Here is a 114,245-nt window from a genome sequence, read left to right as displayed (position 1 = left end):
GGCGTCGGCGCCTTTTGCCGGGGCCGAGATGATCACTTTGCGTGCGCCGGCAGTAATATGCGCGGCCGCTTTGGCGCGGTCGGTAAAGAGACCGGTGCATTCGAACACCACATCAATCTTTTCCGCCGCCCATGGCAGCTCGGCCGGGTTGCGAATGGCGCTGACCGCAATGCGGTCGCCGTTGACGGTCAGACTTTCATTGTCATGCTCGACCTGAGCGTCGAACGTGCCGTGAACGGTGTCGTATTTGAGCAGATGAGCATTGATCGAGCTGTCGCCGAGATCGTTGATGGCGACGATCTGCAAATCCTGTCGATAGCCTTGGGTATACAGTGCGCGCAGGACATTACGGCCGATGCGGCCAAAACCATTGATTGCGATTCGAAGAGTCATGGAACAGCGCCGCCGTCGTTTTGTTGTTGGAATTACAAGATTATTCGCATAAAAATAGAAAACAAGCCTTTTTAGTGGCAATATTTTGTTTTATCTACAACGAGTGACCTGAATCAACTGGTCCGAATGGTCAAAAAAGCCGTCTGTCATTCCAATAACAACGGCGTTTGATCAGCATAGACAATCAGGTCGCCACATCCGTTAGCCTGGAGTTCTACACATGCATCCCCGCGTCCTTGAGGTCACCGAACGGCTTATCGCCCGCAGCCGCGCCACGCGTCAGGCTTACCTTGCACTGATTCGCGGCGCCGCCACTGACGGGCCGATGCGCGGCAAGCTGCAATGCGCCAACTTCGCCCACGGCGTGGCCGGTTGCGGCAGCGAAGACAAGCACAGCCTGCGGATGATGAACTCGGCGAACATCGCCATTGTTTCTTCGTATAACGACATGCTCTCGGCGCATCAGCCGTATGAAGTGTTCCCGGAACAGATCAAGAACGCCCTGCGCGAAATCGGCTCGGTCGGCCAGTTTGCTGGCGGCACGCCGGCGATGTGCGACGGCGTGACCCAAGGCGAGCCGGGCATGGAACTGAGCCTGCCGAGCCGCGAAGTGATCGCCATGTCGACCGCTGTGGCGCTGTCGCACAACATGTTCGACGGCGCGCTGATGCTCGGCATCTGCGACAAGATCGTCCCAGGCCTGATGATGGGCTCGCTGCGCTTCGGTCACCTGCCGACGATTTTCGTCCCGGGCGGGCCGATGGTCTCGGGGATTTCCAACAAGGAAAAAGCCGACGTCCGTCAGAAGTACGCCGAAGGCAAAGCGACCCGCGAAGAGCTGCTGGAATCGGAGATGAAGTCCTACCACAGCCCGGGCACCTGCACCTTCTACGGCACCGCCAACACCAACCAGTTGCTGATGGAAGTCATGGGCCTGCACTTGCCGGGCGCCTCTTTCGTTAACCCGAACACGCCGCTGCGTGACGCGCTGACCCGCGAAGCCGCGCATCAAGTGACGCGCCTGACCAAACAGAATGGCAACTTCATGCCGATCGGTGAAATCGTCGACGAGAAATCGCTGGTCAACTCGATTGTGGCGCTGCACGCCACCGGCGGTTCGACCAACCACACTCTGCACATGCCGGCCATCGCCATGGCCGCGGGCATTCAATTGACCTGGCAGGACATGGCCGACCTCTCCGAAGTCGTGCCAACCCTGAGCCACGTCTACCCGAACGGCAAAGCCGACATCAACCACTTCCAGGCCGCCGGCGGTATGTCGTTCCTGATCCGCGAACTGCTTGGCGCCGGTCTGCTGCACGAAGACGTCAACACTGTGCTCGGCCACGGCTTGAGCAAGTACACCAAAGAACCGTTCCTTGATAACGGCGAACTGGTCTGGCGCGAAGGCCCGGTCGACAGCCTCGACGAAAACATCCTGCGCCCGGTCGCCCGCGCATTCTCGGCAGAGGGTGGTTTGCGCGTGATGGAAGGTAACCTCGGTCGCGGTGTGATGAAGGTCTCCGCTGTCGCGTTGGAAAATCAGATCGTTGAAGCGCCAGCAATGGTGTTCCAGGATCAACAAGACCTGGCCGACGCGTTCAAGGCCGGCCTGCTGGAAAAAGATTTCGTTGCCGTGATGCGCTTCCAGGGCCCGCGCTCCAACGGCATGCCTGAGCTGCACAAGATGACGCCGTTCCTCGGCGTGCTGCAGGATCGCGGCTTCAAAGTCGCGTTGGTGACTGACGGACGGATGTCCGGCGCTTCGGGGAAAATCCCCGCAGCGATTCACGTCAGCCCCGAGGCTTATGTCGGTGGCGCTTTGGCGCGGGTGCAAGAGGGCGATATCATCCGCGTCGATGGCGTCAAAGGCACCTTGGAACTCAAGGTCGACGCCGCAGAATTTGCAGCGCGCGAACCCGCCAAAGGCCTGTTGGGCAACAACATCGGCAGCGGTCGCGAACTGTTTGGCTTTATGCGTTTGGCCTTCAGCTCGGCGGAGCAGGGCGCCAGCGCCTTCACTTCTGCCCTGGAGACGCTTAATTGAAACTGGCTTTGGTCGGTGACATCGGAGGCACCAACGCGCGGTTCGCGTTGTGGAAAAACCAGCAACTGCAATCGGTTCAGGTGCTGGCCACGGCCGACCACGCCAGCCCGGAAGAGGCGATCAGCCTGTACCTGAGCGGGCTCGGTCTGGCGCCGGGTTCGATCGGTTCGGTGTGCCTGTCGGTGGCCGGCCCGGTCAGTGGTGATGAGTTCAAGTTCACCAACAACCACTGGCGCCTGAGTCGCACCGCGTTCTGCAAAACCTTGCAGGTCGAGCAGTTGTTGCTGGTCAACGACTTCTCGGCGATGGCGCTGGGCATGACCCGTTTGCAGCCGGGCGAATTTCGCGTGGTCTGCGAAGGCACGTCTGAGCCGTTGCGTCCGGCGGTGGTGATCGGCCCGGGCACTGGCCTGGGCGTCGGCACCTTGCTCGACCTCGGTGCAGGCCGTTTCGCGGCGTTGCCGGGGGAGGGCGGTCATGTCGATCTGCCGCTGAGCAGTCCGCGTGAAACCCAGTTGTGGCAGCACATCCACAACGAGATCGGCCATGTCAGCGCGGAAACCGCGTTGAGCGGTGGTGGCTTGCCACGGGTTTACCGGGCGATCTGCGCGGTCGATGGGCATGAACCGACACTCGATACGCCGGAAGCGATCACCGCAGCTGGTCTGGCGGGTGATCCAATTGCACTGGAAGTGCTCGAGCAGTTCTGCTGCTGGCTCGGCCGTGTCGCCGGCAACAACGTGCTGACCACGGGCGGACGTGGCGGGGTGTATATCGTTGGTGGTGTAATTCCACGCTTTGCCGATTTCTTCCTCGAAAGCGGTTTTGCCCGCAGCTTTGCTGACAAAGGGTGCATGAGCGATTACTTCAAAGGCATTCCGGTGTGGCTGGTGACAGCGCCGTATTCCGGCCTTGTCGGTGCCGGTGTGGCCCTGGACCAATCAACCCCAACCTGAAATGCAATCAAACTGTAGGAGTGAGCCTGCTCGCGATAGCGGTATGTCAGTCAACGAATGTGTTGAATGTAAGACCGCTATCGCGAGCAGGCTCACTCCTACAGTTGTTTTGTGGTGTTTGTAAAATCAGTGCTTAAGGCATAATCCGCCCCAATTCCAACAACAAGGATGCCTTCGAAGTGAGCTCAGTCAACAAGTCGATATTGTTGGTCGATGACGACCAGGAAATACGCGAGTTGCTGGAAACCTACCTGACCCGCGCCGGGTTTCAGGTACGGGCCACCGCCGACGGTGCCAGTTTCCGTCAGGCCCTCAACGAGGCGCCGAGCGATCTGGTGATCCTCGATGTCATGCTGCCCGACGAAGACGGCTTCAGCCTTTGCCGTTGGGTGCGTCAGCATCCGCGTCAGGCGCAGGTGCCGATCATCATGCTTACCGCCAGTTCCGACGAAGCCGACCGCGTGATCGGTCTGGAACTCGGCGCCGACGATTACCTCGGTAAACCCTTCAGCCCCCGCGAGCTGCAAGCACGCATCAAGGCATTGCTGCGTCGTGCGCAATTCGGTCAGGAGCGCAGCGGCAGTGACGTACTGGCCTTCGACGAGTGGCGGCTGGACATGGTCAGTCATCGACTGTTTCACACCGATGGCGAGGAAGTGATTCTTTCTGGCGCCGACTTTGCCCTGCTGAAACTCTTCCTCGATCACCCGCAGGAAATCCTCGACCGCGACACCATCGGCAACGCCACCCGGGGCCGCGACCTGATGCCGCTCGATCGCATCGTCGACATGGCCGTCAGCCGTTTGCGCCAGCGTCTGCGCGACACCGAGAAACCGCCACGGCTGATTCGCACCGTGCGCGGCAGCGGTTACCAATTGGCAGCCAATGTGGTTGCCGGCAATGGTCACTGAGTCGCTGCGCAAGCTCGCCGCCCGGGTGCCGGTGCCGCGTTCGTTGCTCGGGCGGATGCTGCTGCTGACTTTGCTGGCGGTGTTGTTTGCGCAGACATTATCGAGCGTGATCTGGGTCTCGCAATTGCGTGCCACCCAGCTCGAAGGTCTGGTCACCAGCGCCCGCAGCCTTGCGCATTCGATGACCGCCAGCGTCAGTTACTTCCGCTCATTGCCGGTGGCTTATCGACCGTTGGTGCTCGATCAATTGCGCAGCATGGGCGGTACCCGCTTCGTCGTGACCCTCAACGACAAACCATTGGGTATGGACGTGCTGCCGGTCACGCCGCGTAAAGCAGCGGTGATGAAAGCGGTCGACGAAGTGCTGCGCCAGACCTTGGGTCATGACACCGATATCTCGGTGACCTTCGTCAGTCCTGAAGATCTGCGGATTTTCAATGCCGGGCTTAAACTCGATGAGCTGCCGCGCTCGTGGGCGCATTACGCGCTGACTCTGGAACCGGTGAATCCGCCCGTGCTGGTCACGCAGATTCAAATGGCCCCGGGCGAATGGCTGTACATCGCCTCGCTGTTGCCGGAGCCGTACACCAGTCTTGAAGAGCAAGGCCTGCCCTCGCAACAGGTGTGGTTCATCGTTCTCACCAGCGGATTCCTGCTGCTGTTCATCGGCGTGCTGGTGCACTGGCAGAGCCGCCCGCTCAAGCGTCTGGCGCGTTCTGCTCGGGATTTGTCGCTGGGCGCTGACGTCGAGCCAGTGGCCGAGGGCGGCGGCAGTGAGGTGGTCGAAGTGGGGCGCGCCTTCAACACTATGCGCGAGCGCATCAGCCGCTACCTGACCGAGCGCAGCCAGTTGTTCAGCGCGATCTCCCATGACCTGCGTACGCCAATCACGCGTTTGCGTTTGCGCGTCGAATTGCTCGAAGACGAGAAGCTGCAGGCCAAATTCGGTCGCGATCTGGATGAGCTGGAACTGCTGGTCAAAGGCGCGCTGCAATGCGTGAAAGACACTGACATCCACGAGAACATCGAACCGGTGGATCTCAATCATGTGCTCGATTGTCTGGTCGAGCCGTACCTGGCGCCGAACGGCAACGGTCGCGTGACGCAGCATGGTCGCGCGCTGGCGGCGTATCCGGGCAAGCCTTTGGCGTTGAAGCGCTGTATTGGCAACCTGATCGACAACGCCTTGAAGTATGGGCAGAACGCGCACTTGCATATCGATGACGATGACAGCGCGTTTGTCTTGCACGTTGATGATGAAGGGCCGGGTGTGCCGGAGCAGCGCCTGGAGCAGGTGTTTGAGCCGCACTTCAGATTGGCGGGGCAGCAGCAGGGGTATGGGCTTGGGTTAGGCATCGCGCGCAATATTGCCCACAGCCATGGTGGTGAGGTGACGTTGCAGAATTTGCGTGAGGGTGGGTTGCGGGTGACCCTGCAATTGCCGCGTTCGGCGGATTGAGTCAAAAGCTTTCCCTCACCCTAGCCCTCTTCCAGAGGGAGAGGGGACTGACCGGGGGATGCTGCAGAGATACGCCGACCTGGAAGTCCGGTAGCGAATCCATAATCGACTCGATGTGTCAGGTCGGCGGATAACCCAGCACCACTCGGTCGGCCCCCTCTCCCTCCGGGAGAGGGCTGGGGTGAGGGCCGCTCTTTGTCACGATCTGGTGACAAACCCCGCCCCCTTCGTTACAAGCCCACCCCGACCCGTTGTTTAGACTGCCCGCAGTCATAACAACAAAAAAGGCCACCCATGGATCTCTTCCAACCCGGCTTCAGCAGTTGGCTGAACGCCCCTGCCCACCAGCAATGGCTCGCCGCCGAAGGCCTGCGTCTGCTGGATTTCGCCAAGGCAGCAAAACTCCCACAAGGCTTCGGCAACCTCGATGAACGCGGCCGTCTGCCAGCGAACGCGCAAGCCGAAACCATGAACACCGCGCGCATGACCCACAGCTTCGCCATGGCCCATATTCAGGGCCTGCCGGGTTTTGCCGATCTGGTCGATCACGGCATCGCCGCCCTGCGCGGGCCGTTGCGTGATGCACTGCACGGCGGCTGGTTCGCCGTTGCCGAACACCGCGATGACAACACCGGCAAGAACGCCTATCTGCATGCCTTTGTCGCACTGGCAGCCAGCTCCGCCGTGGTTGCACAGCGTCCCGGCGCCCAAGCGTTGCTGGATGACGCCATCGACATCATCGACACGTATTTCTGGAGCGAAGAAGAGGGCGCCATGCGCGAATTCTTCAACCGCGACTGGAGCGAAGAAGAAGCCTATCGCGGCGCCAACAGCAACATGCATGCGACCGAGGCGTTCCTCGCGCTGGCCGATGTCACTGAAGATCCGCGCTGGCTGGTGCGTGCGCAACGCATCGTCGAGCGGGTGATCCACGGTCATGCTGCCGGCAACGGTTACATGGTCATCGAACATTTCGACCGCGACTGGCAGCCGCTGCGTGAATACAACCACGACAATCCTGCCGACGGTTTCCGCCCCTACGGCACCACACCGGGCCATGGTTTCGAGTGGGCGCGGCTGTTGCTGCACCTCGAAGCGGCGCGGGTTCAGGCCGGCATGCTCACGCCCGGTTGGCTCGCCACCGATGCGCAAAAACTGTTCGAGAACAACTGCCGCAACGGTTGGGACGTCGATGGTCTGCCGGGCATCGTCTACACCCTCGACTGGAGCAACAAGGCCGTCGTCCGCCATCGCCTGCACTGGACGCACGCTGAAGCCAGCGCTGCTGCGAGCGCGTTGCTAAAGCGCACCGGCGATGCGCAATACGAAACCTGGTACCGGCTGTTCTGGGAATTCTGCGAGATGAATTTCATCGACCGCTGCGACGGCAGCTGGCACCACGAACTCAATCCGCAAAACCTGCCTAGTGCCGATATCTGGCCGGGCAAACCCGATCTGTATCACGCCTGGCAGGCCGTGCTGATCCCTCGTCTACCCTTGTCACCCAGTATGGCGACTGCGCTGGCACAGTTATCCCAGAGCAGTCCTGTGTAACCATGTGGTGACATTCGCGCGTCCCTTCGTTACCTGCGAAGGGAAACGTCCTGTTTAAACTCCTGTGCAGCGCAAGCACCAGACTTGCATGCATAACAACAAGAAAGGTACATCTCAGATGAATGCGATTTCTCGCCTCGCTACTGTCATTTCTGTCGCCTCCCTGTTCCCGCTCGCAATTCTGCCTCTCAGTGTTTCCGCTGCCGAATCCAAAGGTTCGGTCGAAGTCGTGCACTGGTGGACGTCCGGTGGCGAAAAAGCCGCTGTTGATGTGCTCAAGGCCCAAGTTGAAAAAGACGGTTTCACCTGGAAAGACGGCGCTGTCGCCGGTGGTGGCGGTGCGACTGCCATGACCGTGCTGAAAAGCCGTGCAGTCGCCGGCAACCCGCCTGGCGTCGCTCAGATCAAAGGCCCGGACATCCAGGAATGGGCGTCGACCGGTCTGCTCGACACTGACGTTTTGAAAGACGTCGCCAAGTCGGAAAAGTGGGACAGCCTGCTCGACAAGAAAGTCTCCGATACCGTGAAATACGACGGTGATTACGTGGCCGTGCCGGTGAACATTCACCGCGTGAACTGGCTGTGGATCAACCCGCAAGTGTTCAAGAAAGCCGGTATCACCAAGAACCCGACCACCCTCGAAGAATTCTACGCCGCTGGCGACAAGCTCAAGGCTGCGGGCTTCATTCCGCTGGCTCACGGCGGTCAGCCTTGGCAGGACAGCACCGTGTTCGAAGCCGTGGTGCTTTCGGTCATGGGTGTCGATGGTTACAAGAAAGCCCTGGTTGACCTGGACAACGCCGCGCTGACCGGCCCGGAAATGGTCAAGGCACTGACCGAGCTGAAGAAAGTCGCGACCTACATGGACGCCGACGGCAAAGGTCAGGACTGGAACCTCGAAGCGGCCAAGGTCATCAACGGCAAGGCCGGCATGCAGATCATGGGTGATTGGGCCAAGTCCGAATGGACCGCGGCCAAGAAAGTCGCTGGCAAGGACTACGAGTGCGTAGCCTTCCCGGGCACCGACAAAGCGTTCACCTACAACATCGACTCGCTGGCCGTGTTCAAGCAGAAGGACGCAGGCACTGCGGCCGGTCAGCAGGACATCGCCAAAGTCGTGCTGGGTGAAAACTTCCAGAAAGTCTTCAGCATCAACAAAGGTTCGATCCCGGTGCGCAACGACATGTTGAACAACATGGACAAGCTCGGCTTCGACTCTTGCGCACAAACCGCTGCCAAGGACTTCCTGGCAGACGCCAAGTCCGGCGGCCTGCAACCGAGCATGGCGCACAACATGGCGACCACGCTGGCCGTGCAAGGCGCGTTCTTTGATGTCGTGACCAACTACATCAACGACCCGAAAGCCGACCCGGCCGACACCGCCAAGAAACTTGGTGCTGCGATCAAGTCGTCCAAATAAGCCGTAACGGCAAGCTGCGAGCTGCGAGCCGCAAGCTACAAGCTTGAGCTCTAGCGGTCTTGCAGCTTGCAGCTTGTAGCTGCTCTTCTCTTTTTATGATGGATTTCCCCATGAGTTCTGTTGCTGTGTTCAGCAAGGCCTCGCCGTTCGATGCATTGCAACGCTGGCTGCCCAAACTGGTGCTGGCGCCGAGCATGTTCATCGTGCTGGTGGGCTTCTATGGCTACATCCTGTGGACGTTCATTCTGTCGTTCACCACCTCGACGTTCCTGCCCAACTACAAGTGGGCCGGTCTGGCGCAATACGCGCGGTTGTTCGACAACGATCGCTGGTGGGTCGCGAGCAAAAACCTCGCGGTGTTCGGCGGCATGTTCATCGGTATCACTCTGGTGATCGGCGTGTTGCTGGCGGTGTTCCTTGACCAGCGCATCCGTCGCGAAGGCTTTATCCGCACCATTTACCTGTACCCGATGGCGCTCTCGATGATCGTCACCGGTACTGCGTGGAAGTGGCTGCTCAACCCGGGCATGGGCCTGGACAAACTGTTGCGGGACTGGGGCTGGGAAGGCTTCCGTCTCGACTGGCTGATCGACCCTGATCGCGTGGTCTACTGCCTGGTGATCGCCGCTGTCTGGCAAGCCTCGGGCTTTATCATGGCGATGTTCCTCGCCGGCCTGCGTGGCGTTGATCAATCGATCATCCGTGCCGCCCAGATCGATGGCGCGAGCATGCCGACGATCTACTGGAAAGTGGTGCTGCCAAGCCTGCGTCCGGTGTTCTTCAGTGCCGTGATGATTCTGGCGCACATCGCGATCAAGAGCTTCGACCTGGTCGCGGCGATGACTGCCGGTGGTCCGGGTTATTCCTCCGATCTGCCGGCGATGTTCATGTATTCCTTCACCTTCAGTCGCGGCCAGATGGGCATGGGCTCGGCCAGTGCGATTCTGATGCTCGGTGCGATCCTCGCGATCATCGTGCCTTACCTGTATTCCGAGCTGAGGACCAAGCGCAATGACTAGTCTCGCTGCCAAACCTGCTATCAGCCTGAGTCGCATCGCGATCTACGCAGTGCTGATCCTCGCCGTACTGCTTTATCTGGTGCCGCTGGTGGTGATGTTGCTGACCAGCTTCAAGACCCCGGAAGACATCAGCACCGGCAACCTGCTGAGCTGGCCGACCGTGGTCAGCGGCATCGGCTGGGTCAAAGCCTGGGCCACGGTTGACGGTTACTTCTGGAACTCGATCAAGATCACCGTTCCGGCCGTGATCATCTCCACCGCCATCGGTGCGTTGAACGGTTACGTGCTGTCGTTCTGGCGCTTCCGCGGTTCGCAGTTGTTCTTCGGCCTGCTGTTGTTCGGCTGCTTCCTGCCGTTCCAGACCGTACTGCTGCCTGCCTCGTTCACCCTCGGCAAGATGGGCCTGGCGAGCACCACCACCGGTCTGGTGTTTATCCATGTGGTTTACGGTCTCGCGTTCACCACGCTGTTTTTCCGGAACTACTACGTGAGCATTCCGGATGCGCTGGTGAAAGCTGCACGTCTGGATGGCGCGGGTTTCTTCACGATTTTCCGGCGGATCATTCTGCCGATGTCGACGCCGATCATCATGGTCTGCCTGATCTGGCAGTTCACCCAGATCTGGAACGACTTCCTGTTCGGTGTGGTGTTCTCCAGCGGTGATTCGCAACCGATCACGGTGGCGCTGAACAACCTGGTCAACACCAGCACTGGCGCCAAGGAATACAACGTTGATATGGCAGCGGCGATGATCGCCGGCCTGCCGACCCTGCTGGTCTATGTGGTCGCAGGCAAGTATTTCGTGCGCGGGCTGACGGCCGGCGCAGTCAAGGGGTAATCATGGCAACGCTCGAACTTCGCAACGTAAACAAGACCTACGGTGCCGGCCTGCCGGACACCCTGAAGAACATCGAACTGTCGATCAAGGAAGGCGAATTCCTGATCCTCGTTGGCCCGTCGGGCTGCGGCAAATCGACGTTGATGAACTGCATCGCCGGTCTGGAAACCATCACCGGCGGCGCGATCATGATCGGTGATCAAGACGTCAGCGGCATGAGCCCGAAAGATCGCGACATCGCCATGGTGTTCCAGTCCTACGCGCTGTACCCGACCATGAGCGTGCGCGAGAACATCGAATTCGGCCTGAAAATTCGCAAGATGCCTCAAGCTGCGATCGATGAAGAAGTCGCGCGCGTCGCCAAGCTGCTGCAGATCGAACATTTGCTCAATCGCAAACCGGGTCAGCTTTCCGGTGGTCAGCAACAGCGTGTGGCGATGGGCCGTGCACTGGCGCGTCGGCCGAAGATCTATCTGTTCGACGAACCGCTGTCCAACCTCGACGCCAAACTGCGTGTCGAGATGCGCACCGAAATGAAACTGATGCACCAGCGCCTGAAAACCACCACGGTCTACGTGACCCACGACCAGATCGAAGCGATGACCCTGGGCGACAAGGTTGCGGTGATGAAGGACGGCATCATTCAGCAGTTCGGCACGCCAAAAGAGATCTATAACGACCCGGCCAACCTCTTTGTGGCGAGCTTCATCGGTTCGCCGCCGATGAACTTCATCCCGCTGCGTCTGCAACGCAAGGACGGCCGTCTGCTGGCGCTGCTCGACAGCGGCCAGGCGCGTTGCGAGCTGCCGATGAGCATGCAGGACGCCGGTCTCGAAGATCGCGAAGTGATCCTTGGTCTGCGCCCTGAACAGATCGTTCTGGCGCACGGCGAGGGCAATGGTCTGCCGAGCATTCGTGCCGAAGTGCAGGTCACCGAGCCAACCGGTCCGGACACCCTTGTATTCGTCAATCTCAATGAAACCAAAGTCTGCTGCCGTCTGGCGCCGGACGTGGCACCGCAGGTGGGCGAGAACCTGACGCTGCAATTCGATCCGTCGAAAGTGTTGTTGTTTGATGCCAAGACTGGCGAACGCCTCGGCACTGCCGGGCAACCAGAGACCGATGCGCGGTCTGCGAACGTGGCGCAATTCAAAGGCCGCTGAGGAACAGTGTAGGAGTGAGCCTGCTCGCGATTGCGTCCTGTCAGTTGATGTAGTTGTTACCTGACACACCGCTATCGCGAGCAGGCGAAGGCCTACAAAGGAGCACGCGGTGCCCGGCCTGTCGAGCATCGCAATTTATGTAAACCGCGTTAGATAAAAACAGTTAATAACAATAAAGACGAGGATGTAGGGATGAAAAAGAAACACGTCAATGCCCGGTTGATCTGCCAAGTGTCGGCTGCGGCGGCCTTGGTGCTGGCCGGTAACGCCATGGCGGCGGATGCCTTCAGTTCCGATTCGAAATGGATGACCGGCGACTGGGGTGGCGAGCGTACCAAGCTGATCGAGCAGGGTATCGACATCAAGGCCGACTACGTTGGGGAAGTCGGTGGCAACCTGAACGGTGGCTACAACGACGACAAGACCGCGCGTTACGCTGACCAGTTCGGTCTGGGCGTGGCACTCGATCTGCAAAAGCTATGGGGCTGGGATAACACCCAGGCGAAGATCCAGCTGACCAACCGTAACGGCTACAACATCTCCAACGACCGCGTTGGCGATCCGCGTGCCGGCACCCTCAGTTCCTCGCAAGAAGTTTACGGTCGTGGCCACATGGTGCGTCTGACCCAGTTGTGGATTCAGCACCAGTTCTTCGACAACAAACTCGACGTCAAGGCCGGTTACTTCGGTGAAGGCGAAGACTTCAACACCTTCCCGTGCGACTTCCAGAACCTCGCGTTCTGCGGCTCCCAAGTGGGTAACTGGGCGACCAACATCTGGTACAACTGGCCCGTCAGCCAGGCCGCGATCCGTGTGAAGTACAACATCAACGACGAGCTCTACGCGCAAATCGGTGCGTACAACCAGAACCCGTCGCAGCTGGAACACGGCAACGGCTTCAAGCTCAGCGGCAGCGGCACCAAAGGTACTGTGTTGCCGGTTGAGTTGGTCTGGTCGCCGAAGGTCAACAGCCTGCCGGGCGAATACCGCGTCGGTTACTACAAGAGCACGGCCGATGCCGACGACGTTCGTGAAGACGTCAACGGTTTCGACGCCGCCACCACTGGCGACGCCTACAAAACCCACAGCAGCAAAAGCGGCTACTGGTTCGTGGCGCAACAGCAACTCACCAGCCACAACGGTGATGCTTCTCGCGGTCTGAACATCGCGGCCAACGCCACGTTCCACGACAAGGACACCAACTTCATCGACAACTATCAGTCGGTGATGTTTGTCTACAAAGGCCCGTTCGACGCGCGTCCGAAGGATGACGTCGGTATCGGCGCGGCGCGTATCCACGTCAACGATGACGTGAAGAAAAACGCCGAGCTGCTGAACGCTTCCAACGGTGTTTCGGACTACGACAATCCGGTGTTTTCGCCGATTCGTGAAACCGAATACAACTACGAGATCAACTACGGCTTCCACGTCACCAACTGGCTGACCGTACGTCCGAACCTGCAGTACATCACTCACCCGGGTGGTGTGGATGAAGTGGACAACGCATTGGTCGCTGGCCTGAAAATTCAGTCTACGTTCTAACGCGTCTGCGATAAGCTCCTCTCTATGTGCGCATATTTGCGGACAGCCAAGGCTGTCCGCTTTTTTTTGAGGGGCAGTAATCCCCGTAACAGATGAATTCGGAACCGTGGCAAATGCATGAGCATCCGCTACAACGCTTCTTCAAATCCCTGCGTGAACAACCGGTGTTCGCCTGGGAGCGCTATCAGATGCGCGACGTGTTGGTGATCGATCACCCGCTGTGTCAGGCGGTGTTCAGTCGTCAGGGCGCGCAGTTGCTGCACTTTCAGCCGCGCGGGCAAAAGCCGTGGTTGTGGTGTGCGGCGAAGTGGCCGCACGTGGGTGCCATTCGCGGTGGCGTGCCGGTGTGCTGGCCTTGGTATGGTCGTCATCCGAGTGAAAACGCCTGGCCATCGCATGGTTGGGCGCGCTTGCTCGACTGGAAGTTGCTCGACAGCAGCAGCGCCGAAGATGGCGTGCGCCTGCACTGGCAATTGCAGCTGTGCGACTGGCAGGTTGACCTGCACGCACATCTGGGTGAACGCATGGAATTACGCCTGAGCACCGAGCATCAGGACGACATGCCGTGCCAGTTGAGCCAGGCTTTGCACGCTTACTGGCGTATTGGCGATGTCGGCGAGATAGCGCTGTCTGGGCTCGAAGGGGCGCAGGGTTATGACCAGTTGAATCGCCAGGTTTGCCAGCAGGAAGGCGAGTTGCGGGTGGATGGCGGCTGTCAGCGAGTGTTCCAGCATGATGGTGAATTGCAGCTCAAGGATCATGCCTGGCAGCGTGAGTTGTGCATTGATACCGGGGACAGTGCCGACACGGTTGTGTGGCATCCGGGTGCGCGGCCATTGTTGGGCGTGACGTGGGATGAGATTTCCGAGTTTGTCTGTGTGGAAGCGGCGGCGGGTGGGACTGACAGCCTGCATCTGGCGCCGGGGGAGAAGGCGCATTTGAGCTTGCAGGCGTGGGCGGCGGCTTGAGTGTGTCAAGTACACCGCTACCCTCACCCTAGCCCTCTCCCGGAGGGAGAGGGGACTGATTGCGGGATGCTGAAGAGTTACGCCGAAGTGAAAGTGCAGTGCTGAATCCATAATCGACTGGATATTTCAGGTCGATGTGCAGCGCAAGACTCCTCGGTCGGCCCCCTCTCCCTCCGGGAGAGGGCTGGGGTGAGGGTGCTTTTGATCTTTAGTTGAATTCATCCCCAACCGGATACCGGCTCGCATTCAAACTCTCTTTGATCTTGCGCAAATGCGGCTGGAAATCCACCCCGCGACGCAAGGTCATCCCGGTCGCCAGCACATCCAGCACCGTCAACTGAATGATCCGCGAAGTCATTGGCATATAAATGTCGGTGTCTTCCGGCAGCGGAATATTCAGGCTCAAGGTACTCGCCTTGGCCAGCGGCGAATTCTCTGCCGTCAAACCCAGCACCGAAGCGCCGTTCTCGCGAGCAATGCGCGCCACTTCGACCAGTTCACGGGTGCGCCCAGTATAGGAAATGATCACGAACAACTCACCGGTGTGCGCCACCGAGGCAATCATCCGCTGCATCAGCACATCGGCATGCGCAGTGACCGCCAGGTTGAAACGGAAGAACTTGTGCTGCGCATCCAGCGCCACCGGTGCCGAAGCCCCGAGGCCGAAGAAGTGGATCTGCCGCGCCTGAATCAACAGGTCGACGGCACGGCTGATCAGATTCGGGTCCAGCGCCTGACAAGCGCTGTCCAGCGAGGCGATGGCGCTGCCGAAAATCTTCTGCGTATAAGCCTCAGGATTATCGTCTGCCTCGACCGCGCGACTGACATACGCCGCGCCGCTAGCCAGGCTCTGCGCCAGTTGCAGTTTCAGCTCGGGATAGCCGCTGACGCCGAACGAACGGCAGAAACGGTTGACCGTCGGTTCGCTCACCGAGGCGGCCTGGGCGAGGGCGGCGATGCTGAAGCGGGTGGCCTGCTGCGGGTTGAGCAGGATCACCTCGGCGACTTTGCGTTCGGCCTTGTTCAGGTCTTCAAGGCGACTCTGGATCTGTTCCAGTAAATTTCGCACGCGGTCCATATGGAATTCCTAATTCACCTGCGCAAAGGTGCGCCGGGCTATGCAAATTGGGCCTTTGATATGGCCCGTAACGGTGGCCTATCCTACTGATGGCTCCGACCGACCACCACTCGGAATCTGTATTTTGCGAAAATGTTGTGGTTATTACTACATTTTCCCTTGAGTGATGCCTTGAAAAAAGGTATTTGTAGCTTAACTTGATAAAAGAACAAACATCATGCCTTCGATTACGGTTGAACCGTGCACCTTTGCCTTGTTCGGCGCGCTTGGCGATCTGGCCCTGCGCAAGCTGTTTCCTGCCCTTTATCACCTCGATGGCGCCGACTTGCTGCACGAGGACACGCGCATCATCGCGTTGGCCCGTGAAGAAGGTTCCGAGCAGCAGCACATGGCGTTCATCGCCGCCGAACTGCGTCGTTATGTGGGCAAAGAGCTGGACGAGGCCGTCGCCGAGCGTTTTCTCGCACGCCTGACCTACCTGCACGTCGACTTCCTCAGATCTGAAGATTATGTGGCGCTGGCCGAACTGGCCGGCAGCACGCAACGCATGATTGCCTACTTCGCCACGCCGGCCGCGGTGTACGGCGCGATCTGCGAGAACCTGGCGAAAGTCGGTCTGGCAGAAAATACCCGCGTGGTGCTGGAAAAGCCGATCGGCTCCGACCTCGAATCCTCGCGCAAGGTCAACGACGCCGTCGCGCAGTTCTTCCCGGAGAACCGTACCTACCGCATCGACCACTATCTGGGCAAAGAAACCGTTCAGAACCTGATCGCCCTGCGTTTCGCCAACAGCCTGTTCGAAACCCAGTGGAACCAGAATTACATCTCCCACGTGGAAATCACCGTGGCCGAGAAGGTTGGCATCGAAGGCCGCTGGGGCTACTTCGACAAGGCCGGCCAGCTGCGCGACATGATCCAGAATCACCTGTTGCAGTTGCTCTGCCTTATCGCCATGGACCCGCCGGCCGATTTGTCCGCCGACAGCATCCGTGACGAGAAAGTAAAAGTGCTCAAGGCGCTGGCACCGATCAGCCCGGAAGGCCTCACCACTCAGGTGGTGCGCGGCCAGTACATCGCCGGCCACAGCGAAGGCAAATCCGTACCGGGCTACCTCGAAGAACCGAATTCCAACACCCAGAGCGATACCGAAACCTTCGTCGCTTTGCGTGCCGATATCCGTAACTGGCGCTGGGCCGGCGTGCCGTTCTACCTGCGTACCGGCAAGCGTATGCCGCAAAAACTGTCGCAAATCGTCATCCATTTCAAGGAACCGTCGCACTACATCTTCGCCCCTGAGCAGCGCCTGCAGATCAGCAACAAACTGATCATCCGCCTGCAACCGGACGAAGGTATTTCCTTGCGCGTGATGACCAAAGAGCAAGGCCTGGACAAAGGCATGCAACTGCGCAGCGGCCCGCTGCAACTGAATTTCTCCGACACCTGGCGTAGCGCGCGGATCCCCGATGCCTACGAGCGGTTGTTGCTGGAAGTGATGAACGGCAATCAGAACCTGTTTGTCCGTAAAGATGAAATCGAAGCCGCGTGGAAGTGGTGTGACCAGCTGATCGCCGGGTGGAAAAAATCCGGTGACGCGCCCAAGCCGTATGCGGCCGGGTCGTGGGGGCCGATGAGCTCCATTGCATTGATCACGCGGGATGGGAGGTCGTGGTATGGCGATATCTGATGTGCAACTGCCTGCGGGCGTGAACGCTCACGAATTCAAGAGCCCGGTGCTGTTGGCCGAAGGTCAGGCGCTGAACGTCGCGAAGCAATTGAGCGAGGCCATTGCGGCGCGCGGCAACGCGGTGCTGGTGGTGTCTGGCGGTCGTAGCCCGGTGGCGTTTTTCCAGCACCTGGCCAAGCAGGATCTGGACTGGTCGAAGGTCGTTGTGACCCTCGCCGACGAGCGCTGGGTACCGGTTGAACACGCTGACAGCAATGCCGGTTTGCTCAAGCAATACTTGCTCAAAGGCCCGGCGGCCAAGGCGCAGTTCCTCAGCCTGTATAGCGCGGCGGCCAACGTCGAGCAGGCTGCTGAACAGGCTGACCGCTTGCTCGCCGAATTGCCGCCGATTGACGTGCTGGTGCTGGGCATGGGCGATGACGGCCACACCGCGTCGCTGTTCCCCGACAGCCCGAACCTTGCCGAAGCTCTGCAAGCTGATGGCACACGCCGTTGCTGGCCGATGCTGGCGCCAAGCGTGCCGCGTCAGCGTCTGACCATGAGCCGTGCGCTGCTGGCCTCGGCCAGGCACAAGATTCTGTCGATTTCCGGTCAGTCGAAACTGACCACCCTGAATGCCGCACTGGCATCCGACGACGTCGCCGCCATGCCGGTGCGCGCGTTTCTGCAACCTACGTTAGAGATTTACTGGTGCCCATGAGCCAAGGAACAGCCGCTATGACAACCCCATCCCCGACCGTTTCCATGGCGGACAAAGTTGCCCTGATCGACAGCCTCTGCGCCAAGGCGCGGATCCTGCCGGTGATCACCATCGCTCGCGAACAGGACGTGCTGCCACTGGCCGACGCCCTGGCCGCCGGTGGCCTCACCGCGCTGGAAGTGACCCTGCGTTCGCAGTTCGGCCTCAAAGCCATTCAGATCCTGCGCGAACAGCGCCCGGAACTGATGACCGGCGCCGGCACCGTGCTCGATCGCAACATGCTCGCGGCAGCTGAAGCGGCCGGTTCGCAATTCATCGTCACCCCGGGCATCACCCGTGACCTGCTGGAAGCCAGCGTCGACAGCCCGATTCCGCTGTTGCCGGGCATCAGCAACGCCTCCGGCATCATGGAAGGCTACGGCCTGGGTTATCGCCGCTTCAAGCTGTTCCCGGCTGAAGTCAGCGGTGGCGTAGCAGCGATCAAAGCCCTCGGTGGCCCGTTCGGCGAAGTGAAATTCTGCCCGACTGGCGGCGTCGGCCCGGCCAACATCAAAAGCTACATGGCGCTGAAAAACGTCATGTGCGTGGGCGGTAGCTGGATGCTTGATCCGGAGTGGATCAAGAACGGCGACTGGGCCCGTATTCAGGAATGCACCGCCGAGGCGTTGGCGCTGCTGGACTGATTGTTACCAGACACTTCGTTGTGTGTTCTACGGCTTTACGGTGCGCTTGGTCGGTGCACCGTTTTTTTTTGCCTGAAAATTGCTGTGTAGAAGCCATGTAGGAGCTGTCGAGTGAAACGAGGCTGCGATCTTTTGACCTTGCTCTTGAGCGCCAACATCAAAAGATCGCAGCCTTCGGCAGCTCCTACATCGACACCGTTACGACGCGATACATAGTTACCGCACAGCCGCGTTTGCGTGGCGCTAATCTGCGTTCATCTTACGGAAGAGAGAACGCCTCATGGACGACCATCAATCAGCAGACTTGCCCCATCAGCCTCTTCGGCAACGGAAAACTCATATCCCTGGCAGCTTCGATTGGCGCAAAACCGAAGGCAAGGTGCGCAACATCAGTGGCGGCAACGAAGGCCTGCCCCTGGTTTTGCGTCTGGCCCTGGTCGACGCCATGACCGGTGAGCCAGTGGTTGGCGCCCAGGTCCGGATCGAACAGAACATTGGCGCCGACAGTCTGTGCGGCGCCCAGTCGACCGACAGCCAAGGCATCGTGCGGTTTACCAGTATTTACCCGGATCAGCACTCTGGCGGGGCCTCGTGCATCGCCATGACCGTTTGCATCGCTAGTGATGATCAACACCCGCAGTCACATCAGGAGGCCTGGGCAGGACGGCTGCATCTTCCGGATGTCTGTAGCTGTGAAACGGCGGGGGATGATGCTTCGCGACTGGTGTTGCGACCGATTGGCGGGGAAGGTCTTGAGGACGGCTACTTCGGCAGCCTGACGATCGGCGTCGACACCTTTGCGGTGTCGTCGCAGATCGGCCTTGCTGGCTACGAGAAGTCCACAGGCGCGGTGTTTTAGCGCAGTTCGTTCAGCGCCCGCACCAATAACTGCATGTCGGCAGCGGTGGTGGTCAGTCCCGGTGTAATGCGGATGCTCGGCCCGCTGGCTGCGCCGTTGCGCACCACGGTGAACAGGTTGTAGTCGTTGAGCAGACGCTCGGCCATCGCCTGTTGATCATCGTGGCGGGTGAAACGCAGCGAGGTGATGCCGCAATACAGCCGTGGATCATCTGGCGTCATTACCTCAATGCCCGGCAAGTGCCGCACCGCGCTGACCCAAAGATTGCGCAGATAATTGACGCGAGCGCCTTTGGCCGGCGCACCGCCGAGGGAACGATGCTCCTCGAATACCAGCGGCAAGGTCATCAGCGCCGGAATGTTGGGCGTGCTGTACGAGGTGCGCGCACGGATGTCATTCACCGGGTAATGCATTTCGCCCATATCCGGATCGATATCGGCCAAGCGTTGCGGCGCGATATAGAGGAAGCCGAGGGTGAGTGGCGCGCCGATCCATTTGTGCAAGTTGAATCCGGCGAAAGAGATGCCCAGTGCTTCAAGATCGAACTCGATCTGACCGAGCGCATGGGCGCCGTCGAGGATGACATCGACGCCGTGCTCTTTGGCGAGCGCTGCGATGGCTTGCACGGGCATCACCAGGCCGGTGCGGTGAGTGACGTGAGTCAGGGCCATCAGCTTGATCTTCGGATGACCGACGAAGGCTTCGCGGTAAGTCTCCAGCAGGCTGTCGTAGCTCGCCGGGTGCGCGTGGGCAATCTCGATCACTTCTGCACCGCGATGTCTGGCCAGCCAGCGCATGGCGCCTTTGACCGTGTCGTATTCCAGATCACTGATCAGCACCTGATCGCCCGGCTGCAAGCGGTTGTAATTGCGGATCAGCGATTGCAAGCCTTCGGTGGCGTTGCGGGTGAACGCGACGCTTTGTGCATGTACGCCGATCAGCTCGGCCAGTTGCGCGCGGATATCGAGGTTGTCGTGCTGCTCGAAACGCTGGCGCACGTACACCGAATTGCTCGTATTGATCAGCTCGATATTGCGCTGGTACTCCTCGATCACCGTGCGCGACATGCGCCCGAAGTAACCGTTTTCCAGATTCACGGGGCCGGGTTGAACGTCGTAACGATCGGCGAACGTTTGCCAAAAGGCTTCGTCACGGGCGCGTCGGGTGTTATCGGGCATGGTCGGCTGACTCTGAGAGAGGAGGGCGCTTCAGTGGCGCGGGGCAGGTTTGCCATGTTTGGCGCGCAGCGGTTCGAGCAAGTCCGAGAGGCCGTTATGGTCGATCTCCTGCATCAGCGCGAGCAAGCCACCGAGTTCGCCGTGCGGGAAACCTTCTCGGGCAAACCAGTTCAGGTACGGCCCTGGCAGGTCGGCAATGATCCGGCCCTTGTACTTGCCGAAGGGCATTTCGCGGGTGATCAGAAGTTCGAGTTTTTCGGGATTCATCAGGGTTTTCGTCTGGCTTCAAAACAATCAGGAAAATACAGGCATTCTGCATGCAGGCCAAATGACAGATCATGCAAATAACCGTGATACAGATAGTTCACTTATATTTAAGTTGTTGATTTAAAACATTTTATTAGAAATAAAAAAGCTGGCACGCACGCTGCAATATCCCTTGCATCTTCAACCGATCGCGAGGAATTGAAAAATGACCGACATGAATAAAGAAGCCATCTCTGTACTCAATGACCTGATTGAAACCAGCAAAGACGGTCAGGAAGGGTTCAAGACTTGTGCTGAAGACATCAAACATCCAGAACTGAAAACCCTGTTTGTAACGCGCTCCGCCGATTGCGCAACCGCTGCAGCAGAACTGCAGGCTGAAGTTCGCAAGTTGGGCGGCGATCCGGAAACCTCTACCAGCGTCAGCGGTGACCTGCACCGTCGTTGGGTCGACGTCAAAGCCATGTTCACCGGCAAAGACGAAGAGGCTGTGCTGAACGAAGCCGAGCGTGGTGAAGACCATGCGCTGAAGGCCTATCGTGAAGCCATCGAGAAGATCAACAAGCATAACCTGGTAGGTATTCGTGACCTGGTTGAACGCCAGTACCACGGTGTGCAACGTAACCACGATCAGGTGAAAGCCCTGCGTAACCAGGCTCGTGCTCGTTCGTAAGCGTTTGCCGGTTACAAAAAACGCCAGCTAGTCTGGCGTTTTTTTATGTCTGGGGGAAAGCCAAAGCAAGAGCCCCTCACCCTAGCCCTCTCCCGGAGGGAGAGGGGACTGATCCAGGTGTTCTGTCGAGGTACGCCGACCTGAAATATCCAGTCGAACTCAAGATCTGAAAACCACGGAGATCGGCTCACTTTCCCCCTCGCCCCCATGGGGGAGAGGGCTGGGGTGAGGGGGAAAAGCTTTACCTGACACCCCGCCAATCAATCACCCAATGCTGATCGCCGGCAAAGTCGGCAACGTCACCGTCTGCTGCTTGCGCGGCGCCAGAATCTCAGCCTCGCCATCCACCACCAGCTCATCCTTCTGGTTGAACACCCGAGTGGCAATGCGCACACGAAATTTCGGCAACTTCTCGAGAATTTCCAGACGCACTGTCAGCGTGTCACCGATCTTCACCGGCTTCTGAAAACTCATCTGCTGGCCGATATAAATAGTGCCCGGCCCAGGCAACTCGCACGCTACTGCAGCACTGATCAGCGCACCGCTGAACATGCCGTGAGCGATACGCTCCTTGAACATGCTCGCGGCGGCAAACTCGGCGTCCAGGTGCACCGGATTGTGGTCGCCCGACATCGCGGCAAACAGTTGAATGTCGCGCTCTTCGACGGTCTTGCTGTAGCTGGCGGTCTGGCCGACTTCGAGGGCTTCGTAAGGGATGTTGGTAACCTGGGTCATCGGTCTCGATTCCTGTGACGGATTCAGTGAATCCACAAAAAATTATTCGCTGCGATGAGGGCGTGGATGGCTCAGGGCCTGATCGATCCAGGCCAGCACATCAGCGATCACTTCGTCGCGGTTGGTTTCGTTGAACAATTCGTGCCGCGCCTGCGGGTAGATCTTCAGTTGCAGGTGCTGGCTGCCGGCCGTGCGCAACGCATTGGCCAGATCTGTCAGACGCTTGCCTTCACTCACCGGATCACATTCGCCGCCGATTACCAGCAGCGGCAGGCCCGGATCGATCTGCGCGAGATTGGACGCTTTGCTGATTTGCTGCAAGCCGCCGAGCAGGTCGATCCACAGTTGATTGGTGCAGCGAAAGCCACACAGCGGGTCGTTGGCGTACAGGTCGACTTCGGCGGGATCACGACTCAGCCAGTCGAAGCGTGTGCGCGCCGGTTTGAATTTGTTATTGAACGAGCCGAACGACAGCCATTCGATCAGCGCACTGCGGCCCTTGCCACCCTGACGCAGTTTTTCCAGACGGGCGATTTGCCGCGCAGCGCGATACAGCGCAACAGGCTGAAAGTTGGAACCACTGAGAATCGCCCCGTGCAGACTGGCGCTGTGGTGCAGTAAATAGCCTTGGGCAAGATAGCTGCCCATGCTGTGCCCCAGCAGGATGATCGGCACGCCGGGGTGCTGCTGGCCGAGGTGCTGATTGAGACTGGCCAGATCGCCGAGCACTTTGCACCAGCCGTCGTCATCGGCGAAGTGGCCGAGGGTTCCGTGATTGGCGGTTTTGCCATGTCCGCGTAAATCCGCGGCGTACACGCCATATCCTTTGTCGCAAAACGTGTCGGCCAGTCGCGCGTAGCGACCACTGTGTTCAGCCATGCCGTGGGCTAGCAGGATCACCGCTTTCAACGGCGCCGTAGGCAGCCATTGATTGACGAACAGGCGGCTGCGGTCACTCGCGTCCAGCCATAGGGTGTCGTGGATCATGGCGATTCCTTTGCTCAGAGTCGGAACATTGTATAGCGCGTCTGATCAGCCCACGCCACGGCAGGAAGATTCACACGATCAATGACGGCTTTGCCCATATTTGCCTCAATGGCCATAACTGCTAGTGTCCGTGAAGCTCCGCTTTTTCAGAAATGACAGAAAGCGGCCCGGATCGGCTCAGGTAAAGAGGACAAGAACAATGCAACCTGATTTCTGGAACGACAAGCGCCCGGCCGGCGTACCGCTGGACATCGACATGGGTGAGTTCAAGTCGGTGATCGAGGTGTTCGAGCGTTCCTGCAAGAAGTTCGCTGATCGCCCGGCGTTCAGCAATATGGGCATCACCCTGACCTACGCCGAACTTGAGCGTCAGAGCGCTGCCTTCGCCGGTTACCTGCAAGCACATACCGATCTGGTACCGGGGGATCGCATTGCGGTACAGATGCCCAACGTCCTGCATTACCCGATTGCCGTGTTCGGTGCGTTGCGCGCCGGGCTGATCGTGGTCAACACCAACCCGTTGTATACCGCGCGGGAGATGCGCCATCAGTTCAAGGACTCCGGCGCACGGGCACTGGTGTACCTGAACATGTTCGGCCAGAAAGTCCAGGAAGTGCTGCCCGACACCGACATTCAATACCTGATCGAAGCGAAGATGGGCGACCTGATGCCCGCCGCCAAGGGCTGGCTGGTCAACACCGTGGTCAGCAAAGTGAAGAAAATGGTCCCGGCGTATTCGCTGCCGCAGGCGATTTCCTTCAAGAGCGCGCTGCGCATGGGCCGAGGTCTGGGCATCAAGCCGCTGAAGGTCAGCCTCGACGACATCGCCGTGCTGCAATACACCGGCGGCACAACCGGGCTGGCGAAAGGCGCGATGCTCACTCATGGCAATCTGGTGGCGAACATGCAGCAAGTGCGCGCCTGTCTCGCCCAACTCGGCCAGGACGGCCAGCCGCTGCTGCGCGAAGGCCAGGAAGTGATGATCGCGCCGCTGCCGCTGTATCACATCTATGCGTTCACGGCGAACTGCATGTGCATGATGGTTTCCGGCAACCACAACGTGCTGATCACCAACCCGCGCGACATTGCCGGCTTCATCAAGGAGCTGAAGAACTGGCGCTTCTCGGCGCTGCTGGGGCTGAACACTTTGTTCGTGGCGCTGATGGAACACGCGGATTTCAAGACCCTCGATTTCTCCAGCCTGAAGCTCACCAACTCTGGCGGCACCGCGCTGGTCAAGGCCACCGCCGAGCGTTGGGAGCAGATGACCGGGTGCCGCATCACTGAAGGTTACGGCCTCACAGAAACCTCGCCGGTGGCCTGCACCAACCCGTACGGCGATCAGTCGCGTCTAGGCACCGTCGGTTTGCCGGTACCGGGCACGCTGCTCAAAGTCATCAACGATGACGGCGTCGAGCAGCCGATGGGCGAGCGCGGCGAGTTGTGCATCAAGGGCCCGCAGATCATGAAGGGCTATTGGCACAAGCCTGAGGCCACGGCTGAAGTGTTGGATGCCGAGGGCTGGTTCAAATCCGGCGATATTGCGGTGATCGATCCGGACGGTTTCGTGCGCATCGTCGATCGCAAGAAAGACATGATCATCGTCTCCGGTTTCAACGTGTACCCGAACGAGATCGAAGATGTGGTGATGGCGCACCCGAAAGTCGCCAACTGCGCGGTGATCGGGGTGCCGGACGAGCGTTCGGGCGAGGCGGTGAAGCTGTTTGTGGTGGCGCGGGAAACCGGGGTCAGTCTCGAAGAGCTCAAGGCCTACTGCAAAGAGAATTTCACCGCGTACAAGGTGCCGAAACACATCGTGTTGCGTGAGTCATTACCGATGACGCCTGTCGGGAAAATTCTGCGGCGTGAGTTGCGCGATATCGCCTGACGGTTAAAAGCAAAAAGATCGCAGCCATCGGCAGCTCCTACCTTGGAATGCATTTCCTGTAGGCGCTGCCGAAGGCTGCGATCTTTTGCTTTGAGTCCCCGAAAACCGGGGCTTTCAAGGTGTTCTAGGATTTTTGCTCTAAAATGACTGCTAGATGGTCTTGAGTCATCATAGTGACTGTAGGGGCTGCTTTTGGCTCTAGTCGACCCTTGGCAAAGCTGCTACTCTCGGCGCGCTTTGTGACTTCTCGGCCTATATAAAAGCCAGATTCACCAATACCAAACACACACCAATAATAATCGCATCAAATGCGGTGAAGAATTCGCGTTGCTGAGGAGTGGGCTTCCATGATCGAAGACTTTTGGAAGGATAAATACCCGGCTGGAATTGCTGCCGACATCAATCCGGACGAGTATCCGAACATTCAGGCAGTGTTGAAGCAATCCTGCCAACGCTTCGCCAACAAACCGGCTTTCAGCAACCTGGGCAAGACAATCACTTACGGTGAATTGTATGAATTGTCCGGTGCGTTTGCCGCGTATCTGCAACAGCATACCGATTTGCAGCCCGGCGATCGAATCGCCGTGCAACTGCCCAACGTTCTGCAGTACCCGGTGGCCGTCTTCGGTGCGATTCGCGCCGGGCTGATCGTGGTCAACACCAACCCGCTGTACACCGCGCGGGAAATGGAACATCAATTCAACGACTCCGGTGCCAAGGCGCTGGTGTGCCTGGCAAACATGGCGCACCTGGCCGAAGCCGTGATGCCGAAAACCGGCGTCAAACACGTCATCGTCACTGAAGTTGCCGACCTGCTACCGCCGATCAAGCGCCTGCTGATCAATAGCGTCATCAAGTACGTGAAGAAAATGGTCCCGGCCTATCACCTGCCGAAAGCCGTCAAGTTCAACGACGTGCTGAGCAAGGGCCAGGGCCAACCGGTGGCCGAAGCCAATCCCGACAGCGGCGATGTGGCGGTGCTGCAATACACCGGCGGCACCACTGGTGTGGCCAAGGGCGCGATGCTGACTCATCGCAACCTCGTCGCCAACATGCTCCAGTGCAAAGCGCTGATGGGTTCCAACCTCAACGAAGGTTGCGAGATCCTGATCACGCCGCTACCGCTGTACCACATCTATGCGTTCACCTTTCATTGCATGGCGATGATGCTGATCGGCAACCACAACATCCTGATCAGCAACCCGCGCGACCTGCCGGCGATGGTCAAGGAACTGTCGAAGTGGAAGTTCAGCGGTTTCGTTGGCCTCAACACGCTGTTCGTGGCGCTGTGCAACAACGAAGGGTTCCGCAAGCTGGATTTCTCGGCGCTGAAAGTCACCTTGTCCGGCGGCATGGCCCTGCAACTGGCCGCTGCCGAGCGCTGGAAAGCGGTTACCGGTTGCGCCATCTGCGAAGGTTACGGCATGACCGAAACCAGCCCGGTGGCCACGGTCAACCCGATCCAGCACATCCAGATCGGCACCATCGGTATTCCGGTGCCATCGACCCTGTGCAAAGTCATCGACGATGCCGGTGTCGAGCAGCCGCTGGGTGAAATCGGCGAGCTGTGCGTCAAGGGCCCGCAAGTGATGAAGGGCTACTGGCAGCGTCAGGAAGCTACTGATGAAATGCTCGACAGCGAAGGCTGGTTGAAAACCGGTGACATCGCGCTGATCCAGCCGGACGGCTACATGCGCATTGTCGATCGCAAGAAAGACATGATCCTGGTCTCCGGTTTCAACGTTTATCCGAACGAACTCGAAGACGTACTGGCAACTCTGCCGGGCGTGTTGCAGTGCGCGGCTATCGGCGTGCCGGACGAGAAGTCGGGCGAGGCGATCAAGATTTTCATCGTCGCCAAGCCGGGCGTCACCCTGACCAAAGAGCAAGTGATGGATCACATGCGTGCCAACGTCACTGGCTACAAGGTGCCGCGCACGGTGGAGTTCCGCGATGCGCTGCCGACCACTAACGTCGGCAAGATTTTGCGTCGTGAGTTGCGTGATGAAGAGCTGAAGAAGATCAAGGCCAAGTCCGCCGCTTAAAAACACCAAGCCCCGCAGATGCGGGGCTTTTTGTTGGTGTATGCGAGGGAGTTTGCAGTGTCCGGTAAATCCTACCCCCTCACCCCAGCCCTCTCCCCCAGGGGGGCGAGGGGGAAGGGAGCCGATCGGGGGGCTGTTTAGAATCTGAGTTCAACTCGGAATCTCAGGTCGGCGTAGCTCGCCCAAACAACTCAGTCGGTCCCCTCTCCCTTTGGGAGAGGGCTAGGGTGAGGGGAAAAGGGGGACAGCACAAATCCTACTGACGAAACGGCGCAAAATTCACGTTAGTCCCCGCCGGACGCATGTCCTGCAGATACGAATCCTTGTCCGCACTCAATTCCAGGCTCAATGCCGCTTTACGCTTGCCTTCATTGCGAATCACCAGCCCTTCAAGCTTTTCACGCAGAAACACCGTCGGCACTTTCAGGTGCAGCAGTTCATCGGTGGCCGGGGTGTGCATCAGCAGGTGAATCCACTCGTACTGACCGATGGCCAGACGCGACACCGGCAGGTCGAACCACCAGATGTTGCGGTTACGGTTCAGTTCGGCGAAGTGGCAGTTGTTGGTGCCGAGCACGGCGCCGCCCAGTTCCTTGTTGCGTCGGGCGATGGCCTGCGTTTTATCGAGTTTCATAACATTCCTGCGGGATCGGTTCCTGGCGCGTGGCGCCCATATGGTGGGCATTCTCGTGGGTTGGGCAGCAAACATAAAGCCCAACCTGCACGCCGCGACGAAATGAACCCCCGAAAATAAATGAAACTTGGCGCAAACCCGGCCAGTCAATCATTACGTACTGACTTTTCCCCCTAAATGCACCAAGGAGAAACACCATGAGTAGCACAGGCGATAAAGTAAAAGGCATGGCCAACGAAGCCGTCGGCAACGTCAAGCAAGGCGTCGGTAAAGCCACCGACAACACCAAGCTGCAGGCCGAAGGCAAGATTCAAGAGAAAAAAGGTGAGGCCCAGCAAGCGGTCGGCACAGCCAAGGACGCCGTCAAAAAAGGTGTCGACAAGGCGTAACTCAGCCTTGAACGAAATACACGAGCGGCCATCCAAGGATGGCCGTTTTTGTGTCAAAAGCCTGCTGCGACCCGACGAGGTTCGCCAAACAGGCTAACGTGATGTAAAAAACGGCCCCTGAGTCGCCACGACTTCAACCTGTATTGCGGCGAAAGGAGACGCGAATGATTTTTCCGGACATGAAAGGTCTGCCCCTGCACCGGGTGATGGTGCGCACAGTCACTGAATTCGTCGACGACGAGATGTCGACCTACGCTTCGGCACTGGCCTACCAGATGCTGTTCTCGCTGTTCCCGTTCATTCTGTTTCTGATCGCCCTGATCGGTTTCCTGCACTTGCCGGACTTCTTTTCGTGGCTGCGTCTGCAATCGGAACTGGTCCTGCCACCGCAGGCGCTGGAGCAGGTCAATCCGGTGATTGACCAGTTGCAGCAGTCCAAGGGCGGCCTGCTTTCCGTCGGTATCGTTATCGCCCTGTACACCGCCTCCGCAGGCGTGCGCTTGATGATGAGTGCGATGAACGCGGCGTACGACGTGGTCGAAGGCCGACCGGTCTGGAAGCGCTTCCCATTGTCGATTGTCTACACCGTCGGCATCGCCGGCATGCTGCTGGTGGCCGCCGCGCTGATGGTGCTCGGGCCGCAGGTGATGGGCTGGATCGCCGCGCAAGTGGGACTGGAAGACTTCATCGTCACCGTTTGGACCATCGCACGCTGGCCGGTGATCGTGATTCTGATGATGGTCGCCGTGGCACTGATTTACTACGTGATGCCCGACGTCAAACAGGAATTCCGCTTTATCACCCCAGGTTCGGTATTGGCGGTGGTGGTGTGGATCATCGCTTCGTTGGGTTTCGCCTTCTACGTGAAAACCTTCGCCAACTACAACGCGATGTATGGCAGCATCGGCGCAATCATCGTGCTCTTGCTGTATTTCTACATCTCCGCCGCGGTGTTGCTGCTGGGAGCGGAAATGAACGCGGTGATCGAGCACATGTCCAGCGAGGGCAAGGATGCGGGTGAGAAAGTCCCCGGCGAACTCGATGAACATCCCAAACAACACGTCTCGGGCCTGGGCCGCGATCATTCGCTCAAGCCGGACACTGACGAAGTCTGATCATGATTCGTGAAATTCTGAAAATGGGCGACGAGCGCCTGCTGCGCATTGCTCCGCCCGTGCCGGCGGAAATGTTCGACAGCCCTGAGCTGTGGCAACTGATCGACGATATGTTCCAGACCATGGAAAGCGTCGGTGGCGTTGGCCTGGCTGCGCCGCAGATCGGTGTCGATCTGCAATTGGTGATCTTTGGTTTCGAGCACAGCGAGCGTTATCCGGACGCTGAAGCGGTGCCGCAGACGATCCTGATCAATCCGTTGATCACCCCGCTGAGTCCGCTGACGGAAGAGGGCTTTGAAGGCTGTCTGTCGGTCCCGGGTTTGCGCGGTGCCGTGGATCGTTATCAGCAGATTCGCTACGAAGGGTTTGATCCGAAAGGTGAACCGGTTGTGCGCATCGCTTCAGGTTTTCACGCACGCGTTGTGCAGCACGAACGTGATCACCTGATCGGCCGGCTGTACCCGTCGCGCATCACCGATTTCAGCAAGTTCGGTTTTACCGAAGTGATGTTCCCCGACCTCGATCCCGCAGCAGACGACTAATCCCCGAGAACACCACAATCCCCTTGTAGGAGTGAGCCTGCTCGCGATAGCGGTATGTCAGTCACCGAAAATGTCACTGACATACCGCTATCGCGAGCAGGCTCACTCCTACAGGGTTTTGCATCAGATTGACGGTCTCAGTTCCATCGCAATCATCGGCTTGCTCCGCGCATACCGGCTCAAGCGCTCCGCCATCGCCTGGGGCAGCGCCGGGTCGAAGGTGAATCCGCGCCGTTCGTAAAACTCACGCAAATCCGGATGACAGAACAGCCACACCGGCTCGCTCACATCCTGCACTGCCGCTGCGATCAGCTGTGCGGCAACGCCCTGTTCACGACACCCCGGATCCACAAACAGCCCGGTCAACCATTGCCCGCCGGACACCGGCCGCAAGCACAACGCGCCCACAATCTCTCCGCGCCGCGCGACCCACAATTGCGCATCGCGAACGGCTTTCATAGAGGACTGGTGGCTGCGGTAAAACTTGTTCATCAACGGCCAAAGCGACTCGTCGAGCAGGCTGTATCGGGTGTCGGGCATGGGATCGGACTGTCGGTGGGCAAAGCGCCGATTATAAAAGAACGCACGGCTCTGGATAGGTGTATACCTGACCTCACATCCCCTGTGAGTGGAGTAGGCATCATGTCCAAAGGTATGGATTCAAAGAAAGCCGCGAAGAAGAAACCGGCCAAGACCGCGATTGAAAAACGCGCAGAGAAGAAAGCCAAAAAGGTCGACATCTTCGGTCACTGATAACGCCTTTCCGGAGCCCGGTTCTCGGGCTCCCGCCTGCATCCAAAAATAATCTGCAAGATTGCACCGCGTCCTTGCACAGAAGGGGATGAATCCCGTTCCGAGCAATGCCATGTCCCATTACTTCGACGCCGCCCATCGTAAGCAGATCGAAACCCTGCGCCAACGCGTCACCGCCCGTACCGAGTGGCCGACCTGGCTGTTGCTGATCGGCGTCTATGCTGGCTGGTTCGCCATTGTGCTCAACAGTCACTGGCTGGGCCGTGCCTTGAGCACGCTGTTGCTGATCCCGCTGGTGGTATTGTGGCTGTCGGTGCAGCACGAGTTGCTGCACGGCCATCCGACACGCTGGGTGCGCTTCAACAAGATCCTTGGCTATGCGCCTTTTGCCGTGTGGTATCCGTACACGCTGTATCGCGACAGCCATTTGCTGCATCACCGCGATGAGGATCTGACCGTGCCCGGCGTCGATCCGGAAAGCCGTTACCTCACCCGCGCCGGCTGGCAGGGCAGTTCGCTGTTCGAACGCTGCCTGCACTGGTTGAACAAAACCGTGCTCGGACGCTTCGTGATCGGCGCACCGCTGGCGCTGATGGCGCTGGCCAAAGAAGAGTTGCTCCGGCTGAAGAATGGCGAACGCCAAGCCTGGTTGATGTGGCTGACCCACGGCCTGTTCACGTTACTGATGCTGTGGTTCATCGCCCGTTTCAGCGCGCTGCCGGTCTGGCATTACCTGCTGCTGATCAGCGTGCCGGCGCTGTCGATCGCGATGATCCGCTCCTATTATGAACATCGCCCACACGCGCAGCCTGAGCAGCGCACGGTGTTGAACGAAGCGGGTTGGCCGTGGCGCTGGTTGTTCCTGAATCTGAATTTTCATCTGGTGCATCACGACTTGCCCAAGCTTGCGTGGTACGACTTGCCCACGGTTTACCGGATGCATCGCGAGCAATGGATTGCGCGCAGTGGCGGGTTTCTGGTCCAAGGGTATGGCGAGTTCTGGCGACGCAATGGCTTCAAGCCGATCGACAGTCCAGAGCATCCTTACCACTGACCCAAGAACACCGCAACCCCTGTAGGAGTGAGCCTGCTCGCGATAGCGGTGTGTCAGGCACTGAAGATGTCACTGATGCACCGCTATCGCGAGCAGGCTCACTCCTACATTGGATTTGTGTTTACCGGGAAAAATGTATGACCCAACACCACGCCGAACTCCTGATGTACATCGCCCCCGAGCCAATCCGCGCGGCGAATGAGCGCTGGATTGCGCGCATTCTCGAGCAACTTGGCCACACTCGCCTGAGTGCTGAAGGCCTGTCACTGCGAGAACTCTGGTTATCCCCCGATCTGCTGCTCACGCAGACCTGCGGTTACCCGCTGATGACTGCATTGCGCGGACAAGTGCGCATCGTCGGCCGCCCACGCTACGAACTGCCCGACGCCAGCGCTGGCAATCATTGCAGCCTGATCCTTAACCGGGTTCATGACCCACGCAAAACCTTGGCGGAGTTCCGCGACAGGCGCGGGGTGATCAACAGTGAGGACTCCAACAGTGGCATGAACCTGCTGCGTCAGCGCTTGGCGCCACTGAATCAGGACGGACAATTCTTTGCCTCGGTCGGCATCAGCGGCGGCCATCGCGAGAGCCTGCGCTGGTTGCGCGAAAACCGCGCCGATCTTGCTGCCATCGACAGCGTCACCTGCGCCTATCTGGCGCAACATGCGCCGGAAGAAGTCAGTGCCTTGCGGGTGATAGCGCGCAGTGCGTGGAGTCCGACCTTGCCGTTCATTACGGTAGGTAGCGCTACGGATGAGCAGATCGAGCAGCTCCGACAGGTAATGAATGAAACCTTGCGCGAACTCCCTGATGTCGCACAGACCTTGGGATTGCCTGAGGTGATTGCGGCCAGTGAGCGCGATTATCAAATCCTGCTCGATTATCAGCGCGAGGCTGAAGAACTTGGCTATGGCCGCTTGCGCTAAAGATCGCAGCCTCCGGCAGCTCCTACAGGGGATCAGTGTAGGAGCTGCCGAAGGCTGCGATCTTTTGTTTTTATATTTCAGAATAGAATATAAAAATGAAATATAAGTATTTTTAAAGAATAAGGCGCCTTGCTACGATCGCGCCACCGGAACACCGGACATTCAGCGACCCCTCATCAAGGAGCCCCTATGTCCGGCGCCGAGCTTTCCCATCGTCACACCGTGGACAGTCTGTTTCGCGCCCACTATCGCTGGCTCTGTGCTTATCTGCGCGGTCATCTGCACGACGCGGCCGGCAGCGAAGACATCGCCGCCGAAACCTTCGCCCAATTGCTTGAAGCCCCGGCACTGAGGGCCATCCGCGAACCTCGCGCCTTGCTGACGACTATCGCCCAGCGTCTGCTCTATCAACGCTGGCGGCGCGGTGATCTGGAGCGTCGTCATCGCCAGCAACTCGATGTCGATTACGCCGTCTCGCCTGAAGACCTGGTCACGCTATCGCAAACCCTCAACTGCCTCGATCACAGCTTGCAGCGCCTGCCCGACAAAGTCCGCACGACGTTTCTACTCGCGCGCATCGACGGCCTGACCTACCCGCAAATCGCCGCCGAACTGGGCATCTCCCAGCGGTCGGTCAGCGAGTACATGAACCGTTCCCAAGCGCTGTGCGATCGCCACAGCGCCAACCAATCCCTGCAAGACAAGAGGTCCGCATGAGATCGATCAAAACCCTGCTCGGCACTTCGTTGCTGGCGTTGAGCCTGAGTGTCGGCGCTGTTTCGGCGACGGAAAAAAACGCGCCGATCCACTTCGGCGATATCACTTGGGAAAGCGGCAGTTTCATCACCGAAGTGCTGCGTCTGATCGTAGAAAAAGGCTACGGCTACTCGACCGACACTTTGCCCGGCAGCACGGTCAGCCTTGAGGCCGCGCTGGCGAAAAACGATATTCAGGTGATCGGAGAAGAATGGGCCGGGCGCAGTCCAGCGTGGGTCAAAGCGGCCGCCGAAGGCAAGGTGTTCGGTTTGGGCGACACGGTCAAAGGCGCAACCGAAGGCTGGTGGGTGCCGGAGTATGTGATCAAGGGCGACCCCGAGCGGGGCATCAAAGCGTTGGCGCCGGAGTTGAAATCGGTGGCGGACCTGCCGCGCTACAAAGACGTATTCCGCGACCCGGAAGATCCAACTCGCGGACGCTTCCTTAACAGCCCGACCGGTTGGACCTCGGAGATCGTCAACAGCCAGAAGCTCAAGGCCTATGCGCTGAACGACAGCTTCGTGAATTTCCGCACCGGTTCCGGCGCGGCACTGGATGCCGAGGTGGCATCGTCGATCAAACGCGGTAAACCGGTGTTGTTCTACTACTGGTCACCGACGCCGCTGCTGGGGCGATTCAAACTGGTGAAACTGGAAGAACCGCCGTTCGATGCCGAGGCCTGGAAGACGTTGGCCGATGCCAATAACCCAAACCCCAAAGGCACCCGCTCGATGCCGGCGAGCCTGGCGATTGGCGTATCGGCGCCGTTCAAGGCGCAGTATCCGGAGTTGGTGGCGTTCTTCGAGAAAGTCGATTTGCCGATTGATCTGTTGAACCAGACTTTGGCGGGGATGAGTGAAAAACGTTTGCAGCCGAGGTTGGTGGCGGAAGCGTTTTTGCGTGATCAGCCGCAGGTCTGGAAGCCTTGGGTGCCTGCGGAGGTGGCGACCAAGGTGACTGGAAGTTTGTAAGTCGTTTCTGTCGTTTTTGTAGCGCTATAACTTTTGCCTTCGCGAGCAGGCTCGCTCCCACAGGGGGAATGCGTTCCAAAGGTGGGAGCGAGCCTGCTCGCGAAAGCGTCCGCCTCGCCGACGATTCTCCCCGCGCTGAACCGTTTCTTGTGCAAAAAGTGCCAGATACTGGCCGACTAATGGCCTTGCGCAGGTCTTTGCACTGGCTATGCTTCTCGTAACTAACTATGTCGACCGTCATGTCAAAACATGGCTGAAACACATCGTTGGTCCGTGAATTCATGCTGCCAGAGTGCGCAACCCAAGGCACCGACACTGAACCAACAAGGAGCGTCGCTTACATGGAAGTTCTTCAACGCGTTAGGGCTGGCCCGCTTGCGGGCTATCAAGAGAAGGATGTCTTGATTAGAGCGTCGCTGCATGGACTCTCCGATTGATCATCATTTATCACCTGACAACTTCCTCCCGTGGAGGAATGCGTGTGCCTGTTCTGTGGAACGTAGTGGTGGATCTTGAAAGAACTGAACTTTCATCAAATCAAAAGTCCGCGCGGAAGGTGATACAACCATGTTCAACCTACATCACAAGGCTGACCTGCAGCAGATCGAGCGATTCAGCTGCGCCTTGACCGAGGCCAACGCCAAGCTGGAAGCGATCAGCCGTTCGATGGCAATGATCGAGTTCACCCCTGACGGCATTGTTCTGGATGCCAACGAAAACTTCTGCAAGACCATGGGCTACAGCGCCGATGAAGTGCGTGGTAAACATCATCGGGTGTTTTGTGAAGAGGTGTTCTACCGCAGTGAGGAATACGCAAAGCTGTGGCGTGACCTGGCCCGTGGTGAACCGATCAGCGGGACTTTCCTGCGTTTGAACAAGGCCGGCAGGGAAGTCTGGCTCGAAGCCAGTTACATGCCGGTATATGGCCCGGACAAGCAAGTCAGAAGTGTGATCAAAGTGGCGGCGGACATCACCGCGCGGATCAACAAGGAACACGAAGAAGAAAGCATGCTGGCCGCGATTGGTCGCTCGATGGCGGTGATCGAGTTCACCCCGGAAGGCAATGTCATTACCGCCAACGACAACTTCCTCAAGACCATGCAGTACTCGCTCAACGAAATCGTCGGCCATCATCACAGCCTGTTCTGCCATCGCGCCGAAGCCGAGTCCTCGCAATACAAGGCATTCTGGGCCTCGCTCAATCGCGGCGAATATCACTCGCATCGTTTCGAGCGCAAGAACAAGTCCGGACACATGGTCTATCTGGAAGCGTCGTACAACCCACTGTTCGACGCCAAGGGCCGTCTGTACAAAGTGGTGAAATTCGCCAGCGACATCACCCATCAGATGACTACGTTGCAGAACGCTGCGGAATCGGCCCACAGCACCTCGGTACAAAACGACGCCTGCGCACAAAAAGGCTCACAGGTCGTGCAGCAAACGGTGCAGATCATTCAGGACATTTCCCGCGACCTCAACGAAGCTGCGTCCAGTATTGATGCGGTCAGCAAACAATCGGACATCATCGGCACCATCGTGCAGACCATTCGCGGGATTGCCGATCAGACCAACTTGTTGGCACTTAACGCTGCAATTGAAGCGGCGCGGGCCGGTGAACATGGGCGTGGCTTTGCGGTGGTCGCGGATGAGGTGCGTAGCCTCGCGGCGCGGACCAGTCAGGCGACGCTGGAAATTGTCGAGGTGGTGCGCAAGAACCATGACCTGTCGTTGAGTGCGGTGTCGAGCATGCAGTCGAGTTTGAGCCGTACCGGGATCGGGGTTGAGTTGGCGAATGAGGCGGGGGAGGTGATTCTGGAGATCCAGCAAGGATCGCGGCATGTGGTGGATGCGATCAGCCAGTTCAATGAAACCCTGCAACTGAACTGACGCCGATCAACCAAAACATTGTGGGAGCGAGCCTGCTCGCGAAGGCGATGGAACATTCAACATCCACGTTGATTGGTTCACCGCCTTCGCGAGCGGGCTCGCTCCCACATTTGATTTCAGGCGACCTGGAAATCAGAGCGCAGCAAGAAACTTGTCCGCCTGCTTGTCGCTGTCCTTCACATCGTTGTCTTTCTCAGCCTGCGCCAACTTCATCTTGTCCTGCAAACGCTCGGCGATCTCCTTGCCGACGGCCAGTTGTTTCTCCGGCGGCATGGCTTTGATGTCATCTTCGGTCAGCCCCATCGACTGCAGGATACTGTCGCGCAGACGCTGTTCCGGCGTCTTGCTCATGTAGTCCTTGAATTCGTCGGTGGCGGATTTTGCCGAGGCGCTGGTGGCATCGGTCGATTGCAGGCCCACGCGCGTTTTGGCGAAAGCTTCGTCGACGTTGTCGCTGATGCGCGAGGCTTCGCTGACTTGCTGGGTGGCGATCTGCGTGGCCGAGTCCTGCACCTTGGCAGTGGCTTCAGCGGTTTGCGCCTGGGTCTGGTTTTGCAGGGTTTGCAGCATGGCGCCGTGCAGGCCACCTTGCAGACCGGCGGCTGCCGTGGTGGTGGCATCTTCATTCAGCGCTTTGGGCAGGTGAATGATTTGCTGTTGTTTGGCACTGATCAACATGATGTGCAGACCTGTCGGTAATTGCTGACTGGCGTAGCAGAGCAATTACTGTGCCTTCTGAATAAATCCTTTTATTTCAACGGATTGATCATTGATCAGGTCTTCGTAGCGGTCATCCCTTGCCGATAAGCGGCAGAGGATGACCGCTGCGCCGTCAGCGATGCGCAATATTCTCCAGTGCCAGATTGCGTGTGCGCGGGCCGAACCAGCCGATGGTCAGCATCACGATCAGCATGCTGCTGACGATGAATGCCAACACTCCCGGCGTGCCGAAATTATCCAGGAACATCCCGATCAGCAAACTGCTGAACACCGTCGACAAACGACTGAAGGAATAACAGAAGCCGACGGCGCGGGCGCGAATGTTGGTCGGAAACAGTTCGCTCTGGTACGAGTGATAGCTGAAGCTCAACCAGGCATTGCAGAACGTGATCATCACCCCGCAGAAGATCAGCCCGAACGCACTGGTCTGTAGCGCGAACAAGGTGCCGAAGGTCATTGCGCCGAGGGCTGAGCCGACGATCTGCCACTTGTTCTCGAAGCGGTTGGCGAACTTCACGAACAGCAACGGCCCGAGCGGGTAGGCGAGGGTGATGATGAACGCATACATCAAGCTGTGGGTAACGCTGACACCCTGACCGGACAGCAGCGCCGGCAGCCAGTTGCCGAAGCCGAAGAAACCGATTGCCTGGAAGATGTGGAAGACGATCAACATCAACGCGCGACGGCGATAGGGCGGTTGCCAGATATCGGCGAAACGGCCCTTGCCTTCGACGTCGACCGGTACCGTTTCGGGCACGTCCAGTGGCTTGCCGTGATCCTTCTCGCATCGTGCTTCAATGCCATCGAGAATCCGGTTGGCTTCCTCAAAGCGGCCTTGCTGCGCGAGCCAGCGCGGCGATTCCGGCAGACGTTTGCGCAGCCACCAGATAAACAGCGCAAACACCGCGCTGGCCAACACCACCCAACGCCAGCCAGATACCCCGAACGGCGCTTGCGGCACTAGCCACCACGACATCAGTGCCACCGCCGGCACCGAGAGGAACTGCACGAAAAACGCGAAGGCAAACGCCGAACTGCGCATGCGTTTGGGTACCAGCTCCGAGAGGTAGGCGTCGATGGTCACTAGCTCGATGCCCAGGCCGATGCCGACCAGAAAGCGCATGCAGATGATGCCCGGTGCCGAACTCTGAATCCCCATTAACACCGTCGCCACCGTGTACCAGACCAGGGCGAAGGTGAAGATCGCGCGACGACCGAAGCGGTCCGCCAACGGGCTCAGCAGGCTGGCGCCGAGGAACAGGCCGAGGAATGTTGCCGAGGCAAACGCCGCTTGATCGGAGAAACCGAACACACCCTGATTACCGGTGGCAAAGATGCCATCGCGAATCAGCCCGGGGCTGATGTAGGCGGTCTGGAACAGGTCGTAGAGTTCGAAAAAACCACCGATCGACAGCAGCGCCACCAAGCGCCAAATCGTCGCGACCGCCGGAAGGCGATCGATGCGGGCGGACACCTGAGCGGCGCGGATCGGGTCGATGCCGTCGCGTTGCGCGGCGGCGGGGGCAGAGGCGTGAGCAGTCATAGGCTGATCCTTTTTTTTTATTAATGGAAAAGCTTAGCCTGCTATCGGAGTTAACGTATTGTGAATATCGTTGATTAATCGGCTAATCCGCTGATTTCTAGCAATATCTGCTTACGAATTAACGATTTATGCCGCAGCCTCCGAATTCGGTAGCGCCGAGGCTGGCAGCCCGAAGATCCTGTCGAATAGCCAGTTGAAGGCAAACGTGTAGCACGGAATGAAAATGATCAACGCCAGATCCAGCAGAAACGCCTGCACCAGGCTGATGTTCATCCACCAGGCAATCAACGGAATCAGGAACACGATCAACGTCAGTTGAAAACCGACGGCGTGCGCAATGCGTCGTTTGACTGTGCGGGTGCGCGATTGCTGGCGACTTTCCCAGTGCTCGAACAGCGAGGTGTAAATGAAGTTCCAGGTGACGGCGATGGTGGTGATGATCACCGCCAGCGGCCCGGTGCTGCCCGGCGACGTGCCGGACAACAACGCCAGACCGAGGGCGGAGAAGGTCATGCCGATCACTTCGTAGAGCGACACATAGACCAGTTTGCGTTTAACGCCTTGCATGGGGGATTTGCCTCTTTCTTGCCGTTTGTTGGCCAGTGGGACTGGCGAAGGCGGCGAAAGATAGCTTCAATAGGGCTGACAGAAAAAGTCAGCTACTTTCAGTTCTATTGATAGGTGTTTGATGTGAATTTCAACAGCGACAGCATCGAGCTGTTTCTTGCCGTGATCGAGCGTGGCTCGTTTTCGGCGGCGGCGCGTGCATTAGGTCGGGTGCCCTCCGCCGTCAGTATGGGTATTGGCAACCTCGAGGCCGAACTCGGTTATCTGCTGTTCGACCGCAGCCATCGCGAACCGCAGCCCACGGCGATGGCGCTGTCACTGGTGCCGCACGCGCGGCTGATTGCCGAGCAGCTTAAACAGTTGCAAGTGCATGCCGTGGAGCTGTCGCTTGGGCTGGAGAGCAAATTGTCGATTGGCGTGGTTGCGGACATCGACCGAGGTCGTTTGCTGGCGGCGATCAAAGTGATCGCCGAGCGCCATCCATTGCTCGATATCGAAGTGCTGACTGCGCCGCAGGATGACGTGCTGGCAATGCTGCACAGCGGCCGCGTCAGCGTGTGTCTGGCGTTCGCCGGGTTGAGCATGAATGTGCTGGAGCGCTTTCAGTTTGTCGGCAGCGAACGGATGATCGCGACGCTGGCGGCGGACAGTCCGCTGTTGCAGGGGCAGGATGTGTTTCTCGAAGACCTGGTGCATGTGCGGCAGATCATCGTTGCCAGTCGCGACTTGCCGATCAGTGAAACGCGGCCGTTGGTGGCGGAGTCGTATTGGCGCACCGACAGTCTTGAGACGGCGATGGAGATGGTTGAGGCGGGATTGGGTTGGGGTAATTTTCCGTTGTCGGTGGTGCAGGCACGGTTGGACAACGGACGGCTGAAACGGCTGAATTTCCGCAACATCGAAAACGGTCTGGTGATGCCGGTGCATGCGGTGTGGCTCAAAAGCCAGCCACTACAGAAAGGCGCACTGGCCCTCGTCGACCTGCTCAGCCACTGAACATTGCGCAGATCCCCTGTAGGAGTGAGCCTGCTCGCGATAGCGGAGTGTCATTCAACACATGCATCGCCTGACACACCGCTATCGCGAGCAGGCTCACTCCTACAAGGGTTGTGTTTCAACTCAGCATTTGTGAGCACCACATAAAACTGTAGGAGCTGCCGAAGGCTGCGATCTTTTGATCTTGTTTTCAAGAGCAAAATCAAAAGATCGCAGCCTTCGACAGCTCCTACAGGGGATTGCGACAGTTTCAGGTACTTTCGCGAATCTTCAGTTCGAAGCCCATGTCTTCAACCGGGCGCGCCACGCTGTTACCGGCCATCAACGTCAGCATCTGCTCTGCCGCTCGCCGACCAATCGCTTCTCGCGGGGTGTTGATGCTGCTCAGGCGCGGCACCATGTGCTCGGACATCGGCAAGTCGTTGAAACCGAGAATCGCCACTTGTTCGGGAATCTTGATGCCGCTGCGCAATGCTTCCAGCAACGCTCCCTGCGCCAGGTCGTCGTTACCAAAGAAGATCGCATCAACATCCGGATGCGCCGCCAGCAACTGCAAAAACAACTCGCCGCCCAAGCCCACCGATGAAGAGCGAGGCGTCAGCACTTCCAGATCCGGGTCATAACGGCCGGCCTTCTGCAGTGCTTTGCGGAAACCTTCACCGCGCAACAACGTGCGCTGATCAAGCTGCGCGCCAATGTAAGCCAGACGCTTGCGCCCACGAGAGAGCAAATGCTCGGCCGCCGTTTCACCGGCACTGAGCTGCGAGAAGCCGACGCAATTTACCCCGGCGGCGCTGTCCAGTTCCATCATGTACACGCACGGGATATTGCTCGCCTCGATCATCCGCCGCGAACTTTCCGTGCGATCAAACCCGGTCAACAAGAAACCGCGCGGCTGATAAGCCATGTAGTTGCGCAGCAGGTTTTCTTCTTCATCGCGCGAGTAGTGGAAGTTGCCGATCAGCACTTCAAAGCCTTTGGGCGTGAGCACCCGATGAATGGCTTCCAGCGTATCGATGAACAGCAAGTTGGATAACGAAGGCACCAGAACCACAACCGAATGGCTCTGCGCCGAGGCCAACGCGCGGGCAGCAGGGTTCACTACGTAGTTGAGTTCACTGGCTGCTTTCTGCACTTTTTCCACCAGTTCGGTGGCGACCGTGCTGACCCCACGCAAGGCGCGGGAGGCGGTAATCGGGCTGACACCGGCCAGGCGGGCAACTTCATTCAGGGTGGGACGGCCGGTGGTGCGGGTATTTTTATCGTTTTTAGGGGTGGTCATCGACGGCTTGCCAAACAAAAATCAAGGCACTAAGGTAGCGCTGTCCTGATGCAGCTGTAAATGCGTAAGCGAGGTCCTGCCTGATCTTCGCTTTTTGGTGTCGGGAACAAACCTGCTGCAACCCAAAAAAACGACAAGAAGGCGTCGGCAACTTCTGCCTGTGCACTAGAGTCATAGCTAGCAAAGGTAGCGCTGTCTGCGCGCTGAGGTGTTATATGAGTCATCCCATCACCGCCCTGGTCATCATGGGCGTTGCCGGTTGCGGCAAGACGTGCGTCAGCGAGGCCCTGTGCCAATTGAGCGGCGCCACTGCCATTGAAGGCGATACTTTCCATCCGGCCGCGAACATCGACAAGATGAGCGCGGGGATCCCCCTGAACGACGACGACCGCGCCGGCTGGCTCGACAGCCTGTGCGATGAACTGCGTCGCGTCGATGCGTCGGGCAAACGCCCGGTGCTGACCTGCTCGGCCCTTAAACACAGTTATCGCGAAGTGTTGCGCAGTGCCTTGCCGGGCCTGGGCTTCGTGTTTCTTGAATTGACCCCTGAAGTTGCCGCTGAGCGTGTGTCCCATCGTCCGGGCCACTTCATGCCGGCCACGTTGATCGAAAGCCAGTTCGCCACCCTCGAATCGCCGAAGGGCGAGCCGTTGACCCTGGCCCTGAACGCTTCGATCCACAGCGTTGAAGAACTGGCGTCCCAGGCTCATGTCTGGTGGCAGGCCCACGGTCTGAAGCAGGCGGTATGAGTGTGTTGAAAGAGATAGCGCTGTCCTCCCGACTTCTGTTTAACCCGCTTTAATAACAACAACAATCCAGGAGACACCCCCAATGTTTGGCATGTCCCATGAGACGTTCCTGCTGCTCGATGCAGTGGTCACGGTAATCGGCCTGATTATCCTGATCACCAAATTCAAGATTCACCCGTTCATTTCCCTGACCATCGCCGCCGCGTTCCTCGGCCTGACGTCGGGCATGCCGATCGGCACCATCATCAAAGCGTTCCAGGACGGCTTCGGTGGCGTGCTCGGTTTCGTCGGCATCATCCTCGCGCTGGGCACCATGCTCGGCAAAATGATGGCCGAGTCGGGCGGGGCGGATCAGATCGCCCAGACCCTGATCCGTGCGTTCGGTAAAGACAAAGTCCAGTGGGCAATGATGTTCGCCGCGTTCCTGGTGGGCATTCCGCTGTTCTTCGAAATCGGCTTCGTATTGCTGATTCCGCTGGTGTTCATCGTTGCGCGTCGCACCGGTGTGTCGATCATCAAGATCGGTATCCCGCTGCTCGCCGGCCTGTCCGCTGTGCACGGTCTGGTGCCACCGCACCCGGGTCCGCTGCTGGCCATCGGTGTGTTCGGCGCTGACATCGGCAAGACCATTCTTTATGGTCTGATCGTTGCGCTGCCGACCGCCATCATTGCCGGCCCGATCTTCGGTACGTTCATCGCCAAGCACATTCCGGGTCACCCGAATCAGGAACTGGTCGATCAACTAGCCCGCGAAAATGACGACTCGACCACGCTGCCGAGCTTCAGCATCACCCTGATCACCGTGCTGCTGCCAGTGTTCCTGATGCTGCTGAAAACCTTCGCTGACGTCGCGCTGCCGGACGGTCACTTCTTCCGCACCTGGATGGACATGATCGGTCACCCGATCTCGGCGCTGCTGCTGGCATTGCTGCTGTCGCTGTACACCTTCGGCCACAAGCAGGGCATCGGTTCCCAGCAGATGCTCAAGTGGCTCGACGCGAGCCTGGCGCCAACCGCCGCGATCATTCTGATCATCGGTGCTGGTGGTGGCTTCAAGCAGATGCTGGTGACCAGCGGTGTGGGCGATGTGATCGGCCACATGGCGGTCAGCGCACAGATCTCGCCGATCCTGCTGGCGTGGCTGGTGGCAGCGGTGATCCGTATCGCGACCGGTTCGGCGACTGTGGCGACCATCACTGGCGCGGGCATTGTGGTGCCGGTGGTGGGGATGATTCCGGGCGTTAACCGTGAGCTGCTGGTACTGGCTACCGGTGCCGGTTCGTTGATTCTGTCGCACGTGAATGACGCCGGTTTCTGGCTGGTGAAGCAGTACTTCAACATGACCGTGGCCGAGACGTTCAAGACCTGGACGGCGATGGAAACCATCCTCTCGGTGGTTGCGTTGGGCTTTATCCTGCTGTTGTCGCTGTTCGTGTAAGCGCTTCTTGCAGACACAAAAAAACCGCAGCGATGCGGTTTTTTTGTGGGTGAAATTTCGAGGCCGGACACATTCCCTTGTAGGAGTGAGCCTGCTCGCGATAGCGGTGTGTCAGTGCCATTTACGGTGACTGACACACCGCTATCGCGAGCAGGCTCACTCCTACAGGTTTTGCGTTAGCCGCCAGTTTTTGCGACTAATCCATCGGCCCGGAACATCCCGCGAATCCCGCGCACCGCCTGACGAATCCGGTCCTGGTTTTCGATCAGCGCGAAGCGCACGTGATCGTCGCCGTACTCACCAAACCCCACTCCCGGCGAGACGCACACCTTGGCCTCGGCGAGCAGCTTCTTGGCGAATTCCAGCGAACCCAAATGCGCGTACTGCTCGGGAATCTTCGCCCAGACATACATCGACGCCTTCGGATTTTCGACCATCCAGCCCAGTTCATGCAGACCTTTGACCAGCACATTACGACGCTGACGATACTGCTCGGCGATGTCGCGCACACACTGCTGATCACCTTCCAGGGCGGCAATCGCCGCCACTTGCAGCGGGGTGAAGGTGCCGTAGTCGTGGTAGCTCTTGATCCGTGCGAGGGCGTTGACCAGTTCCGGATTACCGACCATGAAACCGATGCGCCAGCCGGCCATGTTGTAGCTCTTCGACAGGGTGAAAAACTCCACCGCGATGTCCTTGGCGCCCGGCACCTGCATGATCGATGGCGCTTTCCAGCCGTCGTAGACGATGTCGGCGTATGCCAGATCGTGAATCACCAGCACGTCGTACTGCTTGGCGAGGGCGATCACCCGTTCGAAGAAATCCAGTTCCACACACTGTGCAGTCGGGTTCGACGGGAAACCGAGGATCATCATTTTCGGCTTCGGAATCGAACCGCGAATGGCCCGTTCCAGTTCGTCGAAGAAGTCCACGCCCGGCACCAGCGGCACCGAACGCACCTGGGCGCCGGCAATCACCGCACCGTAGATGTGAATCGGGTAGCTCGGGTTTGGCACCAGCACGGTGTCGCCCTGATCGAGGGTCGCCAGCATCAAGTGCGCCAGGCCCTCCTTGGAACCGATGGTGACAATGGCTTCGCTTTCCGGGTCGATATCGACCTCGTAGCGCTGCTTGTACCAGTTGGAAATCGCCCGGCGCAGGCGCGGAATGCCCTTGGATGTGGAGTAGCCGTGGGTGTCTTCGCGTTGGGCAACTTGTACGAGTTTTTCGACAATGTGCGGCGGCGTAGCCCCGTCGGGGTTGCCCATGCTCAAGTCGATGATGTCTTCACCACGACGACGCGCGGCCATCTTCAGCTCGGCGGTGATGTTGAAAACGTAAGGGGGGAGTCGATCTATGCGCGCAAAGCGGCGCGGCGAACCTTGTTCAGCCATTGTTGCCTCGGATAACGTAAGCGCCCGGAACCGTCCGAGCGACGCTGGTCACTGCGGTGACCTGTGGCGGAAGATAAGGTCAGTGATGGCATACTGTCCAGCCCGTTTGTAAACAATTTTGTCCCAAGGAAATCGGTAGATGGAATTCACCAGCGGCTTCTTGCTGAGCCTTTCGCTGTGCCTGGATATCGGCGTGGCCAACATCGCAATGATCACGCTGGCGATGCAGCGCGGTTACTTTCAGGGCTTTGCGCTGGGCCTCGGCACTTGCGTCGGCGACCTGATCTACGCGGTGCTGGCGCTGGCCGGGATGACGGTTTTGCTGCAGTACGAAAGCGTGCGCTGGGTGCTGTGGATCGGTGGTTCGGCGCTGCTGATCTACTTTGCGGCGAAGATGATCTACTCGGCGATTCATCACGAAGCGCAACTGGCCGCGACCGCCGAGGTAGGGCAGAACTCCCATCGCAAGGAGTTCTTCCGGGGGATTTTTCTCGCGATGTCATCGCCAAGCGCGATTCTCTGGTTTGCAGCGGTCGGCGGCACCTTGATCGCGCGTTCCGGTGGCGGCGGCCCTTTGAGTTCGGCGCTGTTCCTTGGCGGTTTCCTCTGCGCCGGGCTGCTTTGGTCGGCAGGTTTATGCTTCGCCGCGAGCCACGGTGGCAAGCTGCTGGGCGACAAGCTATTGCGCTATTCCTACTTGGCATCTGCAGCGATCTTCTGCTATTTCGCAGTTTACGTGATCGTATCCGGCTATAACGAGTTTGTCGGTTCGGGCGCCGTCGAGCAGTTGCACACGCTGTAAGCGTGCGAATTGAGTTTGGCTTTCTATACTCCCAGCCGAATCCCTTTTTTGTTCCAGGAGTCGAGTCATGGATGAGCAAACACGCGTCGAAGTGGCTGAACCTCGCTTCGAACATGGACACTTTCTGCTGATTGCAGGCTTTCGCGGTCGATTTACCCAAACCACAGCAAAAGACATCCCGGCACTGTGGGAAAAGTTCTTGCCGCACCTGGGAAAGATTCAGGGGCAAAAGAACGAAGTGACTTACGGCGTCTGCAGCAATTTCGACGGCAAGGGCGGCTTCGATTACATCGCCGGAGTGGAAATCAGCAAGCTCGATGACCTCGACCAGAAAGTCTACCAGTGGGTCGAAGTGCTGCCCCGGCAGTACGCGGTGTTTGAACACAAAGGGCCACTCGATCAGCTGCCGCAAACCCTGCAATACATCTACAAGACCTGGTTGCCGACCTCTCATTACGTGGAGCTCAACGCCCCGGAGCTGGAGCGCTACAGCGCGGATTTCAATCCGAAGTTGAACACCGGTAAGCTGGAAATCTGCGTGCCGGTCGATACCAAGGCCTGAGCCGACAAACCTGCGGCGGATCAGTGATCCGCCTCATGGTTTTCAACCCCGCTTGCCTTTGCCGAACCGTCGCGCCCGCAACAGGTCGATGCCCAAGGTGATAAAGCCGAACGTACTGATGCCCAACACCAGCGACAGGCCGATTTCAACGCTGTTCATAAGCGGTTTCCCCCGAAGGTAGTCAAAGACACACCTCAGAAATAGCCCGCCGCCTGCACGAAGAAAAGCGCTTATACGCAGGCTTTACGCTGCCCGTGCGCATCGATATGCAGACCTTATTCCTTTATGCTTTCGGCACTTTCTTCTGCTGATTTCCGAGCCGCCATGAACACCGTCATCCGCAACGTCACCGCCGCCGATCTGGACCGCTGCTACGCCATCGAAACCGTCGCCTATGAAGGTGACGAAGCGGCCACTCGCGAGAAGATCGCTACGCGCATTGCTACTTGGCCGGAAGGTTTTATCGTCGCGGAGGTGGATGGCGTGGTCGCTGGTTTCGTCAATTCCGGTGCGGCGTTCGACGTGCAGATGTCGGACGAGGCGTTCAAGGAACTGATCGGCCATGACCCGAAAGGGCCGAACGTGGTGATCATGTCGGTGGTGGTGCACCCGGATTATCAGGGGCAGGGCTTGGCCAAGCGTTTGATGGGCGAGTTCATCGAGCGTATGCGCGGGATGGATAAAGCGACGATTCATTTGATGTGCAAAGAAATACACATCCCGCTGTATGCCGGGTTTGGCTTTGCCTATATCAAGCCGTCGGAGTCCGATCACGGCGGCATGGCGTGGCACGAGATGATCCTGACCCTATAACCCAACACTGATCAAAACCTGTAGGAGTGAGCCTGCTCGCGATAGCGGAGTGTCAGTCAACATTAATTTAACTGTCACACCGCTATCGCGAGCAGGCTCACTCCTACAATGGACCGCGTTGTGTCAGTAGAGAGTGTCGGTGACCCGTTTTGGGGCTTCACGGTCATAGGTGTCGGCATCGAACTGGCCATCGTTCAGGCGCTTGTGGAAGGCGCCGGCAGAGGGCAGGGCCGAGCGTGGCAGATGCGTTTCAGGATTCCATGCATCCGAGCGGACGAAGGCTTTTGAGCAATGAAAAAACGCCGCCTCCACCGTCACCAGCAACACCGTTTTCGCCGGTTTGCCATTCACCGCAAAGCTTTCCAGCAGTTGCGGATCTGCGCTGATCGTCGCCGTGCCATTGACCCGCAACGTCTCGCCAATTCCCGGAATGATGAACAGCAGCGACACCCGCGAATCCTGCAGCACATTGCGCAAGGTATCGATGCGGTTGTTGCCCGGGCGATCCGGCAGGGCCAAGGTGCGCTCATCAATAATCCGCACAAACCCGGCCTTGTCGCCGCGCGGTGAATTGTCGAGGCCATCGGCGCCCACCGAGCTGACAATCACCAGCGGCGAAACCCGCACCATCGCCTGATAATCCTCGTTGAGAAAACCGATCTGCTTGCGCACCGCCCGCTCGTGGGGCAGTCCGTAAATCGCTTCCAGCGCTTCGATTGAATCGATCATCGTGCATCCCTCGATGACTTAGAAAACCAGGCCCATGCGCCGTTCGTAACCGATCCGGCCCTTGTACGCTTCACCGCTGTCGACGTAGCCGTGCTTGGCGTACAGCGCGATCGCCGCATCATTGTCAGCGTCCACCGACAATTCCAGCCCTTTGATCTCCGGCCACGCCTGACGCGCAACCTCGGGCAGCGCTTGCAGACAAGCCTTGCCGAAACCTTTGCCCTGTGCCCGGTGATCAACCTGCAATGCATGCAAGGTGGCGCTGTGCTCATCGGCCCAGGCCGGCAACACTGGCGGGCGTTTGAGCAGCAGAAACGCCACCGGCACGTCGTCTGCCAACAACGCAAAACCCTTCACGCCCGGGCCGGGTTTCGACAGCAGGGTGTGCAAGGCACCATGAATGTCGCCGGAGAACTTGATCTGTTCGGCATGGATTTCAATCGCCTCGACTTGCTCACGCTGCAGGGCGTTCAGGCTGTCGTACGGCACGAGTTGGGCTGACACGGGAATTTCCTTTTTCCTACAAGGTAAGTCGCGGATTCTAGCGATTTTGTCTTCTGTAGAATTTTTTTGTTTGCTCTGTCGATCTGCCTGATCGCCGGACGACTAAGGGTGTCTTCACAACAAAAACCACGGAGAACACCATGTGCGCACAAGCTGAAATCCAGACCCTGATCAACACCTACCGCGAAGCCGTCATGACCAAGGACGTGGAGAAAGTCATGGCGTTGTACGCCGACGACATCGTCTCCTTCGACGCGATCAAGGCTCTGCAATTCAAAGGCAAACCGGCGTACCGCGCGCACTGGGTCGCGTGTATGGAAATGTGCCCCGGCCCGCACGTCTTCGAATTCCAGGAAATCGTCATCGAAAGCGCCGATAACATCGCCTTCGCCCACTGGGTCGCCAACTGCGGCGGCACCAACGACAAAGGCGAAACCCAAAGCTGCTGGATGCGCGTCACCGCCTGCTATCGGCAGGTCGGCGGGGCCTGGAAAATCGTCCACGAACACTGGTCGGCGCCGTTCGATCCGATGAGCGGCGCGACCCTGTTCGATGTGACTCCCTGATCTTCAGCCATAGTTGATCCGTCCGTTTCAGGAGAACGCCATGAAGTATTTATGCTTGGTCTACAGCGATGAGCGCCTGCTGCATTCATCGCCCGACAGCCCGGAAGACGCCGAGTGCTGGGCTTATGCCGAGTCGATTCAGGGCAGCGGCCGGATGGTTGCCGCCGAGGCACTGGAGTCGGTGCAGACCGCCACGACCGTCAGGATGCGCAACGGCAAACTGTCGATCACCGACGGCCCGTTTGCCGAAACCAAGGAGCAACTGGCCGGCTTCTACCTGATCGACGCCAAGGATCTCAACGAAGCGCTTCAGGTCGCCGGCAACATTCCGGCCGCGCGGGTTGGCAGCGTTGAAGTGCGCCCGGTGCGGCAGTTGAATGTCTGAGGTTCGGGCGCGGGTCGAGCAGGTCTATCGCGAAGACTCGCGGCGGATTCTGGCGACGCTGATTCGTCTGCTCGGTGATTTCGACCTCGCCGAAGAGGCCTTGCATGAGGCGTTCTTCGTCGCGGTCGAGCGCTGGCAACGCGACGGCGTGCCGGACAATCCGCGCACCTGGCTGGTCTCGACCGGGCGGTTCAAGGCGATTGATGTGTTGCGCCGCCGCGCGCGGTTCAAGGCTTCGCAGCCCTTGTTGTTGGCGCAGCTGGAAGAACTGGAACAGGCCGACTGGAGTGGCGAAGACGTGGAAGACGATCGTCTGCGGCTGATCTTCACCTGTTGTCACCCGGCGCTGGCGGCTGACGCGCAAGTGCCGCTAACCTTGCGTGAAGTCTGCGACCTCACCACCGAGGAAATCGCCCGCGCCTTTCTCTCCGCGCCGGCGGCGATTGCCCAGCGTATCGTGCGCGCTAAAGCCAAGATCCGTGACGCAAAAATCCCCTATCAAGTACCGAGCCTGAGCGAATTGCCCGAACGCCTCGACAGTGTGTTGCGGGTGATTTATCTGGTGTTCAACGAAGGCTATTCGGCGTCGGGCGGGGCGGAGGTGACCCGTGAGGATTTGACTCGCGAGGCGATCAGATTGGGGCGGTTGTTGATGGAGTTGTTGCCGGAGCCGGAAGTGATGGGGCTGTTGGCGATGATGCTGTTGCACGAATCGCGACGCTCGGCGCGCACTTCGCCGAGTGGTGAACTGGTGCTGCTGGATGATCAGGATCGTGCTTTGTGGGATGCCGGGTTGATTGCCGAAGGGTGTGCGCTGGTCGAGCGTGCGCTGACCAAGCGACGGTTTGGGCCTTATTGTCTGCAAGCGGCGATTGCCGCGGTGCATGCCGAGGCACCGTCGGCGGGGGAGACGGATTGGGAGCAGATCGTTGGTTTGTATGACGTGCTGTTGCGCGCGGTGCCTTCGCCGGTGATCGAGTTGAACCGGGCGGTGGCGGTGGCCAAGCGTGATGGGGCGTTGGCGGGGTTGAATCTGATTGAGGGGGTTTTGGCGCGAGGGGAGTTGCAGGATTACCACTTGGCGCATTCGGCGCGGGCGGAGTTTTGTCGGCAGTTGGGTAGGGTGGAAGAGGCGAGGGCGGCGTATTTGCGGGCGTTGGAGCTTACGCGGCAAGAGCCGGAGCGGCGGTTTATTCAAGGGCGGCTCATGGCGCTGGAACTACCCTCACCCTAGCCCTCTCCCAGGGGGAGAGGGGACTGATTGGGGGATGCTGTAGAAGTACGCCGACCTGAACGCTCAGCGGTGAATCCATAATTGAGGTGTATACCGTAGCTATACATCCATAATCGACTCGGTCTTTCAGGTCGATGTCTGACGTAAGACACCGCGGTCGGCCCCCTCTCCCTCTGGGAGAGGGCTGGGGTGAGGGGCTTTTGACTTCAGGCTTGCCAGCGATCAGCAGCGCCGCTATTCCAGCATCTTGCTCAACAACCAGCTCCCCGCCGGCCCCGGCGGATACAGCCGCGACCACAACGCATCGACAAACACCGGTTTCGGCCAGCCGCGCACCTTCAATTCCACCAGCAAATCATTGCCAAAGCGCTGCGCCAGCCAGCGCGGCAACGGCGCCCAGCCAAAACCTTTCTCGGCCATCTCCAGCAACATCAGATAACTCGGCGCCGACCACACGCGACCTTTGCCACGACTGTCATACGGATTGACGATGGTCGCCAGACGCAATTCGCGATGCTGCTCGAGGATCTGCTGATCAATGTGGTCAAGCTTGGCCAGCGCATGGTCGCGATTGACGAACAAGGCGATTTCCGTGCGTTCCGCCACCGTCGACGTCGCCAGATCCGCTGGATAATTTTCCTGCATTTCCGCGAAAGCCAGATGCGCGCGACCGCGCTGTACCAGCTCGATCAGGTCATCGCACTCAGCGATCAAACATTCCAGCTCCAGATCCGGATAGCGCTGCTCAAACCCCACCAACGCCGCTTCAAAACGGTCCGACTGATAGGTATCGGAAATCGCCACCGTCAGCTTCGCTTCGACGCCCTGGGACAACTGCCGTGCGGTCATTTCCAGGCGACTGCTGGCCGCCAGAATCGCCTCGGCGCGTTGCAGCATCACATGCCCGGCCGGCGTCAGGGTCGGTTTGCGGCTGCTGCGATCAAACAGCACCAGGTCCAGATCAATCTCAAGGCTAGCCACCGCCGCGCTGATGGTCGACTGACTGCGCCCGAGTTTACGCGCCGCAGCCGAAAACGAGCCTTGTGTGGCCGCCTGGACAAACGCCAGCAGCACTTCCTGAGAGATCATCAACTATCGCCTTGATCGATGGTTATTGGTTATGAAGTATCGGTATCAAGATAGATCATGGCAACCATCTTCACTCAAGGAGTCAGGCCATGACTGCCAACAAATCCATCACTGAACGTATTTTCCAGGCCATCGGTTTCGAACTGTTGGCGATTCTGATCTGCACGCCGTTGCTGGCGTGGATCATGAAAAAGCCGATGCTTGAAATGGGCGCCGTGACGGTGTTGATCGCCCTGTTGGCGCTGGGTTGGAACGTGGTGTTCAACCGTTTCTTCGACCGTCTGCTGGAACGCATGAATGTTGCGCACAACGCCTGGGTGCGGGTGGTGCATGCGCTGCTGTTCGAAGGGGGCTTGATCGTGATGGGCGTGCCGTTGATTGCCTGGTGGCTGTCGGTCAGCCTGTGGCAGGCGTTTTTGCTCGACATCGGCGTGCTGCTGTTTTTCCTGCCGTACACCTATGTGTATCACTGGGGCTATGACGTGGTGCGTGAGCGCTTTATGACCCGCAACGCCTGTCAGAACTAACCTCGTTCCCCGTGTAGGAGCTGCCGAAGGCTGCGATTTTTTGATCTTGCCCTTAAAAATCAAGATCAAAAGATCGCAGCCTTCGGCAGCTCCTACATGTGAAGGTGTCTCAGCGTTAGTTAGAGAAACATGCCGCCGGATGCCTCGACCCGCTGACCATTGATCCACTGCGCACCCGGCGACAGCAACAACGCCAATGCTCCGCCAATATCATCCGGCTGACCGGCGCGGCCCAGTGCGGTATTTTCGGCAACCATCGCATTCACTGCCGCGTTGTCGCGCACGGTACCGCCACCAAAGTCGGTTTCAATGGCGCCAGGCGCCAAGGTGTTCACGGCAATTTGCCGCGCGCCCAGTTCTTTCGCCTGATAGCGGGTCAGCACTTCAATCGCGCCTTTCATCGCCGCATAAGCACTGGCGCCGGGGAGGGTGAAACGCGCGAGGCCGCTGGAGATGTTGATGATCCGACCGCCGTCGTTAATCAACGGCAGCAGTTGCTGAGTCAGAAAGAACGGCCCTTTGAAATGCACGTTCACCAACATGTCGAATTGCTCAACGCTGGTCTCGGCGAAGCTGACATGCAGGCCGACCCCGGCGTTGTTGATCAGGAAATCAAAACGCTGACGGTCGAAAGTCTGCTGCAACGCCTGCACAACACGTGTACCGAAATCGGCAAAGCTTTCGCTGCGGCCAACATCGAGTTGCAGCATCACGGCTTTGCCGCCGAGTGCTTGCACTTCGCTCACCAGTGCCTGAGCTTCATCAGCACGGCTGTGGTAAGTGCCGATGATGTCGATGCCCTGAGCGGCGAGGTGCAGAGCGGCGTTCTTGCCCAGGCCACGGCTGGCGCCGGTGATCAATGCGATTTTACGGTTCATGGAGGCTTCCTCGATTGCGGTGAGTGGTGATGGGCTCAGTTTATTTATCCGCCGTGAGGTGATAAACAGAGTGAAACCGGAATCACTGATCGGCTTAGCCGAACAATCGACAGGTGCCTAATGAACAAACTGGAACTGCTGCGCACCTTCGTCCGAGTCAGCGAACTGTCGAGTTTCACCCTCGCCGGGGAAAGTCTCGGGCTGCCGCGATCAACCGTGTCGGAACATGTGCAGGCGCTGGAAGCGTTACTCGGCACGCGCTTGCTGCAACGCACCACACGCAAGGTGCAGGCGACGCAGGACGGACTGGTGCTGTACGAACGCAGCAAGGATCTGCTCTCGCATATGGATGAGATCGAGGGCTTGTTTCGTCAGGACGAGGCCTCTCTGACCGGGCGCATTCGTGTCGACCTGCCGAACATTCTCGCGCGGCGCCTGATCATGCCCCGCTTGCCGCAGTTCATGGATCGTCACCCGAATCTTGAGCTGGAAATCAGCAGCACCGACCGCCGCGTCGATCTGCTCAGCGAGGGCTTCGATTGCGTGGTGCGCATCGGCGCGCAGCCGGATCAATCGGTGGTCGCGCGACATCTCGGTGACTTTTCCATGGTCAACTGCGCCAGCCCTGCGTACCTCGAGCGCTACGGCGTGCCGCAAACGCTGGAGGATCTGGCGCAGCACCGGCTGGTGCATTACGTTGGCGTGCTCGGTTCGCGTTCGGAAGGTTTTGTGTACGAGGAGGGCGGTCAGGTTAAACGCTTGCCGATGGCGGGCAGCATTACGGTCAACAGTACTGACGCTTACGAGTCGGCGTGCCTCGGCGGTTTCGGTCTGACGCAGGTACCGCGAACCGGCATGCAGCCGCATCTGGAAAACGGCGAACTGGTGACCGTGCTGCCGCAATTCACCGCGCCGGCGATGGGGATTTCATTGCTGTATGCGCGACAGCGGCATTTGCCGTTGCGGGTGCGGGTGTTTATGGATTGGCTGGGCGATCTGATCCGCTCTGCGCTCTAAACCTGAACTCCGGTCAAAACTGTAGGAGTGAGCCTGCTCGCGATAGCGGTGGGTCAGTTTAATCAATGTTGACTGATACACCGCTATCGCGAGCAGGCTCACTCCTACAGGGGATCTTCGTCCGTCAGAAGATCTGGGTGAACAGCCAGTACAGGCTGCCCGACAGCAGAATCGCAGCCGGCAGGGTCAGCACCCACGCCATCAACAGATTGCGGATGGTCTTCATCTGCAACCCGCCACCGTTGGCAACCATGGTCCCGGCCACGCCCGAGGACAACACGTGCGTCGTCGACACCGGCAAACCAAACATGTCCGCCGCACCGATGGTGAGCATGGCCACGGTTTCCGCCGAGGCACCTTGCGCATAGGTCAGATGGGTCTTGCCGATCTTCTCGCCGACCGTCACCACAATCCTCTTCCAGCCAACCATGGTGCCCAGTCCCAGCGCGATGGCCACGGCGATCTTCACCCACAGCGGAATAAACCGCGTGGCGTTGTCGATCTGCTGTTTGAACAACTGCAGTTTGCCGCTGGTGTCGGCGTCGAAATTGCCGACCTTGTTCTTGTCCATCAGGCGAATGCTTTCGCTGGCCAGGTACATGTCGTTACGCACGTTGCCCATGGCTTCGGCCGGGACTTTTGCCAGCGAACCGTAACCTTTGACTTCTTCACCGATGTGCCCGGTGAGGGCGGCGAGGGCGGGGATCAGTTGCGGCGTGGCGTCCTTGCTGCGCACGTAATCGGAGAGCACTGCACGCGGATCGGCCGGCGTCGGCAGCGGTGCACTTTTCACCAGCGCTTGCTGGGTGACTTGCGCCACGGCGGCGAACTGCAGCGATTGTTCTTCCGGCATGGTGCGGTTCAAGGCATAGGCCATTGGCAGTGTGCCGACCAGAATCAACATGATCAGGCCCATGCCTTTCTGCCCGTCGTTGGAGCCGTGAGCGAAGGACACACCGGTGCAGGTCAGAATCAGCAAACCGCGAATCCACCATGGCGGCGGCGTGTTGCCTTCCGGCGCCTTGTACAGCGAGCGATTCTTCACGAACGCACGCAGCGCCAGCAGCAACAGCGCCGCACAGCCGAAACCCACCAGTGGCGACAGCAGCAGTGCGTAACCGATCTTGGTCGCCTGCGCCCAATCGACACCGCTGGTGCCGTCACGGCCGTGCATCAGGGCATTGGCCACACCGACGCCGATGATCGAACCGATCAAGGTGTGCGACGACGAGGCTGGCAAACCCAGCCACCAGGTGCCGAGGTTCCACAGGATCGCCGCGATCAGCAGGGCGAAAATCATCGAGAAGCCAGCGGACGAACCGACCTGCAGAATCAACTCCACCGGCAGCAACGCGATGATGCCGAACGCCACCGCGCCACTCGAAAGCAGCACGCCGAGAAAGTTGAAGAATCCCGACCAGACCACGGCGACATTGGGTGGCAGCGAGTGGGTGTAGATCACCGTCGCGACGGCGTTGGCGGTGTCATGGAAACCGTTGACGAACTCGAAACCCAGGGCAATCAGCAGCGCGACGCCGAGCAGCAGAAACGGCGTCCAGGTGGTGACCACCGTGCCGAGTTCGTGCATGTCGTGCATCAGGCTGTAGGCGGTGAACAGCATTCCCATCGCCAGCACGGCGAAAAAGATCACGTAGGTAAACGGGCCGGTTTTCTTGTCGAGGGCAGGCCTGCCGCTAGCGGCGGACGCGGGGCTGGCGGTCAGGGAGGGAGTAGCCATGAGCGGACAATCCTGAGCGAGGAAAGGAATGTCGCCCATGATCGTTGCAGAATGTTACAGAGAGACTGCGCCATGTCAGTGTTTGGCTGATTAATCCAACCGTCGGTCTTAAGCCGTTGAGGTCCCCTGTGGGAGCGAGCCTGCTCGCGAAGACGGAGTGTCAGTCACCATCATTGTTGAATGACAGATCGCTTTCGCGAGCAGGCTCGCTCCCACAGGGGATGAGCGGTGCATTCCGTGGTCAATAATCCCCGCGCTTGCGAAACGCCCAACGCCCGGCAATCACGGTAAACGTCGCCACCAGCGCAACCAATATCCAGAACCCCTCCGGATCCTGCGACAACGGCACGCCGCCCACATTCATCCCGAAAAAACCGGCAATGATGTTGATCGGCAGCGCCAGCACCGTCACCACGGTCAGAGTAAACAGCGTGCGGTTGCTCTGTTCGTTGAGGTTGGCGGCGATCTCTTCCTGGAGCAATTTGATCCGCTCACCGAGGGCGGTGAGGTCGTTGATGATCAGCGCAAACTCCTCGGTGGATTTGCGCAGTTCCTTGACGTCCTCCTTCTGCAACCACGGCGGCGGCCGGTTGAGCAGACGCAGCAACGACCCCGGCTCCAGTGCCAACAATCGTTGCAGACGCACCAGCACGCGGCGATTGGCACCGAGTTCAGCGCGGTTGGTCGACAACCGCGAGGAAAGCAATTCGTCCTCGACCTGGTCGACGCTCAGGCTGGTCTTGCGCACGATCTGCGTGAGCACTTCGCCCTGATCGCGCAGCAGATGCACGAGCAGTTCCGAGGGCGAACGAAAGCGTTCGCCGGCCTTCACCGACGAGCGCAATTTGTCCACCGAGTGCAGCGGTTGCAGACGCGCGCTGACGATCAGTTTGCTGCGCACACAGACCCACAGCGTCGACACGTCCGACGAGACCATGCTGCTCAGGTTGAACACCACATCGTTGACCACCGCCAGCAACGCCGAGTCGACATGCTCGATGCGCGTCGAACGCGAGCCTTCGTGCAGCGCCTCGAAAAACTCTTCGGGCAATTGCAGATGACTTTTCATCCAGCGCTCGCACGCCGCGTGGGCAAGATTGAGGTGCAGCCAAAGGAATTCGCCATTTTCATTGTCGTCCTGCAAACAGCGCAGCGCCGTGGCCGAATCGACTTCGCGGCCCCGTTCGCCGGGCAGGAAACGAAAGCCGTAGAGCAGGCCAAACAGATCAGGATCGCGATGACTGATGTCGAGGCTGTGGTTCATGAGGGCTCGCTGCGAGGAGGGTGCGTCGGTCGCGCAAATGGCAGGTTCACTGAGCCGCATCATCGCAATGTCACATGACGTTTATGTGACAGCAAAGTGACGTCAAATCAGCGACTTACCGGTGGTCTGGTTTTCTTCAAGAAGCGCTCTGGCGCGCCGATCACAGGTGCGTTAGGTTGCGCGCCATTGGCCATGAACCAAGGCTCGCCGACATGGATGTCCGGCACAATTTCACGCCTTACCGGGCGTACCTCATCCTTGTCCTGAGTATCTTTCGATGCTGCAAAAATCCCTGAGAGCGCAAATTCTCGCCCTGCTGAGCGGCAGCCTGCTGGCGGTGCTGTTGATTGCGCTGGCGTGTTTTCATTTCCTTTCCAACGGCGTGCAAAGCTACAGCCAGTTGATCGCCGGTCCCTTGCACACCTCGCAACTGATTGACGAAGCCAACCTGCAATTCAAGGTGCAGGTGCAGGAGTGGAAGAACGTCCTGCTGCGCGGCAAGCAACCGGCGGATCTGGCCAAGTACTGGAGCCAGTTCGAAGATCGTCAGCGCGATGTGCAGAACATCCTTGGTGAACTGGCCGGGCAGAAAGGCATTGAGCCCAGCCTGAAATCGCGCATCGAACGCCTGCGCGACGAACACCGTCAACTGGGTAGCGCTTATCAGAGGGGACGCGATGCCTACGTGGCTGCCGGTGGTGATCCGACGGCGGGTGACGCGGCGGTCAAAGGCGTTGACCGCGCCGCCAGCGATCAGATGAGCGAACTGGTCGCTGAGTTGCGCAAGCAGGGTAGTGCACAGTCGGCGCTGATCAGTGCCGAGGCCGATCGCACCGTGTGGCTGGGGCTGCTGGTGATGCTCGCGTCGGGCCTGTTGATCGGCCTGCTCAGTCTGTGGCTGGTTAACCGCAACCTGGTCGAGCCGATTCGCAAACTCATCGATTACGTCACTCAGTTGAGTCGCGGCAAACTCGCCGAACGTGTGGTCAGCGACCGTCAGGATGAACTGGGCAACCTCGCCGCAGCGGCCAATACCTTGCGCGACTTCCTCGCCGACACCTTCACCCGTTTGCAGCGCAGCGCCAGTGATCTGGACAGCGCCAGCGGTGAGTTGAATGCGATCGCCACGACCATGGCCGGCGGCACCAACGAGCAGTTCAACCGCACCGATCAGGTGGCCACGGCGATGAACGAAATGTCCGCCACTGCGCAGGAAGTGGCGCGTCACGCCGCCGATGCCGCGCGTGCGGCCGACGATGCCGACCAGTCTGCCCAGCAGGGTGAAAAGGTCATGCAGAGCACCATTCACTCGATCACGCAGATGCGCGGTGAAATCGCCAATACCGCCACGGTGATTCGTCGTCTCGAAGCCGACAGCGGCCGCATTGGCAAAGTGCTGGAAGTGATTCGTGGCATCGCCGAACAGACCAACCTGCTGGCGCTTAACGCTGCGATCGAAGCAGCGCGGGCCGGCGAGGCCGGGCGTGGTTTTGCGGTGGTCGCCGATGAAGTGCGTAACCTCGCGCAGCGTACGGCTGAGTCGATCATCGAGATCAACCAGATCATTCAGAGCGTGCAGACCGGTGCGGTGGATGCGGCGCAAGCCATCGACAGCGGCCAGACGCGCAGTGATGAAAGCGTTGAGCAAGTGACCCAGGCTGGCGCGATGCTGGAGCGCATCACTCACGCCGTGGAAGCGATCCGCGACATGAACCGTCAGATCGCTACTGCTGCCGAAGAGCAGACCTCGGTGGCCGAGGACATCTCGCGCAACCTCACCGAAATCACCTCGATCGCCAGCACCAACCTCGACAACGTCCAGCGCACTGAAAGCGCCAGCCAGAACCTGCATGGTCTGTCGGGGCAACTCAATGAAGTCACCGCTCGCCTGAGCGCCTGAGGTTATTGAGCGTGTACCGATTCGGATACCGAGTCGGTACACAGTCGATCTCAAATTGAGGCGGCCGTGGTCGATGACCGGTTATCTATAACCGGCATTGGAGCCTTTCCATGGTCAGCATCACTTCTGTTTCTATCAATCAGACCGTCAGCGCACCGACCAGCAAAACGTCGATCAGTGACGTTGGTGACGACACGTCTACCTCAGCAACCGCCAGCACGGGTGCGACGGCCGATACCGGTAAAGTCACCGCCGGTGGTGGGGCCGCTCCGGCGGGTGACAGCAGTTCCAGCAACAGCGAAGAATCGGATTCGGTGAAAGAACTGCGCAAGCAGATTGCCGAACTGCAGAAGCAATTGCAGGAAGAACAGCAGGCGTTGCAAGCGGCGCAGGCGAAGCAGGAAAGTTCTAATGCCAAAGCCGCCGAAGTAGCCGCCGCACAAGCGCAGATCACCGCTACCTCGGCGTCCCTGTCAACCGCTACCGCCTCACTGTTGCAGGCGTTGCAGGATTCTGACAGCAGCACTTCCGGTTCGCTGGTCAGTACCTCGGCGTGATGCCCTTTTCCCTCACCCTAGCCCTTTCCCGGAGGGAGAGGGGACTGACCGTGGTGACTATTTGAGCTACGCCGACCTGAAATATCGAGTCGTACTCAGGTCCTTGGTGTTTCCTGATCAGCTTCAAGAATTCGAGGCTAACTCAGGTCTTGAATAGCCCCCGATCGGCTCCCTTTCCCCCTCGCCCCCCTTGGGGGAGAGGGCAGGTGAGGGGGAGAAAATCTCACTGACAACACATCAACAAAGCCAAACACCAGACATGAAAAAAGCCGCACGATCTTTCAATCGTGCGGCTTTCGCTTGTGCGCGGTATCAGTGGTCTTGCTTGTTGCTCAGCACCTTGCCGGTGGTGGCGTCGAAGTCGACATCCCATTCAGTGCCATCGGCCAAACGCAGCTCAACTTCATACTCATAACCATTGAAGTGGTTATCCAGATCCGTGTCAGTAATAGTCGCACCCGGATGCAGTTTCAGCGCAGCCTGGTTCATTTCTTCCAGTGGCTTGATCTTGCCTTCCTTGACCAGTTGCGGAATCTGGTCAACGCGAACATCAGCCTGGGCCAGGCCAGCGGTAAGAGTCAGGGCAGCGGCGGTAAACAGGGCAGTCAAAGTTTTCATCGGTTCATTCCTTTAGGTGTTCGTTTGAATGGGTTGAGCTATTCAAGTGGGTTCAGCGTATCGAAGCTGTCTTAATTCAGGCTTAATCAATGAGCCTGGGCTCAAGTGAACGATTCGGTGTTTCTCCAACTGGAAATCACTCACTTTCCAAGTATCCAAGTGAGCTCTTTGATCAGCGGTCTGCATACCAACAGGAAACAAGGACATGACGGGAATGGAAAATCTTTGGGGCAATCAGCTTTTTCAACAACGTGCGAGATTGGCATTTCCGATCCTGGTTCGGCAGGCTTTGGCGACCACCCCACTGACCTATGAAGACCTGGCGCAAGAGTTGGGTATGCCTAATCCACGAAACCTGAACTTTGTCTTGGGTTGTGTGGGCAGGTCTCTGCAAAAGCTGGAAGAGCAGTGGAAAGAAAGGGTCCCCCCATTGCAAAGTCTGGTGATAAACAAAGCCACCCGCATTCCGGGTGAAGGTATCGATTGGTTTATAGATGACCTGAAGAACTATCGCAGACAGTCGCGTAAGGAGCGAGAGAGCATTATCCACGCCAAGTTAAGGGAGGTTTATGCGTATCAGTACTGGAACGAGGTATTGGAGGCTCTAGACCTGCAACCGCTGACACCAGTGTTTGCTCCTTTGTTGGCAGAAGCCTCACGCCGCGGCGGCGGCGAGGGAGAAGAACATAGACGACTCAAGTTGTTCGTTGCCCAACATCCCGAGATTCTTAATCTGACAGGCAAGAGAGGACTTACTGAGGTAGAACATCGTTTGCCATCTGGCGATGTGATTGATGTTTTCTTCATGCGGGGCAAGGAGGTAATCGGCGTTGAGGTCAAGCCTTCGACAGCAGATGAAGCGGATATCGTTCGAGGTCTTTATCAGTGCGTAAAGTACAAAGCTGTTTTGCAGGCGCGTCAGAGTGTGGAGCTCCAACCACAGAACGCCAGAACGTTCCTGGTATTGGGTGGCGCATTACCTGAAGCCCTAGTTGGGCTGAGAAACATGCTTGGAATTTCTGTAATTGAGAATGTGCAAAGCTTTTGATGTTCAGCGCGCGCCTGATTGAAAGGCGCGCGCTGGTTCACTCAGAAACCGTTGTTCTTCAACACCTGATCAACGGTGCCGGCCGCCGGGCGTTTGTAGAACTTCAACAGCTCGCTGGCGCGGTTGGTGAAGATACCGTCGACACCGGCCGCCATGACTTTCTCGAAGTCCACCGGCTCGTCGACGGTATAGACATGCACCAGCAGGCCTTGATCGTGGGTGTACTGATTCATCCACGGTTGCACCAGATCCGAATAACTCTGATCGCCGCCCTTGGTCAGCTTCGCCGAAGGGCCGGTGCCGATTGCACCTTGGGCCTTGGCGTAATCCACCCACTGCTTGAACTCAGCTTCGGACTTCGGCTCTTGTTTGCCATAGAAAGCGTTTTTGTCTTTCTCGCCGGACTCGGCAAACGTCACCTTGGATTTCGGCTCGATGCTGCCTTCGCCAACCCACAGCAGGAGGATCTTCGGCACCTGCGGCATTTCTTTTTCCAGCAGGGCGAGGCTGTTCTTCTCGAACGTCTGCAGGATCACCTTGCCTTTACCCTGACCAACACCCAATGCACTTTTAGCCAGTTTCGAACCGGCCGGGCTCAGCCAGCCGCGATCCTGCAGTTTCTCTTTCAGGTCTTTCTCGATCCCGGGAAACAGTTGCGGCTCTTTGGTCTCGATGTACAGGCCCGGCTTGTGTTGCGGATTAGCCTGGGCGATGTCGATGATTTCATCGAGTGTCAGAATTTTCAGTCCGGCGTAAGTAGGGCGCGCGCGATCCGGGTACTTGGTGTTGAACCAGCTACCGGCGTCGAGGGTTTTCAGTTCGGCCATGGTGAACGCGGTAGCCGAGGCGTCCTTGCGCTCCGGGAACTTGGTGGCGACGTCAGTAGTACGTTGCAGATTGTCGTCGTGCAGGGCGAACAGCACGCCGTCCTTGCTGCGCTGCAGGTCCATTTCCAGGTAATCGGCGCCCAGGTCGCGAGCCAGTTTGTAGGACGCCGCCGTGGATTCCGGTGCATCGAAAGACGCGCCACGGTGAGCAATCACGGCCGGGTGCGGGATGCCGTTGGTGGCAGCGATCGCTTTCGGATCAGTCTGGCTGGCGGCGTGCGCCTGACCGAGGCCGAGCAGCAGGCTCAGGACCAGAGCGCTTTTGGTGAAAGTGGCGGGCATGTTCGAGTTCCTTTCGCAGGGCATTTTCAAAGACGTATCTTTTAACAACTGAATCGATTGCGTGCTATCGCCAGACCGACATAAACGTATTAAAAGCGATTTTTCCTGCACTTTTGTGGCGCGGTTTGCAGTACGCTTGCTCTCGGCAGACGTCCCGGCAGAGGGCGCGCCGCTCAGTTGCCCTGCGTGTAAACCATCGATCATCTTTCGTGAGGTTTACCATGCGCATCACCTCCCAACTCATCTGCCAGGCTGCCGACGACCTCAAGGGCTTTGTCGGCCTCAACCGCAAGACCGGTCAATACATCGTGCGCTTCAGCGAAGATTCGTTCGGTATGGACGTGGCCGATGACGGCATTATTCCTGTGAATGAATTTGTCTGGGCGCCGGCGACAGCGCAGACCATGACGCTTAAACGCGAGTTGATTCAGTTGTTGCTGGATCAGAATATCGATGAGCGGATCAACATCACCGAGCCGTTGCGCGTTTATATGAGCAAGGTTGAAGTGCCGGAGATTGTCGCGGTGCGCAGTCTGGTGCGCGGCTGAGATTATCTGTGACAGTGCGGGCCTCTTCGCGAGCAAGCTCGCTCCCACATGGGAACCGTGGTGTCACAAATCCCCTGTGGGAGCGAGCCTGCTCGCGAAGGCGGCCGCCAATGCGCCGCTATTTTATGGCCCGAACCGATACTCACGCTCCACCCGGCACACCCGCGTATGAAACGCCGAATACCATTCCGAGCGCCCACGCGCTTGAATCACCCGATGCTCAGGATGCTGCCGCCACGCCAGAATCGCTGCCTCGCTCTCCCAATACGACACCGTAATCCCTACGCCATCCGCCCCACGAACCGACTCGACACCCAGAAACCCCGGCTGCTCACTTACCAACGCGGCCATGCGCTCAGCCGCCTCGGTATACCCATTGTCACCCTCGGTTCGAGTCGAGGTAAAAATCACCGCAAAGCAGGAAGTCATCAACGTGACTCCCCACAAGCTTCAACAAACGCGCGCACCAGCGGCGGCATCTGCCCTTTGAGCGCGGCGCGTTCTGGTTGAAACAACGTCGCGACAAAGAAGCGGTGGTCCTTGAGTTCTATCGCGCGTAAATCCCCTGACGAATCATGACCGACCGCTTGTAGCCGATCATTCAACAGTTGCCGCTCGAACAGCGGATTCACACCGAAGCGGCAGCGATAGCCCTCACGAATTTGCGACGTTTCGTACGCCTTGGCGATCAACGACCCGGGAACCAAGTGAATACTGTCGACCGCTTCGACCAGCGAACAGGTCAACGGTGTGAGTACCGCGCGTTCAGAGTCGGGCGATGTTTCACCGTGTTCCGCATCGACCCAGCCCAGCACGTTGCGGGAAAATTCCAGCACGGCATGCTGAAAACCGCCGCAGGTGCCGAGGAAAGGGCGCTGCTGTTCGCGAGCAAAACGGATCGCCCAAAGTGCGCCGGCTTCACTTTTGTAAGGGCTGGCGGGTACGCACCAGAAACCGTTGAAGCGCTCGAGCGGCGTATCGGCGTGGATCTGCTCGGTGGGCAACCATTCGAATTGCACGTTGCGGTTGAGGTGTTCGGCGACCAGCCCGAGGGCGACGGGAATGGCTTGATGGGCGGTGACCTGCGGGTCGTAATCGCCAATCAGGGCGATACGGATGGCGCTGTTTTCCATGGGGATTCCCTGCGCTTGTTGATTGATGGCACTCACTATAGATTGGCGTTCACGCACTCGATATTGGCGTTTACCCAAGTGATTAATGCAGCGACGCACTATCAGCTCGACTACCCCGATCTGGCCCTGATTCTGGCCTTGGTGCGTGGCGGCTCTCTGGCCCGCGCTTCGCAGCTGTTGAAGGTCGACGTGTCGACGGTGTTTCGTGCCGTGCGCCGTCTCGAAGCTGCACTCGGCCAGCAATTGTTCGAAAAAAGCCGCGCCGGTTACCTGCCGACAACCCTCGCGCAGACGCTGGCCGAGCAAGCCGAACGCGCCGAACAGGCACTGGAAGCTGCGCGTATCGGCGTGGAGCAGGGCGGCGAAGTGGTCAGCGGCACGGTGCGACTGACCTGCACCGATTCGGTGTTGCACAGCTTGCTGCTGCCGGCGCTGGCGCAGTTCATGCCCAATTACCCGGCGCTGACCATCGAACTCAGCACCTCCAACGATTTCGCCAATCTCAGCCGCCGCGACGCCGACATTGCCCTGCGCCTGACGCGTACACCGCCGGAGCATCTGGTCGGACGGCAACTGGCGAAGATTTCCTACCGGGTCTGCGCCAGTGCGCGCTATCTGCAAAACGTCGATGCGTCGGATCTGACGGCACTGACGTGGATCGCTCCGGATGACTTTTTACCCGATCACCCGACCATCGCCTGGCGTCGTCAGCATCTACCCGGCGTCACCCCGGGTTATCGCTGCAACAGCATGTTGTCAGTCACGGAGCTGGTTCGCGCGGGCCTCGGCGTGGCGGCGTTGCCGGACTTTCTGATTGGCGATGAGTTGCAGGCGTTGGGCGAACCGCTGCACGGCTATGACACCGCGCTATGGCTGCTGACTCGCCCGGATTGCCGGGCCTTGCGCTCGGTGGTGACACTGTTCGATGAGCTGGGGCGGGCGCTGCGGTTGCCGTGATCAGCGCTGCGGATTCTGGCGCATGTGATCGTGCAGCTCACTGGTCAGGCTGGCGATGCGTTCGGTGAGGTTTTTGGTCATCTCGGTGAGGCGGGTGTTCTGCTCCAGCAGTTCAAGCAGTTGCGCGGTGTTCTTCGCCGCTTGGGCCTGGCGTTCGGTATTGGCCTGTGCCAGGTCTTCACGATGTAGTGCGTCGGCATCGGCCTGCGCCTTGTCGCGGGCAGCCTGGCGTGTTTGTGCGAGCAGAATCAGCGGCGCGGCATAAGCCGATTGCAGGCTGAAAGCGAGGTTCAACAGGATGAACGGGTAAACGTCGAAGGTGGTCACGCCAAACACGTTCAGACACACCCACAACAACACAATCAGGGTTTGCGCGCCGAGAAACATCGGCGTGCCGAAGAACCGCGCAAATGCCTCGGCGCGCAGGGCGAATTTGTCGTTACCGAAGGTGGTGCTGAGGTGGGCGTGGGGGCGGTGGAAGCGCAGGTGATCGACGGGAGCGGTGTTGGCGGCGTCGGGTTTATCTGTGGTCATGATGCTCTCGGCAGGACTTGGGACTGAAGGTCACTATAGTCCTGCATTGCAGCTCAAGGCCCTTTCGCGAGCAGGCTCGCTCCCACATTGGAATGCATTTTCCCTGTGGGAGCGAGCCTGCTCGCGAAGGCCGCGCCTCGGTCTAACGACTCTGCATCAATTACCCTGGCACCCGCTCATTGGCAAACATGCTCACGGCATCCACCGCCTCACTGGCGCCATCGCGAATCTGCAAGATCACTGTCCCCGCCTGATTCGCCAACTCGACCCCCTCAGCCGCACGACCCCGGGTGCCTTCCATGCTCTTGATGGCCTGGCGGGTTTCGCTCTGGATCAAGCCGATCATGGTGGATATCTCCGCCGTCGAGCCGCTGGTACGCCCCGCCAGCAGGCGTACCTCGTCGGCAACCACGGCAAATCCGCGCCCTTGTTCGCCGGCGCGCGCGGCCTCAATGGCGGCGTTGAGAGCCAGCAGATTGGTCTGGTCGGCAATCGAGCGGATAGTGTTGACGATGGCGGTGATCTGTTCGGAGCGTTCCCCCAGTTGCGCAATCAACGTCGACGATTGTGCAATGTCCTCGGCGATTTCGCGCATTTCGCTGGCGGCTTGCTGGATCACCTGAGTGCCTTGCTCGGCGACTTTTCGCGTCGCCACCGAGATGTGATAAGCCGCGCTGGCACTGCGTGCGTCCTGCTCGTGTTGCTCGACTCGCGTGGTCACATCGGAAGCGAACTTCACCACTTTGCACAAGCGCCCGGCAGCGTCGTAAACCGGGTTGTAGTTGGCTTCGAGCCACACCGTTTGCCCGCGTTTATCCACGCGTTCGAACTGACCCTGAAAAAGCTCTCCCAGGTTCAAGCGCCGCCAGAAATCCTCATAGGCGCTGCTGTTGACCAGTGCCGGCGTGCAGAACAAACGGTGATGTTTGCCTTTCAGCTCGGCGAGGGTGTAACCCATGCGCGCCAGAAAATTCTGATTGGCCGTAAGAATGCTGCCGTCGAGGTTGAATTCGATGACTGCCATTGCCCGGTCAATCGCTTGCAACTTGGCATTCGCCTCACTTTCCTGCTGCACCTTGGCGGTCACGTCCATGGCGTACTTGACCACTTTCACCACACGCCCCGAGGCATCCTTGATCGGGTTGTAACTGGCCTCAAGCCAGATCGGCTGACCCTTGCCGTCGACCCGTTCAAACGTACCGGACTGAAACTGGCCGTTTTTCAGGCGTGACCACAAATCAGTGTATTGAGTACTACGGCCGAACTCTGGTGTGCAAAAGCGCCGATGCGGTTGGCCGATCGCTTGTTCGGCGGTGTAACCCATGGTCTTGAGAAAGTTTTCATTGGCGCGCAGCACCACGCCATCGAGGTCGAACTCGATCACCGCCATCGAGCGATTGATCGCATCGAGCAGGCCGGCTTGTTCGGTGAGGGTGCGCTGAAGGTCGTCGACGACGGCTTTGTGGCGATTGAAGAACATGCTCGCAGTACTCTGGAAGAGGGGGAGGATCGAGGATTCAGTCCCTATTTCCGCGCTGGCAGACCGAATGCGCGGACGGCATTCGGTGGTGACTGCTCAATGCCAGCATTCCTTAACTGGCAGATGGCTACTTATACAAAACTTCATAAAGTTGTACAAGAAAGTAATTATTTGTAATTTTGTATAACTTTTTAGGCGCTAACGTTGTCCGCCACAGCATGGCTCAGGGCAGTGCTGATGGTGTTGCGGCCCTTATGTTTGGCGGTGTACAGCGCTTTGTCGGCATCGTCCAGCCAGTCGAGGGCATCCTTGTACAAGGGCTGATAACGCGCCAGACCGATACTCAGACCCACTCGCAAGTCTGGCACCTGTGGATGACAACATGAATTCAATGCTTCACCCATCGCTCCATCAAGCCTCCATGCCTCGTACAGCGGCAACTGGCAGGGAGCGGGTTACAGGTGGAGGGCGATTTAGAGCTGATAGCAGGCCAAAAACATCTCCAGCGCCGATTCGGCGACGGTGTTCTGCATCTCGACATCAAGAGCGGCACGGCCCATCGACATCTGTGGCCAGAAGCCAAAGGTTTTGAGCAACCCTTGGACCTGATGCGCGGCGAACTCCGGATCGACCGCTTTCAGTCGACCGTCGGCCTGCGCGGCGCGAATCCATACGGTCAGAGCTTCTTCGCGCTCGCCCATGCGCTCGATCATGTTCTGCGCGCGCTCCGGCGAATGAATGGTCGCAGCAATTGCCACCCGTGCCAGGGTCAGAAAATTCTCGTCAGCCATCAGCTGCACCTTGGCCTGCAGCATCTGCCGTAATTGCTCGCGCAATGGCTGATCGCGGTTGTAGGTCACCGATTGCTCGGCGCTGATTCGTGCCCACAACTGGTTGAGAATTTCCGCGAACAACTCTTCTTTGCTGGGGAAATGGTTGTACACCGTGCGCTTCGACACACCGGCGGTGGCCGCGATTTTGTCCATGCTGGTGATCTCGAAACCGTGGGCACGGAATTCGGCAATCGCCGCCTGAATAATGGCTTCGCGTTTACGGTCGGTGAGTCGCAGTGGAGCTGTCATAAGTACGCTTCGGCAGAGAAAAGATGAAATTACACTTGGCAGTTTACTTGTCATCCGCTTTGATGCAACCTAGAAACTACACCGAGCAGTGTAATGTTGCGTTAATCCTCGTAACTTAAAAACCAGACAGTTCGGCCTATGCGTGCAGCTTTGGCCATTTATCGTCCCACCGTGGAAAAACCGCGAATTGCGCGGTTTTTCTGGAGTCATTCAGTCATGGCCAATCCAGTTTCGCTCCCGGATAACACATCCACGCCTGAAGCCTCGCGGCAGCATCAGGGGCTGTTTCGCAACCACGCACCTGTGCAACGCGAAGGCCTACGCAAAATGCTGCGGATCATGTGGAACATGATTTTCCACAAACCGCGCAACACCCGACCCGCCGCGCCGATTCCGGTGCAAGCGTTGACCCGGGAAGAACTGCTGGCAGCGCCCAATCACAGCGTCTATCGCCTCGGTCACTCGACTCTGTTGCTGAAGCTGCGCGACAAATTCTTTATCACCGACCCGGTCTTCGCCGAGCGCGCCTCGCCGGTGCAGTGGGCTGGGCCAAAACGTTTCCACCAGCCACCGATCAGCATCGATCAGTTGCCGCCGATTGAAGCGGTGATCCTGTCGCACAACCATTACGACCACCTCGATTATCAGGCCGTGCTCAGGCTGGCGGCCAAGACCAACCTGTTCCTCACGCCACTGGGCGTCGGCGACACCCTGATCAAATGGGGTATCGATGCCAGCAAAGTCCGCCAGTACGATTGGTGGCAGGGCGCCGAGATTGCCGGCATCCGCTTCGTCGCCACACCGTCGCAGCACTTTTCTGGCCGTGGCCTGTTCGATGGCAACAGCTCCCTGTGGGCGTCCTGGGTAATGATCGACGGCGACACGCGGATCTTCTTCAGCGGCGACAGCGGCTACTTCGACGGCTTCAAACGCATCGGCGAACAGTACGGCCCGTTCGACCTGACCCTGATGGAAACCGGCGCCTACAACGTCGAATGGCCGCACGTGCACATGCAGCCAGAAGAAACCTTGCAAGCGCACATCGACCTCAAAGGCCGTTGGCTCTTCCCGATCCACAACGGCACCTTCGACCTGGCGATGCACGCCTGGCACGAACCGTTCGACCGGATCCTGGCACTGGCGTGGGAACGCAGTATTTCCATTACCACGCCGCAGATGGGCGAGGCGTTTAACATCGCTCAACCGCAACGCGGGGAGGCGTGGTGGTTGGCGGTTGAAGGGGAGAGTGAGGCGGTGGTGAAGAGCGCCTGATCAGGTGGCTACGGTTCGCGCCTAAGGGGGCGAACCGGTTGCTCCAGAACCAAGCCCTGAAATCTTGATGTTGTATTCGGCCATCGTAGTAACGGGTACCTCCCGGAATTTTCCACGAAGGATTTGCTGGAGATTCTCCAGAGGTATTCCCAGTCTTTGTGCGGCTTCAGATTCGCTTATGTCGGTGGACTCGATGAGCGAGATCAATTTTGTCGCGTACTCGTACTTGAGCAGCATCTCGCCTGCATGCTCAAGCCCTAAATCTTGATAAACATTGCCTGTGCTTTCTTCGATCACGCTCATGTTTTTATCCTTACTCAGCCATCGCAAAATCCCCACGTCCCACCGCTTCCGACGAAACGCTCTGAACACTCGCACTACGCCCTGGCGCAAACCCCGGAAAGAACACCAGCCCCTGCGCCTCGAACCGGTAAGCCAGCGCCAGCCGCGCCGCCTCCGCTACGTCCTGCTGCGCTTCAAAGCGTTGAATGTCTTCAACCGAAACCTCAGCTTCCCGCGATAGTTGTTCCACGCTCCAGCCCAGCATCGCTCGGGCCTGAACGCAGTGCGTCGGGGTGAACTGGAAAAGGGCAATGCGTTCGAGGATGTGGTTCATCGCAAGAGAGGCCATGGTGTGCTCCGGGCTCAAGAGTGCTGATTGAAAATATACTGTGTTTTTGTACAGTTGTTTTCGGCCGGGATCAAACGCATTTTTTGATTTGCGCTAATTCGCCGCCTCCAACCAGACGGACGGTGCCTGCCCGAGGATCCGCCGGAACATCGTCGAGAACGCCGCCGGGCTCTCATAACCGAAGTCCAGCGCGATGCGCGTTACCGCTTCACCCGAGGCTAAACGTGCCAGCGCCAGGACCACGCAAGCCTGCTGCCGCCATTGTCTGAAGCTCAGCCCGGTTTGTTGGCGAAACAGTCTGTTGAAGGTACGCAAGCTTATGTGTAATTGGTCAGCCCACTGCTGTGGTGATTGGTGGGCGTACGGCTGATGCAGAAAGGTCTGACACAGAGACAGGAGCTTTCCGTCAGTCGGTAGCGGAATGTGCAACGGCAGCGGCGCACTGCGCGTCAACTCATGCAGCAACAGATCAATCAACACACCATCGCGCCCGCTGAGGTCATAGGTAAGCGGTACTTCCACCGCCTCCATCAGCAAATGCCGCATCAACGGCGACACGCTGATCACCTGACAGCGCTCCCCCAAATCCACTGCACCCGGTTCGATGTACAAGCTGCGCGTGCTGACCCCAAGCATCAACACCTCGTGCGCCACCCCCGGCGGAATCCACACCGCTCGCTGCGGCGGCACCACCCAGTTGCCGTCATGGGTGCTGACTTGCATCACCCCGGTCGCGCCGTACAACAACTGCGCCCGCCGATGCGTGTGAAAAGGCAGCAAGTGACCGTGGGAATAATCCGTACCGATCGCCACCACCGCGCGCGGCGTGTCATCCAGCAGATTGATCGAAACATTGCGCATCAGGCGTTTTCCGGTGATTGGCGTAAACGCAAACATTATTGGCTGACTTGCTGAAGCAGGCCAAGCGATGCCGCTCTATCGTCGACCGCTCTCCCACCACGGACGCCTCGACATGTTCTATTTACTGCTGACCCTCTTCGGCTGCCTGACCGGCATCACCGCGGTCCTGTTCGGCTTCGGCGGCGGCTTCGTCGTGGTGCCGCTGCTGTATCGCCTCCTCACCGCGAGCCACGGCGCCGACGACCCGATCGGCCAGTCAGCAATGCACATCGCCGTCGCCACTTCGACCTGCGTGATGATCGTCAACGCCCTGATCGCCACCGACAAACACCGCCGCGCCGGCAATCTCATTCGTCATTACCTGTGGCCGTTGGGAGGGTTCATCGGGTTGGGTGCAATCGTGGGGGCAATGGCGGCGGTGTGGGTCAGCGGCGACGTGATTCGCTACGCATTCATCGGCTACCTCGGCGTGACCATCGTCGACTGCCTGCTGCGACGCGGCTTTCTCACTCAGAACCCAGATGTCATCCCACGCCGACTTGGCGCTACGGAAACTTCCGCAGGTGGTGTAGGCATCGGCGCCATCGCGACGTTTCTTGGTGTAGGAGGCAGCGTCATGACCGTGCCGCTGTTGCGCCGCTGTGGCTTGAGCATGTCGCAAGCGACGTCCATGGCCAATCCGCTGAGTGTGCCGGTGGCAGTGGCGGGGACGCTGACTTACATGGCATTGGCCGGGTTCAGTCAGGTTGACCTGGGCGCTTGGTTTGTCGGGTATGTGGATTTGCTGGCGTTTGCGGTGCTGACGGTTGGCTCGCTCATCGGGATTCGATTGGCCGCGCCATGGATTGGACGAATCCCGGATCGGGTGCATGCGCGTGTGTACATCGGGCTGTTGCTGATGGTGATGATCAGCATGTGCTTGAGTTGAAGGCGACAGCGCTCGATTCCCCCGCGCAACCTCGACATAATCCGCAGCTTCTTTTGGCGGGCAGTTGCTCGTTTATTCAAGGATGAAGTGATGTTCCGAGGATTGTTACGCCTTTTCGCTGTTCTTTTTCTGACGGGCTTGTTTGTCTCGACTGCAACGTCGGCCGACAACGGCGCGCAGGTGTACACCGGCACCTTGGGTAAAGCGGCCATCGTCCTCGAAATAAACACTCGCACTGGAGACGGTCGTTACTTCTATAAGAAGTATCGCAAGGATCTGCCACTCGACGGTGCCCTGGACGGGGAAACACTGATGCTGGAAGAAGGTTCGCGGATGGAAGATTCGCGCCCGACCCTTCGTCTGCAGCCGACAACTCATGGTTGGTATGGCGAGTGGACGAGTACCGCTGGGAAAATCCTGAAGGTCGAGTTAGAACCAGCCGTCATCCCCGATGTACCCGACGATGCCTTGCCCTTTTTCACCACTCTTCACGACAAGTACCCTTACGAATATCTGCGACTGCAGGGCGTCACCCTCAAAAAAGGCAAGACCGACACCTTCATGGGCTACACGCTGCAGTGGTGGACCGAGCCGAAGACAGACACTTCTCTGTTCGAAGTGGTGACCGGTTACTCCCTCGAAGAGCGTCGACGTATCAACCAACAATTGATGGCGCGTTTGTGGGGCGAAGTGTTGTCGTCTTATGGCTGTTCTGGAAATTATGCGCAGTGGAGCCAGCCACTGTGGATGTCGCCCACAGTGATGAGTGTGCGGATTTCATCGGACTATTACTGTGGCGGTGCCTATCCGGATCAAAGCCACGACGCGCTCAACATCGATACCAAGACAGGCAAGCTTCTGACCCTTGAGGATGTTTTGTGGGTGGGGCAGGGCAAGCCGTTGCACTACGAGGAGTATGAAGATTTCGCCGCGGGCTCACCCGGCTCTTCGACAGCGTGGTCGAACTACCGCAACACTGAACTGGCACCTTGGTTGGTCGCACAGTTGCTGAAACTCTACCCAAACGAAATGACCGTCACCCTTGAGGGTGAAAACGATTGCGGCTACGACGAGGATTATCCCTGGCATTATCCGGGTTGGTACTTCACGGAACAGGGCATCAAGCTCGAGCCATCATTTGCCCACGTCGCGGCGGTCTGCGGATTCGTGGACTGGAGCGTTCTGCCGTACACAATCGTCAAACAACATCCGGGCGGGGTTGCACTGCAACTGCCTTGAGGTGGCGTTATCTTTCAAGCGCAGACTCTCGATTACCAGGCGTAACCCCGCCATAATCGCCGCGAATTTATCCGCGCCGGCCCTCCAATGCCGGCGCGGCCTCCGCCTCTTTCAAGGAACGATCAATGCTCAAGGGACTGATGCGCCTGGCAACCTGCGCCGCTGTGCTGTTCTCGCTGCAATCCACCGCACACGCTGAAGACAACCGGATGGTGTTCACCGGCACGTTGGGCAAAATGCCGATCGTCTTCGAAGTCGATATTAGTGACCCGGGGCAAGTCACCGGTCGCTACTTCTATGAGAAGTTTCACCGCGATCTAGAGCTTAACGGCACCTATCAAAATGACATATTGCTGCTCACAGAGGGCAGTGATCGTATGGAGCCGAGCAAGCCGTTACCCACGCTGAAACTGCAACAGATTGATGGCGGCTGGAAGGGCGAATGGCAAAACCCCAAGGGCAAAAAGTTGCCCGTACTCGTCACTGATACGCCACTTCCCGAAGTGCCGGCGAATGCATTGCCCTACATCGCCAAGTTGCCCAAGAGCGAGCCCTACGAATATCTACGGCTTCAGGGATTGAAACTCAAACCTGGTAAAAAGCAGGACTTCATGGGCTACTCCCTGCAATGGTGGGAAGAGCCTGATACCAAGATGTCCATGTTCAGCATCGAATCCGGGATGCCAAAAGAAGATCTGCAACGGGTTAACCAGCAGTTGCTCGGGCGCTTGTGGGACGAGGCCATCAGTTACTACGGTTGCCAGTTGCGAGGTCGCGGTTACGCCGAATTCCTTCAGGACGTCACCCCGACATTTATCTCGCCCAGCGTCATCAGCCTGAACATCTCCACCAGCTACGACTGCGGCGGTGCGCACCCGGACTTCGGCGATTCACCACTTAACATCGATGTGAAAACCGGCCATCCGTTGTCGCTCGAAGACGTGCTCTGGGTGGGCGAGGGTCAGCCAATCCTTCACGCTGATCGTTACCGAGGCGGTGACCAGCCATTGACCGAGGCCGAAGACGCAGCGCGCTCAAAGTACCAACGCGAAATCTTCAAGCCGTGGCTAATAAAGCAGCTCACCGCACTGTACCCGGATGAAATGAAGAAACCGGCAGGCGGAGATGAAGACAGTTGCGACTTCACCAATGAAGACAACTGGAGCTATTCCAACTGGCACTTCACCGAAAAAGGTTTGTACATCGGAGCGTACTTCGCCCGCATAGAACGAGCCTGCGATTCACCCGACTGGTCGATCCTGCCGTACTCACTCGTCAAACAACACCCCGGCGCCGTCAAACTGCAACTGCCCCAGGGCTAACCGTCACTCCAGACCCGGCGCTTCACGAATAATGAAGTGATCCAGGTTCTCGATATTGGCATTGAAGACCTCGAAAGGCTTTTCGGGGTTCTTCTTGCCGGGCACCTGCTTCAACTCCGGTGTCACCCCATAGAAGAAACAGAACAACGCCTTGTCGCTATCCGCCGCGTGCTTGATCTCCTCCAGAAACGCCTTGCGCTTGCGGTAGTTGTCGATCAGCTTCTTGTTCAGATAAACACTGACCGGATACGGCTTCTTCTTACTGTCCTCGGGCTTCTTGAACCAGACCTTGTCCTCGAAATCGATGCGAAAACTGGCACTGTGGAAGTCCTCGATCTTCTTGATCCGCCCCCAGTAAATCAGCCCCTTGTTGTCCGTCAGATACTCAATCTTCTTGAAGAACGAACTGTACGGCGCCGAATGCTCGCCGACCTTCAACGGCATCCGCTTGAGCAACTCCTTGTCCGCGAAGTTGGAAACAAAACACTCCACCGGATGCGCAAACACACTGGTCTTGTCCGGCGCCGACTCACGCCCCGCCGACTCTTTACCACTGTCCGCCGTCACTAGCACCGGATCATCGCGCAACACATCCGCCGCCCCCGCTGGCGCGACAGGCTTGCGCACATACTCACGCCGGGTCAGTAACAACTCCGATGGAAAGTGTTCCTCACGACCGTCATCCACCTCGCCATCCGCCGTTTCAACGCCAGACGCCAACGCCTTCAAACTCACATACGGACAACCCGCCACATGCTGCGTAGTGGGCAGATTCTTGAAGTGCGGCGTGCGCACGTAATTCACGTTCTTGGCGTTGAACGTACCCAACTCGTTGGAAGCCTCGAACGCCGAACGACAGGCATCGTTGGGGCACTGGAAGTGTTCCTTCGCAGAGTCGAAGGCCACCGTCTCATCGAAATTGAGATCGCGAACGTCATAGATCGACAACTTGTCGTCGAGGCTGAGGCAGTAGGCGAGATCGAATTTCATGGTGGGGCTCGGGTCCTTGAGTGGGGGAGGGGTATTAATAGCGGGAGGCGGGGCGGGTTGCACTGATTGTTTTCAGGATGATGCGGAATCTGTGGGAGCTAGCCTGCTGGCGATTGGTGGCATCAACCAGATTTCACGGCCGAGCGAGGGCAAGCTCTCTCGTCACATCGTTTTTCGGTTCGGGTACTCACGCTTCAACCGTTTAACCCTGTCATAGAGCGACTCGGTGAACTCCCTGCTGTCATTCGAGTGATGGCAGCGCCGATGGCAGTTCGGACAGAGAGCTACAGCGTTGCTGATTCGATCAGAACCCTTATTCGCCAAATGCCTCACGTGATGAACTTCAAGGTAAGGCGAGTCATTTTTAGTGAATGGAGCCGGTTCACCGCACCCTTCACATATCCCTTTGGCTTTCTGACGAACCCAGGCTCTAACCTTCGGGTCACGTATAAATGCAGTGCTCTGGGCGGGAGCGCGCTTCGGCTTCACAATCCCCGCAGGTTCATCTTCAAGAGGCAGTTTCTCTAGCGCCAGAGCTCTCTGCTCTAGTGCTTCTTCATCCGCAGTCGCAACCGTTGGATCCCCAAGCGTTACCCCTTTGGCAATCAACACTGCTCGGATGGCTGGCTCAACGTTGGACCCAACGTTTCTAGCTGGCTTGTACCCTTTGATGTATTCCCTATGCATTCTCAATAAAACGGCAGAGATGTTCTGCATGCGGAATTCAACTGAGCCTTCAGTGCGATTGTGCAGGGCAGATGCACGCAGTACGCGATTCTCATGTGCCTTGTTGAATTTTTGGCCGATTCGCTCAAGCTCAAACATTTTCAGGTAGGCATCAACCGCTGCCTCAATCTCAGCAACAGTCCAGTCAGTGTCTTTTTTCTTGTCGCTCATAAAATCGCCGAGGGTTGAAAACCCTCGGACGATACTGAGTGGCCATTACTGCTGTCTACGAAAATTCCTACATAAAAAAGCGACGAATCTCGCGCAGTCCTACAAACCCATCCCTAGCCCATCGAGTGCTTCGAAGACTGAAACGCCTGCCTAACCCTTCGCCACCAGGGGTTCTCTAGAGAAGCTCGTCGTGACTTCTGACCGTTCAACAGGTAAGGCATATCCCGAAGCCGAATCCAGCCCTCATCCTGCCAATGCAGCAAACTCAAAGACATCTCCGGCCAATCCAACAAGCTCAACATTGGCCGATTCGAATCTCCTGAATCCTCCGCATCGCGCAAGGTTGGCACTACCTCATTGGTCAACCACTCACGCAATAACCGGTTACCCGGAACGTAGTGATAGACCAACAGCGCATACACCCCAGATTCACTGAGCATCAGTTGCTGTTCAGGTTCTCGAAAGTACTCAATCCACATGACGCGGCGTTGATCGATATCTAGCTTGTTGACCACTCGATCATTCAGATGGAAACCCATCAAACGGCCAACATCGCGGGCGGAAAACCATGGCTGGTTTTCGAGTAGAAGGGCATGCAGAGAAAGGTTGTGGCGAGAGAAGACGGTTACCGAGCATGGATCAGACATATCTATGGCCTCTACGTTTGGATTTGGGAGGACCTGACCCCAACGTAGAGCGGACTTAAGAAATCCCAACGAGCAGAGCAGTTGCCACCGACGAATTACACGTCTGTGTCACTGACCAAGCTTTCTACGTTGGGCGTTTCTTAGGCACCTGCGATAGAGCTTAGTAGTGCTCGCAGCACGCTTCAATGGGAAGCGACTGTAAGTGCTGTAGGAGATTGAGCTCTGTGGCGTAGGCGTAAAACGGTTTACCTATCGTCCATAAAAAAAGCCCCGATCAGATCGGGGCTCTTTGCTTTCTCGACTCGCCGACTCAAACCGCAATCGTCAAATCGTGCCGAGCGAGACTATTAGTCCCAGCTCAACGCACCACCAGTTTGGTATTCGATCACGCGAGTCTCAAAGAAATTCTTCTCTTTCTTCAAGTCCATAATCTCGCTCATCCAAGGGAACGGGTTAGTCGTCCCTGGATATTCCTCTTTCAAACCAATCTGCGACAAACGACGGTTAGCGATGAACTTCAGGTAGTCCTCCATCATCGCCGCGTTCATGCCCAGTACGCCGCGAGGCATAGTGTCACGCGCGTATTCGATCTCCAGCTGCGTACCCTGCAGAATCATCTGGGTCGCTTCTTCTTTCATCTCAGCATCCCACAAATGTGGGTTTTCGATTTTGATCTGGTTGATCACGTCGATGCCGAAGTTCAGGTGCATGGATTCGTCGCGCAGGATGTACTGGAACTGCTCGGCGACGCCGGTCATTTTGTTGCGGCGGCCCATGGAGAGGATCTGGGTGAAGCCGCAGTAGAAGAAGATGCCTTCCAGGACGCAGTAGTAGGCGATCAGGTTGCGCAGCAACTCTTTGTCGGTGTCCGGGGTGCCGGTTTCGAACTTCGGATCGGAGATCGAACGGGTGTACTTCAGGCCCCAGGCGGCTTTTTTAGCTACCGATGGGATCTCGTGGTACATGTTGAAGATCTCGCCTTCATCCATGGCCAGCGATTCGATGCAGTACTGGTAGGCGTGGGTGTGGATCGCCTCTTCGAAGGCCTGGCGCAGGATGTACTGGCGGCATTCCGGGTTGGTGATCAGGCGGTACACGGCCAGTACCAGGTTGTTGGCAACCAGGGAGTCGGCGGTGGAGAAGAAGCCGAGGTTACGCATGACGATGCGGCGCTCGTCGTCGGTCAGGCCTTCCGGGTCTTTCCAGAGGGCGATGTCGGCGGTCATGTTGACTTCTTGCGGCATCCAGTGGTTTGCGCAACCGTCCAGATACTTCTGCCAGGCCCAGTCGTACTTGAATGGCACGAGTTGGTTGAGGTCGGCGCGGCAGTTGATCATGCGCTTTTCGTCAACGGCGACACGGGCGGAGGCGCCTTCGAGTTCGGCGAGGCCTTCGGCGACGTCGAGGGAGTTCAGTGCAGCCTTGGCGCGGGCGACAGCGGCCGAGTCGTCGGCGGTCACGGCGCGGGCTTCGATCGCGGCGGCACCGCCAGCGTTGTCGAGGCGGTCCATGTTGGCTTCAGTAGCGTGGCCGGCGTTGGCGCCTTTCACGGTTGCTACTTCACTGTCTTCTTTGTCGAATTCGTCCCAGCTCAGCATGACGTGTCGTCTCCTGCGTGAGGGCCTGTGCCCGTGTGAAACCTGATTGGTTGGTTTTTCACACGGTCGTACAGACCGCGTTGGATGTCGTTTTTTGCAGCGATGCACGCAGGCAAATAAACAGAAATTTTGACGGGTTCCGAGAGCCTCTGATGGGCGCAATCAGCGTTGAACGCTGCTGCGGGGCTTCAGAATGGCTTTTGCTCCCTGTAAGGGAATATTGCTGACCCGTATGGGGCGGCATTATAGGGAAAAAAACACGGCTGTGCTGAGGCGAATCCGCGCATGGAGCGGTCGAGGAGGGTGGTTTTTCGACGAGAGTGAGGGTTTACAGGGCTTTGCCGGGGATAGATTTTTTTTCGTAAAAATCTCGCCATTGTGAATTTGCTCAAAAAACGAACAAAAAAATCGGTTTTTCACTACATCTAGTGTTTTGCAAGCATTTCTGACGGTTTCAAACACAACTGAGCCCGACCGAAGTCGGGCTGGAATCGACCCTCAATGAAGCGCTGAGAGATCCAATTCGGTGCAGTCTCGAATCATCAATTGGTGCAGCCGTTGCCCATGACGCTGTAACGCAGGATGTGGCGCTGGCCTTTGGAGTCGTCGTACTCCATTTTGGCCGGAACCACTTCGCAGACATTCGGAACTTCGCTCATGGAAACAACTTTGGCGATGTCCAGGTGCGTGGAGTAAGTGTATTCCTCGATCACCGGCTGTTGCTGTGCGACATCAGTCGGGACCTCATCTGCCATGGCGGTTGCGCACAGACTGCTGAGGGCCAGAACCAATAAAGCTTTCATTTCAAATTTACCTTTTTGAGGTCGAGTGGGGTCACGCAACCTTTATGGGGTTGCGTGTGTAACTTCATCGTTTGCAGTTATTACTTGAGAGCTGGATTAACGGCCTTCGTGGGGGCTGTATCGTTGTTAATCGCGTTTGCCTTGTTGGCGAGGTGAATTTTAGGGAGATGGGGCGGGGGTAAACAGAGCAGGTTTTGATAAACACCTTTGGCAGATTTGGTAACAATCCCTTGAGATGGGGATTGATAACCGGGTGTTTTGTCTGTGGGACCGAGTTGTCTGATTCGCTTGCAGGCAAGCTCCCACAGGGGTTCTGTGGTGTTTGGGGGATCGGCGTAGGGCTTCGGTGCGGGGTATCTGGATGTTTTGTAGGGGCTTGTTACTACCATCGTCGAATGGTTCTATGGCCCCCGCCCCGTTACAACAGGGTCATACAAAAACAACTATTACACCGAGGTAGGAAAGATGAGTGCGGCTTCTCTGTATCCCGTTCGTCCCGAGGTTCTGGCTAACACGCTGACTGACGAGGCGACCTACAAAGCCATGTACCAGCAGTCGGTCGTCAACCCTGACGGCTTCTGGCGCGAGCAAGCCAAGCGTCTCGACTGGATCAAACCTTTCACCACGGTGAAACAGACGTCGTTCGACGATCACCATGTCGACATCAAGTGGTTTGCCGACGGCACCCTGAATGTTTCCTACAACTGCCTCGACCGTCATCTGGCCGAGCGCGGCGATCAAGTCGCGATCATCTGGGAAGGCGACGATCCTTCCGAGAGCCGCAACATCACCTACCGCGAACTGCACGAACAAGTGTGCAAACTGGCCAACGCCCTGCGTGGTCAGGACGTGCACCGCGGCGACGTGGTGACCATTTATATGCCGATGATTCCCGAAGCCGTGGTCGCCATGCTGGCCTGCACCCGGATCGGCGCGATTCACTCGGTGGTGTTCGGCGGTTTCTCGCCGGAAGCCCTGGCTGGTCGCATCATCGACTGCAAATCGAAAGTGGTGATCACCGCTGACGAAGGCATCCGTGCCGGCAAGAAGATTTCCCTCAAGGCCAACGTCGACGATGCGCTGACCAATCCGGAAACCAGCAGTATCCAGAAAGTCATCGTCTGCAAGCGCACTGGTGGCGACATCAAGTGGAACCAGCATCGCGACATCTGGTACGAAGACCTGATGAAAGTGGCGGGCACTGTCTGCGCGCCGAAAGAGATGGGCGCCGAAGAAGCGCTGTTCATCCTTTATACCTCCGGTTCGACCGGCAAGCCGAAGGGCGTGCAACACACCACCGGCGGTTATCTGCTGTACGCGGCGATGACCCACGAGCGCGTTTTCGACTACCGTCCAGGCGAAGTCTACTGGTGCACCGCCGACGTCGGCTGGGTCACCGGCCACAGCTACATCGTCTACGGCCCGCTGGCCAATGGCGCGACCACGCTGTTGTTCGAAGGCGTGCCGAACTATCCGGACATCACCCGGGTGGCGAAGATCGTCGACAAGCACAAGGTCAACATCCTCTACACCGCACCGACCGCGATTCGCGCGATGATGGCCTCGGGTCAAGCCGCTGTTGAAGGCGCGGATGGCAGCAGCCTGCGTCTGCTCGGTTCGGTCGGCGAGCCGATCAACCCGGAAGCCTGGGATTGGTACTACAAGAATGTCGGCAAGTCGCGTTGCCCGATCGTTGATACCTGGTGGCAGACCGAAACCGGCGGCAACATGATGAGCCCGCTGCCGGGTGCGCACGCGCTGAAGCCGGGTTCGGCGGCGCGTCCGTTCTTTGGTGTGGTGCCGGCGCTGGTCGACAACCTCGGTAACATCATCGAGGGCGAGGCTGAAGGCAATCTGGTGATTCTCGATTCGTGGCCAGGTCAGGCGCGCACGCTGTATGGCGATCACGATCGTTTCGTTGATACCTACTTCAAGACGTTCCGTGGCATGTACTTCACCGGTGACGGCGCGCGTCGTGATGCCGATGGTTACTACTGGATCACCGGGCGTGTCGATGACGTGCTCAACGTGTCCGGTCACCGTATGGGCACGGCCGAGATCGAGAGCGCGATGGTTGCGCATCCGAAAGTCGCTGAGGCAGCGGTGGTCGGCGTGCCGCATGACATCAAAGGGCAGGGCATTTATGTCTATGTCACGTTGAAGAATGGCGAGGAGCCGACCGAGCAACTGCGTCTGGAATTGAAAAACTGGGTGCGCAAAGAGATTGGGCCGATTGCTTCGCCGGATGTGATCCAGTGGGCGCCGGGGCTGCCGAAGACCCGTTCGGGCAAGATCATGCGCCGGATTCTGCGCAAGATTGCCACGGCGGAATATGACGGGTTGGGGGATATCTCGACGCTGGCGGATCCGGGTGTGGTGCAGCATTTGATTGATACGCACAAGACCATGAATGTTGCTTAAGTAGCAGGTCTGAAAAAAAGAAAGCCCTGTCCGGTGTATGCCGCGCGGGGCTTTTTTGTGTCTGGGGGGGGGGATGGGCGGGCCTCTTCGCGAGCAGGCTCGCTCCTACAATTGACCGGGTTCCTTCAGATGGAATGCGATCCCTGTAGGAGTGAGCCTGCTCGCGATAGCAATCTGTCAGGCGCTGGTGTAGTCCGCTGTCGGAACGCAGACCCGACCAACCAATAATTATCGATCTCCCCCGTAAGACATTTCCCGCTGTTACCCAACACCTTCCACGTAACCGAATGTGTAACCGCCCGCCCCGCGACGGGGCAAAGGGAAACGCATTGCCCCGTTTTAGAGCTTCTAAACCCCCAGTGAAAAATAAGACACAACGCTGCGCTTGCCGGATTAGAAGGGTTTGCGAATAATAGGCCCGCAATTTGCAACATGGATCGGTTCACTGTCTTTCGCTCTTGCATGAAATTGCAGGGCTGTCAATGTGCCAAAGTCGCTTTCTCTGTGCATCTGTAATTAGTTGTCGCATTGAAGAAATATCGGCTTCCGGCCTGTCGTTAGAATGCCGATCACTCGCTCATCGTGGCTGACGTTGAAACCTCCTTCGGTTTCAATGGGAAATTTCCCACCGATGCAGCAACCGATTTCCCGATTCACCCATTCGCATATTGGGCTGTCGCTCACTCTGCCGTTTTTGCCCTTTACCGATGGAGTCCCGAGATGAAGAAACTTGTGCTGCTTGGCGCCCTGGCACTGTCCGTGCTGTCGCTGAATGCCTTCGCTGACGAAAAACCTCTGAAGATCGGTATCGAAGCGGCTTACCCTCCGTTCGCCTCGAAAGCGCCGGATGGCAGCATCGTCGGTTTCGACTACGACATCGGCAACGCTCTGTGCGAGCAGATGCAGGTCAAGTGCGTGTGGATCGAGCAAGAGTTCGACGGTCTGATCCCGGCACTGAAAGTGCGCAAGATCGACGCAATTCTGTCGTCGATGTCGATCACTGAAGATCGCAAGAAGTCGGTCGACTTCACCAACAAGTACTACAACACCCCGGCACGTCTGGTGATGAAGGCCGGTACTCAGGTCAGCGAAGGTCTGGCTGAGCTGAAGGGCAAGAACATCGGCGTACAACGTGGTTCGATCCACGAGCGCTTCGCTCGCGAAGTCCTGGCCCCACTGGGCGCCGAGATCAAGCCGTACGGCTCGCAGAACGAAATCTACCTCGACGTGGCCGCTGGTCGCCTCGACGGCACTGTGGCTGACGCTACCCTGCTGCAAGATGGCTTCCTGAACACCGATTCCGGCAAAGGCTTCGCTTTCGTCGGTCCACAGTTCACCGACGTCAAATACTTCGGCGACGGCGTAGGCATTGCCGTGCGTAAGGGCGACGCCCTGAAAGACAAGATCAACGCGGCCATCGCGGCCATCCGCGAAAACGGCAAATACAAAGCAATCCAGGACAAGTACTTCGCCTTCGATATCTACGGCAAGTAAGACGTCTCTGCGACAAGTCCGAAATGGCGCAAGCAACAGGATCTCTGCGGTTTGCGCCATTTTTTCATCCCAACTTTCGAGGACCTGAATCATGTTGAAAGGCTACGGGGCTGTCATCCTCGATGGCGCATGGCTGACGCTTCAGCTCGCCTTGTCGTCCATGGCTCTGGCCATCGTTCTCGGGCTGATCGGTGTCGCGTTGCGCCTGTCGCCGGTGCGCTGGCTGGCCTGGCTGGGCGATCTGTATTCCACGGTGATCCGCGGGATTCCCGATCTGGTGCTGATCCTGCTGATTTTCTACGGCGGTCAGGACTTGCTCAACCGCGTCGCACCGATGCTCGGCTATGACGACTACATCGATCTGAATCCGCTGGCCGCCGGTATAGGCACCCTCGGTTTCATCTTCGGTGCGTACCTGTCGGAAACCTTCCGTGGCGCGTTCATGGCCATTCCCAAAGGTCAGGCCGAAGCGGGCATGGCGTATGGCATGAGCAGTTTTCAGGTGTTCTTCCGAGTGATGGTGCCGCAGATGATTCGCCTGGCGATTCCGGGCTTCACCAACAACTGGCTGGTACTCACCAAGGCGACCGCGCTGATTTCCGTGGTCGGTCTGCAAGACATGATGTTCAAGGCCAAGCAGGCGGCAGATGCCACCCGCGAGCCTTTCACCTTCTTCCTCGCAGTGGCGGCGATGTACCTGGTGATCACCAGTGTTTCGTTGCTGATCCTGCGTCAACTTGAGAAGCGCTACTCGGTAGGCGTAAGGGCGGCTGATCTATGATCTTCGACTACAACGTCATTTGGGAGGCCATGCCGCTGTACCTCGGCGGCCTGCTGACCACCCTCAAACTGCTCGCGCTGTCGCTGTTTTTCGGTCTGCTCGCGGCCCTGCCGCTGGGGCTGATGCGCGTCTCGAAGAACCCGGTCGTCAACGGCGCCGCGTGGCTGTACACCTACGTGATCCGTGGCACGCCGATGCTGGTGCAACTGTTCCTGATCTACTACGGTCTGGCGCAGTTCGAAGCAGTACGCGAAAGCTTCTTGTGGCCGTGGCTGTCCAGCGCAACGTTCTGTGCGTGCCTGGCCTTTGCGGTCAACACCAGCGCCTACACCGCCGAGATCATCGCCGGAAGTCTCAAGGCCACGCCGAACGGTGAGATCGAAGCGGCCAAGGCCATGGGCATGTCGCGCTTCAAACTGTACAAGCGCATTCTGCTGCCATCGGCCCTGCGCCGGGCACTGCCGCAGTACAGCAACGAAGTGATCATGATGCTGCAGACCACCAGTCTGGCCTCCATCGTCACCTTGATCGACATCACTGGCGCGGCGCGCACGGTCAACGCGCAGTTCTATCTGCCGTTCGAGGCGTACATCACCGCTGGCGTGTTCTACCTGTGCCTGACGTTCATTCTGGTCAAGCTGTTCAAACTGGCCGAGCGTCGCTGGTTGAGCTACCTGGCCCCGCGGAAGCACTGATATGGAACGCATCGACCACGTATTGCCGTGGAGCCACCTGGGCAGCGAGCGCAAGATTTCCGTGTTCCGTTTCGGACGCGGCGAGCGCAAGGCCTACATTCAGGCCAGCCTGCACGCTGACGAATTGCCGGGCATGCGCACCGCTTGGGAGCTGAAAAAGCGCCTTGGCGAACTCGAAGCCAAAGGCTTGCTCAACGGCGTCATCGAACTGGTGCCGGTCGCCAACCCGTTGGGTCTTGGGCAATTGCTGCAAGGCAATCACCAGGGCCGTTTCGAGGCCGGCAGCGGCAAGAATTTCAACCGTGATTTCGTCGAGCTGAGCGCGCCGGTTGCGGCAGCATTGGCCGAGCGTCTCGGTGATGATCCGCATGCCAATGTGCGTCTGATCCGTCAGGCCATGGCTGATCACTTGGCGGCATTGCCGGAGGCGAGTAGCCAGTTGCAAGGTATGCAGCGTGTGTTGCTCAGCCACGCTTGCACCGCTGATGTGGTGCTCGATCTGCATTGCGATGCCGAAGCCGCGCTGCACATGTATGCGTTGCCGCAGCACTGGCCGCAGTGGCGTTCGCTGGCCGCGCACCTGAATGTGAAGGTCGGATTGCTCGCGGAAGATTCCGGCGGCAGCTCGTTCGATGAAGCTTGCTCGCTGCCATGGTTGCGTCTGTCGCGTCAGTTCCCCGATGCGCAGGTTCCGTTGGCATGTCTGGCGACCACGATTGAGCTTGGCGGTCAGGCCGACACCGGTCGCGCCGAAGCCTGTGCGTATGCTGAAGGCATTCTTGCGTTCCTCGCCGAGCAAGGCTTGATCACCGGCGAGTGGCCGAACCCGGCGCACGAAGCCTGTGAAGGCATGCCGTTCGAGGGCACTGAGTTGCTGTTCGCGCCGCATCCGGGCGTCGTCAGTTTTCTGCGCAAGCCCGGCGAGTGGGTCGAGGCGGGTGATGAGATTTTTGAAGTGATTGATCCTCTGTCCGATCGGGTCAGCACGGTATGTGCTGGTACCTCCGGGGTGCTGTTTGCCATTGAACGGCTGCGTTATGCCCAACCCGGTTTCTGGCTGGCCAAGGTGGCGGGGCGCGAAGCGTTGCGTCACGGGCGCTTGCTCAACGACTGACTGACTGTTTTTGTGAGAACCGACCGCATGTACAAACTTGAAGTCCAAGACCTGCATAAACGCTATGGCAGTCACGAAGTGCTCAAGGGCGTGTCCCTGAAAGCGGCAGCCGGCGATGTGATCAGCATCATCGGCTCCAGTGGCTCCGGCAAAAGTACTTTCCTGCGCTGCATCAACCTGCTTGAGCAGCCGCACGCGGGCAAGATTCTGCTCAACAACGAAGAGCTGAAACTGGTGGCGAACAAGGACGGCGCGCTGAAAGCCGCTGATCCGAAGCAGCTGCAACGCATGCGTTCGCGCCTGTCGATGGTGTTCCAGCATTTCAACCTGTGGTCACACATGACTGCGCTGGAAAACATCATGGAAGCGCCGGTTCATGTACTCGGCGTGTCCAAGGCCGAAGCCCGCGAGAAAGCCGAGCACTACCTGAACAAGGTTGGCGTGGCCCATCGTAAAGACGCGTTCCCGGGGCACATGTCCGGTGGCGAGCAGCAGCGCGTGGCGATTGCTCGTGCGCTGGCGATGGAACCGGAAGTCATGCTGTTCGACGAACCGACTTCGGCGCTCGACCCGGAGCTGGTGGGCGACGTGCTGAAAGTCATGCAAGCGCTGGCTCAGGAAGGTCGCACCATGGTTGTGGTGACCCACGAGATGGGCTTTGCCCGTGAAGTGTCGAACCAGTTGGTGTTCCTGCACAAAGGCGTTGTTGAAGAAAGCGGCAACCCGCGTGAAGTGCTGGTGAATCCGCAGTCTGAACGTTTGCAACAATTCCTCTCGGGCAGCCTCAAGTAATCGCTGCCGTTATGCACCAGATTAGGTCATGCTTCGCGACCTAGAGACCGACCAAAATCCCTTGTAGGAGTGAGCCTGCTCGCGAAAGCGGTGGTTCAGACAGCAGTAATGTTGACTGTTACACCGCCATCGCGAGCAGGCTCACTCCTACATTTGATCTGCGCAGTTTCAAGATTTGTGTTCATTTACGGGCTAGCATTGGCCCTTGCCTTCATCACTGTTCTTCGTTTCGGATTGCCCGCCCATGACTGCCCATCGAATTGGTTTCCTGATTTGGCCCAGCACTAAAGCGTTGACGCTGGCGCTGGCGGAGGAAGCCTTGCGTGTTGCTCAGCGTGTGCACCCGGACGTGGTTTACGAACTGTCGTTCCTGCAGGCCGAAGCCGTTACAGGAGCCGGGGCCGAAGGCGCCTGGCAACTGCCCGGTGAGGCCTGGACCGGCAAGCTCGAAAACTTCCAGAAACTGTTCCTGCTCGCTGACGAGCCGCCGACCACATTGGCCCCGGCGCTCAGCAGTGCGCTCAAGCAACTGGTGCGTGCGGGCACGGTCATCGGCGGTTTGTCCGCTGGCGTTTATCCATTGGCGCAACTCGGTTTGCTCGACGGTTATCGCGCGGCGGTGCACTGGCGCTGGCAGGACGATTTCGCCGAGCGCTTTCCGAAAGTCATCGCCACCAGTCACCTGTTCGACTGGGATCGCGATCGCTTGACCGCATGCGGCGGCATGTCCGTGCTCGATCTGTTGCTGGCGGTGCTGGCTCGCGATCACGGTGCAGAACTGGCCGGTGCAGTCTCGGAAGAACTGGTGGTTGAACGCATCCGCGAAGGTGGCGAGCGTCAGCGCATTCCGTTGCAGAACCGTCTCGGTTCCAGTCATCCGAAGCTCACCCAAGCGGTGTTGCTGATGGAAGCCAACATCGAAGAACCGCTGACCACCGACGAAATCGCCCAACACGTGTGCGTGTCCCGTCGACAGTTGGAGCGGATCTTCAAGCAATACCTCAACCGTGTGCCGAGCCAGTACTACCTGGAATTGCGCCTGAACAAGGCCCGGCAGATGTTGATGCAGACCAGCAAGTCGATCATTCAGATCGGCCTCTCGTGTGGCTTTTCTTCAGGGCCGCATTTCTCCAGCGCCTATCGCAATTTCTTCGGTGCCACGCCGCGGGAAGATCGCAACCAGCGGCGCAGCAGCAGCCCGTTCGAATTGTCTTCAGTGCCGCCCGAGCGCGGTTAGACCGCGTCGAGCGCCGGGGTCAATCGGAAAACGAGATAGCCCTGAAATTGTCCAGCGGATCGGCCTGGTTCCTGCGCCTTTCGTACTCCTCGAGCAAGTGGGCTTTTACCGCCTCGCTATACGTCGTCAGTCGTTGCTGGCTCTGTGCGTTCAAGGGATTGCCCGTGAACTCGTAGGTGGTTTTTGCGCCGGAGGTCGGCGAGGGCAGCGGGTCGGGGAGTTCGGTAATGGCGTTGCCGGACAGGTCCGCATAATTCAAACGGGGCAGTTCGAAAAGCCCGGGTGGCAGTTCGCTCAGCCCGGTATTTTCCAGATGCAACGAGTAGCACATGTGCAGGTTTCTCAGGTCCGGCGTCAGCCCTAACGGATTGTGGCTCAAGTCCAGTTTTTGCAGGTTCTCCATACGCGCCAGTGCGCTCGCGGTTTGCGCGTTCAGGACGATCCGGCAGTAGGGCAGTTCCAGGTCGGTCAGCTTGCTCATGCGGAACACCGCTGGCGGAATCTCGTTGAGCTGATAGGCCCGGATATCCAGGTTCTCAAGATTCGGAAACAGTTCGAGCAGGCGGTCAACCCGGGGGTGTACGCGGGCGGTGCTGGTCAGTGTCAGTTCGGTGACCTGCTCGAAACGCCCGCTCAGTGTCGGTAACTCACCGATGAACGACAGGTCACAGGCCAGCCCAGTCGGTGCAAAGCCTACCGGAGCCTCGCGCAAACGTCGCTCCAGGCCATCCTTGAACCAGGTTCTTCTGGCGTTTTCCTGTTGCAGCGCTTCGCCTTCCAGCGTGGCCCCCGTGAACGGATCGCGCGCAGCTTCCTTCGCCCATGTCCCGAGCTCGCCAAGCAATGTCGTCAGATCCCGCTGTCGGCGCAATAATTCGAGCCGCCCTTCGGCCATAGTGCCCGGCAGACTGTAGATCAGGTGGTTTGCATCGGCTTCGTTGATGCCTGGGTACAGAGCTTGCGTCAGGGCGATGTCCGCTTCGTCGGCCGTAACGCCCAAGTGCTTGCGAGTGATCCGGTATTCGGCTTTGATCCGGTCTCTGGCGGCAACGGACAGCGGGTTGGCACGCAGATCAACGCCGTTTGAGGCAAATCCGGTCATGTCCTGCGGCAAGTCGACAATGGCGTTTTCACTCAGCAACGCGTAGCGCAGTTTCGTCAACTGCCCCAAGCCGGCGGGTATCTGGCTGATACCGGTACGGGTCAGGTCAAGTGTCTTCAGTGCCCGCAATGAGCTGATATCCGGTGCAGTGCCCAGTGGGTTGTTGTACAGGTCCAGCGCCTTCAGGCGGTTCATTCTGGACAGTGTGGTCTGCCCCATTGTGTCGAGGACAATACCGCAGCTGCTCATTGTCAGTGTTTCCATGGCCGGCATCAGCGACAGCGCTCGCGGCACCCGACCCAGGGCGAAACTGCGCAGTTCCAGGACTTGCAGTCCGCTGAAACACGACAGAAAACCTGTGGGTGCATTCAGGGCTTCGTTGCCCTGTATGGATAAGCGGATGACGTGACTGAAGTCGGCCGTCAGTGGCGGCAACTCCCCGGCGAAGGACGCATCGAATTCCAGCGAGTTTAGCCTTAGTTCGGGTTTGTCCGGGTTTCTGCCGCGCCAGAATTCTTCCAGTTTCTGACTGAACTGTTTGCGGTGGCTCTGTTCAATCGCTCGATGAATAGCTCCCCAGTGCTCGCCTGTGGCGGGGTTGCGTACCGGCACGCGGTCGGACCAGGCACTCAGGTCGCTGATCATCTGGCTGATTTCCGCCTCCCAGCGCATCAGTTGCGCCGTACCGGCCTGCAATGTGCCGGGCAGGTGATAGATCAAGTGACTGGCATCGTCGACATCCATCCACGGATACAGGCGCTGTGCGCTGGCCAGGTCGCTGACGTCCGGCATCACGTCAAAGTGACGTCCTTGCTCGAGGTAATAGGTTTTGATGCGTTCGCGAGCGGCGAGGGACAGCGGGTTGTTACCCAGATTGAGTCCATCGGCGAGGTCCAGGTCGAGGCTGAAAAACTGCTCGGGGAGGTCGGTGATGCGGTTGCCGTTCAGCAGCGCGTTTTTCAGGTTCGGGTGATCGGCGATGCCATCGGGCAGGGCGGGAATGCCGGTATTGGTCAGCAGAATGTCACGCATGGCGGGGAAGAGCCGGAGGTCGGGTGCCATTGTCAGTGGGTTGTGGCTCAGGTCCAGCAGTTCAAGACTGCGCAGCGTCGAGAGGGTGCTTTGGTCGACTGCGTTGAAGGTAATGCCGCAGCGGGGCAGGGAGAGTTCCTTGAGCGTTGACAGTCGGGCCACTGCCTGGGGGATTTCATTCAGCGGGAATTGCTGCAGTTCCAGTTCCCGTGTGTTGACGAACAAATCGATGAATGCCTCGGGTGCACCGATGGCGTTGTTGCCTTTGAGCTTTACGCCCGACACATGGCTGAAATCTGCTGTCAGTCGGGGGAATTCACCAAAGAACCGCAGGTCAGCCTCGAAGAAGTCGGCGCGCATACCCGACTCACCATAGCGGTGACGCCAGAACCGTTCCAGTTGTTGGCCGAACTCGGACCGGGCAGCGTACTGATCGAACAACTCGATGGCTGTGAGGATTTCGCCGGTGACAGGGTGGGTGCTCGGCACTTGGGGCGCCCACAAGGTCAGGTCGGTGGTCATCTGGTTAAGTTCGGCACGCCATTGCATGAGCTGAGTCCGGCCATCCGCCAAGGTGCCCGGCAAGTCATAGAACACATCGCTGGCCTCCTGCTCGTCCAGCGACGGAAACAGCTGACGCATAAGGGCGATATCGCTCTCATCAGCGCGCACGTCGAAGTCGAGTCCGGTGCGTCGGTAATAGGTCTTTATCTTGTTGTGCGTTTCACGGGTCAGCGGGTTGTCGGAGAAGTCCAGGCCATCGCTCTGATTGGCCGGCATATCAAACACGGCATCGGGTATTTCGCTGATACGGTTGCCGCTGAGGATGGCGGTACGCAAATTCGGGTGGCTGGTCAGCCCTTCGGGTACTACGTTGATGCCGGTATTGGACAGGTCGAGGTAGGTGAGTTCAGGCAACTGATTAAGGTCGGGGAAAGTCCCCAGCGGGTTGTTGCTCAAGTCCAGCGTATGCAGGTTGTTGAGCGAGACCAGTGTCGCCTGATTTTCCGGGGTCAGCACCACACCGCAATCGTTGAGCTCCAGCACATTGAGCCGCGGCATTTTGATCGATGACAGCGCAATCGGTTCGAGGTCGAAGGCATGCAACTCCAATGTGTTCAGGTGCTTGAAGCGCTGCATGAACGGGAGCAAGGCCGAAATATTTTTGTTACCGGTGAGCCGCAAGCGGGAGACATGGTCGAAGTTGGCGCTGAGGATGGGCATGTCGCCCATAAAGTCCAGATTCGCTACCAGCTCGCTTTGCCGGACAGAGGCCGACCTGCTGCGCCAGAACTGTTCCAGTGTTTCCCGGAATGCGTTCCTGGCATTGCGCTCGGAGGCTTGTTCATCGACGGTCAACGGCCGCCTGAAAATGGGTTCGAGCGCCGGAATCCGCTCGGCCCAGGTACCCAGTTCGGTTCTCAGATGGCTGAGTTCGACCTCCCAGCGGGCGAGTTGAAATCGGCCTTCGAACAGGGTGCCGGGCAACCGATACAGCAGATCACTGGCCTGATCAGCGTTGAGTGCCGGAAACAATGCCACGGCGCGCTCGATGTCTGCAGACTCCGGTCGTACCCCGAAGTGTTTTCCGGTGTGGTTATAGAACGCTTTGACCTTCTCCCGAGTGGCTGTCGTCAGCGGGTTGTCGGCAAACCCGAAACCGTCACTGAGAGAGCTGGCCAGATTGAAAAAGGGCGGCGGTATTTCCGTGATGTTGTTGCCCTCGAAACTCGCGGTGATCAGGCGCGGATGATCGAGCATGTTGGCAGGCACTGTGGAAATGCCCGTTCTCGACAGATTGAGGTGACGCAGCGATGGCAGTGCGCTGATGTCCGGGGGCGTACCCAAGGCATTACCGCGCAGATCCAGCAGCGAGAGATGGGGCAATGCCGCCAGCAACGTCTGGTTGGCCGCCGAATGGCGGATGCCACAGTTGCGCAGGATCAACTGACGCAGATTGGGCATGGCACTCACGGATTGGGGCAGATTCGGCAGGTTGAGATTTTGCGCATCCAGATACAGCATGCTCGGGAAGCGTTGCAAAAACGCATCCACAGCCCTGGTGCTGGCGCTGCCGTTTATGGAGAGCATCGAGACGTGACCAAAATCCGCCTCCAGTACGGGCAAGTCACCGAGGATCGGTTCGGCGATCTGCAACATGTAGCCGGCGGGGCCACGGGTCTGTCTGCGCCAGCAACGCAACAGTGCGTCCCTGAGTCGGGCGCGATTCTGCAGGGCTGCCCGGCGCTCGATGTAGGTCAACGGCAGGCCACTGACCGGATCGTTGGCCGGGACATCAATTTCCCAGCGACGCAGATCATCGCTGAGCTTCATGTGTTCATTGCGACGCCTGGCCAGTTCAACGTTGAGTGCGGCCGGATCATTCTGAAAAGCAGCCACGTAATTTCGTGCTTCCTCAGCGGAGAAGCCTCGAAAAACTTCCTGCACACGCTCCTCGGGGCTGACGATGCGCTGGCCGGTGGTCATCAGGTTGTCCTGATGTTCGATGCCGACCGCACCGAGTTCGCCCGCTTCAAAAAAGTCGGCATCTTCAAGGCGCCTGGGGGTACTCAGTCGCTGATCGCCGAAGCCCTCAAGGCGTAGCGTGTCCACCGCAGGCTGAAGGATTGGCGTCTCGAACATTACGGTGCGCAGTTCATTGCGTGCCAGTGTTCGCTCGCGGATCGCCGACTGCAGCAGGTCGCTCTGACCGATCTGCATATTCAGACTTCGGCGCTCGCCATCGGGTAGCGCGTACAAAACGCTGGAGTAAAAATCCGTGGCCGAGTGCAGTTCCTGGTCGCGGTCGTCAAAGGGCTGATAGCGACCGTCCGATTGGCGCACCAGCACTTTCTGTGCGGGTGCATCTTCGCGTCCGATGCTGTCGAGTACGCGGCCTCCATAGCGACCGTCGCGGATTTCGATGCGCACATCGCCGCTCCAGCCCGGCAGTAACTTGAGGCTGTGCAGCGCCAGAGAGTCGGAATCGGCATTGCTCACGGACTTCAGCGCCAGCCCCTCGTAAGCGCGGGTAACGCGCACCTCCTGTTGCGCCCGTTGCAGGAGTGCCTGCTGGCGCGGTGGCAGTTCACCTTCGTTGATCTGCATCAGCTCGCTGCCAGTGGCAGTGTCGAGCAGTTCGCGAGTGATGCTCGCCGGCAGTGATGGATCGTGGCTGACAAGCGCTTGGGCCAACGGGTCGTCAATGTGCTGCAGGGCCTGATAGCGCGATTCGAACATCGAGCTGCGATGGCGGCGGGCGAGATGGGCCAGTTGTTGGCGCAAGGTCTGACTACGGACATCGAGTGAAGGCATTGGCCCGCCGAAGGATTCTGCGAGCAGGGCTTTGGTTTGTTGCTCGTCGAGGGACGCAAGCAGGGTTTTGAGCAGGTCGCCATCGATCAGGCTGTCCTGGCGAAGCTCGATCAGTGGCAAGGATTCGTCCGCCGAAGATTGCCAGAGCAGTTCGCCCTGTTGATTAGCCAGACGCAGGCGCTGGCTGCTCGGCCAGCGACCGTGTTCCGTCAGCAGTTGCAGCTGCGTCACCGGATCGGCGCGCCGGTATTGTTCGGCCACGTTGCTGTCGAGCTGATCGATGAAGCGTTGCAGCTGTTGATCGATCTTGAAGCGCTGGATGCTGTCGGCCAGCAGCGGCGGCGGTGTTTGTTGATCGACATGCATCTTGCGCACGGCATCGTCATTGACGCCACTGACACGAAGAATGGTCTCGCGCTCGGTCGGCGAGAACGTATCGATGGCAGGGGAGACTCGTCGCAGCGCCGTGTCGGTGTCCCACGCCAGTGGTTGTTCCATTTCGGTGTGCCAGGCACCGGCGCCGTTGTGCCGCACCGTCGGTTGGTAGGCGTCGGGTCGAGTCGGGTGTTCGATGATGTATTGGCCGGGAATCGCACTTTCGCTCACGGCAAAATGGGCGTCTTCCAGTGGCAGCAGTTGTTTGCCTTGATGCGTGTGCAAACCCAGTTCGTTGGGCATTGAGCCGGCATCGGGCACCGCTGTGTGTTGGTAGCGGGTCAGATCGGGATCCCAGTAGCGGGTTGCGCCGTTGCTCAATTGCACAGGCTTGAAACGATCGATGAATGCGACCACCTCCTTGGGCAGGACCTTGCGAAATTCGCCGGCACCAATCGCACCGCCCACGCCGAAGATGCCGAGTTGGATCAGCGATTCGACGGTGTCCATCAAGTGCTCGAAGGCTTCTGTCGTGCGGCCCTGGCCCCACTCGATGATGCCCTCGAAGGCTTCGTCGAGCATTTGATAGGCCATGTACGCCATCATCGCTTCACCGAGTACCGGCACAAACGGCGCGACGATCAGCGCGGCGGTCTGAACAATGCTCGAGAGGATGTTGCTTACTGAATCCCAGAACGCCCAGCGCGCCTTTTGGTCCACTACGGAGGTGGGCACGGCGATCACCCGGGCGTCATTGAAGATCTTGTTCAGTTTCGCTTGATAAAGGTGTTGCCAGAGATTGTCAGGGAACGGCGTCAGGGTGGTTTGCAGGTCCGGCCGCTCGACCGGGGTTTCGCGCCACGCGGGCAGCGAACTGCCGGGCTCCGGCGGATGCCACGTCATCTGCGTCAAGCGGCTGTTGAGGGTGCTGAAGAAAAACCCGCGATGTTCGTGGTTCACAAAGCGGCTGAAAAACTGTTGATAGTCTTTCGAGCGCAACTGGCGCGTCAGTTCGACAAACAGTTCGTAGGTCGAGGCGTATTCCTTGAAGGGGTGTTCGGGGTCGTCCGGGACATAGGCCACCACCCGTGCCGGGTCTCGCGACACATACAGGTCGGGGGCAAAGACGACGATACCGGTGAGCGGCGCGCACAGCATTCCCATGTCATGGCTCTTTACCTGCGCGCCGCTGATATATAGCCCGGTCATGCCGTCGATCACGGCGTCGATCAAGCGAAAATAACTTTCCGAGACATCGTGATTCATCCGCGCCCATTGCAGTGCGGCTTTCATCGCGGCTTTCTGACTGTCGTCTATTTTTCCGCGCAGTACGGAGGCCACCATCGGATCGGAATAACCAAGGTTGTCTTCCAGATGGGTTTTATAGCGGGCGCCGAGATCCAGACTGCGACACAACCGGGTGAAGGCTGGAATGCTCAGTGTGGATTTGAGCGCCGGCAAGGTCTCGAACTGACCGGTTGCCGAGGGACGGTTCGTATAGGTCGATTCGGCTTCGAAGGCGTTTTCGGAGGTTTCCTTTTCTTCGAAGTTATGCAGCGCGGCATCCAGCAGTGACACCGTCCAGACGCGGGCGCCCGTGGTGATCGGGAACCACGGTGTGGTCGCGGGAATGTAGAGGCGCACAAAGGTGTTGCGCACATCCAGGTCCAGGCCGAAACAGTCTTTCAGTTGTTGTTTGAGCAACGGTTCGGCAAAGGCGCTGGCGTCCTGCAGGTGTTCCAGGCTCTGGTCGACTTTGCTTTGCGCGACCCAGTGCGCGGCGTTGAGGGTCTTCATCTGTTGATGGCTTTCGGTCGGAGCAGCCTGAATCGCGGCGGACGCCTGCGGCCGGGTGTTTCCGAGTGCCTCGCGCCGGCCTGTGGAAATGTTACCGAGCCAGTCGGGCAGGGCTTTTTTCAGCGGCAGATAATGATCATCGTGATGCTGCGCGTCACTCGTGGCGGTCGAGGCTGCCGGTGGGTGTCGTTGAGACGGATGCATGGGCCATTCCTTGGCGTTGAGAAGAACGCGCAGCAAATCAGGAAATGGCCCCCCTTGTGCGGTACATATTTATATCTTTGTCGCGGGGTTGAATTGGTATTCTCAGCAACCTGCCGCAAATCGGCGGCGCCCGGTAAACTGCGCCTTTGCGACGCTATATGTCGCATTGCCGTAAACCCGGGAAAATCCGGGGTTTGCGCTATAAGAAGTTGTCGCTTGGCGACAAGGCCGGGCAGAAAACTGTCCTTACAATCCCCCCATCGCTCGCCAGTTTCAGGCGGGTGGCCCTCATCAGGAGACTCCGATGTCCGTTGAGCACGCTGCGGTACAACGCGCTGATTTCGACCAGGTAATGGTTCCCAACTACGCGCCTGCCGCTTTCATTCCGGTGCGTGGCGCCGGTTCCCGTGTCTGGGATCAGGCCGGCCGCGAGCTGATCGACTTCGCCGGCGGGATTGCCGTTAACGTATTGGGCCATGCGCACCCGGCGCTGGTCGGTGCACTGACCGAGCAGGCGAACAAGCTGTGGCACGTGTCCAACGTGTTCACCAACGAGCCGGCCCTGCGCCTGGCGCACAAGCTGATCGACGCCACGTTCGCCGAGCGCGTGTTCTTCTGCAACTCCGGCGCTGAAGCCAACGAGGCCGCGTTCAAGCTGGCCCGTCGTGTTGCGTTCGACCGTTTCGGCACTGAGAAATACGAAATCATTGCCGCGCTGAACAGCTTCCACGGCCGTACCCTGTTCACCGTCAACGTTGGTGGCCAATCGAAGTACTCCGACGGTTTCGGCCCGAAAATCACCGGCATCACCCACGTGCCTTATAACGATCTGGCAGCGCTGAAAGCCGCCGTTTCCGACAAGACCTGTGCGGTCGTGCTGGAACCGATCCAGGGCGAGGGCGGCGTACTGCCAGCCGAGCTGGCTTACCTGCAAGGTGCCCGCGAACTGTGCGACGCGAACAACGCTCTGCTGGTGTTCGACGAAGTGCAGACGGGCATGGGCCGCAGCGGCAAGCTGTTCGCCTATCAGCATTACGGCGTGACCCCGGACATCCTCACCAGCGCCAAGAGCCTGGGCGGTGGTTTCCCGATCGCGGCGATGCTGACCACCGAAGCACTGGCCAAACACTTGGTCGTCGGCACTCACGGCACCACGTACGGCGGCAACCCGCTGGCGTGCGCGGTCGCTGAAGCGGTGATCGACGTAATCAACACCCCTGAAGTGCTGAGCGGCGTGAATGCCAAGCACGACAAGTTCAAGGCGCGCCTTGAGCAGATCGGCGAGAAATACGGCTTGTTCACTCAGGTGCGTGGCCTCGGTCTGCTGATCGGTTGCGTACTGAACGATGCCTGGAAAGGCAAAGCCAAAGACATCTTCAACGCTGCTGAAAAAGAAGGCCTGATGATTCTGCAGGCGGGCCCGGACGTGATCCGTTTCGCCCCGAGCCTGGTGGTGGAAGACGCCGATATTGATGCCGGTCTGGATCGTTTCGAGCGCGCGGCTGCAGCATTGACGCAAGTCTGATAGACCCTTCGACGCCTGGAGTTTTTCAGGCGTCGATCAAAATTTTATGCCGGACCAGATCAACTGTAGGAGTGAGCCTGCTCGCGATTGCGGTGTGTCAGTCGACTCATTGGTTTCTGACAGACCGCAATCGCGAGCAGGCTCACTCCTACATTGATCTCCATGTAGGCCCGGCTATTTTTCTGTGAATTGATAAGAGAAAAGGAGTGACACCATGCTGGTGATGCGCCCCGCGCAAATGGCTGATCTGGGCGAGGTACAGCGTCTGGCTGCGGACAGCCCGATTGGTGTCACTTCCTTGCCGGATGACGTGGAACGTCTGAGCGACAAGATTGCCGCGAGCGAAGCCTCGTTCGCTGCCGAAGTGAGTTTCAACGGTGAAGAGAGCTACTTCTTCGTCCTCGAAGATTCCACCACCGGAAAACTGGTCGGCTGCTCGGCCATCGTCGCTTCGGCCGGTTACTCGGAGCCGTTCTACAGCTTCCGCAACGAGACCTTCGTCCACGCTTCGCGCGAGCTGAAGATTCACAACAAGATCCACGTGCTTTCGCAGTGCCACGACCTGACCGGCAATAGCTTGCTGACCAGTTTCTACGTGCAGCGCGAGCTGGTCGGTTCGCCGTGGTCGGAACTCAACTCCCGTGGCCGTTTGCTGTTCGTTGCCAGCCACCCGGAGCGTTTCGCCGATTCGGTGGTCACCGAGATCGTCGGTTACAGCGACGAGAACGGCGACTCGCCATTCTGGGATGCGATCGGTCGCAACTTCTTCGACCTCAACTACGCCGAAGCCGAACGTCTGTGCGGGCTGAAAAGCCGTACGTTCCTCGCCGAGCTGATGCCGCATTACCCGATCTACGTACCGCTGCTGCCGGATTCCGCCCAAGAGGCGATGGGCCAGGTGCACCCGCGTGCGCAGATTACCTTCGACATCCTGATGCGCGAAGGCTTCGAGACCGATCACTACATCGACATTTTCGACGGTGGCCCGACCCTGCATGCGCGCGTTTCGGGGATCCGTTCGATCGCCCAGAGCCGCGTGGTGCCAGTGAAGATCGGCGAGCCGGTCAAAGGTGCCGGGCGTCAGTATCTGGTGGCCAACGCGCAGTTGCAGGATTACCGCGCGGTGCTGCTGGAACTGGATTACGCGCCGGGTAAACCGGTGACTCTGGATCTGGAAGCGGCCGAAGCCTTGGGCGTCGGTGAAGGTGCCAGCGTGCGCCTGGTGGCGGTTTAACGCCTTAGCGAGTTTCACGGGTGGCGAAAGCGGCCCGTTTGAGGAGATAGCATGATTGTTCGTCCCGTACGCAGCAGCGATTTAGCCGCGCTGATCGACCTGGCCCGCAGCACTGGCACCGGCCTGACCACATTGCCGGCTAACGAAGAACGTCTGGCCCATCGGGTCGGCTGGGCCGAGAAGACTTTTCGCGGTGAAGCTGGCCGTGGTGATGCGGACTACCTGTTCGTGCTCGAAGACGACGACGGCCGCGTGGTGGGGATTTCCGCCATTGCTGGCGCGGTCGGTATGCGTGAGCCCTGGTACAACTTCCGTGTCGGCCTGACCGTCAGCGCTTCGCAAGAGCTGAACATCTATCGCGAGATTCCGACGCTGTTCCTGGCCAACGACCTGACCGGTAATTCCGAGCTGTGCTCGCTGTTCCTGCACGCCGATTACCGCAGCGGTCTGAACGGTCGCATGCTGTCGAAGGCGCGGATGCTGTTCATCGCCGAATTCCCTGAACTGTTCGGCAACAAGATCATTGCCGAAATGCGCGGTGTGTCGGATGACGCCGGTCGTTCGCCGTTCTGGGAAAGCCTCGGTCGGCACTTCTTCAAAATGGAATTCAGCCAGGCCGATTACCTCACCGGTGTCGGCAACAAGGCGTTCATCGCTGAGCTGATGCCGAAATTCCCGCTGTACACCTGCTTCCTCTCCGAAGGCGCGCGCAGTGTCATCGGTCAGGTTCACCCGGACACCGAGCCAGCCCTGGCGATGCTCAAGGGCGAAGGGTTCAGCTATCAGGGTTACGTCGACATCTTCGACGCAGGTCCGGCCATCGAATGCGAAACCGGCAAGATCCGCGCCGTGCGTGACAGTGAAGCGCTGGTGCTGGCCGTTGGCACACCGGGCGACGACGCGACGCCGTTCATCATCCATAACCGCAAGCGCGAAGACTGCCGCATCACCGCTGCGCCGGCGCGTCTGGCTGCCGGCACGCTGGTGGTCGATCCGCAGACCGCCAAACGTCTTCAACTCAACGCTGGCGATCAAGTGCGCGCTGTGGCGTTGTCCGCTGCACGGGAGTCGAAATAATGAATTCGCTATACATCGCAGGTGAGTGGCTGGCCGGTCAGGGCGAAGCTTTTCAATCGCTGAACCCGGTGACCCAGCAAGTGCTGTGGTCGGGGGAGGGCGCCACGGCGGCTCAGGTTGAGTCGGCTGTGCAGGCTGCGCGTCAGGCATTCCCGGAGTGGGCTCGTCGCTCGCTGGATGAGCGCATCACGGTTCTGGAAGCGTTCGCCGCCGCGCTGAAAAACCACGCTGACGAACTGGCCCGCACCATTGGTGAAGAGACCGGCAAGCCGCTGTGGGAATCCGCGACTGAAGTCACCAGCATGGTCAACAAGATCGCGATCTCGGTGCAGAGCTATCGCGAGCGTACCGGCGAGAAGAGCGGCCCGTTGGGCGACGCCACCGCCGTGCTGCGCCACAAGCCACACGGTGTGGTTGCGGTGTTCGGCCCTTACAACTTCCCCGGCCACTTGCCGAACGGTCACATCGTGCCGGCGCTGCTGGCGGGTAACAGCGTGCTGTTCAAGCCAAGTGAACTGACCCCGAAAGTCGCCGAGCTGACGGTCAAGTGCTGGATCGATGCGGGTCTGCCGGCAGGCGTTTTGAACCTGCTGCAAGGTGCTCGCGAAACCGGCATCGCGCTGGCGGCGAACCCGGGCATCGACGGTCTGTTCTTCACCGGTTCGAGCCGCACCGGCAATCACCTTCATCAGCAATTTGCCGGTCGTCCGGACAAGATTCTGGCGCTGGAAATGGGCGGCAACAACCCGCTGGTGGTTGATCAGGTCGCGGATCTGGATGCGGCGGTTTACACGATCATTCAGTCAGCCTTCATCTCTGCCGGTCAGCGTTGCACCTGTGCTCGGCGTCTGCTGGTGCCGCAAGGCGCGTGGGGCGACAGCCTGCTCAAGCGTCTGGTGGAAGTCAGCGCGACTATTGAGGTCGGCGCATTCGATCAGCAACCGGCGCCGTTCATGGGCTCGGTGATTTCCCTTGGCGCAGCGAAAGCGCTGATGGACGCTCAAGAACATCTGCTGGCCAACGGCGCGGTTTCGCTGCTGGAAATGACTCAGCCGCAAGCACAAGCCGCGTTGCTGACGCCGGGCATCGTTGATGTGACGGCGGTTGCCGAGCGTCCGGACGAAGAGCTGTTCGGCCCGTTGCTGCAGGTGATCCGCTATGTTGATTTTGAAGCGGCGATCACTGAGGCGAACAACACGGCTTATGGCTTGGCCGCTGGTTTGTTGTCGGATTCCGAAGCGCGTTATCAGCAGTTCTGGCTGCAAAGCCGTGCCGGCATCGTCAACTGGAACAAGCAACTGACCGGTGCTGCGAGCAGCGCGCCATTCGGTGGTGTCGGTGCATCGGGCAACCATCGCGCCAGCGCCTATTACGCAGCGGATTACTGCGCGTATCCGGTGGCGTCGCTGGAAACACCGAGCCTGACTTTGCCTGCAGCCCTTACGCCTGGCGTGAAAATGGCGTAACGGCCATTCGCGAGCAGGCTCGCTCCCACATTGGACTGCATTTCCCTGTGGGAGCGAGCTTGCTCGCGAAGGCCGCGCCTCGGTCTAAAAGAATAGTTACTGAAGCCTATAACAACAGATTCTCGTGGAGCCTCGCTGATGAAATCCTATGAAGTCAATTTTGACGGTCTAGTGGGGCCGACCCATAACTACGGTGGTCTGTCCTACGGCAACGTTGCCTCCCAGAGCAACAGCCAGCAGTCTTCGAATCCGAAGGAAGCGGCGCTGCAAGGCCTGGCGAAAATGAAAGCGCTGATGGAAATGGGCTTTCAGCAAGGTGTGCTGGCACCGCAGGAACGTCCGGACGTGGCCGCTCTGCGCCGTCTGGGTTTCAGCGGTACCGATGCGCAAGTGATCGAGCGCGCCGCCAAAGAAGCCATGCCGCTGCTGGTCGCCAGTTGCTCGGCATCGAGCATGTGGGTGGCCAACGCCGCCACGGTCAGCCCGAGTGCCGATACCGCTGATGGCCGCGTGCATTTCACCGCCGCCAACCTCAACTGCAAATACCACCGCAGCATCGAGCACCCGACCACCAGCCGTGTGCTCGGCGCGATGTTCGCCAATCAGCAGCACTTCGCCCATCACGCGGCATTGCCAGCGGTAGCGCAATTCGGTGACGAAGGCGCGGCCAACCACACACGTTTCTGCCGTGAATATGGCGAGGCGGGCGTCGAGTTCTTCGTGTTCGGTCGCAGTGCCTTCGACAACCGTTTCCCTGCGCCGCAAAAGTACCCGGCGCGCCAGACCCTCGAAGCGTCGCAAGCGGTAGTGCGTCTGCACGGTTTGCGTGAGGAGGGCGTGGTTTACGCCCAGCAAAACCCGAACGTGATCGATCAGGGCGTGTTCCACAACGACGTAATCGCCGTGGGCAATGGCGAGGTCTTGTTCTATCACGAGGACGCCTTCCTCGAGACCGATCAGATGCTGGCCGAGTTGCAAAGCAAGCTGGCCAAAGTCGGCGGCAACTTCCAGTCCGTGTGTGTGCCGCGTTCGGCAGTCACCGTGGATGACGCGGTACGTTCCTACCTGTTCAACAGCCAGTTGCTGTCGCGTCCTGATGGCTCGATGTTGCTGATCGTGCCGCAAGAGTGTCAGGCCAACGAACGCGTTTGGGCTTACCTGCAAAGCCTGACCAGCTCGGGCGGCCTGATCCGCGAAGTGAAAGTTTTCGATCTCAAGCAAAGCATGCAGAACGGCGGCGGCCCGGCGTGCCTGCGACTGCGCGTCGCGCTTAACGAAACTGAACTGGCAGCCGTCAACCCAGGGGTTATCATGACGCCACCGTTGTACGGTTCGTTGACCGCATGGGTTGAAAAGCACTACCGCGACCGCTTGAGCGAAACCGATCTGGCGGATCCGCAATTGCTGCTTGAATGCCGGACGGCACTGGATGAACTGACGCAAATCCTTAAACTGGGCGCGGTTTATCCATTCCAGATCAATTGATGGCCGGCGTGTTGCTTGAACGCGGCGCGCGGCTTGTCTCCCCAAGAGAGTAAAAACATGAGCGATTCCCTGCAGCTGATCCTTGAAGACACCGACGGCACGCAACTGGAGACTTCCTGCACCCGCGTCGCGGTCATGTGGCAAGGCAAAGAGCTGTGGATCCAGCAGGACGGCCGCGGCCAACTGCTGATCGGCGTGGACGTTGAAGAAGGTGATGCCGAGTACGCCAACCTGCTGCTGCGCCCATTGGCGACTAATCTGGTAAGTCTGCAACTGGAAATGGAACCGGCTGACATCGGCGACGACGAAGACCACGTGCACGGCCCGGATTGCAATCACGATCACTAAGGAAACCGCTCTATGCTCGCCCTCGGCAAACTGCTTGAACTGACCCTCGCCGGCCGCGAACCGGCGGAGAAGACTCAACTGACTGTCGAAGGCGTGCGCATGCGCTGGTTGAGCGAAGGTGCGCTGGAAGTCCGGCCACCGGAAGCGCGCGACAATGGCCTGGACCTGCTGCTGTCGGCAGGCATCCACGGCAACGAAACAGCGCCAATCGAGTTGCTCGATCGGTTGCTCCACGACATCGCTCGCGGCGATTTGAAACCGCGCGCACGTATTCTGTTCTTGTTCGGCAACCCGGAAGCGATTCGCAAAGGCGAGCGTTTCGTCGAGCAGGACGTCAATCGGCTGTTCAACGGCCGTCATGAACAAAGCAGTGGCTCAGAAGCGCTGCGTGCCTGTGAGCTGGAACGTTTGGCGGCGAGCTTCTTCAGCCTGCCGGATCGCCAGCGTCTGCACTACGACCTGCACACGGCGATTCGCGGCTCGAAGATCGAGCAGTTCGCGCTGTATCCGTGGAGGGAGGGTCGCCAGCATTCGCGTCTTGAACTGGCACGTCTGCGCGCTGCCGGGATGGAAGCGGTGCTGTTGCAGAACAAACCGTCGATCGTGTTCAGCTCGTACACCTACGACAAGCTCGGTGCCGAGGCTTTCACGCTGGAACTGGGCAAGGCGCGGCCATTCGGGCAGAACGACGGGGTTAACGTTTCGCTGCTGGAAACCCGTCTGAAGCAGATCATCGAAGGTACTGAGCCAGAGATGGCTGAAGCGCAGCTGGATGGTTTGCAACTGTTCAGCGTCGCCCGGGAAATCATCAAGCACAGTGATGCGTTCCGCCTGAACCTGCCGCAGGACATCGAAAACTTTTCAGAGTTGGAGGTGGGTTACGTGCTGGCCGAGGATCTGGCCAATACCCGGTGGATCATCGAGGAAGAGGGCGCGAGGATCATTTTCCCCAATCCGAAGGTCAAGAACGGCCTGCGCGCGGGCATCCTGATCGTCCCGACCACCGACGAAAATCTCGCCTGACCCCAGTTTCGGTTTCGACATATAACCCTGCGGGAGCGAGCTTGCTCGCGAATGCAATCTGACATTCAACATTTGAGTTGGCTGTCAGTCCGCTTTCGCGAGCAAGCTCGCTCCCACAGTGGAAAGAGTGAGGCCCAAGGCCTCACCCATGGGCTATCAGACCGCTACAGCACGCGGCTCTGTACGACGCAACGCCCGAACTTTTTGCAGCGTATCCGCGCAAGTCCGCGCCGCTTCCTGACCCTTGTGCACAAAGTGCTCAAAGAAGAACTTCTGATGCTCGTCGCCAGCATGGAAGTGATGCGGCGTCAGGGATACCGAGAACACCGGCACTTCGGTTTCCAGTTGGACCTGCATCAGGCCGCTGACCACCGACTGAGCGACGAACTCGTGACGGTAGATGCCGCCGTCCACGACCAGGGCTGCGGCGACGATGCCGGCGTAACGACCGGTCTTGGCCAGCAACTTGGCGTGCAGGGGCATTTCAAAGGCGCCGCCGACTTCGAAGATATCGATGTCCGATTCCTGATAACCCAGTGCGATCATTTCGGCGACGAAGCCTTTACGGCTCTGGTCGACGATTTCCTTGTGCCAGCAGGCCTGGATGAACGCGACGCGCTCGCCATGAGGGTGTTTGCTTTTGCTGTCGATAGCGGTGGGTTGCATGTTCTGACTCCTGTTTGTGTGAAAAACAGGGCGTTATGAATCGAAAGGGATTCAAGGGTGCGCACACGCACAACATCGCGCGGACGGCCCTTTGGCGTTAATCCCGTTCTCTCTTCATCCGGACTATGACCGTCGGCCCCGGAATCACACCGGGTCTGCTGACCTTGCCGCCGATCTCAACCGAAGTCGGGTTCGTCGCCAAGCGCTCGCGGGCTATGCGCGTTGCACGCAATTACCGCCGGTGGGGAATTGCACCCCGCCCTGAGAACGTTTTTGCCGCCCTTTCTCGGGCGGCGCAGCGTTTTTAACACATATTTTCCGGCCCTGCACAGAACCTGTGGGAGCGAGCCTGCTCGCGAAAGCAGTGTGTCAGTCAGCAGATGTGTCACTGACAGACTGCTTTCGCGAGCAGGCTCGCTCCCATATGGATGGTGTGTTCTCAAGAAGTAACCTGACCTTTTCGCGCTCAAGGGTTGATTAATCCACGCGATGCCCGCAGTAATTCCACTTCGTAAAGGGATTTCCCCTGCTGATTAGAGGCCAGGTTCATGAGCGTTATCGATCTTCGCAGCGACACCGTCACCCAACCGACTCCCGCCATGCTCGACGCGATGACCGCTGCGGACACCGGTGACGATGTGTACGGCGAAGATCCGACGGTCAATCGTCTGGAAGCCGAACTGGCCAAACGTCTGGGCTTTGCCACCGCGCTGTTCGTGCCGACCGGCACCATGAGCAACCTGCTGGGGTTGATGGCGCACTGCGAGCGCGGCGACGAATACGTCGTGGGTCAGCAGGCGCATACCTACAAGTACGAGGGCGGTGGCGCGGCAGTGCTCGGTTCGATCCAGCCGCAGCCGCTGGAAGTTCAGGCTGACGGCTCGCTGGATCTGGATCAGGTCGCCGCAGCGATCAAGCCTGATGACTTTCACTTCGCCCGAACCCGTCTGCTGGCGCTGGAAAACACCATGCAGGGCAAAGTCCTGCCGCTGGAATATCTGGCCCGGGCGCGCCGCTTCACTCAAGACAATGGCTTGCAACTGCACCTCGACGGCGCGCGCCTGTACAACGCGGCGGTCAAGTTGGGTGTCGATGCGCGGGAAATCACTCAGTACTTTGATTCGGTATCGGTGTGCCTGTCCAAAGGTCTTGGCGCGCCGGTTGGCTCGGTGTTGTGTGGTTCTGAGCAACTGATCGGCAAGGCTCGCCGTCTGCGCAAAATGGTCGGTGGTGGCATGCGTCAGGCCGGGCTGTTGGCGGCGGCGGGGCTTTATGCGCTGGATCACAACGTTGAGCGTCTGGCAGACGATCACGCCAATGCGCTATTGCTCGCCGAAGGTCTGCGTGAAGCAGGTTTCATCGTCGAACCCGTGCAAACCAACATGGTTTATGTGCAAATGGGCGACAAAGCCGAAGCGATCAAGGCGTTTGCCGCCGAACGCGGGATCAAATTGAGCGCCGCCGCGCGTCTGCGCATGGTCACGCACATGAACGTCAATCGCTCGCAAATCGAGCAAGTGATCGCGACATTCGTCGAGTTTTCGCGCAAGTGACAGCGTTAGCCGTCCAATTGACCGTTTCTATCGTATAAACACGCTGTACCCCGCGCGCAGGGCCGATATAATGCGGCCCTTTGCCGTCGCTTCGTCTGTTGACGTTTCGAACAGGCCTTTGGCCGCAGCCTCCGTGGAAGAACCTAATGAAAAGCGCAGAAATCCGTGAAGCCTTCCTTCGCTTCTTCGAAGAGCAAGGCCACACCCGTGTAGCCTCCAGCTCTTTGATTCCGGGCAACGACCCAACCCTGCTGTTCACTAACGCGGGGATGAACCAGTTCAAGGACTGCTTCCTGGGCCAGGAAAAACGTGCGTACACCCGTGCAACCAGCAGCCAGAAATGCGTGCGTGCCGGTGGCAAGAACAGCGACCTGGAAAACGTCGGTTATACCGCTCGTCACCACACGTTCTTCGAAATGCTCGGTAACTTCAGCTTCGGTGACTATTTCAAGAAGGACGCGATTACTTACGCGTGGACCTTCCTGACCGGCGTTCTGCAACTGCCGAAGGAAAAACTCTGGGTCACCGTCTACGCCTCGGATGACGAAGCGTATGACATCTGGACCAAAGAAATCGGTGTACCGGTCGAGCGCATGATCCGCATCGGCGACAACAAAGGTGCGCCATACGCCTCCGACAACTTCTGGACCATGGGCGATACCGGCCCGTGCGGTCCTTGCACCGAGATTTTCTACGATCACGGCGACCACATCTGGGGCGGCCCACCGGGCTCGCCGGAAGAAGATGGCGACCGTTACATCGAGATATGGAACAACGTCTTCATGCAGTTCAACCGCACCGCCGATGGCGTGTTGCATCCGTTGCCAGCGCCGTCGGTCGACACCGGCATGGGCCTGGAGCGGATCAGCGCGGTGATGCAGCACGTCAATTCCAACTACGACATCGACCTGTTCAAGAACCTGCTGAAAGCCTCGGCTGAAGCCATCGGTTGCGAAAACGGCGACCAGTCTTCGCTGAAAGTCGTGTCTGACCACATCCGTTCGTGCGGTTTCCTGATCGCCGACGGCGTGCTGCCGTCCAACGAAGGTCGCGGCTATGTGCTGCGCCGGATCATCCGTCGCGCCTGCCGTCACGGTAACAAGCTGGGCGCTACCGGCAGCTTCTTCTACAAGATCGTTGCTGCACTGGTTGCCGAGATGGGCGAAGCCTTCCCGGAACTGAAGAAGCAGCAGAGCAACATCGAACGCGTGCTCAAGGCTGAAGAAGAGCAATTCTCCAAGACTCTGGAGCACGGCCTGAAAATCCTCGAGCAGGACCTGCTGGAACTCAAAGGCACCGTGGTGCCGGGCGACGTGGTGTTCAAACTCTACGACACCTACGGTTTCCCGATGGACCTGACCGCCGATATCGCCCGCGAGCGCAGCCTGACGGTCGACGAAGCCGGTTTCGAGCGTGAGATGGAAGCCCAACGTGTTCGTGCACGTTCGGCCAGCTCCTTCGGTCTGGACTACAACACCTTGGTCAAGGTTGATGTGGCCACCGAATTCACCGGCTACAAAGACACCAGCGGTTCGGCAAAAATCGTCGCTATCTATAAAGATGGCCAGTCGGTCGACGTCTTGAATGAAGGCGAAGAGGCGGTGATCGTTCTGAACCAGACGCCGTTCTACGCTGAATCCGGCGGCCAGATCGGCGACTGCGGTTATCTGCAGGCCGGCAGCAGCCGTTTCGACGTGCGCGATACCACCAAAACCGGCGGCGCCTTCCTGCATCACGGTGTGCTGGATTCGGGCAGCCTGACCATCGGCGCGCCAGTGGAAACCCACGTCGATGCCGAGGTGCGTCACGCGACTTCGCTGAACCACTCGGCCACGCACTTGCTGCACGCGGCACTGCGCCAGGTACTGGGTGAGCACGTTCAGCAGAAAGGTTCGTTGGTGGATAGCCAGCGTCTGCGCTTCGACTTCAGCCACTTTGAAGCGATCAAGCCTGAGCAGATCAAGGCGCTGGAAGACATCGTCAACGCTGAGATTCGCAAGAACTCCGCGGTTGAAACCGAAGAAACCGACATCGAAACCGCGAAGAACAAAGGCGCGATGGCGCTGTTCGGCGAGAAGTACGGCGACAATGTGCGCGTGCTGAGCATGGGTGGTGATTTCTCCGTCGAGCTGTGCGGCGGTATCCACGCCAACCGTACCGGCGACATCGGCCTGCTGAAAATCATCAGTGAAGGCGGTGTGGCTTCGGGCGTGCGTCGTATCGAGGCAGTCACTGGTGCTGCGGCACTGGCCTACTTGAACGCGGCAGAAGAACAACTCAAGGAAGCGGCCAGCCTGGTCAAGGGCAGCCGCGACAACCTGATCGACAAGCTGTCGGCTGTGCTGGAGCGCAACCGCCAACTGGAGAAGCAACTCGAGCAGTTGCAAGCCAAGGCTGCCAGTGCTGCGGGTGACGATCTGTCGTCCTCTGCGCTGGACGTCAAAGGCGTGAAGGTCTTGGCCGCACGTCTGGATGGTCAGGACGCCAAGGCGCTGCTGGCGCTGGTTGATCAACTGAAAAACAAACTCGGCCGCGCAGTGATCCTGCTCGGCAGTGTCCATGAGGAAAAGGTCGTACTGGTTGCAGGCGTAACCAAGGACCTGACTGGCCAACTCAAAGCCGGTGATTTGATGAAGCAGGCTGCTGCGGCAGTGGGCGGGAAGGGCGGTGGTCGTCCGGACATGGCGCAGGGCGGCGGTATTGACGCCGGCGCACTGGATGGCGCATTGGCGCTGACCGTTCCATTCGTCGAGCAGGGTTTATAAGACAGTCCGTGCGGCCCGCAGTCTAGTGGCGGGCCGCGCGGCTGTTCGAGTAATTATTGGGCGCCCTTCATGGGCAGAGGCGGCTTTGAAATGGCTTTGATCGTACAGAAATTTGGAGGCACCTCGGTCGGTACTGTCGAGAGAATCGAGCAGGTCGCCGACAAGGTTAAGAAATTCCGCGATGCCGGCGATGACCTGGTGGTTGTGCTGTCTGCAATGAGCGGCGAAACCAACCGTCTGATCGATCTGGCCAAGCAAATCAGTGGCGACACTCAACCGGTTCCGCGTGAACTGGACGTGATCGTTTCCACCGGTGAGCAGGTGACGATCGCCCTGTTGGCCATGGCGCTGATCAAGCGCGGTGTGCCGGCGGTGTCGTACACCGGTAATCAGGTGCGGATCCTGACCGACAGTGCGCACAATAAAGCGCGTATCTTGCAGATTGATGACCAGAAGATTCGTGGTGATCTGAAAGCGGGGCGCGTGGTGGTTGTCGCCGGTTTCCAGGGCGTCGACGAGCACGGCAATATCACCACCCTCGGTCGTGGCGGTTCCGACACTACCGGTGTGGCACTGGCTGCTGCGTTGAAGGCTGACGAGTGCCAGATCTACACCGACGTCGATGGTGTCTACACCACCGATCCGCGTGTGGTGCCGGTCGCTCAGCGCCTGGACAAGATTACCTTTGAAGAGATGCTGGAAATGGCCAGCCTCGGTTCCAAGGTGTTGCAGATCCGTGCGGTGGAATTCGCCGGCAAGTACAACGTTCCGCTGCGCGTACTGCACAGCTTCAAGGAGGGTCCGGGCACCCTCATTACTATTGATGAAGAGGAAACCATGGAACAGCCGATCATTTCCGGCATCGCTTTCAACCGCGATGAAGCCAAGCTGACCATCCGTGGCGTGCCAGACACCCCGGGCGTGGCGTTCAAGATTCTCGGCCCGATCAGTGCCGCGAACATCGAAGTCGACATGATCGTGCAGAACGTTGCGCACGATAACACCACCGACTTCACCTTCACCGTTCACCGCAACGACTACCAGGCCGCACAGACCGTGCTGGAAAACACCGCTCGTGAGATCGGTGCCCGTGAAGTGGTTGGCGATACCAAGATTGCCAAGGTCTCGATCGTTGGCGTCGGCATGCGTTCCCACGCCGGTGTGGCCAGCCGCATGTTCGAATCGCTGGCAAAAGAAAGCATCAACATCCAGATGATCTCTACTTCGGAAATCAAGGTTTCCGTAGTGATTGAAGAGAAGTACCTGGAACTCGCCGTGCGCGCCCTGCACACGGCTTTCGAACTGGATGCGCCGGCCCGTCAAGGCGAGTAATTCCGTTTCTTGAAGGGCGCGGTCTGACCGCGCCCTTTATTTTTTGAATGGCGCGGGCCCTGAACTGTTCTTTTGCCCGCGCTGGTCAATACTCAGGCATGTAGGGCTACGATCGCTCCGGTTGTAGGTCGGGTGCCTTTTTTTTGCAGACTGTTGTCCCTGAACTGAATTGCGTAAGGAGAAAGGTATGCTGATTCTGACTCGTCGGTGCGCAGAAAGCCTGATTATCGGTGATGGCGAAATCACCGTGACCGTGCTCGGCGTTAAAGGAAATCAAGTGCGTATCGGCGTCAACGCCCCGAAAGAGGTTGCTGTGCACCGTGAGGAAATTTACCTGCGTATAAAGAAAGAGAAGGACGAAGAACCAAGCCATTAATTTTTATCGATTTTTATGTTTGCAAACGGGGAAAAGGTTGGTTAAGATACGCCCCGTGTTGCGGAGAGCTGGCCGAGTGGCCGAAGGCGCTCCCCTGCTAAGGGAGTACACCTCAAAAGGGTGTCGGGGGTTCGAATCCCCCGTTCTCCGCCATTATTTGCTTAGTACGTCGTAATCTGGCTTTTTCTGTAAGTTGTTGAAATTAATAGAAAAAGTGGTTGGAATAGAGATTAGACGGGCTATAATGCGGCGCAACAAATGCACTCGTAGCTCAGCTGGATAGAGTACTCGGCTACGAACCGAGCGGTCACAGGTTCGAATCCTGTCGAGTGCACCATTTAAGAGTTAGTTACAGCAATGTAAATAGCTCGGCTTCAACCAGATGTGATCTGGTCTAAAAACACAAATGCACTCGTAGCTCAGCTGGATAGAGTACTCGGCTACGAACCGAGCGGTCACAGGTTCGAATCCTGTCGAGTGCACCATTTAAGAGTTAGTTGCAGCAATGCAGATAACTTGGCTTCATCCAGTTGTGGTCTGGACTAAAAACACAAATTGCACTCGTAGCTCAGCTGGATAGAGTACTCGGCTACGAACCGAGCGGTCACAGGTTCGAATCCTGTCGAGTGCACCATATACCGAAAAGCCCGCGTTTATCGCGGGCTTTTTGCTGTCCGGGATTTGGCTTTTGCCTTCACGCATCCCCTCTCGTCAAAATCTATGTGAGCACTACGGCCTCGCTTGAGGTCGTATCGATAGCTCGTCGTCGATGTTCGAATATTCACCTTGTCCGGTTTGCCTAGTGCGCTTTCGACGTCTTGCTGGCTCATGCCCGCAATCACGCGTCGATTGATGATCGCTGCGCGACGTTGTCTCGCGTCGATCAGGTTTCCGCATCGGTCTTCAATGTGGCCAACAATGCCTGGTTCTCTATTTCGCGTTGTCATGCCAGATGTTTCTTCATGTTTGTGCTCTGGCATTACGGCCACAACAGATCCGGGCGAGTAGGGGTGGACTTCCTGTGCGAAGCGCCGTTCACCTTGCGCACAGCTCATCGAGGTGAACGTGATGCTGCCGTCAGCGGCTTCGCAGCGATGGAGGGTGAGGGCAGCCCCGTTGGGTGGCAGGCAGAGTAGGCTGGCAAGTACAAGGTGAGATGTTTTCAGTGGCATTCGACGTCCTCCATGACGATCTACGCTAAAGGGTAGTCGCTACATTTTTCAGCGCTGGTGTGTTTTCTTTTCAGGATAAGTCGTCGCATGTGCAGGGATCAGGACAGTGCTCAGGTTTGTTTCGCAAGCGCTTGTTTCGACCGTGATTTTTTAACGTTTAAAACCGTCAGGCGGTGTATCATTGCGCCCGTCAGCCCCGCCGGGGCTTATGGAAAACCTCCATGGACTTACCCAGTAGTTACTCAGTAAACCGCTTTACCAATCATGAATTGACTGATTGATCCTTCCGGCGTGCCCCGCTGCTGGGAGTGGAGTTCGCCTATGTCTGAAATCGAAGTAAAGAAAACACAAGAAAGCCTGCAGGATCGCTTGGCTCAGGTTGTCGAGTTGCTGCAGCGTCAGCGCGTCATCGAAGACCTGACTCATCGCCAGGAAGGCGCGCATCACGATCGCGTCGAAAACCTGGTTCATCGACAAAATCTCGTCGAACTGCAACGCAAGCTCGATGATCTGCACTCTGCCGACGTCGCCTACATCCTTGAAGCCTTGCCGCTGGACGATCGTCTGACGCTCTGGCAATTGGTGAAGGCCGATCGCGACGGCGACATTCTTCTCGAAGTATCCGACTCCGTTCGTGAAACGCTGATCGCCGACATGGACGATCACGAGCTCCTGGCTGCGGCCAAGGACATGGACGCCGACGAACTTGCTGACCTGGCTTCCGAGCTGCCGCGAGACGTCGTCCATGAGCTGATGGAGAGTCTGGATAACCAACAGCGCGAGCGTGTGCGTTCGGCTCTGTCATACGACGAGGAGCAGGTTGGTGCGCTGATGGACTTCGAGATGGTGACTATCCGCGAGGATGTCAGTCTCGAAGTGGTTCTGCGCTATTTGCGTCGTCTCAAAGAGCTTCCTGGTCATACCGACAAACTGTTTGTGGTTGATTACGATGGTGTGCTCAAGGGTGTGCTGCCGATCAAGCGTCTGCTGGTCAATGACCCGGACAAGCAGGTTGCCGAAGTAATGGCCAGCGATCCGGTGAGTTTTCACCCGGACGAAGACGCTTACGACGCTGCGCAGGCGTTCGAGCGTTATGACTTGATCTCGGCCCCGGTGGTCGACAAGAACGGCAAGCTGATCGGCCGTCTGACCATTGACGAAATGGTCGACCTGATTCGTGAGGAGAGCGAAAGCGAAGTTCTCAACATGGCCGGTCTGCGTGAAGAGGAAGACATTTTTGCTTCCGTCTGGAAGTCACTGCGCAACCGTTGGGCCTGGCTGGCGATCAACCTGATTACCGCGTTCATCGCATCCCGTGTGATCGGCTTGTTCGAAGGTTCGATCGAGAAGCTGGTAGCGCTCGCGGCGCTGATGCCGATTGTGGCGGGTATTGGGGGTAACTCCGGCAATCAGACGATCACCATGATCGTTCGCGCGATGGCGCTGGACCAGGTGAGCACCGGCAACACTTCGCGACTGATGCGCAAGGAGCTGGCGGTAGGCTTGATCAATGGTTTGGTTTGGGGTGGTGTGATCGGAGTGGTTGCCTACCTGCTCTATGGCAGTTGGTCGTTGGGCGTGGTAATGACCGCGGCAATGACGCTCAACCTGCTGCTGGCCGCCCTGATGGGGGTATTGATCCCGATGACCCTGGCGAAAATGGGGCGCGACCCGGCGATGGGCGCGAGTGTGATGATTACCGCGATGACCGACAGCGGTGGCTTCTTCATTTTCCTGGGGTTGGCGACAATCTTCCTGCTCTAAATTGCTGCTTCGAAACAGCCCGCCAAATTGGCGGGCTTTTTTGTGTCTGCAAAAACTCAAATTTCGCGCAAAAAAAAGCCAGCAATTAAGCTGGCTTGAGATGTTCGGTATGGCTCAGGACGCGTCTGCTGCCATTTCTGCGTCGTGGGCAATCAAGGACACCAAGGCATTCTGCTGACGGTGAGACAGCTGGCGGAAACGCTGCAACAGCTCACGCTCATGCAACGACAGCTCCGGGCTATCCAGGCGCATGCTCAGCTCTTCGCCCAGCGCACCTTCCTGAATAAGACTCTGCTCAAGGCGCGCAATGATTTCGGAGTTCATGCTGCGATGATGATTGCGAGCCACCTCGGCAATGCGTTCCCGCATTCCGTCTGGCAGACGTACGACGAACTTGTCAGCCGTACGGCTGGAATAAATTGCCTGTTTCAATGGGCGCATATATTTAACCGGTTAGTTCAGGGGAGCGGTTCTCGGGATTGGCCGCAGGATGTGTGGTAGGACAAGCATCCGCGCCAAATGGTTCAACCTGAATTGTTAAGAGGCCCGCATCATGCCTCAAAATTGCCAGATCATTGGCGTCAATTCTGTGACAAATATTGAGCTGGGTAAAGGCGTAATGCCAGCACCAATTATCAGAAATGCGGACTGGTTTGAAATCTTCGCCTCTGTCCGCAACCTGGTCCGCCTCCTGATACACATCTATTGATGTCCGAAGCCATCAGAACGTGCATCCTATGCGGGTTCTAAATCCTGGTTCCTTACCTGTACAGGATAGTGGCAAATTGCCGATTTACTAGTGGCAGACACCTGCCGGAGGACGTTTTCAGGATGGGTGGCAAGCTAATTTATTTGATGGGGCCGTCCGGTTCGGGAAAGGACAGTTTGATTGAGGCTGCGCGGGTGCCATTACGTGCGTTGAACTGCGAGGTGATGCGCCGGGTGATAACGCGATCCGCTGAATCGGTAGGGGAGGACGCCATTGGAGTGACACCGGAGGAGTTCGAGCGAC

Annotated in this window: 104 protein-coding genes, 4 tRNA genes, 1 pseudogene and 1 riboswitch (2 of these 110 only partly in view); of the genes and pseudogenes, 70 read left to right on the top strand and 39 right to left on the bottom strand. The window is 58.5% G+C overall.

Annotation, left to right across the window (positions count from 1 at the left end):
• Window positions 1-393 carry the 5' portion of a type I glyceraldehyde-3-phosphate dehydrogenase gene (gene gap, locus PspR84_RS22255; protein ID WP_077574258.1) on the bottom strand. It extends 609 nt beyond the left edge of the window, so 393 of the gene's 1,002 nt are visible here — the first part of the coding sequence; it begins with the start codon at window positions 391-393; its stop codon lies beyond the left edge, outside the window.
• Window positions 394-613: 220 nt separating this feature from the next.
• Between gap and edd the strand changes: the two genes are divergently transcribed.
• From edd to PspR84_RS22200, 11 genes are all read left to right on the top strand, one after another.
• The gene (gene edd / locus PspR84_RS22250) at window positions 614-2,440 is read left to right on the top strand and encodes a phosphogluconate dehydratase (protein WP_007917882.1); all 1,827 of its coding nucleotides are present in this window, start codon (window positions 614-616) and stop codon (window positions 2,438-2,440) included.
• On the top strand, window positions 2,437-3,396 hold the full coding sequence (locus tag PspR84_RS22245) for a glucokinase (protein WP_160059157.1): 960 nt from the start codon (window positions 2,437-2,439) through the stop codon (window positions 3,394-3,396). Before edd ends, PspR84_RS22245 begins: the two co-directional genes overlap by 4 nt.
• A gap of 179 nt (window positions 3,397-3,575) precedes the next feature.
• A complete protein-coding gene (locus tag PspR84_RS22240) occupies window positions 3,576-4,307 on the top strand; it encodes a response regulator transcription factor (RefSeq protein ID WP_003227460.1) in 732 nt (243 codons plus the stop codon).
• Window positions 4,297-5,766 carry an ATP-binding protein gene (locus PspR84_RS22235; protein ID WP_160059156.1) on the top strand — a complete coding sequence of 490 codons (1,470 nt, stop codon included), beginning with the start codon at window positions 4,297-4,299 and terminating at the stop codon, window positions 5,764-5,766. The genes PspR84_RS22240 and PspR84_RS22235 overlap by 11 nt, the downstream gene beginning before the upstream one ends.
• 294 nt (window positions 5,767-6,060) lie before the next feature.
• On the top strand, window positions 6,061-7,320 hold the full coding sequence (locus PspR84_RS22230) for an AGE family epimerase/isomerase (protein WP_160059155.1): 1,260 nt from the start codon (window positions 6,061-6,063) through the stop codon (window positions 7,318-7,320).
• Window positions 7,321-7,438: 118 nt separating this feature from the next.
• Window positions 7,439-8,740 (top strand): ABC transporter substrate-binding protein, encoded by a 1,302-nt coding sequence (locus PspR84_RS22225; RefSeq protein WP_160059154.1) that lies wholly within the window; start codon window positions 7,439-7,441, stop codon window positions 8,738-8,740.
• 110 nt (window positions 8,741-8,850) lie between these two features.
• Entirely contained in the window at window positions 8,851-9,759 is a 909-nt protein-coding gene (locus tag PspR84_RS22220; RefSeq protein ID WP_095048188.1) for a sugar ABC transporter permease, read from the top strand.
• Entirely contained in the window at window positions 9,752-10,597 is an 846-nt protein-coding gene (locus PspR84_RS22215) for a carbohydrate ABC transporter permease (protein WP_007917872.1), read from the top strand. The genes PspR84_RS22220 and PspR84_RS22215 overlap by 8 nt, the downstream gene beginning before the upstream one ends.
• Window positions 10,598-10,599: 2 nt before the next feature.
• Window positions 10,600-11,760, top strand: coding sequence for a sn-glycerol-3-phosphate ABC transporter ATP-binding protein UgpC (ugpC, locus tag PspR84_RS22210; RefSeq protein WP_160059153.1), 1,161 nt, complete (start codon window positions 10,600-10,602; stop codon window positions 11,758-11,760).
• A 192-nt stretch (window positions 11,761-11,952) separates the two neighbouring features.
• Entirely contained in the window at window positions 11,953-13,302 is a 1,350-nt protein-coding gene (locus tag PspR84_RS22205; RefSeq protein WP_007917870.1) for a carbohydrate porin, read from the top strand.
• A gap of 113 nt (window positions 13,303-13,415) precedes the next feature.
• The gene (locus tag PspR84_RS22200) at window positions 13,416-14,270 is read left to right on the top strand and encodes a D-hexose-6-phosphate mutarotase (RefSeq protein WP_007917868.1); all 855 of its coding nucleotides are present in this window, start codon (window positions 13,416-13,418) and stop codon (window positions 14,268-14,270) included.
• A gap of 208 nt (window positions 14,271-14,478) precedes the next feature.
• Here the strand turns inward: PspR84_RS22200 and PspR84_RS22195 are convergent, their stop codons facing one another.
• Complete coding sequence (locus PspR84_RS22195; protein ID WP_171057240.1) at window positions 14,479-15,339, bottom strand: MurR/RpiR family transcriptional regulator; 861 nt, start codon at window positions 15,337-15,339, stop codon at window positions 14,479-14,481.
• Between the two features lie 226 nt (window positions 15,340-15,565).
• On the opposite strand from PspR84_RS22195, the gene zwf reads away from it, so the two are divergent.
• The 4 genes from zwf to PspR84_RS22175 all read left to right on the top strand — a co-directional run bounded on the left by zwf (window position 15,566) and on the right by PspR84_RS22175 (window position 19,274).
• On the top strand, window positions 15,566-17,032 hold the full coding sequence (gene zwf, locus PspR84_RS22190) for a glucose-6-phosphate dehydrogenase (RefSeq protein WP_007917863.1): 1,467 nt from the start codon (window positions 15,566-15,568) through the stop codon (window positions 17,030-17,032).
• A complete protein-coding gene (pgl, locus tag PspR84_RS22185; RefSeq protein WP_160059152.1) occupies window positions 17,019-17,732 on the top strand; it encodes a 6-phosphogluconolactonase in 714 nt (237 codons plus the stop codon). Before zwf ends, pgl begins: the two co-directional genes overlap by 14 nt.
• Before the next feature lie 17 nt (window positions 17,733-17,749).
• The gene (locus PspR84_RS22180) at window positions 17,750-18,415 is read left to right on the top strand and encodes a bifunctional 4-hydroxy-2-oxoglutarate aldolase/2-dehydro-3-deoxy-phosphogluconate aldolase (protein WP_016773539.1); all 666 of its coding nucleotides are present in this window, start codon (window positions 17,750-17,752) and stop codon (window positions 18,413-18,415) included.
• A 280-nt stretch (window positions 18,416-18,695) separates the two neighbouring features.
• Window positions 18,696-19,274 (top strand): hypothetical protein, encoded by a 579-nt coding sequence (locus PspR84_RS22175; RefSeq protein WP_160059151.1) that lies wholly within the window; start codon window positions 18,696-18,698, stop codon window positions 19,272-19,274.
• Here the strand turns inward: PspR84_RS22175 and PspR84_RS22170 are convergent.
• Together PspR84_RS22170 and PspR84_RS22165 are read right to left on the bottom strand one after the other, a co-directional pair.
• The gene (locus PspR84_RS22170; RefSeq protein ID WP_160059150.1) at window positions 19,271-20,452 is read right to left on the bottom strand and encodes an aminotransferase class V-fold PLP-dependent enzyme; all 1,182 of its coding nucleotides are present in this window, start codon (window positions 20,450-20,452) and stop codon (window positions 19,271-19,273) included. The two genes, PspR84_RS22175 and PspR84_RS22170, sit on opposite strands and share 4 nt — an antisense overlap.
• Before the next feature lie 30 nt (window positions 20,453-20,482).
• Entirely contained in the window at window positions 20,483-20,719 is a 237-nt protein-coding gene (locus PspR84_RS22165) for a DUF3820 family protein (protein WP_003227425.1), read from the bottom strand.
• 205 nt (window positions 20,720-20,924) lie between these two features.
• On the opposite strand from PspR84_RS22165, the gene PspR84_RS22160 reads away from it, so the two are divergent.
• Entirely contained in the window at window positions 20,925-21,392 is a 468-nt protein-coding gene (locus PspR84_RS22160; RefSeq protein WP_034153383.1) for a PA2169 family four-helix-bundle protein, read from the top strand.
• A gap of 264 nt (window positions 21,393-21,656) precedes the next feature.
• On the opposite strand, the gene PspR84_RS22155 is transcribed toward PspR84_RS22160, so the two are convergent.
• A complete protein-coding gene (locus PspR84_RS22155; protein ID WP_160059149.1) occupies window positions 21,657-22,127 on the bottom strand; it encodes a MaoC family dehydratase in 471 nt (156 codons plus the stop codon).
• A gap of 42 nt (window positions 22,128-22,169) precedes the next feature.
• Entirely contained in the window at window positions 22,170-23,114 is a 945-nt protein-coding gene (locus PspR84_RS22150) for an alpha/beta hydrolase (RefSeq protein WP_160059148.1), read from the bottom strand.
• Window positions 23,115-23,313: 199 nt separating this feature from the next.
• Between PspR84_RS22150 and fadD2 the strand changes: the two genes are divergently transcribed.
• Window positions 23,314-25,002 (top strand): long-chain-fatty-acid--CoA ligase FadD2, encoded by a 1,689-nt coding sequence (fadD2, locus tag PspR84_RS22145; RefSeq protein WP_160059147.1) that lies wholly within the window; start codon window positions 23,314-23,316, stop codon window positions 25,000-25,002.
• A 347-nt stretch (window positions 25,003-25,349) separates the two neighbouring features.
• Window positions 25,350-27,047 carry a long-chain-fatty-acid--CoA ligase FadD1 gene (gene fadD1 / locus PspR84_RS22140; protein ID WP_160059146.1) on the top strand — a complete coding sequence of 566 codons (1,698 nt, stop codon included), beginning with the start codon at window positions 25,350-25,352 and terminating at the stop codon, window positions 27,045-27,047.
• A gap of 256 nt (window positions 27,048-27,303) precedes the next feature.
• On the opposite strand, the gene PspR84_RS22135 is transcribed toward fadD1, so the two are convergent.
• Window positions 27,304-27,681 carry a hypothetical protein gene (locus PspR84_RS22135; RefSeq protein ID WP_007917843.1) on the bottom strand — a complete coding sequence of 126 codons (378 nt, stop codon included), beginning with the start codon at window positions 27,679-27,681 and terminating at the stop codon, window positions 27,304-27,306.
• A gap of 197 nt (window positions 27,682-27,878) precedes the next feature.
• On the opposite strand from PspR84_RS22135, the gene PspR84_RS22130 reads away from it, so the two are divergent.
• The 3 genes from PspR84_RS22130 (at window position 27,879) to def (ending at window position 29,727) form a co-directional block, all read left to right on the top strand.
• Window positions 27,879-28,070: a CsbD family protein gene (locus PspR84_RS22130; protein WP_160059145.1), complete on the top strand. Its 192-nt coding sequence runs from the start codon at window positions 27,879-27,881 to the stop codon at window positions 28,068-28,070.
• Between the two features lie 164 nt (window positions 28,071-28,234).
• Window positions 28,235-29,185: a YihY/virulence factor BrkB family protein gene (locus PspR84_RS22125; RefSeq protein WP_077574243.1), complete on the top strand. Its 951-nt coding sequence runs from the start codon at window positions 28,235-28,237 to the stop codon at window positions 29,183-29,185.
• A gap of 2 nt (window positions 29,186-29,187) precedes the next feature.
• Window positions 29,188-29,727, top strand: a complete 540-nt coding sequence (gene def / locus PspR84_RS22120; RefSeq protein WP_160059144.1) for a peptide deformylase — start codon at window positions 29,188-29,190, stop codon at window positions 29,725-29,727.
• 123 nt (window positions 29,728-29,850) lie between these two features.
• On the opposite strand, the gene PspR84_RS22115 is transcribed toward def, so the two are convergent.
• Window positions 29,851-30,267 carry a GNAT family N-acetyltransferase gene (locus PspR84_RS22115; protein WP_160059143.1) on the bottom strand — a complete coding sequence of 139 codons (417 nt, stop codon included), beginning with the start codon at window positions 30,265-30,267 and terminating at the stop codon, window positions 29,851-29,853.
• A gap of 325 nt (window positions 30,268-30,592) precedes the next feature.
• On the opposite strand from PspR84_RS22115, the gene PspR84_RS22110 reads away from it, so the two are divergent.
• From PspR84_RS22110 to PspR84_RS22090, 5 genes are all read left to right on the top strand, one after another.
• Complete coding sequence (locus PspR84_RS22110) at window positions 30,593-31,534, top strand: fatty acid desaturase (protein ID WP_160059142.1); 942 nt, start codon at window positions 30,593-30,595, stop codon at window positions 31,532-31,534.
• Between the two features lie 137 nt (window positions 31,535-31,671).
• Entirely contained in the window at window positions 31,672-32,463 is a 792-nt protein-coding gene (locus PspR84_RS22105; RefSeq protein WP_160059141.1) for a PhnD/SsuA/transferrin family substrate-binding protein, read from the top strand.
• A gap of 189 nt (window positions 32,464-32,652) precedes the next feature.
• On the top strand, window positions 32,653-33,180 hold the full coding sequence (locus PspR84_RS22100; RefSeq protein WP_160059140.1) for a sigma-70 family RNA polymerase sigma factor: 528 nt from the start codon (window positions 32,653-32,655) through the stop codon (window positions 33,178-33,180).
• On the top strand, window positions 33,177-34,190 hold the full coding sequence (locus PspR84_RS22095; protein ID WP_160059139.1) for an ABC transporter substrate-binding protein: 1,014 nt from the start codon (window positions 33,177-33,179) through the stop codon (window positions 34,188-34,190). The genes PspR84_RS22100 and PspR84_RS22095 overlap by 4 nt, the downstream gene beginning before the upstream one ends.
• A 567-nt stretch (window positions 34,191-34,757) precedes the next feature.
• Window positions 34,758-36,077: a PAS domain-containing methyl-accepting chemotaxis protein gene (locus PspR84_RS22090; RefSeq protein ID WP_160059138.1), complete on the top strand. Its 1,320-nt coding sequence runs from the start codon at window positions 34,758-34,760 to the stop codon at window positions 36,075-36,077.
• 132 nt (window positions 36,078-36,209) lie between these two features.
• On the opposite strand, the gene PspR84_RS22085 is transcribed toward PspR84_RS22090, so the two are convergent.
• The 3 genes from PspR84_RS22085 to PspR84_RS22075 all read right to left on the bottom strand — a co-directional run bounded on the left by PspR84_RS22085 (window position 36,210) and on the right by PspR84_RS22075 (window position 38,907).
• Window positions 36,210-36,755 (bottom strand): hypothetical protein, encoded by a 546-nt coding sequence (locus PspR84_RS22085; protein ID WP_160060129.1) that lies wholly within the window; start codon window positions 36,753-36,755, stop codon window positions 36,210-36,212.
• Window positions 36,756-36,909: 154 nt separating this feature from the next.
• Window positions 36,910-38,340, bottom strand: coding sequence for an MFS transporter (locus tag PspR84_RS22080; RefSeq protein WP_160059137.1), 1,431 nt, complete (start codon window positions 38,338-38,340; stop codon window positions 36,910-36,912).
• A 126-nt stretch (window positions 38,341-38,466) separates the two neighbouring features.
• The gene (locus tag PspR84_RS22075) at window positions 38,467-38,907 is read right to left on the bottom strand and encodes a PACE efflux transporter (RefSeq protein ID WP_160059136.1); all 441 of its coding nucleotides are present in this window, start codon (window positions 38,905-38,907) and stop codon (window positions 38,467-38,469) included.
• Between the two features lie 123 nt (window positions 38,908-39,030).
• Between PspR84_RS22075 and PspR84_RS22070 the strand changes: the two genes are divergently transcribed.
• Window positions 39,031-39,903, top strand: coding sequence for a LysR family transcriptional regulator (locus PspR84_RS22070; RefSeq protein WP_160059135.1), 873 nt, complete (start codon window positions 39,031-39,033; stop codon window positions 39,901-39,903).
• A 250-nt stretch (window positions 39,904-40,153) separates the two neighbouring features.
• Here PspR84_RS22070 and PspR84_RS22065 read toward each other — a convergent pair whose 3' ends face one another.
• On the bottom strand, window positions 40,154-41,185 hold the full coding sequence (locus PspR84_RS22065) for a LacI family DNA-binding transcriptional regulator (RefSeq protein WP_160059134.1): 1,032 nt from the start codon (window positions 41,183-41,185) through the stop codon (window positions 40,154-40,156).
• Between the two features lie 215 nt (window positions 41,186-41,400).
• Between PspR84_RS22065 and PspR84_RS22060 the strand changes: the two genes are divergently transcribed.
• Both PspR84_RS22060 and PspR84_RS22055 read left to right on the top strand, forming a co-directional pair.
• Window positions 41,401-41,934 carry a gluconokinase gene (locus PspR84_RS22060; protein ID WP_160059133.1) on the top strand — a complete coding sequence of 178 codons (534 nt, stop codon included), beginning with the start codon at window positions 41,401-41,403 and terminating at the stop codon, window positions 41,932-41,934.
• 82 nt (window positions 41,935-42,016) lie between these two features.
• Window positions 42,017-43,372 (top strand): GntP family permease, encoded by a 1,356-nt coding sequence (locus tag PspR84_RS22055; protein WP_008082018.1) that lies wholly within the window; start codon window positions 42,017-42,019, stop codon window positions 43,370-43,372.
• A 176-nt stretch (window positions 43,373-43,548) separates the two neighbouring features.
• On the opposite strand, the gene alaC is transcribed toward PspR84_RS22055, so the two are convergent.
• A complete protein-coding gene (alaC, locus tag PspR84_RS22050) occupies window positions 43,549-44,766 on the bottom strand; it encodes an alanine transaminase (RefSeq protein WP_077574233.1) in 1,218 nt (405 codons plus the stop codon).
• Between the two features lie 139 nt (window positions 44,767-44,905).
• Between alaC and PspR84_RS22045 the strand changes: the two genes are divergently transcribed.
• The 3 genes from PspR84_RS22045 (at window position 44,906) to PspR84_RS22035 (ending at window position 46,943) form a co-directional block, all read left to right on the top strand.
• Window positions 44,906-45,568, top strand: a complete 663-nt coding sequence (locus tag PspR84_RS22045) for a LysE family transporter (RefSeq protein ID WP_160059132.1) — start codon at window positions 44,906-44,908, stop codon at window positions 45,566-45,568.
• 67 nt (window positions 45,569-45,635) lie between these two features.
• Entirely contained in the window at window positions 45,636-46,130 is a 495-nt protein-coding gene (locus PspR84_RS22040; RefSeq protein WP_160059131.1) for a GyrI-like domain-containing protein, read from the top strand.
• 324 nt (window positions 46,131-46,454) lie between these two features.
• Complete coding sequence (locus PspR84_RS22035; protein WP_160059130.1) at window positions 46,455-46,943, top strand: GNAT family N-acetyltransferase; 489 nt, start codon at window positions 46,455-46,457, stop codon at window positions 46,941-46,943.
• 123 nt (window positions 46,944-47,066) lie between these two features.
• On the opposite strand, the gene PspR84_RS22030 is transcribed toward PspR84_RS22035, so the two are convergent.
• Window positions 47,067-47,672: a pyridoxamine 5'-phosphate oxidase family protein gene (locus PspR84_RS22030; protein ID WP_160059129.1), complete on the bottom strand. Its 606-nt coding sequence runs from the start codon at window positions 47,670-47,672 to the stop codon at window positions 47,067-47,069.
• A gap of 18 nt (window positions 47,673-47,690) precedes the next feature.
• The gene (locus tag PspR84_RS22025; protein WP_160059128.1) at window positions 47,691-48,176 is read right to left on the bottom strand and encodes a GNAT family N-acetyltransferase; all 486 of its coding nucleotides are present in this window, start codon (window positions 48,174-48,176) and stop codon (window positions 47,691-47,693) included.
• A 140-nt stretch (window positions 48,177-48,316) separates the two neighbouring features.
• Here PspR84_RS22025 and PspR84_RS22020 point away from each other — a divergent pair, with 140 nt between their 5' ends.
• The 3 genes from PspR84_RS22020 to PspR84_RS22010 are packed head-to-tail and all read left to right on the top strand — an operon-like array spanning window position 48,317 to window position 50,361.
• Window positions 48,317-48,742, top strand: a complete 426-nt coding sequence (locus PspR84_RS22020; RefSeq protein WP_160059127.1) for a nuclear transport factor 2 family protein — start codon at window positions 48,317-48,319, stop codon at window positions 48,740-48,742.
• A gap of 40 nt (window positions 48,743-48,782) precedes the next feature.
• Window positions 48,783-49,127 carry a YciI family protein gene (locus tag PspR84_RS22015; RefSeq protein WP_077574226.1) on the top strand — a complete coding sequence of 115 codons (345 nt, stop codon included), beginning with the start codon at window positions 48,783-48,785 and terminating at the stop codon, window positions 49,125-49,127.
• Window positions 49,120-50,361, top strand: coding sequence for an RNA polymerase sigma factor (locus PspR84_RS22010; protein ID WP_160059126.1), 1,242 nt, complete (start codon window positions 49,120-49,122; stop codon window positions 50,359-50,361). Before PspR84_RS22015 ends, PspR84_RS22010 begins: the two co-directional genes overlap by 8 nt.
• A 234-nt stretch (window positions 50,362-50,595) precedes the next feature.
• On the opposite strand, the gene PspR84_RS22005 is transcribed toward PspR84_RS22010, so the two are convergent.
• Entirely contained in the window at window positions 50,596-51,450 is an 855-nt protein-coding gene (locus tag PspR84_RS22005; RefSeq protein ID WP_160059125.1) for a LysR family transcriptional regulator, read from the bottom strand.
• Between the two features lie 89 nt (window positions 51,451-51,539).
• Between PspR84_RS22005 and PspR84_RS22000 the strand changes: the two genes are divergently transcribed.
• Window positions 51,540-51,977 carry a multidrug/biocide efflux PACE transporter gene (locus tag PspR84_RS22000; protein ID WP_160059124.1) on the top strand — a complete coding sequence of 146 codons (438 nt, stop codon included), beginning with the start codon at window positions 51,540-51,542 and terminating at the stop codon, window positions 51,975-51,977.
• A gap of 119 nt (window positions 51,978-52,096) precedes the next feature.
• Here the strand turns inward: PspR84_RS22000 and PspR84_RS21995 are convergent, their stop codons facing one another.
• The gene (locus PspR84_RS21995; RefSeq protein ID WP_160059123.1) at window positions 52,097-52,855 is read right to left on the bottom strand and encodes an SDR family oxidoreductase; all 759 of its coding nucleotides are present in this window, start codon (window positions 52,853-52,855) and stop codon (window positions 52,097-52,099) included.
• Between the two features lie 120 nt (window positions 52,856-52,975).
• On the opposite strand from PspR84_RS21995, the gene PspR84_RS21990 reads away from it, so the two are divergent.
• Window positions 52,976-53,872, top strand: a complete 897-nt coding sequence (locus PspR84_RS21990) for a LysR family transcriptional regulator (RefSeq protein WP_160059122.1) — start codon at window positions 52,976-52,978, stop codon at window positions 53,870-53,872.
• A gap of 124 nt (window positions 53,873-53,996) precedes the next feature.
• On the opposite strand, the gene PspR84_RS21985 is transcribed toward PspR84_RS21990, so the two are convergent.
• The gene (locus PspR84_RS21985) at window positions 53,997-55,610 is read right to left on the bottom strand and encodes an inorganic phosphate transporter (protein WP_077574219.1); all 1,614 of its coding nucleotides are present in this window, start codon (window positions 55,608-55,610) and stop codon (window positions 53,997-53,999) included.
• A 241-nt stretch (window positions 55,611-55,851) separates the two neighbouring features.
• Window positions 55,852-56,874: a transporter gene (locus PspR84_RS21980; RefSeq protein ID WP_160059121.1), complete on the bottom strand. Its 1,023-nt coding sequence runs from the start codon at window positions 56,872-56,874 to the stop codon at window positions 55,852-55,854.
• A 277-nt stretch (window positions 56,875-57,151) separates the two neighbouring features.
• Here PspR84_RS21980 and PspR84_RS21975 point away from each other — a divergent pair, with 277 nt between their 5' ends.
• On the top strand, window positions 57,152-58,774 hold the full coding sequence (locus PspR84_RS21975) for a methyl-accepting chemotaxis protein (protein ID WP_160059120.1): 1,623 nt from the start codon (window positions 57,152-57,154) through the stop codon (window positions 58,772-58,774).
• Between the two features lie 110 nt (window positions 58,775-58,884).
• Window positions 58,885-59,331 carry a hypothetical protein gene (locus PspR84_RS21970; RefSeq protein ID WP_160059119.1) on the top strand — a complete coding sequence of 149 codons (447 nt, stop codon included), beginning with the start codon at window positions 58,885-58,887 and terminating at the stop codon, window positions 59,329-59,331.
• 312 nt (window positions 59,332-59,643) lie between these two features.
• Here the strand turns inward: PspR84_RS21970 and PspR84_RS21965 are convergent, their stop codons facing one another.
• Entirely contained in the window at window positions 59,644-59,949 is a 306-nt protein-coding gene (locus tag PspR84_RS21965; RefSeq protein WP_160059118.1) for a PepSY domain-containing protein, read from the bottom strand.
• A gap of 205 nt (window positions 59,950-60,154) precedes the next feature.
• On the opposite strand from PspR84_RS21965, the gene PspR84_RS21960 reads away from it, so the two are divergent.
• A complete protein-coding gene (locus PspR84_RS21960) occupies window positions 60,155-60,997 on the top strand; it encodes a hypothetical protein (protein ID WP_160059117.1) in 843 nt (280 codons plus the stop codon).
• A gap of 41 nt (window positions 60,998-61,038) precedes the next feature.
• On the opposite strand, the gene PspR84_RS21955 is transcribed toward PspR84_RS21960, so the two are convergent.
• Entirely contained in the window at window positions 61,039-62,166 is a 1,128-nt protein-coding gene (locus PspR84_RS21955; protein WP_160059116.1) for a glycerophosphodiester phosphodiesterase, read from the bottom strand.
• Between the two features lie 221 nt (window positions 62,167-62,387).
• Here PspR84_RS21955 and PspR84_RS21950 point away from each other — a divergent pair, with 221 nt between their 5' ends.
• Window positions 62,388-62,714: a DUF2025 family protein gene (locus tag PspR84_RS21950; RefSeq protein WP_116029935.1), complete on the top strand. Its 327-nt coding sequence runs from the start codon at window positions 62,388-62,390 to the stop codon at window positions 62,712-62,714.
• Window positions 62,715-62,837: 123 nt separating this feature from the next.
• On the opposite strand, the gene PspR84_RS21945 is transcribed toward PspR84_RS21950, so the two are convergent.
• Window positions 62,838-63,143 carry an antibiotic biosynthesis monooxygenase gene (locus PspR84_RS21945; RefSeq protein ID WP_160059115.1) on the bottom strand — a complete coding sequence of 102 codons (306 nt, stop codon included), beginning with the start codon at window positions 63,141-63,143 and terminating at the stop codon, window positions 62,838-62,840.
• Complete coding sequence (locus PspR84_RS21940; protein ID WP_160059114.1) at window positions 63,143-63,847, bottom strand: CTP synthase; 705 nt, start codon at window positions 63,845-63,847, stop codon at window positions 63,143-63,145. Before PspR84_RS21940 ends, PspR84_RS21945 begins: the two co-directional genes overlap by 1 nt.
• A gap of 15 nt (window positions 63,848-63,862) precedes the next feature.
• Here PspR84_RS21940 and PspR84_RS21935 point away from each other — a divergent pair, with 15 nt between their 5' ends.
• On the top strand, window positions 63,863-64,804 hold the full coding sequence (locus PspR84_RS21935) for a LysR family transcriptional regulator (protein ID WP_160059113.1): 942 nt from the start codon (window positions 63,863-63,865) through the stop codon (window positions 64,802-64,804).
• Here PspR84_RS21935 and PspR84_RS21930 read toward each other — a convergent pair whose 3' ends face one another.
• The 4 genes and pseudogenes from PspR84_RS21930 to PspR84_RS21915 all read right to left on the bottom strand — a co-directional run bounded on the left by PspR84_RS21930 (window position 64,805) and on the right by PspR84_RS21915 (window position 67,900).
• Window positions 64,805-65,338 (bottom strand): DUF1003 domain-containing protein, encoded by a 534-nt coding sequence (locus PspR84_RS21930; protein ID WP_160059112.1) that lies wholly within the window; start codon window positions 65,336-65,338, stop codon window positions 64,805-64,807.
• 160 nt (window positions 65,339-65,498) lie between these two features.
• Window positions 65,499-66,818, bottom strand: coding sequence for a PAS domain-containing methyl-accepting chemotaxis protein (locus tag PspR84_RS21925; RefSeq protein WP_160059111.1), 1,320 nt, complete (start codon window positions 66,816-66,818; stop codon window positions 65,499-65,501).
• A 191-nt stretch (window positions 66,819-67,009) separates the two neighbouring features.
• A pseudogene (locus PspR84_RS21920) lies at window positions 67,010-67,195 on the bottom strand (diguanylate cyclase); the annotation flags it as partial.
• A 96-nt stretch (window positions 67,196-67,291) separates the two neighbouring features.
• Window positions 67,292-67,900, bottom strand: a complete 609-nt coding sequence (locus PspR84_RS21915; RefSeq protein ID WP_160059110.1) for a TetR/AcrR family transcriptional regulator — start codon at window positions 67,898-67,900, stop codon at window positions 67,292-67,294.
• 216 nt (window positions 67,901-68,116) lie between these two features.
• Between PspR84_RS21915 and PspR84_RS21910 the strand changes: the two genes are divergently transcribed.
• Window positions 68,117-69,172 (top strand): MBL fold metallo-hydrolase, encoded by a 1,056-nt coding sequence (locus PspR84_RS21910; protein ID WP_160059109.1) that lies wholly within the window; start codon window positions 68,117-68,119, stop codon window positions 69,170-69,172.
• Between the two features lie 21 nt (window positions 69,173-69,193).
• Here the strand turns inward: PspR84_RS21910 and PspR84_RS21905 are convergent, their stop codons facing one another.
• The 3 genes from PspR84_RS21905 to PspR84_RS21895 form a co-directional block, all read right to left on the bottom strand.
• Window positions 69,194-69,475: an XRE family transcriptional regulator gene (locus PspR84_RS21905; protein ID WP_160059108.1), complete on the bottom strand. Its 282-nt coding sequence runs from the start codon at window positions 69,473-69,475 to the stop codon at window positions 69,194-69,196.
• Window positions 69,476-69,485: 10 nt separating this feature from the next.
• The gene (locus tag PspR84_RS21900; protein ID WP_160059107.1) at window positions 69,486-69,803 is read right to left on the bottom strand and encodes an XRE family transcriptional regulator; all 318 of its coding nucleotides are present in this window, start codon (window positions 69,801-69,803) and stop codon (window positions 69,486-69,488) included.
• A gap of 93 nt (window positions 69,804-69,896) precedes the next feature.
• The gene (locus tag PspR84_RS21895; protein ID WP_160059106.1) at window positions 69,897-70,664 is read right to left on the bottom strand and encodes a helix-turn-helix transcriptional regulator; all 768 of its coding nucleotides are present in this window, start codon (window positions 70,662-70,664) and stop codon (window positions 69,897-69,899) included.
• A gap of 112 nt (window positions 70,665-70,776) precedes the next feature.
• On the opposite strand from PspR84_RS21895, the gene PspR84_RS21890 reads away from it, so the two are divergent.
• The 3 genes from PspR84_RS21890 to PspR84_RS21880 all read left to right on the top strand — a co-directional run bounded on the left by PspR84_RS21890 (window position 70,777) and on the right by PspR84_RS21880 (window position 74,153).
• Entirely contained in the window at window positions 70,777-71,592 is an 816-nt protein-coding gene (locus tag PspR84_RS21890; protein WP_160059105.1) for a sulfite exporter TauE/SafE family protein, read from the top strand.
• Between the two features lie 90 nt (window positions 71,593-71,682).
• Window positions 71,683-72,831: a hypothetical protein gene (locus PspR84_RS21885; RefSeq protein ID WP_160059104.1), complete on the top strand. Its 1,149-nt coding sequence runs from the start codon at window positions 71,683-71,685 to the stop codon at window positions 72,829-72,831.
• Window positions 72,832-72,956: 125 nt separating this feature from the next.
• Window positions 72,957-74,153, top strand: coding sequence for a hypothetical protein (locus tag PspR84_RS21880; protein WP_160059103.1), 1,197 nt, complete (start codon window positions 72,957-72,959; stop codon window positions 74,151-74,153).
• Window positions 74,154-74,156: 3 nt separating this feature from the next.
• Here the strand turns inward: PspR84_RS21880 and PspR84_RS21875 are convergent, their stop codons facing one another.
• From PspR84_RS21875 to PspR84_RS21855, 5 genes are all read right to left on the bottom strand, one after another.
• On the bottom strand, window positions 74,157-75,143 hold the full coding sequence (locus PspR84_RS21875; protein ID WP_160059102.1) for a hypothetical protein: 987 nt from the start codon (window positions 75,141-75,143) through the stop codon (window positions 74,157-74,159).
• Between the two features lie 162 nt (window positions 75,144-75,305).
• Entirely contained in the window at window positions 75,306-76,040 is a 735-nt protein-coding gene (locus PspR84_RS21870; RefSeq protein WP_160059101.1) for an HNH endonuclease, read from the bottom strand.
• Window positions 76,041-76,153: 113 nt separating this feature from the next.
• Entirely contained in the window at window positions 76,154-76,687 is a 534-nt protein-coding gene (locus tag PspR84_RS21865) for a Bro-N domain-containing protein (protein ID WP_160059100.1), read from the bottom strand.
• A gap of 347 nt (window positions 76,688-77,034) precedes the next feature.
• On the bottom strand, window positions 77,035-78,285 hold the full coding sequence (locus PspR84_RS21860) for a ribonucleotide-diphosphate reductase subunit beta (RefSeq protein ID WP_008084848.1): 1,251 nt from the start codon (window positions 78,283-78,285) through the stop codon (window positions 77,035-77,037).
• 542 nt (window positions 78,286-78,827) lie between these two features.
• A complete protein-coding gene (locus PspR84_RS21855) occupies window positions 78,828-79,088 on the bottom strand; it encodes a DUF2790 domain-containing protein (RefSeq protein ID WP_027612631.1) in 261 nt (86 codons plus the stop codon).
• A gap of 465 nt (window positions 79,089-79,553) precedes the next feature.
• On the opposite strand from PspR84_RS21855, the gene acs reads away from it, so the two are divergent.
• From acs to argR, 7 genes are all read left to right on the top strand, one after another.
• The gene (gene acs, locus PspR84_RS21850) at window positions 79,554-81,509 is read left to right on the top strand and encodes an acetate--CoA ligase (protein WP_007912698.1); all 1,956 of its coding nucleotides are present in this window, start codon (window positions 79,554-79,556) and stop codon (window positions 81,507-81,509) included.
• 720 nt (window positions 81,510-82,229) lie between these two features.
• Window positions 82,230-83,003: an ABC transporter substrate-binding protein gene (locus PspR84_RS21845; RefSeq protein WP_160059099.1), complete on the top strand. Its 774-nt coding sequence runs from the start codon at window positions 82,230-82,232 to the stop codon at window positions 83,001-83,003.
• Window positions 83,004-83,094: 91 nt separating this feature from the next.
• The gene (locus PspR84_RS21840) at window positions 83,095-83,784 is read left to right on the top strand and encodes an ABC transporter permease (protein WP_007912702.1); all 690 of its coding nucleotides are present in this window, start codon (window positions 83,095-83,097) and stop codon (window positions 83,782-83,784) included.
• On the top strand, window positions 83,781-84,479 hold the full coding sequence (locus PspR84_RS21835; protein ID WP_007912703.1) for an ABC transporter permease: 699 nt from the start codon (window positions 83,781-83,783) through the stop codon (window positions 84,477-84,479). Before PspR84_RS21840 ends, PspR84_RS21835 begins: the two co-directional genes overlap by 4 nt.
• Window position 84,480: 1 nt before the next feature.
• Window positions 84,481-85,593 (top strand): M14 family metallopeptidase, encoded by a 1,113-nt coding sequence (locus PspR84_RS21830; RefSeq protein ID WP_160059098.1) that lies wholly within the window; start codon window positions 84,481-84,483, stop codon window positions 85,591-85,593.
• A gap of 27 nt (window positions 85,594-85,620) precedes the next feature.
• The gene (locus PspR84_RS21825; protein ID WP_003227281.1) at window positions 85,621-86,385 is read left to right on the top strand and encodes an ATP-binding cassette domain-containing protein; all 765 of its coding nucleotides are present in this window, start codon (window positions 85,621-85,623) and stop codon (window positions 86,383-86,385) included.
• A 244-nt stretch (window positions 86,386-86,629) separates the two neighbouring features.
• A complete protein-coding gene (gene argR, locus PspR84_RS21820) occupies window positions 86,630-87,622 on the top strand; it encodes a transcriptional regulator ArgR (RefSeq protein WP_174244476.1) in 993 nt (330 codons plus the stop codon).
• Window positions 87,623-87,641: 19 nt separating this feature from the next.
• On the opposite strand, the gene PspR84_RS21815 is transcribed toward argR, so the two are convergent.
• Window positions 87,642-95,447, bottom strand: a complete 7,806-nt coding sequence (locus tag PspR84_RS21815) for a DUF6543 domain-containing protein (protein ID WP_160059096.1) — start codon at window positions 95,445-95,447, stop codon at window positions 87,642-87,644.
• A gap of 304 nt (window positions 95,448-95,751) precedes the next feature.
• On the opposite strand from PspR84_RS21815, the gene PspR84_RS21810 reads away from it, so the two are divergent.
• The 7 genes from PspR84_RS21810 to astE all read left to right on the top strand — a co-directional run bounded on the left by PspR84_RS21810 (window position 95,752) and on the right by astE (window position 103,605).
• A complete protein-coding gene (locus PspR84_RS21810) occupies window positions 95,752-96,972 on the top strand; it encodes an aspartate aminotransferase family protein (protein WP_160059095.1) in 1,221 nt (406 codons plus the stop codon).
• A gap of 214 nt (window positions 96,973-97,186) precedes the next feature.
• Entirely contained in the window at window positions 97,187-98,206 is a 1,020-nt protein-coding gene (gene aruF, locus PspR84_RS21805) for an arginine/ornithine succinyltransferase subunit alpha (RefSeq protein WP_007919353.1), read from the top strand.
• Between the two features lie 51 nt (window positions 98,207-98,257).
• Window positions 98,258-99,283: an arginine N-succinyltransferase gene (gene astA / locus PspR84_RS21800; RefSeq protein ID WP_008077921.1), complete on the top strand. Its 1,026-nt coding sequence runs from the start codon at window positions 98,258-98,260 to the stop codon at window positions 99,281-99,283.
• Window positions 99,280-100,749, top strand: a complete 1,470-nt coding sequence (astD, locus tag PspR84_RS21795) for a succinylglutamate-semialdehyde dehydrogenase (protein ID WP_174244522.1) — start codon at window positions 99,280-99,282, stop codon at window positions 100,747-100,749. Before astA ends, astD begins: the two co-directional genes overlap by 4 nt.
• 138 nt (window positions 100,750-100,887) lie before the next feature.
• A complete protein-coding gene (astB, locus tag PspR84_RS21790) occupies window positions 100,888-102,234 on the top strand; it encodes an N-succinylarginine dihydrolase (RefSeq protein WP_160059093.1) in 1,347 nt (448 codons plus the stop codon).
• Window positions 102,235-102,291: 57 nt separating this feature from the next.
• Window positions 102,292-102,582, top strand: coding sequence for a topoisomerase II (locus PspR84_RS21785; RefSeq protein WP_160059092.1), 291 nt, complete (start codon window positions 102,292-102,294; stop codon window positions 102,580-102,582).
• Window positions 102,583-102,594: 12 nt separating this feature from the next.
• Window positions 102,595-103,605, top strand: a complete 1,011-nt coding sequence (gene astE, locus PspR84_RS21780) for a succinylglutamate desuccinylase (RefSeq protein WP_160059091.1) — start codon at window positions 102,595-102,597, stop codon at window positions 103,603-103,605.
• A gap of 156 nt (window positions 103,606-103,761) precedes the next feature.
• Here the strand turns inward: astE and PspR84_RS21775 are convergent, their stop codons facing one another.
• Window positions 103,762-104,271 carry a 6,7-dimethyl-8-ribityllumazine synthase gene (locus PspR84_RS21775; protein ID WP_016983960.1) on the bottom strand — a complete coding sequence of 170 codons (510 nt, stop codon included), beginning with the start codon at window positions 104,269-104,271 and terminating at the stop codon, window positions 103,762-103,764.
• A 101-nt stretch (window positions 104,272-104,372) separates the two neighbouring features.
• Window positions 104,373-104,544: riboswitch (FMN riboswitch) on the bottom strand.
• Between the two features lie 275 nt (window positions 104,545-104,819).
• Between PspR84_RS21775 and ltaE the strand changes: the two genes are divergently transcribed.
• The 8 genes from ltaE to PspR84_RS21735 all read left to right on the top strand — a co-directional run bounded on the left by ltaE (window position 104,820) and on the right by PspR84_RS21735 (window position 110,931).
• Window positions 104,820-105,824: a low-specificity L-threonine aldolase gene (gene ltaE, locus PspR84_RS21770; protein WP_160059090.1), complete on the top strand. Its 1,005-nt coding sequence runs from the start codon at window positions 104,820-104,822 to the stop codon at window positions 105,822-105,824.
• 146 nt (window positions 105,825-105,970) lie between these two features.
• Window positions 105,971-108,589: an alanine--tRNA ligase gene (gene alaS, locus PspR84_RS21765; protein WP_160059089.1), complete on the top strand. Its 2,619-nt coding sequence runs from the start codon at window positions 105,971-105,973 to the stop codon at window positions 108,587-108,589.
• 90 nt (window positions 108,590-108,679) lie between these two features.
• Complete coding sequence (locus PspR84_RS21760) at window positions 108,680-109,921, top strand: aspartate kinase (RefSeq protein ID WP_007919332.1); 1,242 nt, start codon at window positions 108,680-108,682, stop codon at window positions 109,919-109,921.
• A gap of 187 nt (window positions 109,922-110,108) precedes the next feature.
• On the top strand, window positions 110,109-110,297 hold the full coding sequence (gene csrA / locus PspR84_RS21755; protein ID WP_002554426.1) for a carbon storage regulator CsrA: 189 nt from the start codon (window positions 110,109-110,111) through the stop codon (window positions 110,295-110,297).
• A gap of 62 nt (window positions 110,298-110,359) precedes the next feature.
• Window positions 110,360-110,450: transfer RNA gene (locus PspR84_RS21750), tRNA-Ser, on the top strand.
• A 107-nt stretch (window positions 110,451-110,557) separates the two neighbouring features.
• A tRNA-Arg gene (locus PspR84_RS21745) sits at window positions 110,558-110,634 on the top strand.
• Between the two features lie 71 nt (window positions 110,635-110,705).
• A tRNA-Arg gene (locus tag PspR84_RS21740) sits at window positions 110,706-110,782 on the top strand.
• Window positions 110,783-110,854: 72 nt separating this feature from the next.
• Window positions 110,855-110,931 (top strand) — tRNA-Arg (locus PspR84_RS21735).
• Between the two features lie 19 nt (window positions 110,932-110,950).
• Here PspR84_RS21735 and PspR84_RS21730 read toward each other — a convergent pair.
• Window positions 110,951-111,469 (bottom strand): cell envelope protein SmpA, encoded by a 519-nt coding sequence (locus PspR84_RS21730; RefSeq protein WP_160059088.1) that lies wholly within the window; start codon window positions 111,467-111,469, stop codon window positions 110,951-110,953.
• 321 nt (window positions 111,470-111,790) lie between these two features.
• Here PspR84_RS21730 and mgtE point away from each other — a divergent pair, with 321 nt between their 5' ends.
• Window positions 111,791-113,233, top strand: coding sequence for a magnesium transporter (gene mgtE / locus PspR84_RS21725; protein WP_160059087.1), 1,443 nt, complete (start codon window positions 111,791-111,793; stop codon window positions 113,231-113,233).
• A gap of 114 nt (window positions 113,234-113,347) precedes the next feature.
• On the opposite strand, the gene PspR84_RS21720 is transcribed toward mgtE, so the two are convergent.
• Window positions 113,348-113,674, bottom strand: coding sequence for an Arc family DNA-binding protein (locus tag PspR84_RS21720; protein WP_003178899.1), 327 nt, complete (start codon window positions 113,672-113,674; stop codon window positions 113,348-113,350).
• 390 nt (window positions 113,675-114,064) lie between these two features.
• Here PspR84_RS21720 and phnN point away from each other — a divergent pair, with 390 nt between their 5' ends.
• On the top strand, window positions 114,065-114,245 hold the 5' portion of the coding sequence (phnN, locus tag PspR84_RS21715) for a phosphonate metabolism protein/1,5-bisphosphokinase (PRPP-forming) PhnN (protein WP_160059086.1). The gene runs 389 nt beyond the window's last position; 181 of the gene's 570 nt are visible here — the first part of the coding sequence; it begins with the start codon at window positions 114,065-114,067; the stop codon falls past the right edge of the window.

Source organism: Pseudomonas sp. R84 (genome assembly GCF_009834515.1).
Classification (GTDB): domain Bacteria; phylum Pseudomonadota; class Gammaproteobacteria; order Pseudomonadales; family Pseudomonadaceae; genus Aquipseudomonas.
The sequence above is the reverse complement of the archived record's forward strand: the minus strand, read 5'-3'. Positions and strand labels throughout refer to the sequence as shown.

Coding starts and splice junctions, on each gene's coding strand:
- edd (WP_007917882.1), top strand. CDS start 614: ATGCATCCCCGCGTCCTTGAGGTCACCGAACGGCTTATCGCCCGCAGC.
- PspR84_RS22235 (WP_160059156.1), top strand. CDS start 4,297: ATGGTCACTGAGTCGCTGCGCAAGCTCGCCGCCCGGGTGCCGGTGCCG.
- PspR84_RS22230 (WP_160059155.1), top strand. CDS start 6,061: ATGGATCTCTTCCAACCCGGCTTCAGCAGTTGGCTGAACGCCCCTGCC.
- PspR84_RS22225 (WP_160059154.1), top strand. CDS start 7,439: ATGAATGCGATTTCTCGCCTCGCTACTGTCATTTCTGTCGCCTCCCTG.
- PspR84_RS22220 (WP_095048188.1), top strand. CDS start 8,851: ATGAGTTCTGTTGCTGTGTTCAGCAAGGCCTCGCCGTTCGATGCATTG.
- PspR84_RS22215 (WP_007917872.1), top strand. CDS start 9,752: ATGACTAGTCTCGCTGCCAAACCTGCTATCAGCCTGAGTCGCATCGCG.
- ugpC (WP_160059153.1), top strand. CDS start 10,600: ATGGCAACGCTCGAACTTCGCAACGTAAACAAGACCTACGGTGCCGGC.
- PspR84_RS22205 (WP_007917870.1), top strand. CDS start 11,953: ATGAAAAAGAAACACGTCAATGCCCGGTTGATCTGCCAAGTGTCGGCT.
- PspR84_RS22200 (WP_007917868.1), top strand. CDS start 13,416: ATGCATGAGCATCCGCTACAACGCTTCTTCAAATCCCTGCGTGAACAA.
- zwf (WP_007917863.1), top strand. CDS start 15,566: ATGCCTTCGATTACGGTTGAACCGTGCACCTTTGCCTTGTTCGGCGCG.
- pgl (WP_160059152.1), top strand. CDS start 17,019: ATGGCGATATCTGATGTGCAACTGCCTGCGGGCGTGAACGCTCACGAA.
- PspR84_RS22180 (WP_016773539.1), top strand. CDS start 17,750: ATGACAACCCCATCCCCGACCGTTTCCATGGCGGACAAAGTTGCCCTG.
- PspR84_RS22175 (WP_160059151.1), top strand. CDS start 18,696: ATGGACGACCATCAATCAGCAGACTTGCCCCATCAGCCTCTTCGGCAA.
- PspR84_RS22170 (WP_160059150.1), bottom strand. CDS start 20,452: ATGCCCGATAACACCCGACGCGCCCGTGACGAAGCCTTTTGGCAAACG.
- PspR84_RS22165 (WP_003227425.1), bottom strand. CDS start 20,719: ATGAATCCCGAAAAACTCGAACTTCTGATCACCCGCGAAATGCCCTTC.
- PspR84_RS22160 (WP_034153383.1), top strand. CDS start 20,925: ATGACCGACATGAATAAAGAAGCCATCTCTGTACTCAATGACCTGATT.
- PspR84_RS22155 (WP_160059149.1), bottom strand. CDS start 22,127: ATGACCCAGGTTACCAACATCCCTTACGAAGCCCTCGAAGTCGGCCAG.
- PspR84_RS22150 (WP_160059148.1), bottom strand. CDS start 23,114: ATGATCCACGACACCCTATGGCTGGACGCGAGTGACCGCAGCCGCCTG.
- fadD2 (WP_160059147.1), top strand. CDS start 23,314: ATGCAACCTGATTTCTGGAACGACAAGCGCCCGGCCGGCGTACCGCTG.
- fadD1 (WP_160059146.1), top strand. CDS start 25,350: ATGATCGAAGACTTTTGGAAGGATAAATACCCGGCTGGAATTGCTGCC.
- PspR84_RS22135 (WP_007917843.1), bottom strand. CDS start 27,681: ATGAAACTCGATAAAACGCAGGCCATCGCCCGACGCAACAAGGAACTG.
- PspR84_RS22130 (WP_160059145.1), top strand. CDS start 27,879: ATGAGTAGCACAGGCGATAAAGTAAAAGGCATGGCCAACGAAGCCGTC.
- PspR84_RS22125 (WP_077574243.1), top strand. CDS start 28,235: ATGATTTTTCCGGACATGAAAGGTCTGCCCCTGCACCGGGTGATGGTG.
- def (WP_160059144.1), top strand. CDS start 29,188: ATGATTCGTGAAATTCTGAAAATGGGCGACGAGCGCCTGCTGCGCATT.
- PspR84_RS22115 (WP_160059143.1), bottom strand. CDS start 30,267: ATGCCCGACACCCGATACAGCCTGCTCGACGAGTCGCTTTGGCCGTTG.
- PspR84_RS22110 (WP_160059142.1), top strand. CDS start 30,593: ATGTCCCATTACTTCGACGCCGCCCATCGTAAGCAGATCGAAACCCTG.
- PspR84_RS22105 (WP_160059141.1), top strand. CDS start 31,672: ATGACCCAACACCACGCCGAACTCCTGATGTACATCGCCCCCGAGCCA.
- PspR84_RS22100 (WP_160059140.1), top strand. CDS start 32,653: ATGTCCGGCGCCGAGCTTTCCCATCGTCACACCGTGGACAGTCTGTTT.
- PspR84_RS22095 (WP_160059139.1), top strand. CDS start 33,177: ATGAGATCGATCAAAACCCTGCTCGGCACTTCGTTGCTGGCGTTGAGC.
- PspR84_RS22090 (WP_160059138.1), top strand. CDS start 34,758: ATGTTCAACCTACATCACAAGGCTGACCTGCAGCAGATCGAGCGATTC.
- PspR84_RS22085 (WP_160060129.1), bottom strand. CDS start 36,755: ATGTTGATCAGTGCCAAACAACAGCAAATCATTCACCTGCCCAAAGCG.
- PspR84_RS22080 (WP_160059137.1), bottom strand. CDS start 38,340: ATGACTGCTCACGCCTCTGCCCCCGCCGCCGCGCAACGCGACGGCATC.
- PspR84_RS22075 (WP_160059136.1), bottom strand. CDS start 38,907: ATGCAAGGCGTTAAACGCAAACTGGTCTATGTGTCGCTCTACGAAGTG.
- PspR84_RS22065 (WP_160059134.1), bottom strand. CDS start 41,185: ATGACCACCCCTAAAAACGATAAAAATACCCGCACCACCGGCCGTCCC.
- PspR84_RS22060 (WP_160059133.1), top strand. CDS start 41,401: ATGAGTCATCCCATCACCGCCCTGGTCATCATGGGCGTTGCCGGTTGC.
- PspR84_RS22055 (WP_008082018.1), top strand. CDS start 42,017: ATGTTTGGCATGTCCCATGAGACGTTCCTGCTGCTCGATGCAGTGGTC.
- alaC (WP_077574233.1), bottom strand. CDS start 44,766: ATGGCTGAACAAGGTTCGCCGCGCCGCTTTGCGCGCATAGATCGACTC.
- PspR84_RS22045 (WP_160059132.1), top strand. CDS start 44,906: ATGGAATTCACCAGCGGCTTCTTGCTGAGCCTTTCGCTGTGCCTGGAT.
- PspR84_RS22040 (WP_160059131.1), top strand. CDS start 45,636: ATGGATGAGCAAACACGCGTCGAAGTGGCTGAACCTCGCTTCGAACAT.
- PspR84_RS22035 (WP_160059130.1), top strand. CDS start 46,455: ATGAACACCGTCATCCGCAACGTCACCGCCGCCGATCTGGACCGCTGC.
- PspR84_RS22030 (WP_160059129.1), bottom strand. CDS start 47,672: ATGATCGATTCAATCGAAGCGCTGGAAGCGATTTACGGACTGCCCCAC.
- PspR84_RS22020 (WP_160059127.1), top strand. CDS start 48,317: ATGTGCGCACAAGCTGAAATCCAGACCCTGATCAACACCTACCGCGAA.
- PspR84_RS22015 (WP_077574226.1), top strand. CDS start 48,783: ATGAAGTATTTATGCTTGGTCTACAGCGATGAGCGCCTGCTGCATTCA.
- PspR84_RS22010 (WP_160059126.1), top strand. CDS start 49,120: ATGTCTGAGGTTCGGGCGCGGGTCGAGCAGGTCTATCGCGAAGACTCG.
- PspR84_RS22005 (WP_160059125.1), bottom strand. CDS start 51,450: ATGATCTCTCAGGAAGTGCTGCTGGCGTTTGTCCAGGCGGCCACACAA.
- PspR84_RS22000 (WP_160059124.1), top strand. CDS start 51,540: ATGACTGCCAACAAATCCATCACTGAACGTATTTTCCAGGCCATCGGT.
- PspR84_RS21995 (WP_160059123.1), bottom strand. CDS start 52,855: ATGAACCGTAAAATCGCATTGATCACCGGCGCCAGCCGTGGCCTGGGC.
- PspR84_RS21990 (WP_160059122.1), top strand. CDS start 52,976: ATGAACAAACTGGAACTGCTGCGCACCTTCGTCCGAGTCAGCGAACTG.
- PspR84_RS21985 (WP_077574219.1), bottom strand. CDS start 55,610: ATGGCTACTCCCTCCCTGACCGCCAGCCCCGCGTCCGCCGCTAGCGGC.
- PspR84_RS21980 (WP_160059121.1), bottom strand. CDS start 56,874: ATGAACCACAGCCTCGACATCAGTCATCGCGATCCTGATCTGTTTGGC.
- PspR84_RS21975 (WP_160059120.1), top strand. CDS start 57,152: ATGCTGCAAAAATCCCTGAGAGCGCAAATTCTCGCCCTGCTGAGCGGC.
- PspR84_RS21970 (WP_160059119.1), top strand. CDS start 58,885: ATGGTCAGCATCACTTCTGTTTCTATCAATCAGACCGTCAGCGCACCG.
- PspR84_RS21965 (WP_160059118.1), bottom strand. CDS start 59,949: ATGAAAACTTTGACTGCCCTGTTTACCGCCGCTGCCCTGACTCTTACC.
- PspR84_RS21960 (WP_160059117.1), top strand. CDS start 60,155: ATGACGGGAATGGAAAATCTTTGGGGCAATCAGCTTTTTCAACAACGT.
- PspR84_RS21955 (WP_160059116.1), bottom strand. CDS start 62,166: ATGCCCGCCACTTTCACCAAAAGCGCTCTGGTCCTGAGCCTGCTGCTC.
- PspR84_RS21950 (WP_116029935.1), top strand. CDS start 62,388: ATGCGCATCACCTCCCAACTCATCTGCCAGGCTGCCGACGACCTCAAG.
- PspR84_RS21945 (WP_160059115.1), bottom strand. CDS start 63,143: ATGACTTCCTGCTTTGCGGTGATTTTTACCTCGACTCGAACCGAGGGT.
- PspR84_RS21940 (WP_160059114.1), bottom strand. CDS start 63,847: ATGGAAAACAGCGCCATCCGTATCGCCCTGATTGGCGATTACGACCCG.
- PspR84_RS21930 (WP_160059112.1), bottom strand. CDS start 65,338: ATGACCACAGATAAACCCGACGCCGCCAACACCGCTCCCGTCGATCAC.
- PspR84_RS21925 (WP_160059111.1), bottom strand. CDS start 66,818: ATGTTCTTCAATCGCCACAAAGCCGTCGTCGACGACCTTCAGCGCACC.
- PspR84_RS21915 (WP_160059110.1), bottom strand. CDS start 67,900: ATGACAGCTCCACTGCGACTCACCGACCGTAAACGCGAAGCCATTATT.
- PspR84_RS21910 (WP_160059109.1), top strand. CDS start 68,117: ATGGCCAATCCAGTTTCGCTCCCGGATAACACATCCACGCCTGAAGCC.
- PspR84_RS21905 (WP_160059108.1), bottom strand. CDS start 69,475: ATGAGCGTGATCGAAGAAAGCACAGGCAATGTTTATCAAGATTTAGGG.
- PspR84_RS21900 (WP_160059107.1), bottom strand. CDS start 69,803: ATGGCCTCTCTTGCGATGAACCACATCCTCGAACGCATTGCCCTTTTC.
- PspR84_RS21895 (WP_160059106.1), bottom strand. CDS start 70,664: ATGCGCAATGTTTCGATCAATCTGCTGGATGACACGCCGCGCGCGGTG.
- PspR84_RS21890 (WP_160059105.1), top strand. CDS start 70,777: ATGTTCTATTTACTGCTGACCCTCTTCGGCTGCCTGACCGGCATCACC.
- PspR84_RS21885 (WP_160059104.1), top strand. CDS start 71,683: ATGTTCCGAGGATTGTTACGCCTTTTCGCTGTTCTTTTTCTGACGGGC.
- PspR84_RS21880 (WP_160059103.1), top strand. CDS start 72,957: ATGCTCAAGGGACTGATGCGCCTGGCAACCTGCGCCGCTGTGCTGTTC.
- PspR84_RS21875 (WP_160059102.1), bottom strand. CDS start 75,143: ATGAAATTCGATCTCGCCTACTGCCTCAGCCTCGACGACAAGTTGTCG.
- PspR84_RS21870 (WP_160059101.1), bottom strand. CDS start 76,040: ATGAGCGACAAGAAAAAAGACACTGACTGGACTGTTGCTGAGATTGAG.
- PspR84_RS21865 (WP_160059100.1), bottom strand. CDS start 76,687: ATGTCTGATCCATGCTCGGTAACCGTCTTCTCTCGCCACAACCTTTCT.
- PspR84_RS21860 (WP_008084848.1), bottom strand. CDS start 78,285: ATGCTGAGCTGGGACGAATTCGACAAAGAAGACAGTGAAGTAGCAACC.
- PspR84_RS21855 (WP_027612631.1), bottom strand. CDS start 79,088: ATGAAAGCTTTATTGGTTCTGGCCCTCAGCAGTCTGTGCGCAACCGCC.
- acs (WP_007912698.1), top strand. CDS start 79,554: ATGAGTGCGGCTTCTCTGTATCCCGTTCGTCCCGAGGTTCTGGCTAAC.
- PspR84_RS21845 (WP_160059099.1), top strand. CDS start 82,230: ATGAAGAAACTTGTGCTGCTTGGCGCCCTGGCACTGTCCGTGCTGTCG.
- PspR84_RS21840 (WP_007912702.1), top strand. CDS start 83,095: ATGTTGAAAGGCTACGGGGCTGTCATCCTCGATGGCGCATGGCTGACG.
- PspR84_RS21835 (WP_007912703.1), top strand. CDS start 83,781: ATGATCTTCGACTACAACGTCATTTGGGAGGCCATGCCGCTGTACCTC.
- PspR84_RS21830 (WP_160059098.1), top strand. CDS start 84,481: ATGGAACGCATCGACCACGTATTGCCGTGGAGCCACCTGGGCAGCGAG.
- PspR84_RS21825 (WP_003227281.1), top strand. CDS start 85,621: ATGTACAAACTTGAAGTCCAAGACCTGCATAAACGCTATGGCAGTCAC.
- argR (WP_174244476.1), top strand. CDS start 86,630: ATGACTGCCCATCGAATTGGTTTCCTGATTTGGCCCAGCACTAAAGCG.
- PspR84_RS21815 (WP_160059096.1), bottom strand. CDS start 95,447: ATGCATCCGTCTCAACGACACCCACCGGCAGCCTCGACCGCCACGAGT.
- PspR84_RS21810 (WP_160059095.1), top strand. CDS start 95,752: ATGTCCGTTGAGCACGCTGCGGTACAACGCGCTGATTTCGACCAGGTA.
- aruF (WP_007919353.1), top strand. CDS start 97,187: ATGCTGGTGATGCGCCCCGCGCAAATGGCTGATCTGGGCGAGGTACAG.
- astA (WP_008077921.1), top strand. CDS start 98,258: ATGATTGTTCGTCCCGTACGCAGCAGCGATTTAGCCGCGCTGATCGAC.
- astB (WP_160059093.1), top strand. CDS start 100,888: ATGAAATCCTATGAAGTCAATTTTGACGGTCTAGTGGGGCCGACCCAT.
- PspR84_RS21785 (WP_160059092.1), top strand. CDS start 102,292: ATGAGCGATTCCCTGCAGCTGATCCTTGAAGACACCGACGGCACGCAA.
- astE (WP_160059091.1), top strand. CDS start 102,595: ATGCTCGCCCTCGGCAAACTGCTTGAACTGACCCTCGCCGGCCGCGAA.
- PspR84_RS21775 (WP_016983960.1), bottom strand. CDS start 104,271: ATGCAACCCACCGCTATCGACAGCAAAAGCAAACACCCTCATGGCGAG.
- ltaE (WP_160059090.1), top strand. CDS start 104,820: ATGAGCGTTATCGATCTTCGCAGCGACACCGTCACCCAACCGACTCCC.
- alaS (WP_160059089.1), top strand. CDS start 105,971: ATGAAAAGCGCAGAAATCCGTGAAGCCTTCCTTCGCTTCTTCGAAGAG.
- PspR84_RS21760 (WP_007919332.1), top strand. CDS start 108,680: ATGGCTTTGATCGTACAGAAATTTGGAGGCACCTCGGTCGGTACTGTC.
- csrA (WP_002554426.1), top strand. CDS start 110,109: ATGCTGATTCTGACTCGTCGGTGCGCAGAAAGCCTGATTATCGGTGAT.
- PspR84_RS21730 (WP_160059088.1), bottom strand. CDS start 111,469: ATGCCACTGAAAACATCTCACCTTGTACTTGCCAGCCTACTCTGCCTG.
- mgtE (WP_160059087.1), top strand. CDS start 111,791: ATGTCTGAAATCGAAGTAAAGAAAACACAAGAAAGCCTGCAGGATCGC.
- PspR84_RS21720 (WP_003178899.1), bottom strand. CDS start 113,674: ATGCGCCCATTGAAACAGGCAATTTATTCCAGCCGTACGGCTGACAAG.